The sequence below is a fragment of the Ruegeria sp. HKCCD8929 genome, assembly GCF_013031405.1.
Lineage (GTDB): Bacteria > Pseudomonadota > Alphaproteobacteria > Rhodobacterales > Rhodobacteraceae > Ruegeria.
On sequence record NZ_WPZY01000006.1, the window covers coordinates 1 to 112449 of the forward strand.

A 112449-nucleotide genomic window follows, 5' to 3' on the forward strand; every position below is an offset into this window, starting at 1 on the left:
CACACTGACAACCATTTGGGAATCCCCCGATTCAAGTTTTCGGCGGGATGCTTTAACGCGTTGAAATCTATGATTTCAGGCAGCGTTAAGTGATTCAGGTATTTAGCAAAGTGCTGTGGGACCCGCGCAGGGCGGGTCCTGATCCGGTCGTTCCGGCGCGTTTACTTGCGGAAACTGTCCAGCGAAACCACGTCCGCATCCTGTTGCGGCTGCACCTGCGGCTCATCCTCCGGCTCCGGCTCTGAGGGGATGTGGGCGATTTCGTCCTCATCCTCGTCCTCGGCGGTCTCGAACCGCAGGCCGAATTCGACCGACGGGTCGACGAAAGTCAGGATCGCCGCGTAAGGGATATAAAGCGGCTCGGGTGCGTCGCCAAAATTCAGGGTGATCGAGAATCCATCCTCACCCACGATCAGGTTTTCGAACCAGTGCTGCATCACGATGGTCATCTCGCCCGGATACCGATCAGTCAGCCACTCGGCCATCTGCACGCCGGGCTGGCGAGTGTCGAAGGTGACGAAGAAATGGTGCGCACCCGGCAAGCCGTTCGTGGCCACATCCGCCAGAACGGTCTTGATCAACCCCCGCATCGCGGTGTGCATGAGGTTTCCGTAATCGATGTCTCGCGACATTGCAGTTCCTCGAAAATTCTTGCCCTCAGCATAAGGGATTCGACCGGAAACAAAAGACCACCTGCGGTTTAATTCGCTCAGACAAGATGGCTGAGTGTTCCGGCCAGCGCCATCAGGATCAAAGTTGCTGCGAAACCGAATTTGGCACCCAGCATGAGCGCTGCGGCAAGCAGGGTCAGGGCAAGGGCCTCCACGTTCAGAGTGGCGAAATCGGGCAGCGGAATTCGGACCGGACCGGCGGTCCAGACGGAAATTCCCTGGAACAGGACGTTGAGGGCAAACCAGATCGACAGGTTCAGGATCACGCCGACGACGGCTGCGGTGATTGCGCGCAGTGCGGCGTCAAGGCGAGGGCGGGCCGCGATCTGCTCCAGATAGGGGGCGGCGAGGAAGATCCACAGAAAGCAGGGTACGAAGGTGGCCCAGAGCGCCACCACGCCCGCCGCCAGCGCAAGCGGGATGCCACCGGAAATCTGGCCGCTCAGCATCGCCACGAACTGGGTGACCAGAATCAATGGTCCCGGCGTGGTCTCGGCCAGACCCAGCGCGTCGATCATCTGGTCAGTGGTGATCCACTGGTATTGCCCGACCACGGTCTGGGTCATGTAGGCCAGCACCGCGTAAGCACCGCCAAAGGTCACCACGGCAAGGCGGGCGAAGAACCAGCCGAGGTCGCTCAGCAATTGTTGCCCGATGAGTGTCAGAGCGGCTAGTGGCACCAGCCACAGGCTGAGCCACAGGGCCGCCGTGCGCAAGGGGTGGTTCTTCGTGGGCCGAGGCGGGATCTCTGCGGCGGTTTTGTCCGAGGTGATGTACCCCCAGGCGGCCGCCGCCGCGATGATCAACGGGAAGGGCAGGTTCAGGGCATAGATTGCGACAAAGGCGAGGCCCGCGATGGCCCAGGCGCTACCACCTGTCAGGGCCTTGCGCGACAGGTTGCGCAGCGCCAGCAGCACGATGACGATCACCGTGGCTTTGACGCCCAGAAAGGCCGATTGGACCAGCGGTAAGGTGCCGAAGCTGGCGTAGAGGCCGACCAGAATAGCGATGATCAGAGCGCCGGGCAGCACGAAAAGCCCACCCGCGATTAGCCCGCCGGGCACGCCGCGCAGGCGCCAGCCGGCATAGGTGGCCAGTTGCATCGCCTCTGGTCCCGGCAGCAGCATGCAGAGCGACAGGGCGCGCAGATAGGTCTGCTCGTCCAGCCACGGACGCTCGTCCACCAGTTCACGGTGCATCAGCGAGATCTGGGCCGCCGGGCCGCCAAAGGACATCACGCCGATGCGGCCGAAGACGCGGAACAGGTCGGAATAGGACGGGTTCATTTGCGTCTGTCCGCCGGCCAGTCATGACCTTCATCAAACCGGTCCCGCGCCCAGCGGTAGAAGGCATCGTAGAGATGCAGTCCGGCCTCCAACTGCTGGTGATCGTCGCGATATTGACGCGACAGGCCCACCGAAACCGCCAGCAGGCCCGCCGCCTCGGGTGCCAGATCGTGCCGGTCGGTATCGGCACCGCGCACGACCTGTGACAGGCGATCCAGCGCTTCGGTTCTCAGGCCGAACTCATCCAGCATTGTATCGAAGGTGCAAAGCGCGCCGCGATGGCTCCAGAACGTGTCCTCGACATCGAACGGAGTGGCGCCGAACCGGTCGGCGACGTCCATGACTTCCGAGGGAGAAACGAACAGAAACCGCGCGTCCGGATCGACGAAGCGACGGATCAGCCACGGGCAGGCGATGCGGTCGATCTTGGGGCGGTGGCGGGTGACCCAGAGGGTATGGCCCTCGACCGGCTTCGGCAGTGCCGCAAAGGGGATGCGCGGCGCGCCCGGATGATCGCGCCAGGCGAACATGCCGCCGTCGAGATATTCCGCCTGCACCCCATCACTGCGCAGCCAGGCGGCGACGCCCTGGCTCAGCTTCTTGCCCTTTTGGCAGACGATGACGCAGGTCCGGTCGCCGATGCGGAGGCGCAGCCCGTCAATGTCGGTGTGCGGATGCCGGAACGAACCGGGGATCAGATGGGGGTCCGCCTCGAAATTCGGGTCGATGCAGATATCGACGATGATCGGGGCCTGTGGTGTACCGATCAGGCGGAGCAGTTGCGGTGCGGTAATCGCATTGGGAGCAGCCATGGCATGTGTCCTTGCAATACTGGATACATGCGAAACTTGGGCTGACGCCTCACGGGGTGTTCGCAGAATGACCCCCTGCGAAACAAATAGCGTGGATGGGCACGAGGGGTCAATGTGCCGGGAGCTCGGATAGCTTGCCCCGGATCCGGTCTCAGGCCCAGTCCAGCCGCTGGCCGGTCATGCAGACGGGCAGGGTGTCCTGCGGCAGTTGCCCCAGTTGTTCGAAGAACGAGATGAAATCGAACTGGTTATAAGCCTCAACCATCTTGCCGTCGCGAAACCGGGCCATGACCTGTCCGCTGACCTCGATCGGAGCGCCATTGTCGGCGCGTGAGGTGTGGACATGCAGGATCGCCGACAGCCAGTCGCCATCCTCGATGATCTTCGGCAGCTCAACCCGGATCTCGCCCAGAATATAACGGAACGCGGTCACCAGATCGCGGAAATCGTCCGGGCCCACCTGCATTTCGGGGATCAGCCCCTCGGCCATTGTATCGGGATCGAAATACTGGCCGATCACGTCGGTATTCCCCTGTTCCCAGACCTGGGCATACCATTCCTTCAACACCTCGGATTTCGTCATGTCAGGTCTCCGTCCTTGCTGATCGGAGGATGACTCACAAGGGTGAACGAATCCTGAACGCGTGCACAGGGCAGATAAAAAACATGTGCATATCGGGAAAATGCAGGTTTCTGTTGCCAGGTACCTGCGGACCCCGCCTTACGCGGCTAGGCGCAAGGGCTTAGATTTCGGTCTTGTTACTGCTTACGCAGCAACTGCAACCGGAGCACGATTGTCGTTTGCAATTGTACTGTTCGGGCCGATACGGTGGCACCCCGCCGAGACAAAGCTAACCCCTTTAGACGTCCGTCGATCCTATTTCGGCCCCATGATCCCCAAACGAAGGATGGTTGGTGGAGCCGCCGGGTACCGCCCCCGGGTCCGATCCGTTTATTACGAGCGCGTTTATGTCCATAGTCCCGAAGGACAGGTTCTATATAATCTTGCGCGGCGCGGCTTGCAAAGGGGCGAATGCCTATTTTTGGCAAGAAGAAGCGGGCGGTCAGGCGTTGCGGGGCAGGTTGGCGAGGATGAGCCATAGGGCCAGCGCGGCCTCGATCCCGCCAAAGACCAGCACTTTGGTCAGGGGCGGCGAGTCGAGCGCAAGCGACACCGCCCTGCCCAGCGCCGCGCCGCCATAGGCAAAGCCCAGCATCGCATAGGCCATCGGGTGGCCAAGGATCAGCACCGCCAACCCGGTGACCACGAAGAGCCCGCCGACCGAGGCCCGCATTTCGCTGTAGCCCATCGTGCTGTTGGTGGGCGCCAGATCCAGGACTGTTGCGGTGAACGCCGGTGCGAGAAAGCCGAAGAGGCCGAAGCCGATGGTAAGCAGCGCTGCGATCATGTTCAGGGTTGGGGTCATGCGGGTCTCCTTCTGCCGAAGTCAGTTAGGGCAGGGCGGGGGCAAGTCACGCATCATAGGCCGCGTCGAAAAAGGCGCGTTCCAAAGCGACGGCGCGCAGGAACAGGGTTTCGACTTCTTTCTGCGCGTACGGGCTGAGCGTCGGCCAGAGTTTGTCGAGTTGGCTTCGCAGGTACTCAACCACGCTTTCGAAACCTTCGCCCGCATGCAGGGTGATCCACTCGGCGAAGTAAAACGGCAGATCGGCGCGCGGTGGGTGCACCGGCGTGGCCCAGCTGAGATATGTCCATTCGGCTACCACCAAGACCGCCAGCATCAACTCGTACTGGCCCGAGGCGGCGGCCTCGGCCATCAGAGCCTGAAAATCCCGGGTGGCAGGGGCGGGATCCGGGTTTTGCGCCGCCCCGTCCATGTCCAGCGCGTCGAAGGAGCGCAGGAAATAGGTGTTCTCGGGGCCGGTGATCACTGCCAGGAACTGCGCCGCCGGGACGCTGTCGGCGAGCGTGGGCGCGTGGGCGATGGCGCTGGCCAGCAGGCGGACGAAACCGTCGATGAACTGGTAATCCTGCGCCAGATACCAGCGCATCTTGTCGAGCGGCAGGGTGCCCTCGGCCAGTTCAGAGCAGAAGGCATGATTGGTTGCGGCGTGCCAGTCCTCGGTGGCCAGCGCGCGCAGGTGATCGGTGGGGCGCATCGGGGGCTCCTTGTCGGGTTTTGGGTGCAGAGAGCCTCAAGCGCGCGCCGGGCGCAAGGTCAGCTTTTGTCGCGCGCCGCGCGGGCGGCCATCACGTCGTCCTTGAGCGTCAACGTGTAGGCGGTCAGCTCTGCCAGCGCGGCATCGGCGGCGGTGGCATCGCGGGCCTCGATCGCGTCGGCGATGCGGGTGTGCAGGGCCACGATGGCCTCACGCGAGCGGGCGGTGAAGGTGATCATGTTCATTAGCGGTTGCATCGCCTCGACCGCGCCCGCAAGCTGGTAGGACAGCACCGGGTTGCCCGCGCCGTCGACCAGCGCCCGGTGAAAGGCCACGTCCGAGGCGCAGAAGGCCTCATCGGTCAGGCCCGGCTGGTTCTGGCGCACGATCTCGGCGCGCATGGTGGCGAGGTGGTCGGGTGTCCGGCGTTCGGCTGACAGCGGCGCGCAGGCGCGTTCCAGTGCGAACCGTGCTTCGCAGGCGGTGTCGAAGCTAACCGCGTTCATCGAAAGCAGCAGCGTGGATGTGGTAATCTGCTGGGAATAGGCGTCCTCGAAACTCAGCCGGTTGACGAAGGCGCCGCCAAAGGCGCCGCGCTGGGTGCGGATCAGGGATTGCGCCGCCAGCCGCTTGAGCGCCTCGCGCACGGTGGGGCGGGAAACTTGGAACTGATCGGCCAGTTCGGCCTCGGACGGCAAGCGTTCGTCGACGATCAGGCGGCCCTCGACGATGGCGTCCTTGATCGCTTGCGCGATTTGGGCCGACAGGTCGGCGGAGCTTTTGGGGTCGATTTTCATGTGCGCGTCATTTTTTATTTGTCTGACATTTAAAAGTCTGACATTTGAAAAGCAAGGGATGAGTCGGGCATGAGGAAAGGGAGAGCCATGCTGTCAGACCGCATCAGAGCCATGTCGGCGCCGCATTGGCTGACCCTGTTCGCAGGGATCGCTGCCGCTTGGGGCGCACTTTATCTGATGGCGGTTCCGGCTGAGCTGCGCCAGTTCGGGGCGGTTTATGGGGCCGAGTTCTGGGCCAGCCTGTGCATCGTGACGCCGGATGCGGCGGGGCTGGCGCGCATGATCCTGATGTGGGTGTTGATGTCGGCTGCGATGATGGCGCCGACCGTACTGCCCGCGCTGGCGACTTACGAAGAACTTGGCCAGACCGGAGCCGCCACCAGCATGGGGCGGCTGCTGGGCGGCTACATGGCGGTCTGGTTGGGGTTTTCTGTCATGGCGGCACTGGCGCAGATGTGGCTGTTTCAGGCCGGTCTGCTTGACCCTTTGGGGCAGAGCGGTGTGACGTGGCTCTCGGCGTTGCTGCTGGCGGGGGCGGGGCTCTATCAGTTTTCGGCGCTCAAGGATGCATGCCTAGACAAATGCCGCTCGCCGATGATGTTCTTCATGTCCCATTGGGACGAGGGGGCGTGGCGCAACGGGGTGCGGCTGGGGTTGGTCTGTCTGGGCTGCTGCTGGGCGCTGATGCTGCTGGCCTTTGTGGGCGGCGTGATGAACCTGGCCTTCATGGGGCTGGCCACCGCCATCATGGTTTTCGAGAAACTGCCCGATCTGGGGCAATACATTACCCGACCGCTTGGGGGGCTGCTGATTGCGGCTTCGGCGCTGGTGGGGTTCGGACTGATCTGAGGAGGATTGAGACATGGCAAGCGACCGTCTGGAAGTGGCCGAAAAGCTCGACAGCCGCCACCCGGCCGCCGAGCGCAAGGACCCGGGCCTGACGCCCTGGGCGATCAAGGGTGAACTGGTTCTGAACTGCAACTGCACGGTGTTCTGCCCCTGTGTGGTCTCGCTGGGTAAGCACCCGCCGACCGAGGGACATTGCCAGACTTGGGGCGGGGTGCGCATCGACAGCGGGCACTATGGCGATGAGGATCTGTCGGGGCTCAATATTGGTCTGCTGATCGAGATCCCCGGCATGATGTCGCGTGGCAACTGGAAGGCAGCGGTGTTCATAGACGACCGCGCCAGTCACGCCGCCTACGAGGGGCTGGTGAAGATCTTCTCAGGCCAGGCGCGGGGCACCACCGGGTTGTTCTCGGTTCTGGTGGGCGAGTTTCTGGGCGCCGAGCGGCAGCCGGTCACTTATGTCAATGACGGCAAGAACCGCCACATCACCGTGGGCCGCAAGATCCAAGGCACGGTGTTCCCGGTCGAGGGCAAGGATAAGGACAGCGATATCGTGATCTCGAACACCGAATACTGGATGGGGCCGGATATCACCGTGGCCACCGCCAGCAAGGGCCGGGTGCGCGCCTTTGGCCGGGTGTGGGATTTCGATGGCCGGTCCGCCGAGATCTGTCAGATCGACTGGCACGGTCCACGCTGATGATCACGGCGGTCTATGCACAGCAGATGGCCCGCTATAACCGCTGGCAAAACAGTCAGTTGACGGGCTTTCTTGAGGCTTTGAGTGCAGAGGAGCTGGCCCGCGACCGGGGGGCTTTCTTTGGCTCGATCCTTGGAACAGCGAACCATCTGCTGTGGGGCGATGCCATCTGGATGTCGCGCTTTGACGGCGGGCCGGGTCCTGAGGGCGGAATACCCCACAGCGCCGCGCTGCACAACGATCTGGCAGAGTGGCTGCCTGCGCGGCGTGAGATGGATGACCGGATTGCCCGCTGGGCAGACGGTTTGAGCGACGCGGCGCTGACCGGGGAGATGACCTGGTTCTCGGGTGCGGCGGGGCGTGAGGTCAGCAAGCCTGTGGCGATGCTGGTGGTGCAAATGTTCAACCACCAGACCCATCACCGGGGCCAGATCCACAAGATGCTGACCGAAACCGGATCGAAGGCACCGGTAAGTGATTTGTTCTTCATGCCTGAGGATGTGTGAGATGGCCGTCATCTCTCCCAACCGCCGTGTGCGCAAGACGCCGTTTTCGGTGGGCGTGGAGGCGGCAGGGGTCGGTGGCTACACGGTCTATAACCACATGCTACTGCCCACCTTTTTCGAAAGCGTCGAGGCGGACTGCGCGCATCTGAAGCGACATGTGCAGGTCTGGGACGTGTCCTGCGAGCGGCAGGTGCAGATCAAGGGGCCGGATGCACGGCGGCTGTTACAGATCCTGACACCGCGCGATTTGGCCCGGCTGTCGCCGGATCGGTGCCTCTATGTCCCGATCACCGATCAGGGTGGCGGGATGATCAACGATCCTGTGGCGTTGCAGGCGGGACCGGATACCTATTGGGTGTCGATTGCGGACAGCGATCTGTTGCTGTGGGTTCTGGCGATTGCCGGGACCGGCGGGTTTGATGCCGAGGTGTGTGAGCCGGATGTCTCACCGCTGGCAGTGCAAGGGCCCAAGGCCGAGGATCTGATGGCGCGGGTGTTCGGCGACACGGTGCGTGAGATCCGGTTCTTCGGCTGCAAACGCCTGACCTTTGGTGGGCAGAACTGGATCGTGGCGCGTTCGGGCTGGTCGAAGCAGGGCGGGTTCGAGATTTACGTGGAAGGCAGTGAACACGGGATGGAGCTGTGGTCGGCGCTGTTTGCCGCCGGTGAGGATCTGAACGTGCGCGCGGGCTGTCCGAACAATATTGAGCGGATCGAGAGTGGGTTGCTGAGCTATGGCTCGGACATGACGCGAGACAACACGCCGTTGGAATGCGGTCTGGATCGTTATGTCAGCGCAAATCAGCTGGGTCATTGCTTTGGCGGACGGGCGCTGCGCGAGCAGATCGAGGCGGGTGGCCCGGAGCGTCAGATCCGGCCCATCGTAGTCGAGGGAGAGATCGGGCCCTGCACAGGATCCTGGCCTTTGCTGTCCGAGGGAAGAGAGGTCGGGCAGGTGGCCTCGGCAGCGTTTTCGCCCGAGTTCGGTGTTAATGTGGCTATCGGCATGGTGGAACGGTCACATTGGGCGCCCGGCACGCGGATCGAGATCGAGACGGAACATGGTATGCGGCGGGCCGTGGTGCAGGAGCGGTTCTGGCGGTAAGTGCGGTGCCGTCGGGACGCCTCCGGCGGGAGTATTTGGAAAAAGATGAAGAGGCCGGGCCAATTGCCCGCAGCGAAGGAGAGACATTATGTTCAACGCGTTGGTGGTTGAAAAGGATGAGGAAAGTGGCAAGGCCAGTGCCTCGGTGCAGCAGATCGGTGAGGATGCGCTGCCCAATGGTGAGGTGACCGTTGCGGTCGAGTATTCGACGGTGAACTACAAGGACGGGCTGTGCCTGAGTTCCAGCGGTGGAGGGTTGGTGCGCAAGTATCCGCATGTACCGGGGATCGATTTTGCGGGGACCGTCGAGGCATCCTCGGACGTGCGCTACAAGCCCGGCGACAAGGTGGTGCTGACCGGTTGGCGTGTGGGCGAGGCCCACTGGGGGGGCTATTCGCAAAAGGCCAATGTGCTGGCGGACTGGCTGGTGCCGCTGCCTGAGGGGCTGAGCACGCGGCAGGCGATGGCGGTAGGCACCGCGGGGCTGACCGCGATGCTGGCGGTGATGGCGTTGGAGGATCACGGGTTGGAGCCTGATCACGGCCCGGTTCTCGTCACCGGTGCCGCGGGCGGCGTCGGGTCCGTTGCGACCGCAATTCTGGGCAAGCGGGGCTATCAGGTGGCGGCGGTCACCGGGCGACCCGAGACTGCGAATTACCTCACCTCGCTTGGGGCAACCCGGATCGTGGCGCGGGAAGAGCTAAACGAAACCGTCAAGCGTCCGCTGGAAAGCGAAAACTGGGCGGGTTGTGTTGACGCCGTGGGAGGCGCGATGCTGGCGCGAGTGCTGGGGCAGATGAAATACGGCTGTTCCGTTGCTGCCGTGGGGCTGGCTGGCGGCGCGGCGCTGCCGGCCACCGTTATCCCGTTCCTGTTGCGGGGGGTGAACCTTCTGGGCATCGACAGCGTGATGCAGCCCTATGACAACCGGGTGCGGGCCTGGCAGCGCATCGCGAAAGACCTGCCGATGGACAAGCTCGAGGCGATGATCCAGCCCGCGACGCTCAGCGATCTGCCGCAACTGGGCGTCGACATTCTACAGGGTCAGGTCAAGGGCCGTGTGGTGGTGGATGTGAACGCCTGAAGGGGTTGCGCCCACGACAGGGCTCGCCCAGCACGGCGGGCCCAAGTCAAAGAAAATCATGGCCTTGTGCAGAACGGGCCTCGCCTTTGCGGCAAATCCCCGCCAAGATTGCTATACATCCCATTTCCGATGGCTTATGACCCATCCGAACAGCACCTGACTATGGGGAGTGAGCAGAATGTCTGACGATTTCGACCTGGACACAGATGATCTCCAGCGCCGGATGGACGGCGCAATGGCAAACCTCAGAACCGAATTCGCGTCCTTGCGCACCGGCCGTGCCTCGGCCTCGATGCTCGAGCCGGTGATGGTCGATGCTTATGGCGCGATGACACCGATCAACCAGGTCGGCACCGTAAACGTGCCCGAGCCGCGCATGGTCACTGTCAATGTCTGGGACAAGTCCCTGGTGGGCAAGGTGGAAAAGGCGATCCGCGAAAGCGGGCTGGGCATCAACCCGCAAACCAACGGCACCATCATCATGCTGCCGATCCCCGAGCTGAACGAAGAGCGCCGCCGCGAGCTGACCAAGGTGGCCGGGCAATACGCCGAACATGCCCGCGTCGCCATCCGAAACGTGCGCCGCGACGGGATGGACCAGATCAAGAAGGGCAAGAATGACGGCGCCATGTCCGAGGATGACCAGAAGCTCTGGGAATCCGAGGTGCAGGATCTGACCGACACCATGATCAAATCCGTCGACGAGGCGCTTGAGACCAAGCAAGCCGAAATCATGCAGGTCTGAGCGGCAGGTATGCCAAAGGACCCCAATACGGAACCGCCCGTCGGCCCACGTCACGTCGCCATCATCATGGATGGCAATGGCCGTTGGGCGCAGGCCCGCGGGCGCCCACGCCTGTTCGGCCATCATGCCGGGGCCAGGCGCGTCCGCGAAGTGGTTGAGGCCTGCCCGGACCTCGGGGTCAAATATCTGACAATATTCGCCTTTTCGACCGAGAACTGGAAACGCACTCAAGTCGAGGTGGCCGGGTTGATGAGCCTGTTCCGCCGCTATATCGCCAAGGAAACCCGCGCCTTGCACGCCAAGGGCGTCCGGGTGCGGTTCATTGGCGATCGGGTGCGGCTGGATCACAAGCTGGTCTCGCTGATGGACACATTGGAAGACCAGACCAAGGACAATATCGGCGTCAACCTGACCATCGCGCTGAATTACGGTGCCCGGGACGAGGTGGCGCGGGCCACCAAGCGGTTGGCGAGGGATGTGGCCGAGGGCAAGCTCAAGCCGGAAGATGTCGATGAGGAGACGCTGCCGAAATACCTCGACACCCGGGTTCTGCCGGACCCGGATCTGGTGATCCGCACCAGCGGCGAGGCGCGGATATCGAACTTTTTGCTGTGGCAGTCGGCTTATGCGGAGTACGAGTTCATCGACACGCTCTGGCCGGATTTCACCGCCGCCGAACTGGAGCGGCTGTGCAAGAATTTCGGCGCCCGTGACCGGCGGTTCGGAGCGGTCAAGGCATGAGCGAAGGCCGTTGGTCGGATCTTGCAGCGCGGATGCTCTCGGCTGTTGTGCTGATTGCCATCGGTGCGGTCGAAGTCTGGCTGGGCGGGCTGTGGTTCGAAACCTTCATCGCCATCGCCTGTGCCCTGATGATTTGGGAACTGGTACGGATGATCGACCCCTCCCTCCGGGGTGTTGCCGTCCAGCTTGGTCTGGTGACCGGGTGCGCCGTGCTGCTGAGCTTTCATGTCCCGCCCATCTTCCGGTTGCCGATCCTGGTGGCGCCGGCGCTGGTCGGCGCGGGGCAGGTCAGCCGCCACAGAATGCTTTACGGCGTTTTCGCGCTCTGGATCGCGGCGGCGGGGCTGGGTTTTATTGCCATACGTGAGACCATGGGGTTCGGCTGGATGCTGTGGCTGATCTCGGTGGTGGTGGCCACGGATGTGGCGGGGTATTTTGCTGGCAAAGCCATCGGCGGGCCCAAGTTTTGGCCTCGGGTCAGTCCCAAGAAGACTTGGGCCGGTACTGCAGGCGGCTGGGTGGCTGCGGCGCTGGTGGGCGCGGCATTTGCGATGCAGGCCGGATTCGGCGTGCCGTTCGTGGTAGTATCGGTCTTGGCCTCGATGGCCAGCCAGGCGGGTGACATTGCCGAGAGCGCGGTCAAGCGTAAGCTGGGCGTCAAGGACAGTTCGAACCTGATCCCGGGCCATGGCGGATTTCTGGACCGGTTCGATGGCATGATGGGGGCGGCGGTCTTTGTCCTGATCGCGGGACTGGTCTACGCGCCCGGAGAGATGTGATGCGCAAAGTCTCGATTTTTGGCGCGACCGGGTCGATCGGTCAGAACACGATCGACCTGATTGCCCGCGATCCCGATGCCTATGACGTGGTGGCACTGACCGGCGGTGCGAATATCGCGCAACTGGCGGTGGATGCGCGGCGGTTGGGGGCCGATCTGGCCGTCACCGCCTATGAGGACCGGCTGGATGAGCTGCGCGCGGCGCTGGACCGATCGGGGGTCGAGGTGGCGGCGGGGCAGGCGGCCCTGACCGAGGCGGCATCGCGTCCCGCCGACTGGGTCATGTCGGCCATTGTCGGTGCTGCCGGGCTGGCCCCGGGGCTCGAGGCTCTGGAACAAGGGGCGACACTGGCGCTGGCCAATAAGGAGACGCTAGTCTGTGCGGGCAGGCTGGTGCTTGAAACCGCTGAGGCCCATGGAGCGCGGCTGCTACCGGTCGACAGTGAGCATTCGGCTGTGTTTCAGGCATTGGTCGGTGAAGAGATCGCGGCGGTCGAGCGCATCGTCATCACCGCCAGTGGCGGTGCTTTTCGCGACTGGCCGCTGGAGGATCTGGCCAACGCGACGGTCGAACAAGCCTCGTGCCATCCCAACTGGAACATGGGTCAGCGGATCACCATCGACAGCGCATCCATGTTCAACAAGGCGCTGGAGGTCATTGAAACTCGGGAATATTTCGGCGTCTCGCCGGAGCAGATCGAGGTGCTGGTCCATCCGGAATCCATGGTGCATGCGCTGGTGGGCTTCCGTGACGGGGCACTGATGGCGCATCTGGGCGCGCCCGATATGCGCCACGCCATCGGTTACGCGCTGCACTGGCCTGACCGCCGCGATCTGCCGGTCGAGCGGTTGGACTTGGCCCAGCTCGGACAGCTGCATTTCCGCGCCCCGGACGAGGCGCGCTACCCGGCGCTTAGTCTCGCTCGTCAGGTGATGGCGCGGGGCGGTCTTGCGGGAGCGGTTTTCAACGCCGCCAAGGAGCGGGCGCTGGATCTTTTCATTGCGCGCAAGGCCGGATTTCTGGACATGGTTGCAATTGTCGAGACCGTTCTTGACCGGTTCGAAGGCAGTTCGGGGCTACTCGACGCAACGATGACCCTTGATAACGTTTCGGAAACGGACCATCTGGCACGTAAGTGGGCGGATGACGCAATGATCAAGCGAGCAGGATAAGAATTTGGATATCGTTTCTCTGATCCCCCAATTTGGCGGCCTCATCTATACGATTCTGGCCTTCGTGGTGGCGTTGTCAGTGATCGTGGCCGTGCATGAATACGGCCACTACATCGTGGGCCGCTGGTCGGGCATTCATGCCGAGGTGTTTTCGCTAGGTTTCGGCCCGGTGATGTGGAGCCGCGTGGACAAGTACGGCACCCGCTGGCAGGTCGCGGCGCTGCCCTTTGGCGGCTATGTCAAGTTTCTGGGGGATGCCAACGCGGCCTCGGGCAAGGACGAGGACGCCATGGCCGAGATCGAAGAGGTTGACCCCAAGGCCCTGCGCCGGACTATGCACGGCGCGCCGCTCTGGGCGCGGACGGCGACGGTGGCGGCGGGGCCGGTGTTCAATTTCGTCCTGTCGATTCTGGTCTTTGCCATGATCTTCATGGTCGAGGGTGAGGCCCGCGATCCACTAACCGTCGGCAAGCTGCATCCGTTGCCGGGCGACGTGCAGGAGTTGCGGGAAGGCGATCAGATCCTAGCCATCGAGGGCGTTGCCACACCGGATTTCGATGAAGGCTCGAACTGGTCCGATTTCGTACGCGCGCTGCCGGAACAACCGGTACTCGACTTTACCGTGTTGCGCGACGGGCAGGAGATGCAAGTGCGGGGCCCGTGGCTGTTTCCTCCGCTGATCCAGCAGGTTGCCCCGCGTAGCGCCGCGATGGACATCCAGCTTGCCCCGGGCGACGTGATCACCTCGATCGACGGAGAGCCGATCTATGCCTTTGCGCAACTCAAGGACAAGGTGGAGTCCTCGGACGGGCGTGCCCTGTTGCTGGAGATCTGGCGCGACGGACAGACCCTCGATTTCGCGCTGGCACCGCGCCGCACGGATGAGCCGCGCGCTGAGGGCGGGTTCGTGACCCATTGGCGGATCGGCATCGTTGGCGGCATGGCGCTGGACCCCGCGACCGAACGCACCGGGCTGGGCACCGCGCTGTCCGGAGGTGCGGCGCAAACCCTGCGGATCATCGAAGGGTCGCTGTCGGGCATCTGGCACATGATCACCGGCGCGATCAGCACCTGCAATATCTCGGGGCCCATCGGCATTGCCGAGACCTCGGGCGCAATGGCCAGTCAGGGGGCACAGAATTTCATCTGGTTCATTGCCGTGCTGTCAACGGCCGTCGGCATGCTGAACCTGTTCCCGATCCCGGCGCTGGATGGGGGGCACTTGGTGTTTTACGCCTACGAAGCGGTTACAGGGAAACCGCCGAGCGACGGAGCTTTGAAGGTGCTGATGGCGGTGGGGATCACCTTGATTCTCTCGCTTATGATCTTCTCTCTTAGCAACGATCTTTTCTGCTGAAATTTGGCAATTCCCAGAGGGAGTTGCCAAGATCCCGCCAAAGTCTTGCCACAATCGATGGGTAAATTTGCCTTAATCATGAATGTGTGAATTGGACCTACGAACGAGTACAACATGCTGCAAGCCTTGCAACATTCTTATTCTGGCCTGAGCCTTATTCTGCGGTTGAACTGGGACCGTTTGCTGAGCGTGGGAACCATCGCTCTTGCCTTGGCCGCATGGACTTATGTTTTCGGTTTCTGATTCCCACTGATCCCTCCTGTTTGAACGCGCACGGCCCCAGGGGCCGTGTTGCGTTTTGTGCTTTTGACAAGCTCCTGTAATCCCGCTACTCAGCCTAGTAAGTCTGTTGAAAATCTGGGTAGAAAATAAAATGACTGACAGGAGAGGCGCGGGCACATCCTGCGGTGGAAACACCTTGCATGGCCATATTTTGTGGCGCGCGGCGGCGATTTTTTTCCTTTTCTTTGCAACGGTATTCCTGATTGCCCCCGCAGCGGCCCAGGCCCAGACCTACACTTTCAATTCGGTGCAGGTCGAGGGCAACCAGCGGATCGAAAGCTCGACAATTATTGCGCGGACGGGAATCGTGCGCGGCCAACAAGTGACTGCCGGGCAACTCAACGACGCTTACCAGCGTCTACTTGACAGTGGTGTTTTTGAGACAGTCGAACTGACGCCGCGCGGCGGAACGCTGGTGATCTCGGTGACTGAGTATCCGACGATCAGCCGGATCAGCTTCGAAGGCAACCGTCGGGTCAAGGACGACGTGCTGCAGGATGCTATCGGTTCGGAGTCGCGGCGGGTCTTCACACCCGAGCAGGCTGAAAAAGACGCCAATCTGATTGCAGAGATCTACTCTGCGCAAGGGCGTGTGGCAGCCACCGTGGTGCCCCGCATCATTCGGCGCAACGACAACCGCGTGGATCTAGTATTCGAGATCGCCGAGGGCGATACTATTGAAATCGAACGGATCAGTTTCGTTGGCAACCGGGTTTATTCCGACCGTCGCTTGCGCCGTATTCTGGACACCAAGCAAGCCGGCCTCCTGCGCGCCTTCGTGCGTTCTGATACGTTCATTGCCGACCGGATCGAGTTCGACAAGCAGGTGCTGCGTGACTTTTACCTGTCTCGCGGATATATCGACTTTCGCGTCAACAGTGCCAATGTGGAATTTACCCGTGAGCGGGATGCGTTCTTTCTGGTCATGGACGTGACTGAAGGGCAACAATTCTCGTTTGGAAATATCACTACCGTCAGTGAAATTCCCGGAGTCGATCCGGCTCCGTTCCAGGAAGCGCTTAAAATCAAGCGGGGCGTGGTGTATTCGCCATCGCTTGTCGAGAACTCGATCGCCCGTCAGGAGCGGCTGGGTATCAAGCAGGGCATCGATTTTCTGCGGGTCGAGCCGCGAGTCACCCGAAATGACCGGGATTTGACGCTGGATGTCGAATTCGCCTTGGTAAAAGGACCACGCATCTTTGTCGAGCGGATCGACATCGAGGGCAACACCACCACATTGGACCAGGTGATCCGACGCCAGTTCACGACGGTGGAAGGCGATCCTTTCAACCCGCGCGAAATCCGCCAAAGCGCGGAACGCATCCGCGCATTGGGCTTCTTCTCGACCGCCGATGTGCAAACCCGTGAGGGGTCTTCACCCAGCCAGGTCATCGTCGATGTGGATGTCGAGGAGCAGCCCACCGGCTCGCTCAGCCTTGGCGGCAGCTACTCGGTCTCGGACGGGTTCGGTATCGCCATCGGGCTTCAGGAGAGGAACTTCCTGGGACGCGGTCAGAGTCTTGGTTTGACACTGTCGACTGCGCAGGATTCCGAGCAATATGTGCTGTCCTTTGGGGAGCCGCACCTGCTGGGGCGCGACCTGCGCTTCGACCTGGATCTGGGCCTGTCGAACCAGAATTCGAGCTTTGCTACCTATGATGTCAAACGCGCGTTCTTCAGCCCGTCGTTGACTTACGCCATTGGCGAGCAGTCTTCGATTCAACTGCGCTACAACTGGGAAGACAGCGAGATGGAGGCGCGGGACAACAGCACCAGCGGCGCTGTCATTTCTTCGGAGATCGCGCAGGGTAAACGCTCGACCAGTTCGCTGGGTCTGTCCTACACGTTCGACAGCCGCCGTAGCGGTCTAAACCCTAATGCGGGTGTGCTGTTTGAGATCGGAGTGGATGCAGCCGGGCTCGGCGGCGACAACGAGTTCATCAAGACCACTGCGCGTTCGATTGCGCAGACCCGGGTCTGGAACGAAGAAGTCACGCTGCGCGCGTCATTGGAACTAGGTGCTCTGTCCTGGACCGGCGATGATTTCAGCCGCACCATCGACCGCTTCGTATTGGGGCCGAACACGTTCCGCGGGTTCGAACCGGCCGGCATCGGTCCGCGTGATCGCTCGGGCGGTCGGGACGACGCGATAGGAGGCAACTACTATTATGTTGCGCGGCTCGAGGCGGAGTTTCCCCTGGGCCTACCCGAAGAACTGGGATTGCGCGGTGGTCTGTTCTACGACGTAGGCAATCTTTACGATCTGTCCAATGTGAACACCGCGGGCGGGACCATCCTCGGCGAAGACGGTTCTCTGCGCCATGTGATCGGGTTTTCATTGCTCTGGACCACCGGTTTTGGTCCCCTGCGCTTCAACTTCTCCAAAGCGCTCAAGAAAGAGGAGTTCGACCAGGAACAGAACTTTGACCTGACCATTCAGGCCAGGTTCTGATACCGGATGAATTCTGCCCGATGTCTTCTGATCGCACAGGGCCCACTTCGGGCCCTGTGTGTGATTCTGGCTCTGCTTGCGCCGCTGCAGGCGTTGTCGCAGCAACTGGGCGTGCCGCAGCGGGCGATCCTGACCATCTCCAGCGATAGGCTGTTTTCCGAATCCGCCTTTGGCCGCCGTGTGATAGACGAGATCGAGGCCGACGGCGCGGTGTTGGCCGCCGAAAACGAACGCATCATCGCCCAGCTGAGCAAGGAAGAACGCGAGTTGACTGCGCGCCGCGCCGGAATGGAACCCGCGGCCTTTCGAGCGTTGGCTGACGCCTTTGACGCCAAGGTGCAGTCCCACCGCGAGAGCCAAAAGGCCAAACTGGATGCGCTGGCCGCCCGCACGGACGAGGCGCGCGGCGCGTTTCTCGAAATGGTTCAGCCGGTGCTGGCCCGGTTGATGCAGGAAACTGGCGCCGGCGTCATTCTGGAACGCTCAAACGTGTTTTTCAGCGCCAACGCGACCGATATCACAGACCTTGCCATTTCCCGTATCGACGCCGCCATCGGCGACGGGAAGGGCTTGGAAAACCGCGATACGGAATAGCCATGCTTGCCCTGACGGGGCGGGATTGTTAATCCACCACGAAACATCATCCAGAACGGGAAAACTGCACGATGACCTCGGAAACCAAGAGTGCCGACATTCAGCTGATCCAGCGGATCCTGCCGCACCGCTATCCGTTTCTGCTGGTCGACAAAGTGGTCGACATCAACGGCTATCAGTCGGCCGTCGGCATCAAGAACGTGACCATGAATGAGCCGCATTTCCAGGGCCATTTCCCCGGAACCCCGATAATGCCGGGCGTCACCATCGTCGAAGCGATGGCCCAGACCGCCGGCGTCATGCTGGGCGTCGGCATGGATGTCATCGACAGCGAGTTGCTGATCTACTTCATGAACATCGACAAGTGCAAATTCCGCCGCAAGGTGATCCCCGGCGATGTGCTGCAGATGCATGTCGAAACGGTACGCGGCAAGAAGGGCGGCAAGATTTTCAAGTTCAGCGGCCGCGCCACGGTAGAAGGCGACGTGGCCGCCGAGGCGGAATTCTCGGCCTATGTGGATTGGGACATGGAAAAGACGACATGAGCCAAATTCACCCCAGCGCAATCATCGAAGAGGGCGCGCAGATCGGTCGGGGCTGCGTCATCGGCCCGTTCTGCTATGTCGCGGCGCGTGTCCGTCTGGGCGACCAGGTCGAGTTGAAATCGCATGTGGTCGTGACGGGTGACACATCAGTTGGCGATGACACCGTGATCTTCAATTTCTCGGTGATCGGTGAAATCCCGCAGGATCTAAAATTCGGTGGCGAGGACACGCGGCTGGAAATCGGCAAGCGCAACCGTATCCGCGAGCATGTGACCGTCAACACCGGCACCGCGGGCGGCGGTGGTGTCACCCGGATCGGTGACGACTGCCTGCTGATGGCGGGATGTCATGTGGCCCATGACGTGCAGATCGGGGACCGGGTGATCATGGTGAACCATGCTGGCGCTGCCGGGCACTGCATCATCGAGGATGACGTGATCGTGGGCGGCATCTCGGGTCTGCACCAGTGGGTGCGCGTCGGTCGGGGTGCCATCATCGGCGCGCTGACCATGGTGGCTAAGGATGTGATTCCCTACGGTCTGGTGCAGGCGCCGCGCGGCGAGTTGGACGGGCTGAATCTGGTGGGGCTCAAGCGGCGCGGTGCGTCGCGGGCCGATATCTCGGCGCTGCGGGCAGCGTTTCGCGAGCTGTCCTCGGGCGAGGGCACGTTCATGGAGCGTGCGAAGCGGCTGAGTGAGGACGCCGACAGCGAATATGTGCGCCAGATCGTCGATTTTGTGACCGGCGAGACCGACCGGTCGTTCCTGACACCGGGGAAATGACGCCATGCTTGCCCTGATCGCCGGAACCGGGGCCTTGCCCGATGAACTGGTGGCGCGGCTGCCCGAACGACCGCTGGTCTGTGCGATGGAGGGGTTTGAACCGGATCACCTGAGCGTAGACCGTGCCTTTCCGCTGGAACAGCTGGGTGGGTTCATTGCCGACCTAAAGGCGCGCGGAGTCTCCGGCATCTGCATGGCCGGAGCCGTCGGGCGACCGGCCATCGATCCGGGACGGATAGATGCGGCCACGTTGCCATTGGTGCCGACCCTGCAGCAGGCGATCCTGTCGGGCGATGACGGCGCCTTACGGGCGGTTATCGGCATCTTCGAAGACGCGGGGCTGACCGTCCATGCCGCGCATGAGTTGGCGCCTGATATCCTGCCGCCACTGGGCTGTCTGACCGAGGCGCAGCCTTCAGAGGGCGATCTGACTGATGCCGACCGGGGCGCAGGGATCGTGCGCGCCATGAGTGCTGCCGATGTCGGCCAGGCCTGCGTGATCTCGCGCGGGCAGGCGCTGGCCATCGAAGGGATCTACGGCACTGCCTGGATGCTGCAATCGCTGACCCGGCGACCGGATGCCGGCGGCGGGGTGTTGTTCAAGGCGCCGAAACCGGACCAGGACCGCCGCGCCGATTTACCGGCCATTGGCCCGGATACAGCGACTGGTGCCGTTGCAGCAGGGCTGTCGGGTATCGTCATCGAAAAAGGCGGCGTGATCGTATTGGAGCGGGATAGGGTGATCGCTGAATGCGACCGTCTCGGCCTGTTCTTACTGGTGCGCGAGCGGGCGGTCTGATGCGGGTGTTCCTGCTCGCTGGTGAGCCGTCGGGCGACCGGCTGGGCGGAGCGCTGATGGGGGGACTCAAGACACTCGTTCCGGATGTAGAGTTCGACGGCATCAGCGGTCCGCTGATGCAGGCACAAGGGCTGGTCAGCCGTTTTCCGATGGCCGAACTCAGCGTCATGGGGCTGGTTGAGGTCCTGCCAAAGTATTTCCACCTCAAGCGCCGTATCGAAGAGACAGCGCAGGCAGTGCTGGAGACTAGGCCGGATGTGATGATTACCATCGACAGCCCGGATTTCAGCCTGCGCGTGGCCAAGCTAGTGAAGGCCGAAAGTAGTATTCGCACCGTGCATTACGTGGCCCCCAGTGTCTGGGCCTGGCGCCCGGGGCGGGCGGATAAGATGGCCAAGGTCATCGACCATGTGCTGGCGCTGCTGCCTTTTGAGCCGCCTTACATGGAACGCGCCGGGATGGAGTGCGATTTCGTCGGCCACCCGGTGGTGAGCGAACCGGTCGCGACGGAGGCCGAGATCGCCGGGTTCCGACAGGCGCACGAGTTGGGCGACGCGCCGTTGCTGCTGGCGCTGCCGGGTTCGCGCCGGGGGGAGGTAGATCGTTTGGCGCCGGTCTTTGGGGAGGCGCTTCGCCTGCATCTAGCCGCGCATTCGGATATGCGGGTGGTGGTGCCCGCCGTGGCGCATGTGGCGGAGCAGGTGCTGGAGCATGTGCGCGACTGGCCGGGTGATCCGGTGGCGGTCGATCCGCGCGGTATGAGTGCGGATGAGGCCGCAAGCCACAAGCGCGCCGCCTTTGCCGCCGCCGATCTGGCACTGGCGGCCTCGGGCACCGTGTCGCTGGAACTGGCGGCACAGGCGACGCCGATGGTGATTGCCTACAAGGTCAGCTGGCTGACCCAGAAGATCGCCGAACGGATGGTGAAGCTCGACACCGTGACGCTGGTCAATCTGGTCAGTGACACCCGCGCGGTGCCGGAATGTCTCGGGCCTGTCTGCCAGCCGGACCGGATCGCCGCCCGGCTGGCCGAGGTACAGGCCGACCCGCAGGCGCAGGCCGAGGCGATGCGGCTGACCATGGAGCGTCTGGGCCGGGGTGGGGAGGCACCGGGCCTGCGCGCCGCGCGGGCGGTTCTGGACCGGATGCCGGGGTAGGATGCCCGACCACGCGATCTTTGCGCTTTCTGCGGCGCTGGCGCAGGTGTTGACCAATCTCGACAATCTGGCCGCCCTTATCGCGCTGATTCTGGTGCTGGGCGCGGCCAAGGCGGTGGCAGGTTACGTGGTCGCACAGGGCATCGTGCTGGCGGGTGCTATGGCTGTGGCCTTGGGGATGAGCGGCACCGTGCCCGGGTGGACCGGCTATCTGGGGGTGATCCCACTGGGGCTGGGGCTTGTCGGGCTCTGGCGACAGTTTTCCGGCGGTGGGGCCGAGAAGGAGGCCTCGCTGTCCTCGGGCGCCTCGCTGCTGGTGACGACGCTTCTGTTCCTGAGCCTGTCAATGGACAGCTTCGTGGTCATGGCGCCGCTGCTGGCGGATTCACTGCCGAGTTACCGGGTCGCCGGTGTCATCGGCGCGGCGCTGGCGGTGCTGGGGTTGGGAGCGCTGGCTTTGGTTGGATCGCGGGCGGCGGGACCGATGGAGGCATGGACCCGGCGTCTGGAAAAGCTGGGTCCGTTCGTGATGCTGCTGGTCGGGCTTTACATCCTGAGCAATTCCGGCACCGACATGGTGCCCTGAGCGTGACACCCCCTCACCCCGGCCCTCTCCCCCGAGGGGAGAGGGGGCGATGGGTGGCTGGGTCCGCGCCTCAGTATCCGCGCCAGATCCAGCCGCCGCCGTAGATGCGGCTGCCGCCGGTTTCATAAAAGACGCAGGCCTGCCCGGGTGAGATGCCTTCCTCGGGTGTCAGCAGTTCCACCTCGGCGGTGGTGTCCGACAGGGGCCGCAGGATTGCCTCGCGCGGAGGGCGGGTCGAGCGAACCTTGACCGACAGATGCCATTCGTCGCGGCTGGTAAAGGGTTCGTCCCCCAGCCAGTTGATCTCGCGCACCGGCACGGTGCGGGTGGCCAGCAGGTCCTTGGGGCCGACCACGACCTGTTTGGCGTCCACATCCAGTTTCACCACGTAGAGCGGCTCGCTGAGACCGCCGATGCCCAGACCGCGGCGCTGGCCGATCGTATAGTGGATGACGCCATGATGCGTGCCCAGCACCCGGCCATCGGCATGCACGATCTCGCCGGGTTCGGCAGCGCCGGGGCGCAGCTTTTCGATCACGCTGGCATAGTTGCCATTTGGCACGAAACAGATGTCCTGACTGTCGGGCTTGTCGGCAACGGCGAGGCCATATTGCGCGGCCATCTCGCGGGTGGCGTCCTTCGACGGCAGATGGCCCAGCGGAAAGCGCAGGTAGTCGAGCTGCTCTGGCGTGGTCGAGAACAGGAAATAGGACTGGTCGCGGTTGGCGTCCTCGGCACAGTGCAGCTCAGCCCCGTTCTGCCCCATCTTGCGCTGGATATAGTGGCCGGTTGCCATGCAGTCGGCCTCAAGATCCTTGGCCGTTTCCAGCAGGTCCTTGAACTTCACCCGTTCGTTGCAGCGGATGCAGGGCACCGGCGTGGCACCCGCCAGATAGCTGTCGGCGAATTCGTTGATCACCGCATCCTTGAAGATGTTCTCATAGTCCAGAACATAGTGGGGAAAGCCGCGCTCTTCGGCCACGCGTCGGGCGTCGTGAATATCGATCCCGGCGCAGCAAGCGCCTTTCTTGGCCAACGCCGCGCCATGGTCGTAAAGCTGCAGCGTCACCCCCACCACGTCGTACCCCTGATCGGCCAGATAGGCGGCCACGACCGAGCTGTCGACGCCGCCCGACATGGCCACGACTACCCGCGTCTCGGCGGGCGGCTTGGCAAAGCCAAGCGAGTTCAGCGGGGTTTCGGCATCAAGGGCCATGGCAGGGGTTCCGATCAGGGTTAAGGAAGACCGGCAGAATATAGGAAAATCCTAGACACTCTCAAGGGGCGGTTTCATCTGCCATTAAGTAGGCTGGGACAGAGTCGCTTTGCCACGACAGAAGGGACAGATGATGTTTTTGCGCAAGGTTGAAGGCCCCCGATCGGTAACCCTGCCGGATGGATCGATCCTGACACGTGCCGATTTGCCGCCTGAGAATACACAACGTTGGGTTGCATCTCGAAAGGTCACGGTGGTGCGTGGCGTTCTCTATGGTCTGCTTTCTCTGTTAGAGGCGAAAGAGAGATATGGTTTAAGCGAAGAAGAGTTCAATAGTTGGGTATCCGCCGTCGCCGAACACGGTGAAGACGCGTTAAAGGTGACTGCAATAAAAAAGTATCGACAACTTTAGGTTGATCCTACATAAACCAATTATCGGTAACGTCGGATTAACTATTATTGGTCAGGCTCAATTCGAAATCGAAACTATTCCTGAGGCGGAGAATTAATATGCGCATACTACTTGTCGAGGATGATCCAACCACATCCAAGAGCATCGAGCTGATGCTGACCCATGCCAACCTGAACGTCTACGCGACCGATTTGGGCGAGGAAGGGATCGACCTGGCAAAGCTGTATGATTACGACCTGATCCTGCTGGATCTGAACCTGCCGGACATGAACGGGCATGAAGTTCTGCGCCAGCTGCGGATGTCGCGGGTTGAAACGCCGATCCTGATCCTGTCGGGGGCGGACGATACCGAGAACAAGATCAAGGGGTTCGGCTTTGGCGCCGACGATTACTTGACCAAGCCGTTCCATCGCGAGGAGCTGGTGGCGCGCATTCACGCGATCATCCGTCGCTCGAAGGGGCATTCGCAGTCCGTGATCCATACCGGCCGCGTTGCGGTCAATCTGGACGCCAAGACCGTCGATGTCGAAGGCCAGCCCGTGCATCTGACCGGCAAGGAGTACCAGATGCTTGAGCTGCTGAGCCTACGCAAAGGGACGACCCTGACGAAAGAGATGTTTCTCAACCATCTTTACGGCGGCATGGACGAGCCGGAACTCAAGATCATTGACGTGTTTATCTGCAAGCTTCGCAAAAAGCTCAGCAACGCCACGGGCGGAGAAAACTATATCGAGACGGTTTGGGGCCGCGGCTATGTGCTGCGTGATCCACAGCCCGGCTCTATGGCGGAATCTCGCATGGCCGTCGGGGCCTGACCCAGTATTTTCAGCCGCCATGGGTCCAGGGCGGAGCCACCACTCGCGAAAACGACATCTGGACCTGCACATGGCCTCGCCCTATCACTGATGCCGAACTTCGAGCTTTAGGGCGGGGCCATGAACGATCTGATTGTCGTCGATGCATTGACCGAAGCGCAGGCGCGCGCGGAATTGGAGCGTCTGGCCGCGGCCCTGCTGCGCGCCAATGAGGCCTATCACACGGCTGATGCACCCGAGATTTCCGATGCCGACTACGACGTGCTCAAGCGTCGCAATGCCGAGATCGAGGCACGATTTCCCGATCTGAAGCGCGCCGACAGCCCGTCCGATCAGGTCGGCGCGCGTCCCGCTGAGGGGTTTGCCAAGGTCACCCACGCTGTCCGCATGCTGTCTCTGGGCAACGCCTTCGACGATGAGGATGTTGCGGATTTCGACCGTTCGATTCGCAAATACCTGGGCCTGTCGGATGTGGCCCCCCTGGCTTATACCGCCGAGCCCAAGATCGACGGGCTGTCCCTGTCGCTGCGCTATGAAAACGGTGCACTGATACAGGCGGCGACGCGCGGCGATGGTGAGGTGGGCGAGAATGTCACCGCCAATGCCCGCACCATCGCCGACATCCCGCAACAGATCAACGGAGCACCCGAAGTGCTGGAGGTCCGGGGTGAGGTCTATATGTCCCACGCGGATTTCGAGGCGCTGAACGCAAGACAGGCCGAAACCGGTGGCAAGCCGTTCGCCAACCCGCGCAACGCGGCGGCGGGATCCTTGCGGCAGTTGGATTCGCAGATCACCCGAGCGCGCCCGCTGCGATTTTTCGCCTATTCCTGGGGGCAGCTCTCGGCCACGCTGGCCGAGACGCAGATGGCGGCCATCGAGCGGCTGCAAGGGTTCGGGTTCCAGACCAACCTGCTCACCCGCCGCTGCGCCTCGCCGCAGGAGATGATCGCCCATTACCGCGAGATCGAGGCGCAGCGCGCCACGCTGGGCTACGACATTGACGGCGTGGTCTACAAGGTCGATGACCTGTCCCTGCAGGGCCGCCTCGGGTTCCGCTCGACCACGCCGCGTTGGGCGATCGCACACAAGTTCCCGGCCGAACTGGCCTGGACCCGGCTGGAAGCGATCGACATTCAGGTGGGCCGCACCGGCGCGCTCAGCCCTGTGGCGCGGCTGGCACCGGTAACTGTTGGCGGGGTCGTGGTCTCGAATGCCACGTTGCACAACGAGGATTATATCGCCGGTCGGGATGCCAAGGGCGGCGAGATCCGGGGCGGCAAGGATGTACGCGTGGGCGATTGGGTGCAGGTCTATCGCGCCGGTGACGTGATCCCGAAAGTGGCCGATGTGGACCTGTCGAAACGGCCCGATGATGCCGCGCCTTACATCTTTCCCACGCGATGTCCCGAATGCGACAGTACCGCCATCCGCGAAGAGGGCGACGCCGTGCGCCGCTGTACCGGTGGCCTGATCTGCCCGGCACAAGCAGTTGAAAAGCTGAAGCATTTCGTCTCGCGTAAGGCGTTCGACATCGAAGGTCTGGGGACGAAGCAGATCGAGATGTTTCATGCCGATGAAGTTCTGCCGATCAACACTCCGGCGGATATTTTCACCCTGCAGGAGCGCGATGCGCAGAATCTCGCCAGGCTGAAGAACCGGGACGGATGGGGCGATACCTCGGCCAGCAACCTGTTCGCTGCCATCGAAGAAAAACGTACGATCCCGCTGGCGCGGCTGATTTTTGCCTTGGGTATCCGTCACGTGGGCGAGGTCGGCGCGCGCGATCTCGCGTTGCATTACCGGGACTGGGACGCCATGGCCAATGCCTTGGATGACGCCCGGCCGGCAGCGCTGGCGCATCGCGCCGCCGACGAGGCGGAAGCGGCCGAGCGGATAGCGGCGGCAGACGAAGGGCGGCGCGCGAAAATCAAGGAGGCGCGCGATGCCGCCACGGCCGCCTGCGATGTATCCGAAGCAGCGGCCAGCGCATGGGCTGACTTGACCGACATCGACGGCATCGGCGCCGCGCTGGGCCTGTCGCTATCGGACGCCTTCGCCAATACCGACGAACGCGCCGCCTTTGACGTCTTACGCGCGCATCTAACCATCGTACCGCCCGAGGCTCCGGCAACGGAAAGCCCGGTTGCGGGCAAGACAGTCGTCTTCACCGGCACACTGGAAAAGATGACCCGGGCCGAGGCCAAAGCGCGGGCCGAGGCGTTGGGAGCCAAGGTCTCGGGCTCGGTCAGCAAGAAAACCGATCTGCTGGTGGCCGGGCCCGGCGCAGGCTCAAAGGCTAGGAAGGCCGCCGAGCTGGGGATCGAGACGCTGGACGAAGACGGCTGGCTGGCCCTGATCGGGGACGCATGAGCGGGCGGCCCGAACAGCTTTTCCCGCTGTTTGCGGGACTTGAGACGCTTGAGGGCGTGGGGCCGAAGACAGCGCAGCTATTGGCGCAGCTCGATATCGAATCGCCCCGGGACGTTCTGTTCTCATTGCCCTACGCGGTGGTCGACCGCCGCCGCCGCGACACGATACGGGGCGCCGATCTGCCTGCCACACTGACGGTCGAGGTGACGGTGGGCGCCCACCGCCCGCCGCGCAACAAGAGCGGGGCGTATCGGGTCTTTGTCGAGGATGCACAGACCGATTTTCAGCTTGTGTTCTTTCACGCGCGCGGGGACTACCTGAAACGAGTGCTGCCCGACGGCGCGCGCCGCGTGGTGTCGGGCAAGATGGAGCTGTTCGACGGCATGGCCAACATGGTGCATCCCGACCACATGCTGCCGGTTGCCGAGGCGGGCGATATCCCGGAGTTCGAGCCGGTTTACCACCTGACACAGGGCGTGACGCAAAAGACAGCCTACAAGGCGGCGCAAAGTGCGCTGGCTCGGGCTCCTGAGTTGGCGGAGTGGATCGATCCGGCGCAACTGACCAAGGAAAACTGGCCCGCTTGGTCTGCGGCGGTTGACGCAGCCCATGCGCCGCGCGGGCTGGATGACATGCTGCCGACCGCTCCGGCGCGTGCACGGCTGGCTTATGACGAGCTGTTCGCGCATCAGTTGACACTGGCGCTGGCCCGGCGACGCGAGCGCAAGGCACGGGGCGTGGTTAGCGTCGGCACTGGGGCCTTGCAGTCGAAAGTGTTGGCCAGCCTTCCATACCGGCCCACTGACGCCCAGACCCGGGCGATCGAGGAAATCGCCTCGGACATGGCGTCGGAAAGCCGGATGAACCGGCTGTTGCAGGGCGATGTGGGCGCGGGCAAGACACTGGTGGCCTTCATGGCGCTGCTGGTCGCGGTCGAGGCGGGCGGGCAGGGCGTGATGATGGCCCCGACCGAAATCCTCGCGCGCCAGCATCTGGAGGGGCTGCGTCCACTGGCCGAGGATGCGGGCGTGGTGCTGGAGATCCTGACGGGCCGCGACAAGGGGGCCGAGCGCCGCGCCAAGCTTGAGGCGCTGAAGCGCGGCGATATTCAGGTGCTGGTCGGCACCCATGCTGTGTTTCAAAGCGATGTGGAGTTTCGCGATCTGCGTCTGGCCATCGTCGATGAACAGCATCGGTTCGGTGTGCGCCAGCGGATGGAACTGGCGGAAAAAGGCATGGGCGCGGATGTGCTGGTGATGACCGCCACGCCGATCCCCCGCAGTCTGGCGCTGGCGCAATATGGCGACATGGATGTCTCGGTGCTGGACGAAAAGCCGCCCGGGCGCAAACCGATCAAAACGGCGGTGATCGGCACGCAGCGGATGGACGACGTGGTTGCACATCTGCGCGCGGCGATTGACGAAGGGCGGCAATGCTATTGGGTCTGCCCTCTGGTGGACGAATCCGAAGTCAGCGATCTGACCGCAGCCGAAGAACGGTTCAAACGCCTGCGCGCGGTGTTGGGCGAGGGGGTTGTGGGGCTGGTTCATGGCCAGATGCCGCCCTCTGAAAAGGACGCGGCGATGGCGGCGTTTCAGGCAGGCGAGACCAAGGTGCTGGTCGCGACCACCGTGATTGAAGTGGGGGTGAACGTGCCCAACGCCACAATCATGGTGATCGAGCGGGCCGAGATTTTTGGCTTGGCCCAATTGCATCAGTTGCGTGGCCGAGTGGGCCGCGGCGAGGCCGAATCCACCTGCCTGCTGATGTATCAGCCACCGCTCAGCGAGGGCGGGCGCCGCAGGCTGGAGGTGCTGCGCGAGACCGAGGACGGGTTCCGCATCTCCGAAACCGATCTGGAGATGCGCGGCGCCGGCGATCTGATCGGCACGGCGCAGTCGGGCCTGCCGAAATTCCGCATCGCCGATCTGGAACGGCAGGCCGGGTTGATGGCGGTGGCACAATCGGACGCCCGCGCTTTGCTGGCGGCAGACCCGGAACTGACCTCGGAGAGAGGCCAGGCGGCGCGTGTTCTTCTGTGGTTGATGAAGCAGGATCAGGCGATTCGGCTGATTTCAGTGGGATGAGCCTGTGGTTTAGGCGGGCAGCTAAATTCTTCCGATTCCCAAAAGCACTTTAGGTGTGAAAGCGGCTGCCGCCGATCGTTCCGCCCAGCCCAGAATCAAAGCACGCAGGGCTGCCGGGTAGCGGGTGCCGTTGTCGCGCCATTGGTCCGAGTGCCAATGGCGATACCGCTTCCATGGGCGGGCGCTTTGTTGACATCTGAGACCTGCATTGATGTCTGCTGTGGCGGCACAATTAACCGCAGACCATTGAGGGCGGGTGCGCCCACCCGCGGTCGGACGCCGCCCTGTTTTTGAGAAGTGCTCAGGGTCGAAAATCGGATCCTTCCGGATCTCGGTCCATCTTGCCAAACTTACCTCGAAAAGTTGCGTTAGATTTCAGGGGTTTGGCAGCTGAGATCTCTGTAAGTTCACAAATGTTCCCAAAAAGTTCTTTACAGACTCACTTAGAAATGAGAACAAAAGGTCAACAAAGGCTTAAAGACCTGACCCGGAGGAGTGACATGCTGACTCAGATCAAGACCGCGCTGAGCCGTTCTCAGACCACGCTGCTGCAGGATGCTGCGGGGGCGGCTTCGCTGGCGGTCATGCTGATGGTCGCGCTGCACCTGCCCGGAGGGTTCTGACCGAATCTGCCTGCGATCTCGTGCCGGTAGCCCGCATCAACCGTCCCCATCTGATGCAAGGGTGACCTGCCTGTCCCATACCCTTGAAGGGCCGTGCCTCGGCCCTGCGTGGTGATCCGGAGCCCACACGAGACCCGCAATGCCTGCCGCCGCCCTCTCCGCCCGGGAGGTGCGGCGGCTTTTTTTAATTGGAAGGCGGTGTGAGGATCAGGCGCAGTCGGCCTGTTCAGCCTGCTCCATCGCCTCGGCAGTGGCCTCAAGCGCCAGCATGATCGAGGCGTGGCGGTTCTTGTAGTCACGCGCGGGGATCAGCACCTCAAGCCCGTTGAACGGGGCCTCGGGCGCGGGGCCGTCCTGTTTCAGCATCGCCTTTAGCTGATCGCGCGCGGTTTCCACTTGGGCCCGGTTCGCGCCGATGATGGCATCGCCCACGACCGAGGCCGACGCCTGACCCAGAGCGCAGGCTTTCACGTCCTGACCGAAATCGGTGATCCGGCCATCCGCCACTTTCACGTCCACCGTGACGGTCGAACCGCAAAGGGGCGAGCGTTTTTTGACCGTGGCATGAGGGGCTTCGAGCCGGTCGAGATGCGGGATATCCGCCGCCAGCGCTAGGATGCGGGCGGAATAGAGTTTGATGAGATCGGTCTCGCCGGACATGGCTTTCCCTCGTTGGCTGTTCCCCATACATAGTGGGCGAACCCGTGGATGCAAAAGGTTTTTACCCATGTCTTTAAACACGACCTTCGACCCGTCATCGCTGACCTATAACGCGGCTGGGTTGATCCCGGCGATTGCTCAGGACGAGGGCTCGGGCGAGGTGCTGATGATGGCCTGGATGAATGCCGAAGCCGTGGCGCGGACGCTGGAGACGCGCCGGGTGACCTATTGGTCGCGGTCGCGGCAGGCGTTCTGGGTCAAGGGCGAAAGCTCGGGCCATGTGCAGGAGCTGGTGGACTTCCGCGTCGATTGCGACCGGGATTGCCTGCTGGTTCTGGTGCGGCAGACCGGGCCCGCCTGTCACACCAACCGGCGGAGCTGTTTTTATACGGCGGTGCGCGATGGGGGCGAGGTCGAGCTGATGATACCCGAGGGGTGAATGGCCCGTGCCGGGTCATGCCTTCGGCGAGAGTATTTTTGAAAAGATGAAGTGGACTCAGAACCCGACCATGGTGCGGATGTCCTGGGGCGTGGCGCCGTCTTGACGATATTTTGCGATGGCGCGGGCGTCGTCGCGTTTGGCCAGGCGCTTGCCCGCTTCGTCGCGGATCAGGCGGTGGTGGTGATAGGTGGGGGTGGGCAGGTCCAGCAGGGCTTGCAGCAGGACGTGGATCTGGGTGGCGTCGAACAGGTCGGCGCCGCGGATCACCTGGGTGATCTGCTGGTCGGCATCGTCGACCACGACGGACAGGTGGTAGGAACTACCCATGTTGCGGCGCACGAGGATGATGTCACCGACCGCGTGGATCAAGGCGTCGGGGTCGAGACGGTGGGCGCCTGTGCGCGCGGGGCCGGTTTCGGTGAAGCTGCGCGGGGGCAGGGCGGTCAGCGCCTTGGCCATGTCGAGGCGGAGGACGTCCGTTGCGCCTGCCTCGGACAGGGGGCGATTGCGGCAGGTGCCGGAATAGATGCGGCCGTCGGGGCCGAATTGCGGAACGCCTTCCTGCGGGGCTCCGGCGGCGGCCTCGATATCGGCGCGGTTGCACCGGCAGGGATAGACGAGGCCCATGGTCCGGAGCCGTTCCAGTGTTTGTACATAACGCGGCAGCCGGTCGGATTGGCGCAGGACCGGTTCGGGCCAGTCGAGGCCCAGCCAGCGGAGATCGTCGTAGATCTGCGTCTCCCATTGAGGGCGGGCGCGGGACTGGTCGACATCCTCGATGCGCAGCAGGAAGGTCCCGCCCACCGCAAGTGCCATGTCATGGGCCAGCAGCGCCGAATAGGCGTGGCCGAGATGCAGAGGACCGGTTGGGGATGGCGCAAAGCGAGTGGTGAAAGTCACATTTTCTCAACGATATAAACGTCAGATTTCAAGTCCATACCGGGCAGATGTGGGCCGTACTCTTTGAAGAGAAGACGCGCCGCCCCCATGTCCAGCCAATCGTTCAGGCGGCCCGAATAGGACGGGTCGGCCAGCGCGTGATCGTTGAAGGAGAACGCCAGCAATCCGCCCTTGGGTAGCGCCTTCATCAGCAGGTCGAAGGTCTGCGGTGGGGCAGCGCCGACGCCAATGACGCCGATGGCAGTGATTGCCTTGTAGGCGCCCTGTTCCAGCGGGTCGGGATCGGTGATCTCGAAGCTGGAGAGGTTGCGGTAGACCCCCTTGGCGCGGGCGCCTTCGAGCATCTGAGGCGTGGGATCGACGCCGTCAATCACCTCAAACCCGGCCCGGCGCAGGGCGAGGCCGGACAGGCCGGTGCCGCAGCCATAGTCCAGAATGGGGGTCTGTGGTTCGGGCAGTTTCGACCAGAGCGCCTCGGCCACCCGGCCCGGGGTGGCATAGCCGTGTTCACCCACCTCATCGTCATAGGAGGCGGCCCATTTCTCGTAATGGGCCTTGGTCTCTTCGGGGCTGTCGAGGCTGTAGGTGTCTTTCAGGAATTTCTCGCTCATATCCCCATGTTAGGCGCGGGGCCGCAGCCCCGTCCAGTCAGGAATGCGCGAGCCAGTCTGTCCAGGCCGCCTTGGCGCGATCTGTATAGGCTTTGTAGCGATCCTTGCGGCCCCGGCGCCCGCCTTTCAGCCCTTCGACCGGGCGAAACAGGCCAAAATTGACGTTCATTGGCTGGAATGTCTTGGCCTCGGCGCCACCGGTGATGTGGTGGATCAGTGCGCCCATGGCGCTGTCCTGCGGCACCTCGGGCAGGTGTTGCCCGAGGATTTCGGCGGCGGCCATGCGACCCGCCAGTAGGCCCATCGCTGCGCTTTCCACATAGCCTTCGACACCGGTGATCTGCCCGGCAAAACGGATATTGGGCCGCGATTTCAGCCGCATCTGCGCATCCAGCAGGGTGGGCGAGTTGATGAAGGTGTTACGGTGGATGCCGCCCAGACGAGCAAACCCGGCATTTTCCAATCCCGGGATCATGCGGAATACCTCTGTCTGTGCGCCATATTTCATCTTGGTCTGAAAGCCCACGATGTTGAACAGCGTCCCCAGCGCGTTGTCGCGGCGCAGCTGCACCACCGCATGGGCCTTTTCGTGCGGTTTGTGTGGGTTGGTCAGGCCCACTGGTTTCATCGGCCCGTGGCGCAGGGTTTCGCGGCCACGTTCGGCCATCACCTCGATAGGCAGGCAGCCGTCGAAATAGCCGGCGGTCTCGCCCTCGTGGAATTCGGTCTTGTCGGCGGCCAGCAGCGCGTCGATGAAGGCCTCGTACTGATCGCGGTTCATCGGGCAGTTGAGGTAGGCGGTGCGCTCTTCCTCGGTCTCGCCCTTGTCATAGCGCGACTGCATCCAGACCTGGCTCATGTCGATCGTGTCGGCATGGACGATGGGGGCGATGGCGTCGAAAAAGGCCAGCGCTTCGGCGCCGGTTTCGGTGCGGATCGCCTCACCCAGGGCAGGCGAGGTCAGCGGGCCGGTGGCAAAGATCCAATGGCTGTCAGCGGGCAGTTCGGTAACCTCTTCGCTGGTGACGCTCACACGCGGATGGGCGCGCAGCCGGGCAGTGACGGTTTCGGCAAAGGGTTCACGGTCCACGGCCAGCGCGCCGCCTGCGGGCAGGCGGTGGGCATCGGCGGTGGTCATGATCAGGCCGTTTGCCGCCCGCATCTCCCAATGCAGCAGGCCGACGGCGTTCTGTTCGTCATCATCCGAGCGGAAGGAGTTCGAGCACACCATCTCACCCAGATTGCCGGTCTGGTGTGCGAAGGTTCCCACCTTGGGGCGCATCTCGTGGATCATCACGTCCACGCCCATTTCGGCAGCCTGCCAGGCGGCTTCGGACCCGGCCATGCCGCCGCCGACGATATGCAATGTCTCGGTCATGAGCAGCCACTTAAGGCAGGGGCGGCGCACGCGCAACGCCCAAGCGCGATGTGCTGCCGGAAGGCGGTCATATGTGTGGAAATCTTGGGGTCGCCGCTGCGGGGATGTCTATACCGGTGAGAGAGACCGGTCAGGAGGGACCTTCCGCCCACGGCGACCCAAAAGTAAGTAGACGGCATAAGCCTTGCCAAATCCTTGCCACAGTGTTGCCGTTTTGAAAAGAGCCAAAATGCACACAATCCTGTTTTTATGTTGAAACAATTGCGTTACTGGCGCCAATCCGGGTCTCTTTTCTCAATAAATGCGGCAATTCCTTCTTCGGTGTCGCGGTACAGCATATTTTCGACCATTACGTCCCGGGTATAGGCGTAGGCCTGATCCAGCGGCATCTGCATCTGTTGGTAAAAGGCCTGTTTGCCGATCTTCACCGCCGCGCCCAGCTTGGCGGCGAGCGTGTCGGCCAGCGCCCGGGTTTCGGCCTCCAGCGCCTCGGGCGGCACGATCCGGTTCACCAGCCCTAGTTCTTCGGCGCGTGTGGCGGCGATGAACTGGCCGGTGGTCAGCATCTCGAACGCGTGTTTGCGCGGCATGTTGCGGCTGAGCGCCACCATGGGGGTCGAGCAGAAGAGGCCGATATTCACCCCGTTGACGCCGAACCGGGTGCCCTCAGCGGCCACCGCCAGATCGCAGGAGGCGACCAGCTGGCACCCGGCGGCGGTGGCGATACCGTGGACTTGCGCGATCACCGGTTGCGGCAGCGATTGGATCGACATCATCATCCGCGCGCAGCGGTCGAAGAGGTCCTGAAAATAAGCCTTGCCACCATCCTCGGCCTGGCGTCCTGCGGTCATCTGTTTCAGATCATGACCCGCGCAGAACGCCTTGCCCGCTCCTGAAAGGATCACTGCACGGACCGAGCGGTCGTCCTGCAGCGCATCGAATTCCGCCTGCAGCGTCGCCAGCATCTCCTCGCTGAGTGCATTGAGCCGCTCGGGCGCGTTCATTTGCAGATGGGCTACTGCGCCCGTGTCGTGACGTTCCAGAATTGCCATCTTGCCCTCCCCGCGAGACTCGGGGCAACTCTAGGGGCAAGCGGCGAGGAGGGAAAGCATGGCGGTGGTGATGGGCAAGGAGGAACTGGCAGAGTACATGGCGACAGTGTTCCCGCAGGTACGCGAGGATTTTGCCATCGACGAGTTGACCGAGGACAGCGTGACCATGCGCCTGCTGACCGCCGAACGGCATCTGCGTCCAGGCGGAACCATCTCGGGGCCGTCGATGTTCGCGCTGGCCGATGTCTGCGTCTATGCCATGGTGCTGGCCCGTTTGGGCCGTCAGGCGCTGGCGGTGACCACAAGCTGTTCGATGGATTTCATGCGCAAGCCGGACGGATCGGCGCAGATGGTGGCGCAGTGCCGGTTGCTGAAGCTGGGCAGGTCGCTGGCGGTCGGCGATATCCTGATGTTCTCGGAGGGCTCGGACAAGCCGGTGGCCCGCGCCACGATGACCTATTCGATTCCGCCTGCGGGCTCGGCCGCAGCGGCGGCCGGGTGAAAAAAGGCCGGGGTCAGACCCCGGCCCAGGAAGAGGTCCCTATGAAAGGGACTGGGGATTGCTTCTAAAGCTGCCAGAACCGGCGGTGCGCCTCGTGGCGGGCCTGGCCTCGGGTCAGGCCGACATCCGCAAGCAGATGATCGTCAAGGCGGCTCAGGTTGACCCGGGTTCTGCGGCGTTGCTCCCATGTCGTGACGGTGGCTGCGAAGCGTACCGCCAATGCCGCGATCAGCGGCAGCCGGGGGCTGGCGTTCAGCAGCATAAGGGAGCGGGCAGGCATCGCGCGTGTCATGACTAAAATCCTTTCAATTGTATTGACACAATGCGTATCTTATTGATACACTTTCTTGATACATTCCGAATTGTGTCGAAATCAAGGGAAAGATTGTAATGGGTACAATTTGGCCCGAAGACCTTCCGCGGGCGAAAGGCCCGAAATACAAAGCGGTTGCCGACACAATCCGGACCGCGGTCAAGAACAAGAGCCTGGAGGTCGGTGCCAAGCTGCCGCCGGTGCGCGAACTGGCCTATCGGCTGGGTATCACCCCTGGCACCGTGGCGCGGGCCTATACGATCCTCACCGATGAAGGGTTGCTGCAGGCCGAGGTGGGGCGGGGTACCTTCGTGGCGCCGCCCAAATCTCCGATCCTCGATGATGTCTGGTCGCGCCAGTTGCACCTGCTGGAGGCCCGGGATCCGAACCATGTCAGCCTGTTCAGCCCTCGGCTGGCGGATGTGGGGCAGGTGGCGCTGATCCGCGAATGCCTGCAGAAAGTGGCGCAGGCCGATCCGTGGCTGTTTCTCAACTACCCGACCCGCGATGCCTATCTGCCGGTGCGGCAGGCGGTGGTGGACTGGCTCTCGGATCTGCCGCTGGGGAAATTGGACCCGGACGATGTGGTGCTGACCCATGGCGGCCAGAATGGGTTGTGCGTGGTGTTTCAGGCGATCCTCAGGGGGCCAAAGCCCGTGGTTCTGGTCGAGGACCTATCCTATGCCGGGTTCCGTCGGGCTGGCGAGTTGATGCGCGCCGAGGTGGTGGGGATCAAGATGGACAAATGGGGACTCAGCGCCGAGGCGCTGGAACATGTCCTGCGTCAGACCCCGGCGCAGGCCATCTGCGTCTCGCCCGAAGTGCAGAACCCCACCGGCTGCCACATGCCGCTGGAGCGCCGCAAGGAAATCGTCGAGGTGGCGAAGAAACACGATCTGCAGATCATCGAGGACGACTGTTATCGCATGGGCGACGCTCGTGCGCCCAGCTTCCGAGCGCTAGCACCGGACCGGGGCTGGCATGTGTCGTCGATCTCAAAGACCTTGACCCCAGCACTGCGCGTCGGCTTTGCACTACCGCCCGTGGGGCGGGGCGCGGATCTGCGGCGCGCAGCGGAATATGGGTATTTCGGTCTGGCGCAGCCGCTGGCGGCGCTGGTGCAACTGGTACTCAGCGATCCACGCGCCAACGACCTGGCAGGCGCGGTACGCAAACGCATGGCCGAGTATGTGCGGGTGACGGTCAATGTGCTGGGCGGGTTCGATCTGGTCTGGGATTCCGAGATCCCCTTTGTCTGGCTGCGGCTGCCCTCGGGCTGGCGCGCCTCGGCCTTCAGCCGGGCGGCGGAACGCGAAGGCGTGCAGGTGCGCTCGGCCGATGAGTTTGCTCTGCGCGACGGGCGTGCGCCCAACGCGGTGCGCATCGCCATGAACGGCCATGTGCCGTTGTCGGATTTCGAGGCAGCGATGCAACGCCTGCGCGCATTGCTGGACAACCCGCCGGAACAGATCAGTGTGTAGGTAGTTTTATGGGGTAAAATAATACCTATTTTACAAAGCATTGAAATTGCTTATATAAAATAGGTTTAGCGCGCTTGACCTGTGCGCAACTCCCCCATAAAACCCATCCATCGAATTCGGACTGGCCCGATTGGGTCGGTCTTTCACATCAAACAGGACTATCCTGCCATGAAAACCTTTTCTGCAACTCCTGCAGACATCGACAAGAAGTGGATTCTGATCGACGCCGAGGGCGTTGTTCTGGGCCGTCTTGCCTCGATCGTCGCCATGCGCCTGCGTGGCAAGCACAAAGCGTCGTTCACCCCGAACATGGACATGGGCGACAATGTCATCGTGATCAACGCTGACAAAATCCAGATGACCGGCAAGAAGCGCGACGAGAACTTCTACTGGCACACTGGCCACCCGGGCGGCATCAAGTCGCGCACCAAGCAGCAGATCCTCGAGGGTGCACACCCCGAGCGCGTCGTGACCCAGGCGGTCAAGCGCATGCTGCCGGGCAACCGTCTGGCGCGCCAACAAATGACCAACCTGCGCGTTTATGCCGGTGCCGAGCACCCGCACGAAGCCCAGGCCCCCGAAGTTCTGGACGTCAAGTCCATGAACAAGAAAAACACCCGGAGCTAATGACCGATGGCTGATCAGATCAATACTCTCGAAGAGCTGAGCGCCGTCACAGGCGTTGAAACCGTGGCCGAAGAAGCCGTTGCACGCGAGCCCGTGCGCGATGAGTTGGGCCGCTCCTATGCAACCGGCAAGCGTAAAGACGCTGTCGCCCGCGTCTGGATCAAGCCGGGTTCCGGCAAGGTCACCGTGAACGGCAAGGACCAGGACGTCTATTTTGCACGCCCCGTTCTCCAGCTGATCCTGCGCCAGCCGTTCCAGGTTGCCGGCGTTGAAGGTGAGTTCGACGTTGTCGCAACCGTCAAGGGCGGTGGCCTGACCGGTCAGGCCGGTGCGGTCAAGCATGGCATCTCGAAAGCACTGCAGCTCTACGATCCCAACCTGCGTGGCGCGCTGAAAGCCGCTGGCTTCCTGACCCGCGACAGCCGCGTTGTGGAACGTAAGAAATACGGTAAGCGCAAAGCGCGTCGTTCGTTCCAGTTCTCGAAGCGTTAAATCGCTCTGGGCACAATCCAAAGTCGGGCCACGAGGTTTCTCGTGGCCTTTCTTTTTGTGAATGGGTAAATCTCCGCTGTGCGGACATGGCCGCCGGTAGACGGGTGGAAATGGGTAGAGTGCGAGCCTTTTACATCAATATGGACCGGGATACTGACCGGCTGGAGCATATGCAGGAGCAGTCCCGGATTACCGGTCTGGAATTCTGCCGTGTCCCGGCAGTGGCGGCGGCCCAACTCGATCTGGCGCAGGTCGCCCAGTATCAACCGCATCAGTACCGTCACAGCCGTTGGCATCTGCGCCCGTTGGAGGTCGCCGTCTTTCTCAGTCACCGCCAGGCTTGGGAGAAGATCGTCGAAAGCGGAGATCCCTTTGCCATTGTCATGGAGGATGATCTGGTCTTCGCACCGGATTTTGCGTCAAAGATCGCTTCGCTTGTCGAGGGGGATGTTCCGTTCGATCTTGTGCGGCTCTGCACGTTCATCCAGCATCGAACCATTGGGCCACTCTGCACGGTAGATTCTTCGACCCATCTGCGCCGTATCATTCAGGAAATGGGTGATGCCGGGTGCTATCTGGTGTCGCGGCAGGCCTGCCTGCAGCTGCTGGCGCAGTCGCAGGCGTTTTGCGACCATCTGGACGATTTTGTTTTTTCACCGGAGCGCGGGTTGCGGATCTACCAACTCGATCCTCCGCTGGCAGGACAGGTCATCCATGACATGAATCTGATGGCAGCTTGGAAGGCGCAGGGAAAGCTGGTCAGCGTGCGCGAGGCCGACGATCGCCGGTCCAAGGACAAAGGGCCTGCCCTGTATCGGTTGAAGAAGGAACTGAAACGCGCGCTGCGCGAGTTGCGGCTGTCAGTGCACAGGCGATTTCTTTCGGCGCAGACGATCAGTCTTGCGGACATAAAAGCTCCGAGCGCCGATCGTAGTGATCAGAACTTGCGCCAGGGTTGAAGGCCCCTTTTCACGGTTTTGAGCAGGGAATGCCTGGCGGCCGAGCGCAGCGTGGGTGAGGCCTCGGGCGACTTCAGAACAGCCAGCAGCAGACGCGCGGGCAGGTGCCCGCGAAGGTAGAACTTACTGTACTCTTCCGGCGTGTAGAGGACCGATGGAGCGACTTCAGCAAAGAACTTCGCCCAGATGTTTCCGTGGTCTTGAGACACTTTGTCGATCTCGGCGGAGACACCCCGGCTCCAATAGAGCGAAATCGGAAAGTCCAGTTTCAGTCCGTGCACGGATTTCCTTGTCAGCATTTTCAGCATCATGTCGTAATCGCCCGAAATCGGGAACGCCATGTCGTGCCCACCGAGTTCCAGGAAAAGCGACCGGCGCAGGAACAACGAGTTGTGCCCGAACGGCATGCGCTGCAGGATCGCGTTGAGATTGGTTTTGGTGATTTCCTTGCGCTGTCCCCGGTCATCCTCGTGAACCAACGTGCCATAGGCGAAATCAGGCTTTTGATCTGCCAGGATGGTCGCGGCGCGTTCCAACACGTCGGGCGCGGCAAGTGAATCGTCCGAATTGAGAAACAACAAATATTCACCGCGCGCGTTTTCGGCACCATTGTTCATGCCTTCAAACAGATTGCGGTCCGACTGGCTGAAGACGCGAGTGTTGCGTGCACCCTCTGTTGCCGAGGCAATCAGGGACGCGGTGCCGTCCGTTGAGGCGCCATCCTGAATGACATGTTCGAATGTGTCGCCAGTCTGATCCTGAACGCATTTCACAGCCCGCAAAAAGCTTTCGCGGCGCCCGGCTTCGATCAGATTGTACGTGGCGGTGATGATCGAAATCACCGGCTTGTCTTTGTTTGCCTCGAAAGATGAATGGGGCAAGGTCAATGAGGAACTCCGCCAATCGGATGTTTCTGACGCGCGCGCGCGGGCGATCGTCTGTTTTGCATCCTCTAACCAAGACCGAAGGTGGAGACCAGACCTTGAAATGCCACGCCGACTCTGAGGTGTTAGTCCGGCTCGATCAAACCCAGCCCGCGCAGGTATATGCCGATGCCGGACTCGAGCAGATCCTCGGGTGGGAAAGGCGAGGCGGCGCCGGTGTTGCGGGCAAAGAGCTCGACCACGCCATGGCTCATCGCCCAGATATGCGCGCTGAACATCGAGGCGGGGGGGCGTTTGTCCGGCGGGATGTGCTCGCTGAGCGCGGCGGCGGCTTTTTCGAGCACACCCTTGGCCCGGTTGGCGGCGGCGGCAAGCTCGGGCGTGCGGTTGACCGAAATACCACTCTCGAACATCGCTATATAATGGCCGGGATGCTTGCAGGCAAAGGCCAGATAGGCGCGGCCGGTCGCCTCGAACGCTGCGAGCGCCGATGGCTGGCCCTTGTCGTGGGCGAATTGCATCAAGTCCGCGAACATCTCAAAGCCCTGCCGGGCAGCCTCGGCTATCAGGTCTTCGCGGCCGTGGAAATGGCGATAGACCGCGGCGGGGGTCACGCCCGCCTGTTTTGCCGCCTCAGACAGGGTGAAGCCGGTCGGGCCCTTTTCCTCGATCAACCGCAGGGCCGCGTCGATGAGGGCCTGCCGCAGATTGCCGTGATGATAGCCGCGTTTAGGCATCCCAGATCTCGGGGCCTCCACAAATGCTGTGGTCGATCTTTTCCAGCGCGTCCTTGTCCTTGCCGTCATAGTCAAGCCCGCTCAGCACCGTGCGGATCGCGGCAAGACGCGCGCGTTTCTTGTCGTCCGAGCGCACGATGGTCCAGGGGCAGCTTTCGGAATGGGTCCGGGTCAGGGTTTCCGAGATTGCGGCGGTGTAATCGTTCCATTTCCCAAGGCCCTTGATGTCGATAGGGCTGAGCTTCCACTGTTTGAGCGGATCGTTCTCGCGCGCCAGAAACCGGCGCAACTGCTCGGCACGGCCCACGTTCAGCCAGAACTTGAACAGGTGAATACCGTCATTGACCAGACCCTGTTCTAGAGGCTGCACCTGACGGAAGAACCGCTCGCGCTGATCATCGTCGCAGAAGCCGAACACATGCTCGACCACGCCGCGATTGTACCAGCTGCGGTCGAAGAACACGATTTCGCCCGCCGATGGCAGATGCTGCACATACCGCTGGAAATACCACTGGCTACGCTCCTCTTCCGAGGGTTTGGCTAGTGCCACCACGCGCGCGCCACGCGGATTGAGGTTCTCGCGGAACCGTTTGATCGTTCCCCCCTTGCCGGCGGCATCGCGCCCTTCGAACACGACCGCGACGCGCTGGCCCGAGGCTTTGATCCAGGCCAGCATCTTGACCAGCTCAATCTGCAGCGCCTTCATCTCTTTCTCGTAATCCTTGTGCCGCATCTGCTCGGGATAAGGGTAGGACGGGGACAGGATGTCATCCTTGTCGGCTTTGGCGATGGCCTTGCGAATCTCGTCAGGGGCCTTGTCGTCATGGTAGCTGGCGATTGCGCCCTTTTTTGGCTTTGCCATCCGGTGCCTCTCAATGAATCCGGTGTCTTACTATGTAATGTTAATTGGATTAACGCAAACCCGCCCGCGCGGCTGCGCGGTCGATTGCGGCCGCGACATCGGGTGCGGCGACGTGCTGCGGCATATGTCCGATCCCGTCGAGCAACGTCAGCGCCGCGCCGGGGATTTGACGTGACAGATTGACCGAGTGCAGGTCTGCGTTGACGGTGTCGTCGGCAGTGCCGTGCAGGATTTCGGTGGGCACCTTGATCTCGCCATAGTGCGGTTGCAGCGCCTTGATCTCATCCAGCAGGTTCCGGCGCTGGAGTGCATTTGCGCGGAGCGAGCCGCGTCGGAGGGTCAGGCCAGAGCCAAAATGGGCGGCGTATCCATCAGGCACCGTCTGCGGTTCGAACACCGGGCCGAGGGCCTGGGTGACATAAGTGTCCGGGACAAACGCGGTGATCATTGGGACTGCAACCGCCGAGCCTAACGGGTGCGACGTCACGCGATAGAGCGAGTCCAACGGGGTGGTCCAGGGGTTCGAGGCTGCCGAGACCGGAACCAGAGCCGAGAGGCTGTCAGGATGGTGCACGGCCCAAGCCAGCGCAACGGCACCCCCGTAGCTATGACCGACCAGAATGGGTGCAGGGGCCCCCAATTGATCGGCTGCGCGTTTCAGCAGGTCAGCCTGCTCGCGGATGCTTTCTCCGTCCGGGTCGAAACTGTCGGAAAACCCAAGGCCAGGCCGGTCGAAGATGATGACGCGGTACCGGTCGGCCAGTGCCGGTGCCAGCGCAAAGGTCATGTCGCGCGTATTGCCGTTGGACCCATGGATCAGCACCACATCCAGGCCGCTGCCGATGACGAGCGCATGAACCTGCGTCCCGTCCACATCCAGAAGCTGCCCGGCCGGCGGAAATGCGGCCTCGGCCCGCGCCTCATGCCGGGCGGCGCGCCACAAGACAACGCCCCAGAAAAGGGCCACCAGAATCAGAAGGATGATGGCGATGCGCATCACCCGTCCTCAGGCGCGCAGGTCTGTCACGTCCACCCCGATCCGGCTGATGTCGTAGGGGGTCGTTTCGTAGATTTCACTGATCCAGTTGCCGTACAGCAGATGCGCGTGGCTGCGCCAGCGGTTCTGCGGCGGTTGTGACGGGTCGTCATCGGGATAGTAGTTCATCGGCACGTTGATTGGTGTTCCGTTGGCCACGTCCCGGTCATACTCCTGCTTCAGCGTGTCGCTGTCATATTCGAAGTGGTTGAAGATATAGAGCGCGCTATGGCCCCGGTCCTCGACCAGACAGGGGCCGACTTCGTCGCTGCCCAGCAGGGTGCGCAGGCCGGGAGCTGCGTCGATCTCGGCCTGTTTCATCTCGGTCCAGCGGCTGACCGGAATCACGCAATCGTCCGAGAACCCGCGCAAAAAGGGTGAGGCCGCGGCGAGGTTCTGGTGCCGGAAACAGCCGAACGCTTTGGCGTCCAGCATGTGTTTCTTCACGCCATGGAAGTGGTTGATCATCGCCATCCCGCCCCAGCAGACGCCGAAGGTGGAATGCACATTGGTTTGGGTCCAGTCGAAGACCTCGCTGATCTCGTCCCAATAGGTGACGTCACCGAACTCCAGATGCTCGATCGGGGCGCCAGTGATGATCAGGCCGTCGAACTTCTCGTCCTTGACCTCCTGAAAGGGGCGGTAGAACTCGGCCATGTGCTCGGCGGCTGTGTTCTTGGTGCGGTGCTCGGACATGCGGATGAGGTTCAACTCTATCTGCAGCGGCGTGGCCCCGATCAGGCGCGCGAACTGGTTTTCGGTCTGAATCTTCTTGGGCATCAGATTGAGCAGCCCGATGCGCAGGGGGCGGATGTCCTGCCGGGCCGCCTGATCTTCGGACATGACCATGACACCCTCGCGGGTGAGGACGTCATAGGCGGGCAGGTCGGCAGGGATCTTGATGGGCATCGGCTCGGACTGTTTATCGTTGTGAATGAAATCAGGAAACTAGGTGCGGTTGGCGCGGGCCTCAAGGGTGCGCTCGATCAACTCATCGAAATCAGAGGTATCGCGCACCGCGCCGATCTCGTCGGCGGTGATGGTGAGCCCCCAGTTCCGCGCCATCGCTTCATACCGCGGCTGGCGGTGGGCGAGCGCCTGGGCGTAGGTCCAGCGGATGAAGGCGTTGGGGTCGACCTGATCGCCCGAGCAACCCTGTTCGGACAGGTACGCATCCCAGACGCGGGTCAGGAATTCGGGCTGATACGACATCGGTTTCGGCGCACGGTCGAAGCGGCGCACCAGTTTCTCGGTATGGGCCGCATCGCCCCTGATCCAAATCATCAGCGTCTGTTTCGACAACTCGCTCAGCAGCGGGTCCTTCGGATCTTCTGGACTGACCCATTCACAGATTGAGCCGCCGGTGTCGCAGATGAAATGCGGATAGCCATAGAGCCGCTGGGCGCGGTCGATGAAATAGTCAGTGTCGAGCAGGGCATGGATCTCGGCCATGCGGAACTGCTCCTGCCGGCGGCGGTATTCCTCGATTTCAAGCCCACCGAGCGCCGGATTGCCCGGTTTACCCAGATAGGCGGCCACCGGAGTGAGGTTATCGAATGAGATGTTAGAGCCGATATAGATCGAATCCGACATCAGCAGGTCGCGCAGAAACGGCACCTTCATCGCCTCGGCCTTGGCGTTGTCGGTGATGTATTCGCCCATGTAGCGGGTGCCGATCCGGTAATCGATCGAATAGTGAAACCAATCGCCGGAATCGCGCAGGGTGTTCGACATATAGGTCTTACCCAGCCCTGACATGCCGAAGAACAGCACCTTTTTGCGCGCCGCGTTGCGCCAGTCGCTTGCCGAGCCGTAGATCATGTCCCACCGTCATCCTGTTTTCGCCCTTGCTAATGGGCGGGGCAGGCGGGGTCAATCGCGGCGGCGCCCCGTTCCGTTCAGGATCATCAGGCCAAGGGCCAGAAGGGCGAAACCCGCGAAGGCGTTTGGACTTAGCGCTTCATCCCGGACCCATGCGCCCAGCAGGATCGCCACGGGCGGGATCAGCAGGGTGACCAGCATCAGGTTGCCGCTGCCCGCCATGGCCAACACTCGGTAATAGAGCAGATAAGCCCCGGCTGTGGCGATCAACGAATAATAAGCTATCGCAACCCAGGTCTCGGGTTGCAGGTCGAGGGATGGCGCCCCGTCGATCAGCAGGGCCAGCGGCAACGCTATGAAGGTCGACCCGGTCAGCATGCCCGCCGCTGCCACCTGGGGCGGCAGATGCGCCAGTTTCAGGCGTGCCCAGGCGCTGGCCAGCGCATAAGAAACGGTGCCGCCTAGAATGGCCAACTGGGCGATGCTGCGCAGATCGAAGCTGACAAAGTTGCTTAGCCCGATGGCGGTTGCGACGCCAAAAAAGCCAAGCCCCACGCCGATGCCGCGGCGCGGTGTCAGTCGCTCGTCGGGAAAGATCATTGCCGCCACGATCACGCCGAAGATTGCCGTGGCGGCGTTCAGGATCGAGGTCAATCCGGTCTCGATATAGAGTTGGCCCCAGGCCATCAGGCCGAAGGGGATCGCGTTGTTGAGCAATCCCATTACCAGAAACGCGCCCCAGATGCGCGGCTCGCGGGGCACGGGGAGACGGGCGGCGAAGACTACAAGCCAGAGCAGCAGCATGGCCCAGAAGGTGCGGTGCAATACCGATGTGACTACCGGAACTTCGTCCAAGGCCACCCGGATCGCCAGAAAGGAGGCGCCCCAGATGGTGCCCAGTAGGATCAGTTCGGCCCATGCGCGTGGGGACAGTGACTTTTGCGTGCTCATGATGTTGGGCTAACCGGTTGGGTGAAGGATTGCGATCCGATTCTTGCGCTATTGCACTCCCAAATTGCGTGAATTGCCTAAAGGTGCCTGACTTCAAAGATTTCAACGCATTAGGAGATGCTGAGTGTGCGAAGCCATTTGCGAAGTGTTGAAACGAAAACACCCCGCGGCAAGCGTGGGGTGTTCACTTGTGATTGCGGGTGTCGGATCAGAAGTAGAACCCGACTCTCAACCCGAAGCTGACAGCGTCGTTGTCGGTGAATTCGGCCCGCGCAACGTCCGGTGTGCCGGTTTCAGCAAAGGCATCGCCCAGATCGGTGTACCGCACGCCACCCGAAACTTTCATGTTGCCCTGGGTGTATTGCAGGCCCAAGGACACGCTTTTGAAGCCGTTGGTCGGCGACAGCGGAGAGACCAGATCGTCGCTGCTGGGGTCTTCGTAACCGAAGCTGATCGAGCCTGACCAGTTCTCGTTGAACCGCCGCCCGACGCCGAGGTTGAAGGTCACCGTGTCCTCGATATCGATAAGTTCGACACTCGGCAGCGCGCCAATCGGCGTTGTTTCAAGGCTGGTGACGCTGTGATCCGCCCAGCGGATGCTGCCGAACAGCAGGGTGTCCTGTGCAATGCCGGTCTGGAAATCCAGATTGACCGACTGCGGTGTCGTGGTTTCCTTGCTGCCCTGAAGTGCAAAGCCAGGCGCGCTGGTCAGGGTCTCGGTCGAGGCGAAATTGTGATCGATTTCGGACTGATATGTCAGCGCGACACGCAGAGCGATATCCGGGATTTCATAGGCACCACCGATCAGCCATCCGACGCCGCCGTCGCGATCAACATTGATCTCATAGCCGCTGAAGGGACCATACGCGGCACCGCTCAGCCGGATTCGACCGTCGATCTGCTGATAGCGGAGGCCGCCGTGGACACTCCAGTTTTCGTTGAATGCATAACGCAGGATGCCGGTTATCGTGTCAGAATCGGCGAACGCTTCGGTTCCGCCAAGCAGAACCGAACCAGGGGTCGTGAAATCTGCGTCCGCTGCAGGATAGCTGACATCGGATCCCCACGGCTGGTCGTAGATGACCGAGAAGGACAGTTGCTCGTTGAATTGATATTTCACACCGGCGGCAACCTGATTGAAGGACTGCGCGATGTTGCCTGAGGGTGTACCAGCCGGGTTGAGAGTGGTCAGGTCTGTGCCGGTCACATCAGGGTTCGCGTGGCCGATGGAAAACTCGGCATAGTTGCCCTCTTCAAAGATGATGCCGATCGGCTGACCGGTCCGGTCCAGGCCGCCCGCGGCCGCGGCAGTGGCGCTGAGTGCAAGCGCTGATACTCCGCCTGTAAGAAAACGCATGTAATCCCTCCCTATAGTTGTTGCGGCAACATTCTTGATCCTGTTGTGCGTCGCCGGGTGCGTTTTGATGCCAAGAACTGTGCGGAGGGCCGCGTCAGTAATCAAGCCGTGACCAGACGTCACATGGGTTGAGTCGGTGAAGTGTTGCGTTCAGGCAAGATTCGTACGGTCTCAGTGTAAATATTCAGGTAATTTCCGGCAAGAATCACGAAAGCGCCGACGAAAACCCAAAGATCGAGTGGTTCGTGATAGATCAGCATCCCCAGAACCGCGATGGTGGGCAGGCGCACGAAGTCGATGGGCACTACAACCGTGGCGGGAGCGATGGCCAGCGCATTTGTGATGCAGAAATGCGCCAGAAGCCCCGCCAACCCGACAAGGATCAGATAGGGGGCCGTCTGCATGCTCGGTAGGGTGATCTGACCATCAAACCCCGAGGCCACAAGCCCGAGAACCGCCTGCATCACCGTCAGCCAGAACATGATGCAGCCGATGCTTGCGGTTCGCGTGAGCCTCTTGGTGGAAATCGTTGTAAGTGCAAAGAAAATGGCCGACGCGGCGGCGGTCGCAACACCCAGACTGATCGGGGTGGCGCCGGGGCGGGCCACGATCAAGATACCGATGAAACCGATGATCGCGGCTATCACCCGAACCGGGGTCATCCGCTCTCCCAACAGCAGGGGGGACAACACGATCACCCAGAGGGGCTGTGTGAACTCCAGCGCAAAGACCTGCGCCAGCGGAATGGCGGTGACGGCGTAGAACCACAGGTTCTGACCTGTGAAATGCACCGCATTTCGCACTGCGTGCAGGCCAAGGTTGCGGGTTGAGATCTGCGCCCATTTGCTGGTGGCGGTCAGAACCAGCGAGACGATCAAGATACCCACGAAACTGCGGTACATCATGATCTCAAACGTATCGTGAACTGCGCTCAGCTCTCGCCCCGCGATCGCCATCGAGGAAAAGGACGCAATCGCGCCTGTCATCCACAGCGCGGCCTTGCCGATCTGAACCTTATCCTGTTGCATCGCGAACTCCCGCGGGAACGAGGCCCGGGAAACGCTGCAAGGTCAAGGTGTAAAGGATGTATCCGATACAGAAAAACCGGGCCGCGAGGACCCGGTTTCATCCCGCTTGGCGAATCAGGCGGGCCCTACTCCCACTCAATGGTTCCCGGCGGTTTCGAGGTGATGTCATAGGTGCAGCGATTGATGCCCTTGACCTCGTTGATGATCCGCGTGGCGGTTTCGCCAAGGAATTCATGGCTGAACGGGTAGTAGTCCGCCGTCATGCCGTCGACCGAGGTGACCGCCCGCAAGGCGCAGGCGTAGTCATAGGTGCGCCCGTCGCCCATGACGCCGACGGTGCGGACCGGCAGGATGGCCACAAAAGCCTGCCATATCTCGTCATAGAGCCCGTGCTTGCGGATCTGGTCGATATAGATCGCGTCTGCCTCGCGCAGGATGTCGAGCTTTTCGCGGGTGATCTCGCCGGGGCAGCGGATGGCCAGACCTGGGCCGGGGAAGGGGTGGCGACCTATGAAGCTGGACGGCAGGCCCAACTCACGGCCTAAGGCGCGAACCTCATCCTTGAACAGTTCACGCAGCGGTTCGACCAGTTTGAGGCCCATCTTTTCGGGCAGGCCGCCGACATTGTGGTGCGACTTGATGGTGACCGAGGGGCCGCCCGAGAACGAAACCGATTCGATCACATCTGGATAGAGTGTGCCTTGGGCCAGAAACTCGGCCCCTTCGATGGTGTCGGCATGTTTCTGGAACACGTCGATGAACAGTTTGCCGATGATCTTGCGCTTGGTTTCGGGGTCGGATTGGCCGTCCAGCTCACCCAGAAACAGCTCGCTTTCATCCGCGTGGATCAACTGAATGTTGTAGTTGTCCCGGAACATCGAGACGACTTCCTGCGCCTCGTTCTTGCGCAAGAGGCCGTGGTCGACAAAGACACACGTCAACTGGTCGCCAATCGCTTCGTGGATCAGGATCGCGGCGACCGAGCTGTCGACGCCACCCGACAGACCGCAGATCACCTTTTTGTCGCCAACCTGCTCGCGGATGTTGCGGATCATCTCATCGCGATAGGCCCCCATGGTCCAGTCGCCGGTAAAGCCCGCAAGCCGCACGAAATTCTCGTAGAGCCTTGCGCCTTTGGGGGTGTGGTGCACTTCGGGGTGGAACTGCACCGCGTAGAAATGGCGGCTTGCATCGGCGGTGATCGCAAAGGGGGCGTTGGGCGAGGTGCCGTAGACTTCGAACCCCGGGGCGATCTTGCTCACGTGGTCGCCGTGGCTCATCCAGACCTGTTCATCGCCGTCCACGAACCAGCCTTCGAGGATATCGAGGTCGCTTTTGGGCGTCACATAGGCCCGGCCAAACTCGGCGGTGCCATGGCCGCTTTCCACATGACCCCCAAGCTGGTGCATCATCACCTGCTGGCCGTAGCAGATGCCGAGAATCGGTACGCCGTAGTCGAAAATCTCTTGCGGAGCGCGGGGCGAACCCTCACGCGTCACGCTGTCCGGACCGCCCGAGAAAATTACGGCTCTCGGCGCCATTTCCCGCACGAAGTCCATGGTGACGTTCTGGTAGGGGTGGATTTCGCAATAGACGTTCAGCTCGCGCAGACGGCGGGCAATCAGCTGCGTCACCTGGCTGCCGAAGTCGATGATCAGAAGGCGGTCATGGGATGTCTGGCTCATGAACTGGCTCTTAGGTCGCGCGGCCACTATGTGCAAGCGTTATGAGGCCGATTTCGGTTATGCTGCGGTCAGATATGGGGAGTTTCGAAAATCCATGGATACCGTTCGATTCAGAGAGGCCGGACAGGCGGATGCCGGGGCGATCACCACTTGCATCGCCGCGGCTTACGCCGAGGCGCGTGAAAGCATTCCCGATCTGCCGGATGTGACCGCCGGGATTGAGGAAGAGATTGAGGTGAGCCAAGTGGTTCTGGCCGAGACCGGGCACGGACTGGCCGGGGTGATCGTGTTCGCCAGGCGGGGGGACGCGATGAAGATCGTCAACCTCGCCGTATCGCCGGACGCTCAAGGGCAGGGGATCGCGGGCCGGTTGATGGCGCGGGCCGAGGAAGAAGCACGGGCATCAGGCTGCACGCGGATGGAGTTACGCACCCATCGGCTGATGGAGGGCACGCGGGCGATGTACACGCATCTGGGCTGGCGCGAGACCGAAACCTCCGGCAACACGGTGTCGATGATGAAGGCGTTATGACTGCGGCTCAGCCCATCGAGTGAGAGCTTTCAGTTCCGCGCTGCGCCGAGCGGCGCTGGTCGACGCGGTAACTCCAGATCGCGATGGATGTCCACGAAACGACATAGACGATCCCGATGCCGATAATCACCTCGCCGGGCAGGGGACCCACATCCGCGCGGTCGATGGCTTGTCCGAGGCTTTCGACCGCGGTGGGGTGAACCGCAAGTTTGCCCGCAAAGGCCAGCGACTGGATCAGCAAAATCCACAAGTAGTTGCGGCGGATGCGGCGACCGATGGCGATCAGAAAACCTACGTGATAGCGCGGGCGCAGGTAATCCTCGGCCAGCACTTTTTGCCAGTTCTCCTCCATGTGCAGGTCGCCGTCATAGAGAAGCGGGGCGTAGAAATGCGTCTCGAGCCACCGGGCCCGGGCGCGCCAGACGTTGAAATAGCGATAGCGCCGCGCCTCGAGCATCAGGAACAGGATGATCAGCACGCCAACCAGCACCAGCGGCAGGGGTGAGGCGTCGGGCGTGGCGAAGGAGATCGACAATGCCACGCCCAGGGTTGCAACGGCCCAGTTGGTGGTGGTGTCCAGCCGGGTGCGCCAGATGGTGCTGCGATAGACCTCGCCCCGATAGAGATGGGCCACTGCACCGATCTCGGCGGCGTTGAGCGTCTTGCGTTCGGTCTCGGACTGCGGGATTGTCTTGGTCTCCTTGTCGGTCCGCCCATCATGCCCGGGCGTCCAAGCGGGGTCAAAACATAAGCGATGCGTCACCCATGTCGCTTTTCCCCCTCAGGCGCCGTAATCCATATTCGGCTGGCGGGCAGAGTCCTGTAACTAGATCGGCGAAGCAGAACCATCTTATCCAGGGGATCATCTCATGGCAGAGGCAACCACCCGGCGCAGAGGACGTGGAGGCGGCGGCGCCGCCCGGCGGGCCGAGCGCACTGCGGTCCGCATCGAGACCGCGAAATACATCGAACGCAACATCCCCAATTTCGAGATCCTGAACGACGAGGCGCTCGAAATCATCGAGGCCAATGCGGAAACCATACTGGAAGAGGTTGGCGTCAACTTCGTCGACAACCCGGCGGCTTTGGAGCGCTGGCGCGAGGCCGGGGCCGATATCGACGGCGAGCGTGTGCGCATCCCGCGCGGTCTGGCCCGCAAACTGTGCTCCACTGCGCCCAGCCAGTTCACCCAGCACGCCCGCAACCCCGAGAAATCGGTAGTCATCGGTGGCCGCAATCTGGTTCTGGCCCCGGTCTACGGCCCGCCCTTCGTGCGTGATGCGCAAGGTGGCCGCCGCTATGCGACCATGGACGATTTCAACAAGTTCGTGAAACTCGCCTACATGTCCAAATGGCTGCACCATTCGGGCGGTACCGTGTGCGAGCCGACGGACGTGCCGGTGAACAAGCGTCACCTCGATATGTTGATGGCCCATATGACTCTGTCGGACAAGCCCTTCATGGGCTCGGTCACCGATCCATCCCGTGCGCAGGATTCCGTCGAGATGTGCGAGATCTTGTTCGGCAAGGAGTTCGTGCAGGAAAACACGGTGATGACCTCGCTCACCAACATCAACTCGCCGATGACTTTCGACGATGTGATGATGGGCGCACTGGAGGTCTATGCGAAGAACAATCAGGCCTGCATCGTGTCGCCCTTCATCGTCGGAGGTGCGATGGCGCCGGTCTCGGTCGCGGGCACGTTGACACAGGTTCTGGCCGAGGTTTTGGCCGGGATCGCCTACAGCCAGCTCGTCCGCCCCGGCGCGCCGGTGATCTTTGGTGCCTTCGTGACCTCGATCGACATGAACTCGGGTGCGCCGACCTTTGGCACGCCCGAGGCCGCGCACATCACTTATGGCGCCGGTCAGTTGGCCCGCCGTCTCGGTGTGCCGTATCGCTCGGCGGGGTCGTTCTGCGGCTCGAAACTGCCCGATGCGCAGGCGGCGTATGAAACCGCGAACTCGCTGAACATGGGGCTGATGGCGGGCGTGAACTTCATGCTGCACTCCTGTGGCTGGCTCGAAGGCGGTCTGGTGGCGGATTTCGAGAAATTCGTCATGGATGCCGATCAGCTGGGCGTGCTGCACGGGCTGGCCCGGGGCGTGGCCTATGACGACAATGCGCAGGCCATGGATGCGATCCGCGAGGTCGGCCCCGGCGGTCACTATCTGGGCTGCGCCCATACACAGGCCAATTTTAAGGATGCGTTCTGGAAGACCGAGTTGCTGGATTACAAGCCGTTCGAAACCTGGGAAGAGGAAGGCGCCCGCGATACGCGGACGCTGGCCTCGACGCGGGTCGAGCATCTGCTGGCCAACTATCAGCAACCCGGGATGGACCCAGATGTTGCGGCCGCGCTGGCGGCATATGTGGCCGAGAAAAAGGCCTCGATGCCCGACGCGTTCATGTAAGGCGCTTTGCGGAAACCGTGGTACATTCCGCATCGCCTGACGCGTTGAAATCCTTGATTTCAGGCTGCGTCAGGCGATTCAGGTGTTACGCAGATCCCTGCAATCACTGACCCTGTGGGGCGCGGCTGGACTGGTACAATTGCGCCTCACCCATCATCGCGATCAGCAGATCTAGATGCCGGACCAGCGAATACCCGGCGTCGTCGTTGCGCCGCTGCTCATCCACGCCCCGCTCCATTTCCATCAGACGCATCAGCGCAGCCCCGGACCGCGGGAGTGAGCCGTATCCCAGCAGACGCTGCAAGTGCCTGTCGCGATTGTAATCCTGCGCTCCGAACCGGGCGGCCCGGATCAGCAGCCGCGGGCGGCGCAGGGTCGAAAGCATGGTCATCAGGTCTTGCATGGCGTGTCCTCATGGCGGGTTGTGCGTTGCCCTATTAATCCCACAACTTTTACGGGTGTTGCCTGCGGTCAAATGCAACCGTGCGATGGTTTCACGACTGTTTATCTTTTTGAATCAATTCTGCTTCACGCCGGCGGGCTTTAACCAACAAGTAACACCGTCAACTCTAGGTAGAGTTTGGTTAACGAAATATCCGCTGAGCAGATTAGGTAGTTTCATTGTCGATGAGGGCGTAAAACCATGGAAAACAGCATCGCTTACACCGTACCGGCATGGGTTCCCGAAGGCGCGCAGCGCTATCTGGCCCATACCGAGGCCGGGCGGTCGATCCGGGATCTGGCACGCGGGGCGGGCTGTCACGCCTCCACCATCCTGCGCCAGATCCGGCGGATCGAGATGCGGCGCGACGATCCGTTGGTGGATGCGGCCCTGCAATCGCTGGCCGAGGCGCATTTCCCGCCGATCGAGGGTCAGCCCTCGGCTTTGGCCGAGGATGTTTCCGATGCCGATGGCTTCGATGATGAGGCCCTGCGTGTGTTGCGGCGGCTTTGCGAAAGCGGTGCGGTGCTGGCGGTGGCCGAGGATATGGACAAGGCGGTGGTGGTACGAGACGGCGGCCTCGGCGGCAGCACCCGCACTGCGGTTGTGGACTGCGCCATCGCACAGGCGTTGGCGCTGAAGGATTGGATTTCCTGTGACAAACCGGGGCGGATCAGCCGCTATCACATCACTGCTGCCGGGCGCAGCGCCTTCAGCCGTCTGCTGGCCGAGGCCGAAAACCGGGCGCGCGCCGACAACGACCGGGGGTTTGCCGAGGCGCAGACTCCGTTTGCCGCCCAACATCGGACGATGGCAGATAAAACGGTCGAGGCGGGTCCGGGCGAGCGTCCGCGCCGGGTGCGTTACAACGCGGCGGAAAGCCCCCTGATCGCCTTGGCGCGGCGCCGGGACCGGGATGGCAAACCGTTTCTGGACGAAGCGCTGGTGCGTGCGGGCGAACGGCTACGCGAGGATTTCGAACTGGCGCAGATGGGTCCGCATGTGACGCAGAACTGGGACCAGTTCCTGACCGGTGGCGGGCGCGGCGGTTTTGCTCCGGACGCGCATGTGGGCGAGGGTCCATCGGATGCGCGCAATCGGGTGGCGTACGCCTTGGCCGATCTGGGGCCTGGGCTGAGCGACGTGGCCCTACGGTGCTGCTGTTATCTCGAGGGGTTGGAACTGGCGGAAAGGCGAATGGGGTGGTCGGCGCGGTCGGGCAAGATTGTCCTGCGGATCGCCTTGCAGCGGCTCAAACGGCACTATGACGAGGCGGCGGATCGGGATCGAATGATCGGGTGATGGACGCCAGCCGCGTCTGCCTCTGTTGGGGATATTTGGACCAAACGGAAGTTGAGGGATAAGGGTTGGTTGTGGTTTCTCCTGTCTTTGATAGGTAAGGGTTATGAATTTCACACTTAGACAACTTCACTATTTCAAGGCGCTGGCCGAGCAGCGGAATTTCGGGCGGGCCGCGCAGGTCTGTCATGTCTCGCAGCCGGCGCTGTCGGTGCAGATCCGCGCGCTGGAAGATCTGATGGGTGGGCCACTGGTCGAGCGGCAGGCGCGCGACGTGGTGCTGACGCCCTTGGGTCGTGACGTTCTGACGCTCGCACATGACGTTCTGTCGGCGGCGGATCGGCTGGATCGGCTTGCGCGAGATCAAAGCCGTGGGTACCGCTCTTTGTCGCTGGGCCTGATCCCGACCATGGCGCCGTATCTGCTGCCCGGAGTGCTGGCAGCCTTGCGAGCACGGGACCTGTCGCTGCGTGTGCAGGTGCGCGAGGCGCGGACCGAACGATTGCTGGCTTCGCTCCGGGCAGGGGAGATTGATGCCGCCGTGCTGGCATTGCCCAGCGGTGGCAGTGGCTTTGTCGAAGAGCCGCTGTTTCAGGACCGGTTCCTGCTGGCCGGATCGGAAACCCGGCTGGCGCGGCTGTCCTCGGGGCCGGACGTCCTGAGACCCACCGATCTGGGTCGGGCGCATCTGATGCTGCTTGAGGATGGTCATTGCCTGACCGATCAGGCGCTTGAGGTCTGCGGGCAGGATCGGCACAGCAGCGGCATCAACATGGGGGCCTCGTCGCTGGGTACGCTGACCCGGCTGGTGGCCGAGGGCTTTGGCCTGACCCTGATGCCCGAACTGGCGCTGCGCTCGGAATGCACCATGATTCCCGATCTGAAACTGTTACGGTTTTCCGAGCCGGAACCGGCGCGTACCGTTGGCTTGATCCGGCGCGAGGCGACGCGAGACGAGGGCTGGTTCACCGATCTCGCGCAAGTGATCCGCGAGGTGGGTCAGGGCATCGTCGCCGCCACGCGCGCGGCGTGATCCTGCGGACTCACCGAGAGCCCGCAGAACCCGGAGTGTCAGGCGGAGGTCAGGCCGGATTTGTGCAGCACTCCGGCCAATCCACCGCCGATCAGCGGCGCGATGATATAGAGCCACAATTGTGAGGCCGCGCCTGCGTCAAAGATGTTGCTGGCGATGGCCCGGGCCGGGTTGACCGAAACGCCGGTCACCGTGATGCCCGCCAGATGGATCATCGTCAGGGTCAGCCCGATGGCAAGGCCCGCAACGGGCGTTGCGTGCCCTTCTTGCGTGGCGCCGAGGATCACGGTGACGAAGATGAAGGTCGCCACGACCTCAAAAATCAACGCCGCCGTAGTGCCCCAGGGGCCGATCGCTGTCGCCGCGCCGGCCGGGTCCGCGGTCATCGCAATCAAGACGAGTGAGGCGAGAACGCCGCCGATCACCTGACTGATCCAATAGCCAAGCATCTCACCCGCGCTCATGCGCCCCGCAAGGAAGACACCCAGACTGACCGCTGGGTTCAGATGCGCGCCTGAAATGGGACCGACCCCATAGGCCATGGCCACTACTGCCAGACCGAAGGACAGGCTGATCCCAATCAACCCAACTTCGGGTTTCATGAACAGGATCGTCGAAAAGGCCATGAAGACCAGGGTGAAGGTGCCGATGACCTCTGCGATATTCTTCTTCATGTCTGCTCCTTAAAGCTGCGTTTGTGCCGGAATTGCTGCGTCAGGAAGCGATGAAAAAACAGGGGAATGATGCGGAGGTGACGTCACGAGGCGTCAAAGTGCTTTGGCCGGAGCACAAAAAAACCCGCGGAGACACCGCGGGTTTTCGGGACTGAATCGAGGCAAGATCAGGCCGCGACTTCGGCCTTTGCCTCGACCAGGTACTTCAGCACGGCCTCGGGCGAGGAGACGCCATAGGGGTCCTCGGGGTGGTTGTCGGCCAGGCCCGGCTCTTCGAACCATGCCTCGACCACGCCATCATTGACGATGGCTGCGTAGCGCCACGAGCGCATGCCGAAACCCAGGTTGTCCTTGTCGACCAGCATGCCCATCTTGCGGGTGAATTCGCCAGAGCCATCGGGGATGACCTTGACGTTTTCCAGCTGCTGCGCTTCGGCCCATTTGTTCATCACGAAGCTGTCGTTCACCGACATGCAGTAGATCGCGTCGATGCCCTGCGCCTTGAAATCTTCGAAGCCTTTCTCGAAACCCGGCAACTGATAGGTCGAGCAGGTGGGGGTGAAGGCGCCGGGCAGCGAGAACAGAACCACGCGCTTGCCGGCAAAGTAATTTGCGGTGGTCTTGTCTTCCCAACGGAACGGGTTGGGGCCTTCGACCGCCTCGTCCCGCACCCGGGTGTGGAAGGTCGCATCGGGCAGTTTTGCGCCTGCTTTCATCTTAAAGCTCCTGTGAATCGGATGTTATTGCTGCGAGAGTTAAAACGATTCTAATCTCGCTTCAACGCCTGAAATGCTGCGCACGCATACAGGCGAATTACGGCGTTAAATCATATATATGAAGTGCTTAAATGGTGATATCCTGCCAGAAGTTTCTGCGCCAGCACAACGTCCGCGCATAGCGGCCATGCGTCGCTGGCGTTACTATTTACCCCGCGTTATGTTATCCGGAACCAATGCTGACCCAAATCAAGGGAAATAGCCCCCGTGCGTGACCTGAAAATCCCCGAGCAACGCCATCCGGAAAAGGCGCATCGCCCCGACAATGCGCAGCCGAAAAAGCCAAGCTGGATCCGCGTCAAGGCGCCCGGCGGCAAGGGCTATGCTGACACCCACAAGATCATGCGCGACAACAATCTGGTCACTGTCTGTGAAGAAGCTGGATGCCCAAATGTGGGCGAGTGCTGGAGCCAGGGTCACGCCACGATGATGATCATGGGCGAGATCTGTACCCGGGGCTGCACCTTCTGCAACATCGCCACCGGCAAGCCTGACACGCTGGACGCGTTCGAGCCGGGCCGAGTAGCTCACGCGGTGGAGAAACTGGGGCTGAACCATGTTGTGATCACCTCGGTTGACCGCGACGATCTGGCCGATGGCGGGGCCGAGCATTTCGCTCAGACCATCCGCGCCGTCCGCCACCGCTCACCCAAGACCACGATTGAGATCCTGACGCCGGATTTTCTGAAATGCGACGCGGACGTGCTGGAGGTCGTGGTTCAGGCCAAGCCGGACGTGTTCAACCACAATCTGGAAACCGTGCCGGGGCTCTACCCCGAGGTGCGGCCCGGTGCGCGCTATTTCCACTCGCTGCGCCTGCTGCAGCGGGTGAAGGAGATGGATCCGACCATCTTCACCAAATCCGGCATCATGGTCGGGCTGGGCGAAGAGGAACAACAGGTGCGGCAGGTGATGGATGACATGCGCGCGGCGGATGTGGATTTCCTGACCATCGGCCAGTATCTGCAACCGACGCCAAAGCATCATCGGGTGGACCGGTTCGTGACGCCAGAGGAGTTTGCCTCTTATGAAAAGGCGGCCTATGGCAAGGGCTTCCTGATGGTGTCAGCAACGCCGCTGACCCGATCCTCGTACCATGCGGGTGATGATTTCGCCCGGCTGCGCGCGGCACGGCAGAAGAAACTCGGGCTGGCATGACGCCCGAAACCCTGGCGCGGCTGACCGCGCTGCGGCATGAACTTCACCAGCATCCCGAGATTTCCGGGGAAGAGGTACAGACGGCGGCGCGTGTCGCCGGGCTGCTGCGCGACTATCAGGCGGATGAGGTTCTGACCGGTATCGGTGGTCACGGGGTGGCCGCGATTTATCACAGCGGGGTCGAGGGGCCGACCGTGGGTATTCGCTGCGAGCTTGACGCGCTGCCCATCGAGGAACTGACGGGTTTGGCTTATGCCTCGCAAATCCAAGGCAAGGGCCATCTCTGCGGCCATGACGGTCACATGGTCATGGTTTTGGGTGTGGCTGAGGCGCTGGCGGCGGATCGCCCGAAACGGGGCCGGGTGGCGCTGATCTTTCAACCAGCCGAGGAAACCGGTAAGGGCGCGCCCGCCTATCGCGCCGATCCGAAATTTGCGCGGATCGCACCGGACTACGTTTTTTCCCTTCACAACCTATCGGGGCTGGCGCGCGGTGCGGTCGAGTTGTGCAAAGGCCCCGCCAATTGCGCCTCGCGCGGGATGCGGGTGCAGCTGACCGGCAAGACCTCGCACGCCGCGGCACCGCAGGACGGGCTGTCTCCGGCGGTGGCGATGGCGCGGCTGATGCCCGCGCTGGCCGGGCTGGGGCAGGGCGGGTCGCTTGATGCCGACTATGCGCTGACCACGCTGACCCATGCCGAACTGGGTAAGGCCACCTTCGGCGTTGCCCCCGGTCACGGGGAGTTGTGGGTAACCCTGCGCACCGTGTCGGATGCCCGCATGGCGCAGCTTGTGAGCGATGCCGAGGCGCTGGTGCGTGAGGCGACCGAGGACGAAGGGCTAGGGGTCGAGATCACTTATGACGATGTGTTCGAGGCCTGCACCAACCATGAGGACGCCGTGAACATCCTTGCCCACGCTGCCACCGAGACCGCAGCACCGTTGCACCGCACCGATCTGCCCCAACGCTTTTCCGAGGATTTCGGCCAGTTCGGCAAGGGCGCGAAAGCGGCGATGTTCTGGCTGGGCGCCGGAGAGGAGCACCCGCAACTGCACAACCCGGACTACGACTTTCCCGACGACGTGATCCCCGTGGGAGCCGGGATCTTCCTATCCGCCGTGCGGTCACTCGTCGGCTGACCCGTCCGGCAGCGTTTTGAGATAGGCTGCGATGGCTGCTCGGTCCTCGGGCGGTAGGCGCGAAGTATTCTGGATGACCTCGACCATGGCACCCCCGGCGCTGTCGAAATCAGGCGTGAAGCCGGTTTCGAGGTAATAGGCAATATCCTCGGCACTCCATTTTAGTTGCGACGGAACCAGAGGCGGAAAACTCCCTTTGCCGACGGGCACAGGACCGCCCCGCATCCAGCGATCCCGATCCAGCCCGCCCAGAGCATCGCGCGGCGTGTGGCATTCGGCGCAATGCCCCAGCGCCTCGACCAGATACCGCCCCCGCTCGATCTGATCGGTTGCTGGTTGTTCGATCACCCATCCCTTTCCTGCGTTCAGTAGCTTCCACAGCCCCAGACCGCGGCGGATCGAAAACGGAAACCCGACATCATGGCTCCGGTTCGGTTGTTCCGATACTGGCAGCGTCATCATGAAAGCGTGCAGGTCAGCAATGTCCTGCAAACGGGCATTTGAGTAGGAGATATACGGGAAAGCCGGGTAATAATGCGCGCCGTCTGGGGAAATTCCGACCAGCATCGCGTTGGCCAGATCGGCAACGGTCCAGCCACCGATGCCATGATCGGGTGAAGGTGAGATATTGGGGGCGTAGAACGTGCCGAACGGGCTGGGAAAGCCACGCCCCCCGGACAGAACGCGCAGCGCATCGCCTTCGGCTTCGGGGGCGGAGTGGCATGAGGCGCAGCCTGCTGCGTCAAACACCCAAGCTCCCCGAGCGACATCGCCGCTCATTGCGTCAAGGCCGGTCAGGTCGGCGGCCTGGGGCCGGGTCAGAAACCAGCCCACAGCCAAAGCGATCAGCCCTACAGCAACCGCAACTCGTGCAAGACGCCGCATTCAACATACTCCGCTTGCCGCAATCCGGTTGCGCGAATCCATCCGATCGTTGATGACTCGGTTTGGCGCGTCGCTCACTTCTCGGCGCGGTACGGTTTGTGACAGGCTCCGCAGGCCTCGCCAACCGGGCCAATGGCGGCCTTGAGTGAATCCAGATCGGTGCCTGCTGACTCTTGCAGCTTTGCCACCGCTGTGGCCAGATTCTGAGACTTGGCGCCCACGTCTTCAAACTTTTCCCAGATCGCTGGCAAGGCGCGTGTGCCTTTCGTGGCCGCATTGTCCGACCCTTGTGGCCAGGTGGACGGCATCCAGATCGTTGTGGCCACCGCAAGGTTGTTTGCCGCCAGGGCAGCCGCTTCGCTGTCATACTCGGCCTCTCCCTTGGCCATGCCGCCGAGAATGCCAAGGTTATAGGAATAGATCGTCATCTGCGCCTGACGCGCTTTGATTTGTTTTGCAAATTCGCCCTCGGCATGGCTGTCGGCCAAAGCCAACCCGCCTATGGCGCAGATCACGGCGGCTGAAAGAAGTGTTTTGTGTTTCATCACATCGACCTTTCCATTGTCTGAACATCACCCGGCAAAATCAGTGTAGCTGTGATAATATGCGGGAACAGTCTGCATCTTTGCGATAGGGGTCTTAGAATTTGCACAGGTCGAACTGGGATGATTTGCAATTCGTGCTTGCCGTGGTCGATGCACAAAGCGTGGCGGGGGCCGCCCGAAGACTGGGTGTCAATCACGCGACGGTTCTGCGCCGTATCGCCGCGTTCGAAAAGCGTGTGGGTACGCAGGTTTTTCAACGCTCACCGCAGGGCTATGCGGTGCGGCCCGACCGGCTTCGCCTGATTGCGGCGATGCATGAGGTCGGGCATGCGATGGCCTCGGTCGAGCAACTGGCGCGCGGCCTTGAGGCGCCGTTGTCCGGGCGGGTCCGGATCACGTCGACCGACACCCTGTGTCAGTGTCTTTTGCCGGATATCCTGCTTGATCTCAGACATCAGGCGCCCGATCTCAAACTGTCGCTGATCGCGTCGAATGCGCATCTCGACCTCGCCCGGCTCGAGGCCGAGATTACCCTGCGCCCGGCGCTGGAACTCCCGGAAGCGCTGACTGGGGAAACCTCGGTCAATATGCGTTTCGCGACCTACTGCGCCATCGGTTCCGAGCCTACGGGTTGGCTGGGCCTGGACGGGACGCTGCGCCGGTCGCGCCCGAATTTCTGGCTGGAGCGGAATGTGGGCAAACAGGGGATGACGGTTTCGGCCGACAGTTTTCTGGTGCTTCGCGAACTGGCGGCCAAGGGGATTGGAAAGGCGGTATTGCCTTGCTTCATCGCGCAGAGCGATTCACGTCTGCGCCTGGTCCAGAGTGATCAGCCGGATGACCTGATGGTCCCACTCTGGGTGGCCTGTCATGAGGAATTGGCAACCGTACCGCGGCTTCACCGGGTGCGGCGCTTGCTGTGCGATGCACTCTCACGATCCGAGGACCTGTTGGCCGGCCGGATCTAGCTGTCGCTCACTCGCCTTCCACGAACCGGACCTTGCCGATATAGGGCAGGTTGCGGTTGCGTTGCGCGTAGTCAATACCGTAACCCACGACGAATTCATCCGGGATCTCGAACCCGATCCAGTCGGACCGGAAATCCACTTCGCGGCGGCTGGGTTTGTCCAAAAGTGCGATGGATTTCAGCCGCTTGGGCTTGCGGCTTTGTAACAGCTTGGTGACATGGTTCAGGGTATGGCCGGTATCCACGATATCTTCGACCACCAGCACGTCGCGACCTTCAATTGCGCCGCGCAAGTCTTTGAGAATGCGTACTTCCCGGCTGCTTTCCATTGAGTCACCGTAGGACGAGGCCTCAAGAAAATCCACCTCGATGGGCAGATCCAACTCGCGCACCAGATCGGCGATAAAGACGAAACTACCGCGCAAGAGCCCGACCACGACCAGCTTATCGGTGCCTTCAAATTCGCCTGTGATTTCGCGACACAACTCCTCGATCCGGGCCGCGATGGCCTTGGCCGAGATCATCGTATCAATCACATATGCGCGGTCGCTCATCGCTGCCCCCTTGATCTTTCGCGCGCAACATACGACATGACGCGCCATTGTCACCCGGTAATACAGGCCGCCATGCCCATCCATTCGGAAACCCGTCACCTCCCCTATACCGCGCAGCAGATGTACGACCTGGTCGCGGATGTGGCGCAGTATCCGAAATTCCTGCCCTGGTGCGCGGCGTCGCGGCTGCGGCGGAGCTATGCGGTGGGCGAGGCGCAGGTGCTCGAGGCCGATCTCGTGATCTCATTCAAGGTTTTTCGCGAGCGTTTCGGCAGCCGGGTGACTCTGCACCCGGACGACAAGAGGATCGACACGGAATACCTGGACGGGCCGTTCAAATACATGAAATCCGACTGGGTGTTCGAAGAGGCGCCGGATGGCGGCTGCAACGTGTCCTTCCATGTGGATTTCGAGTTCAAGAACGCTGTCCTGCAAGGCATCATCGGCATGGTCTTCAACGAGGCCATGCACCGCATCGTGCGCGCCTTCGAGGCGCGCGCCGCCGAGCTCTACGGCTGAGGCTTTACCCGCCCCGATCCGGCGCTAGACTGCGCCCATGACCGATCTGACAACCACACTGGCGGCCTTCGCCACCGGCCCGCTTTCCACCACGCAACAGGCACGGCTCGTCGCTTCTCTGTCGGCGCTCGACTGGCTCGCCGTCGGGCGCGCGGGAGCGCAGGAGCCGGTGTCGCGCGTCCTGCGCGACATGGTGCTGGAGGAGGGGGGGCACCCTCACGCCCGTCTCTTCGGCTATGGCGCAGCACCCTTGCGGGCAGCAGCGCTGGTCAATGGCACCGTGTCCCACGCGCTGGACTATGACGACACTCATTTCGCCCATATCGGCCACCCCTCGGTGGCGGTTTTCCCGGCGGCTTTGGCGATGGCCGAGTGGCACGAACACCCTCTTGTCGATCTGCTGGAGGCGGCGCTGGTCGGGATGGAGCTGTCGATCCGCGTCGGCCTCTGGCTGGGGCGCGGGCATTACCAGATCGGGTTTCACCAGACCGCCACCGCAGGCGCCTTTGGCGCGGCAGCAGCGGCGGGGCGGCTGGCGGGGCTGAGCGCGGAGCAAATGCATATGGCTCTGGGGCTGACGGCGACACAGGCCACCGGGCTCAAGACGCAGTTCGGCACGATGGGCAAGCCCTACAATGCCGGTATCGCTGCCGCAGCCGGGGTCGAGGCGGTGCAACTGATCCAGCGCGGTTTCGTCGCCAATCCGGACGCGCTGGAAGGGCCGTTCGGGTTTGGCGCCACGCATCACGGCGCGCAGGATGCCTCCGCCGCCTTGGATGGGCTGGGCGATGAATGGCTGTTCGAGACCGTCAGTCACAAGTTCCACGCCTGCTGCCACGGCCTGCATGCGGCGCTCGAAGCCGCGCGGTCGCTGGACATTGCCGAGCCGGAAGTGGCCGAGCTCAAGGTCAGGACCCACCCCCGTTGGATGAGCGTGTGCAACCAGCCTGCGCCCGAAACCGGACTGGGCGCCAAATTCTCGTACCGCACCGTGCTCGCCATGTCGGCGCTGGGGCACGATACCGCGCGGCTCGACAGCTATACCGACGCGATCTGTGCCGATCCACGGCTGAACTCCCTGCGGGGCCGGATCACTGTGGAAGCGGATGACGGCTTGTCGGAAACGCAGGCTCATTTGTCGTTGCTCAGGCGCGACGGGGCCCGGCGCGAGGCCGAGTATGACCTGCAAGCGCCCATGTCGCTGAGCACGCGGGAAGAGCGGGTCCGGGCCAAGGCGGCCAAGCTGATCGGGCATCAGATGGCGGATGAGGTCTGGTCGATGCTCCGCACTGGCGGGCAGGCGGCGGATTTCGCGGCGCGGTTGCACACCGGGGAAGAGTGAGGGCGCAGGTGACAGTTTCATTCGACAGGTTCGCGGCAGAGCTTCGGTACGAGGATCTGCCGGAGGCGGTTCTTTGGACCCTGCGACGTAGCTTCACCGACACGATGGGCGTGGCGGCGGTGGGCTCGACCACGCCGCTTTCGGCTATCGTGCGCCGCACTGCGCCGATGATCTTCGGCGCCGGAGAGGCGGGTGCCGCACGCATCCTGATGGACGGGCGCCCGGTCAGTCCGGTGGGCGCTGCTATGGCCGGGGCCTTCACGGTGGACAGCATCGACGCCCATGACGGCACCACGCCCTGCAAGGGGCACGGCGGCTCAGCCCTGTTTCCGGCTCTGATCGCGATGGCGCAAGCCTCTGAGCAACCGCTGGACGGCAAGCGCTTTGCCGAGGTTTCGGCGACAGGTTATGAGGTCGCGTACCGCGCCGGGCTGGCCCAGCACGCCACCTGTGCCGACTATCATACCTCGGGCGCGTGGACCGCCGTGGGCGTCGCCGCTGCCGGGGCCAAGCTGCTGGGCGGTGATGCCGAACAGATCAGGCAGGCAGCGGGTATCGGCGAGTATCACGGCCCCCGCAGCCAGATGATGCGCTGCATCGACCACCCGTCGATGGTGCGTGACGGAGTGGGTTGGGGCGCGCCATCGGGCGTAACGGCGGCCTATCTGGCGATGGAGGGCTTCACCGGCGCCCCGGCGCTGACCTGCGAGGGGGAGGAGAGCGCCGAATTCTGGGCCGATCTGGGCACCGGTTGGCGGCTGGTCGATCACACCCATTACAAGGCCTATCCCTGCTGCCGCTGGGCACATCCGTCGCTGGATGCCGTCCACGACATGATGCGCGACAACGCGCTGCATCACGAACAGATCGACAGCGTGGAAATCCGCACTTTCCACTACGCCACCCGGCTGGCGGGGCAGGAGCCGCAGACGCAGGACGAGTTTGCCTATGCCATCGCCTTTCCGGTCGCAGCGATGATCGCGCGCGGGCAGGTGGGCGTTGAGGAACTGACCGATGCGGCGTTGCGTGATCCGGACATCCTGCGCCTCAGCCGCGCTACGACACTGATCGACGATCCCGAGATGACCCGCATCAGCATCGACAAACGCTGGGCGCAGGTGACGCTGGTGCTGAAAGATGGCCGCCGGATCGAGGACGCGCCCCGCACCCCGCGCGGCGATGCCGACATGCCGCTGAGCGATGCGCAGATCTCGGACAAGTTCCACATGCTGGCGGACCCGGTTATCGGGCAGGCGCGCGCCGATGAGATTGAGGCGCTGTCCGGCAGCTTCGACAGCCTGTCCGCCCCGGACCTTTCACGACTGCTGACCTTGTGTAGCGATCCCGCAGATCGGGCGTCCTAATGAAGAAAGCGGACCCCCAAGAGGTCCGCTTTCGGGTTGCCCTTGCGGGCGGCAGAGCAGTCCAAGGTGGGCTCAGCTGCTCATGTCATAGGCCCGCTCGCCATGGGTGGAGAGGTCGAGCCCGTTTGTCTCGGTCTCGGCATCTACCCGCAGCGGCGTGACAAGCGCAACCACCTTGACCAACACAATCGTGACAACTGCCGTAAAGACACCCACGATGATCAACCCGCCTGCCTGCGCGGCCCAGCTGCCCAGGCCGAAGAGGGCGATCATAAGCGTGCCGAAGACACCGCCAACACCATGCACGGCGAAGACGTCCAGCGTGTCGTCGATCTTGGCGACGTTGCGCACCACATTCACCGCCTCCTGACACAGGATGCCCGCCACTCCGCCGATGATCAGAGCCTGCACCGGACCGACAAAACCGCTCGCCGGAGTGATCGAGGCCAGACCCGCAATCGTGCCGGTCACCAGACCCACCAGTGAGGCCTTGCCATATTTGACCTTCTCCCACAGCGCCCAGCTGAGCGAAGCGGTGGCGGCCGAGATATGAGTCACCGTCAGCGCCATCGCGGCACCGCCATCGGCTGCCAGCTGCGAGCCGCCGTTGAAGCCGAACCAGCCCACCCACAGCATCGCCGCGCCGATCATCACGAAGCCCGGATTGTGCGGCGGCGTGGTGCGGTTGCGGCGGGGGCCGAGGAAGATCGCAATGATCAGGGCTGCCAGACCGGCGGTCTCATGCACCACGATGCCACCGGCGAAGTCCTTCACTCCGGTCTCACCGAAGATGCCGCCGTCGGCCAGAAAGCCACCGCCCCAGATCCAGTGCACCACCGGCGCATAGCAGATCAGCATCCAGAGACCCGAGAAGGTCAGAACAAAGCCGAAGCCCACGCGTTCCACGTATGCGCCGACGATCAGGGCAGGGGTGATGATGGCGAACGTCATCTGGAAGGCAAAGAACAGGATCTCGGGCAGGGTGCCCGACAGGCTGTCCACAGTGACCCCGTTCAGGAACAGCTTGTCGAGCCCGCCCCAGACGCCCGAGCCACCGCTGCCGAAGGCAATCGAATACCCCGCGACCAGCCACAGGATGCTCATCAGACAGGCAATCGCAAAGCAGTGCATGAACACGCTGAGTACATTTCGGGCGCGCACGAGCCCGCCATAGAACAGGGCAAGACCCGGCAGGGTCATGAATAGGACCAGGGCCGTGGCCACGATGATCCAGGCTGTATCGGCTCCGTTCATGGGCCGCTCTCCTTTCGATTAGCTGATGAAATCCCCTTGTGTGAGAGCGGTTGAACCGATGTGGCATGAGGAAAAAAGAGGCAACCTGCCTCAAACACGCCTGTTTTTGACGCTTTTTGCTCAGTGCTGAATTATTGGGCGGGTTGACGCGGCGGACGCCTTAATTCTGGCCGATGCGCGAAAGGCCGGTGGCGAGCAGGTCAAGTGCGTGATCCCGGGCGGCCAGCCGCACCTTGTCGCGGCCAAGGGCGCCGAACTCGACGGTTTCGGTAAGCGTGATCAGGCCGTCTCCGGCCAGACCGAAACACACCCGCCCCTCGGGCTTGAACTCCGATCCGCCGGGCCCCGCGATGCCGGTGATCGAGACCGTAAGCTGCGCGCCGGAGTGCCGCAGCGCACCCTCGGCCATTTCTTTTGCCACCTCTTCCGACACGGCGCCAACCGCTGCCAGCGTCTCGGCCCGCACGCCCAGCATCTGTTCCTTGGCGGCGTTTGTGTAAGTGACAAAGCCCCGGTCCACGACCGCCGAACTGCCGGGGATATCGGTCAACGCGGCGGCGACCATGCCGCCGGTGCAGCTTTCGGCGGTGGCCACCATAACGTTTAGCGCCTTCGCGCGGTCCAGCAACTCGGTGACACTCATAGGCCTAGCACCCCGTGCGAAATGCCGGCCAGGATCAGGACGCCGATGGCGGCGAAGACCCCGGCGATCACGTCGTCCAGCATCACGCCCAGTGCGTCGCCGCGCCGGTCGGCCCAGCCGACGGGACCGGGTTTGAAGATGTCGAACAGCCGGAACAGCACGAACCCTGCCACCCAGCCGGGCCACAGCGCGGTAACCTCGATCCCGTGCGCCCAGGCAGGGTAGGAAACGGCCCAGATCGCAATGAACTGTCCGGCCACCTCGTCAATGACGATCTCCGACGGGTCGTGATCCTCTTGCCCGGCGGTCATGACTTTGGTGGCCCAGAGCCCGCCGAAAAATACGGCTAGTGTTGCCAAGGCCAGCAGAGGAAACCCTCCTAGCACGTGCAAGCCCCAGGCCAGCGGCAGCGCCGCCGCCGAACCCCAAGTGCCGGGGCCAGGGCGCAGGTATCCCACGCCGCAGACGGTCCCGATCAGCTGCGCGGCCCTCATGCGCGCACCAGACAGGCGGTTGCGAGCGAGGCGATGCCCTCGCCGCGCCCGGTAAAGCCCAGCTTCTCGGAAGTGGTCGCCTTGACCGAGACCTGATCTGCATTCAATCCCATGATCTGCGCCATCTGCCGCCCCATGGCGGCGGCGTGTGGGCCGATCTTGGGATACTCGCAAACCAGCGTGCAGTCGATGTTCGAGATGCGGTATCCCATCTCAGCGGCCAGATCGACGGCATGGCTCAGGAAGATCTCGCTGGCCGCGCCCTTCCACTGCGGGTCCGAGGGCGGGAAATGCTGGCCGATATCGCCCTGCGCCAGCGCGCCATAGATCGCGTCGGTCACTGCGTGCATGCCCACATCCGCGTCGGAATGGCCCTGTAGTCCCCGCTCGTAAGGCACTGACACGCCGCATAAAACCACGTGATCTCCCGGCCCAAACCGGTGCACGTCATAGCCGTTGCCCAGCCTGATATCCATCGCTGTTCCCAATATAATTTCGGCCCGGGCGAAATCCTCGGGCCGTGTTATCTTCAGATTGTCGGCGTCTCCGGGCACGATGGCCACGTCGATCCCGGCTGCCCTTGCCACCTCGACATCATCGGCTGCGGCGCCGGGATGGGCGGCATGGGCGGCCACTATGGCGTTATAGAGAAACCCCTGCGGCGTCTGCGCCGCATAGAGGCCACTGCGGTCGCTGGTGCCGGTGACCTTGCCGCCTTCCCCAGACCAGAGCGCGTCCGTAACCGCCAGACCCGGTGCGGCAGCTTGGTGATCGTCCAGCGCGGCCAGCACGTCCGCGATGATCTGGGCGCTGACACAAGGGCGGGCCACGTCATGGATCAGAACCTTGTCGATGCCAAGATTACCCAGCGCCCTCAATCCATTGCGAACCGAAGTTGCGCGATCCGCGCCGCCTTCGGCAAGGATCAGGCCCGAGGTTTCGAACTCCGCCCACGCCGCGCGGTCCTCCCCACTCAGCACCAGCACGATATGGTCGATCTGTGCCGCATGGAACCGCTCCAACGTCCAGTCCGCCACCCGTCGCCCGGCCAGCGGGCGCCATTGTTTCGGCACACCACCCCCGGCGCGCAAGCCACGCCCGGCGGCGACGATGATGGCGGCTGTGGTCATGAAGGCGAAACTCCGGATTGCTGCGCCCGATGTTTATGGTCTGGCGCAATCGGAGGCAATCGCCTGTGGGGCTCTGCCTAAAAATTAGGCAAATACCCGTGACTGTCCCCTTGAAACGCCACGTTTCATTGTGCAAATCCGGGCCTCTCGCTAGGAATGAGGCAATTGCACAAGGATTAGGCAGACGTGACCTTACGTCTTGGAAATAAAACACTGACCCCGCCCGTGGTTCTGGCCCCCATGGCCGGAATCACCGACCGCCCGTTCCGCGATCTGGTGGCGCGTTTCGGTGCCGGGCTGGTGGTGAGCGAGATGGTGGCCAGTCAGGAGATGGTGCAGGCCAAGCCCGGCGTGCGCGAACGGGCCGAGCTGTCGGCGGATGTGGAAAACACCGCCGTGCAACTCGCCGGGCGTGAAGCGCATTGGATGGCCGAAGCCGCCCGTCGGGTGGCCGACCGTGGCGCCCGGATCATCGACATCAACATGGGCTGCCCGGCGAAGAAGGTGACCAATGGCTATTCCGGCTCGGCTTTGCTTAAGACCCCGGATCACGCGCTGAAACTGATCGACGCGGTGGTGGCCGCCGTCGATGTGCCGGTAACGCTGAAAACCCGGCTGGGTTGGGATGACACGCTGCTCAACGCCGCCGACGTGGCGCGCCGGGCCGAGAGGGCGGGGGTGCAGATGGTCACCATCCACGGGCGCACCCGCTGTCAGTTCTACAAGGGTCGCGCCGACTGGCAGGCGATCCGGGCGGTGAAGGAAACTGTCGGCATTCCTGTCATTGCCAATGGCGATATCGTCAGTCTGGACACGGCCCGGACTGCATTGGAATACTCGGGCGCGGATGGCGTGATGGTTGGGCGCGGCGCGCAGGGGCGGCCCTGGCTGCTGGCCGAAATCGCGCATGCGCTGCACTGCTCACCCGCGCCGGAGATTCCCGAAGGGCAAGCGCTGATCGACATGGTGATCGGGCATTATCAGTCCATGCTGGGCTTTTACGGCGCCGATCTGGGACTTCGCGTCGCCCGCAAGCATCTGGGTTGGTACATGGACGCGGCGGGCACGCCCGCACCGCTGCGGCGCGCCGTTCTGACCTCGCGCGATCCGGCGGAGGTCATCCGTCTGCTGGCGGATGCGCTGACACCAAGAAAAGAACAGGCTGCATGACCCCGGATCAGGCCATATGGGCATCGCTGCCGGTTCCTGCCTTCATCATCGACCCGCAGGACCGGATCGCGGATGTGAACTCGGCGGGCGAGGGGTTTCTAAACGCCTCGCGCAAGGCGGTGCTGGGCCATCCGGTCTGGGATCAGATCGCCGCCGATGCGCCTATCGAAGAAGCCTTTGAGCGCGCGCGTAGCAATGGCACGCCGCTCTTTGTCAACGACGTTGACGTGGGCTCGGGCCAGCGCGCGCCGCTGCAATGTGCGCTGCAGATCGCGCCCTTGCTGGGGCAGCCCGGGTCGATGATCATGATCATCTCGCCACGCGAGTTGGCCGGTCGGATGACCCAGAGCCACACGGTGAAATCGGCGGCGCAATCGGCCATCGGCATGGCCGAGATGCTGGCGCATGAGATCAAGAACCCGCTGGCGGGTATCACCGGAGCAGCGCAGCTTCTGAGTATGAATATCGCGCCGCAAGACATTGAACTTACCGATCTTATCGTCGAGGAGAGCCGCCGGATCGTGAAGTTGCTGGAGCAGGTTGAGCAGTTCGGAAACCTCTCCTTGCCCGACTTCAGACCCGTCAATATCCATGATGTGCTGGATCGTGCCCGGCGCTCGGCGCTGTTGGGCTTTGGCGCACATATGACGATCATCGAGGATTATGACCCGTCGCTGCCGCTGGCCTTTGGTGACCCGGATCAGCTGTTGCAGGTGGTTCTGAACCTGCTCAGAAACGCGTCCGAGGCGGCGGGCGGCGATGGCGGAACCATCCACCTGCGCACCTATTTCGAACATTCCTTCCGCCTGCGCCGCAGCGACGGATCGGGCCATTCGCTGCCGCTGCAGATCGAGATCATCGATGACGGTCCGGGCCTGCCCGAAGACATTAGCGCCGATATCTTCGATCCGTTCGTTTCGGGGCGGGAGAATGGTACCGGGCTGGGGCTGGCGTTGGTCAGCAAGATCGTCTCGGACCATGACGGCTGGATTTCGGTGGACTCGGTGCCGGGCCGCACCGTGTTCCGCCTGTCGCTGCGGCGGGTGCCGCGCGATTACGAGCAAGAGGAGACCACCTGATGGATGGCACTGTTCTGGTTGCCGATGATGACCGCACGATCCGCACTGTGCTGACGCAGGCGCTGACGCGGGCGGGTTGCAAAGTGCATGCCACCAGTTCGCTGACCACGCTGATGCGCTGGGTGGGCGAAGGCAAGGGGGATGTAGTGATCTCGGACGTGGTCATGCCCGACGGCAACGGGCTGGAAATGCTGCCCAAGATCGCCGAGGACCGGCCCGGCCTGCCGGTGATCGTGATTTCTGCCCAGAACACCATCATGACCGCCATTCAGGCCGCCGAGGCCGAGGCCTATGATTACCTACCCAAACCCTTCGATCTGCCGGATCTGATGAAGCGCACCGCGCGGGCGCTGGAACAAAAACGCCGCGCGCCTTCCGATCCCCGCGCCGACGGCGGTGAACGGCCCGATGAGCTGCCTCTGGTGGGGCGGACCCCAGCGATGCAGGCGCTTTATCGGCTTGTGGCGCGGGTGATGAACACCGATCTGCCGGTGATGATCTCGGGCGAAAGCGGTACTGGCAAGTCGCTGATCGCGCGCGCCATCCACGATTTCTCGGACAGGCGTACCTTGCCCTTCGTCACGGTGACGGCGGCGGATTTGCAAGATCTTGAGGGACCGGTTCGAGTGCTGGCCCGGGTCAGGGGCGGCACGCTGCTGATCGATGAGATCGCCAATGTCGAAGATGAGATTCAGGCGCGCATCGTGCGGATGATGGACGCGCCGGGCGATCACGTGCCGCGGTTCATGGCCACCAGCCAGACCGACCTGGCGGCGGCGATGGAGAAAGGGAAGGTGCGGCAGGACCTCTACTACCGTCTCAGTGGCGCCGTCGTGCAGGTGCCCGCGCTGCGGGAACGGGTGGACGACATCCCGCTGCTGGCCGATCACTTCCTGGCGCGGGCCGAGCATGACGGGGCGCCGAAGCGCTGGCTGAGCGCCGAGGCGGTCGAACTCATTCGCCGCTATTCCTGGCCCGGCAATGTGCGGCAACTGGAAAACGCGGTGCGCCGCCTCGGCCTGACCAGCCGCGCGGATGAGATCACCCGGGCCGAGGTCGAAACCGTGCTGGGCAGCCAGCCCGAGGTCGAGCCGGTTTTGGGCGGGGGCGATACCGAAAAGCTCTCGGCCTCGGTCGAACGGCATTTACGGCGCTATTTTGACCTTCACGGCAACATGCTGCCTCCACCGGGCCTGTATCAACGCATCCTGCGCGAAGTCGAGGCGCCGTTGATCGAAATCGCGCTCGATGCGACCGGTGGCAATCAGGCGAAATGTGCCGATTTGCTGGGGATCAACCGGAATACGCTGCGTAAAAAAATCACCGATCTCGATATTCAGGTGACACGCCGCCGAAAACTGATGTAATATCGCCACACAAACCGTGGCATCCGGGTGCCATCCCGGCAAGGACCACGACATATGGCGGTAAGTCGCTTCGGCGGCACATCAGAATGAGGGCAGCAGGTGGCAACCCGGTCACAGCACGGGCCGATCGCGATGGTCAGCCGGTGGCGCAAAACCCGAAAAGCCCGTAATATCGGGACTTTGGGACTGGTTCTTCTGGGGCCTGTTCTGGCGCTGGCCACTTATCTTGTCATTGGTCCTTTCGATCTGGGCACTTCGGCCCCGACCCTTCGCCTTGTATTGCTGGCCGACCTTGTCTATGTGCTGGTGCTTGCCGCTTTGGTGCTGGCCCAAATGGGCCGCCTGATTGCAGCGAGGCGGGCCAAATCAGCGGGTTCCCGCCTGCATTTGCGCCTGATCGGCGTATTTACCTTCCTCGCTCTGGTGCCGACCGTCACGGTGGCGATCTTCGCTGGCCTGACGGTGAATATCGGGCTTGAAGGCTGGTTCTCGGACCGGGTGCGGCAGGTGGTTGGCTCGTCGCTCTCGGCGGCCGAGGCATATGAGCGCGAACACCGGCAGGGGCTGGGGCAGGATGCCACCGTTCTGGGGCGGTTCCTCGACAAGGCCCGGTCGCTGAATTTCTACGTCACCGATGCGGAACTGCGCGAGATTCTGGCGCAGGGACAGGCACAGATCCAGCGCGGCCTGCGCGAGGCTTATGTGATCGACGGCACCGGTGAGATCCGTGCGCGGGGCGACCGCTCGTACCTGTTCGACTTCGAACAACCAGAGATCGAACAGATTGCCGAGGCCGAAGACAAGGGCCTGCTGATCATCGAGGATTGGAGCAACAACGAGTTTCGCGCGATCGTGCCGCTGCAGGCCTATCTGGACCGCTACCTGTATGTCAGCCGCGAGGTGGACGGCAATATCCTGAACCTGCTCGACGATACCAAGGAGACCGCGCGGTTCTACCAGCAATTGGAGAGCGAGCGGGGCCGGGTCCTGTTCGAGTTTGGTCTGCTTTACCTGGGCTTTGCCGTGATCATGATCCTGGCGGCGGTGTCGCTGGGCATGTGGTTTGCCGAACGGCTGTCGCGCCCCGTGGGCCGTCTGACCACGGCGGCGCAGCGCGTCGGTGGCGGCGATCTGAGCGTGCAGGTAGTGGAAGAGGACAGCGACGACGAGATCGCCATGCTGGGCCGCTATTTCAACCAGATGACCCGGCAGCTCAAAGGGCAGCGCGACGCTCTGCTGGTGAACACCCGGCATATTGAGCGCCGCCGCAGACTGTTCGATTCCGTGCTGAGTTCGGTAACCTCGGGTGTTGTGGGTCTGGATCCCGAGGGACGGGTGACCTTCGTCAACCGCTCGGCGCAACGTCTGCTGGGCTGGACCGGAGAGGAGCAGCACAACCTGGCGCTGGCTATCGCGGTGCCCGAGTTCCAGCCCCTCTTCAAGGAACTCAAGGATGGTGCGCAGGAAACCGTGCAGGGCGCGCTCAAGGTCACCCGCAAGGGCCAATTGGAAAACCTGCTGGTACGCATGGCCACACGGCGAGGCGAAGATGGCGGGCTTGAGGGGTATGTGGTGGCCTTTGACGATGTCACCGATCTGGTCAGTGCCCAGCGGATGGCGGCCTGGGGCGACGTGGCCCGCCGCATCGCGCATGAGATCAAGAACCCGCTCACCCCCATTCAACTCAGTGCCGAACGGATCAAGCGCAAGTTCTCTCGCAAGTTGGACGAGGCTGATTGCGACAGCCTGGAATCGATGACCGATGTGATCGTGCGCCAAACCAATGACCTGAGGCGGATCGTGGACGAGTTCTCGAAATTTGCCCGCATGCCAGAACCCGAGCGGCGTCAGGAAGACATTGTCGAACTGGTACGCGAGGCGGTGCTGTTGCAGCAGTCCGGTCAGCCAGATGTGCGGATTGAAGCGGAGTTGCCCGAGGATCCGGCACTGGCCGATGTTGACGCCACGATGCTGAGCCAGGCGCTTACCAACCTGATCAAGAACGCAGGTGAAGCCATTGAGACGCTGAAGAAAAAAGGCGCACCCGACAATCTCTCGCCACAGATTTACGTCCGGCTGTCACATGAGGCGAACGGCACCTGTATTACCATTGCCGACAATGGCATCGGCCTGCCCGAAGACCGGGCACGGCTGTTCGAGCCATATGTCACCACCCGCGACGAGGGCACCGGCCTTGGCCTGCCCATCGTCAAGAAAATCATCGAGGAACATGGCGGCACTCTCACGCTTGAGGACGCGCCGGTATTCGACGGACAGGACCATTTCGGCGCGATGGCCGTGATCCGTTTGCCGGGGGCTGAAACCGCCCCTGCGGAAGCGCCGCCAAAGCAGGCGATTACAACCAAAGTGAAAGCAGGCCAATCATGAGTGACATTCTGATCGTAGATGACGAACGCGATATTCGCGAACTGGTTTCCGATATTCTGGAGGATGAAGGCTATTCCACCCGGCTGGCGGGCAATTCCGACGATTGCATGGCCGAGATCAATTCCGAGGCGCCGGGGCTGCTGATCCTCGATATCTGGCTCAAGGACAGCCGGATGGACGGCATCGATATCCTCAAGGCCGTCAAACGCGACAACCCGGATGTGCCGGTGGTGATCATTTCCGGCCACGGCAATATCGAGATCGCGGTGGCTGCGATCAAGCAGGGGGCCTATGACTTCATCGAAAAGCCCTTCAACATCGACCAGCTTATGGTGGTGATCCGCCGCGCCATGGAAACCTCGCGCCTGCGCCGCGAGAACGCCGCGCTGAAACGGCGCGAAGTGAGTTGTTCAGACATGATCGGAAAATCGGCGGCGTTCCGGTCAATGCTGGGCCAGCTTGACAAGGTCACAAAGTCGAACGGTCGGGTGATGCTGCGCGGACCCGCTGGGTCGGGCAAAGAGATTGCCGCGCGCTATATCCATGCCCATTCGAACCGCGCCAACGGCCCCTTTGTCACCGTGAACTGCGCGGGGATGGAACCGGAGCGGATGGAAGAGGTGCTGTTTGGTCGTGAGACGCCGGAACGCGGCATCGAATCCGGCCTGCTGGAAGAGGCCCATGGCGGCGTGATCTATTTCGACGAGGTCGCGGATATGCCGCTGGGTACCCAGTCCAAGATCCTGCGCGTGCTGGTCGATCAGCAGTTCCAACGGGTCGGTGGGTCTGACAAGGTGCGTGTCGATTTGCGGGTGATCTCGTCCACCAACAAGGATCTCGAGGCCGAGATTCAGGCGGACCGGTTCCGCGAGGAACTTTATCACCGGTTGAACGTGGTGCCGATTGCGGTGCCTTCGCTGGAGGAGCGGCGCGAGGATATTCCGGTGCTGGCCCAGCATTTCATCGAGATGTGCAACGAGAGTCAGGGCCTGCCGGTGCGTGAGCTGAGCGATGAGGCGGTGGCGCTGATGCAGACCATGGTCTGGCCGGGCAATGTGCGTCAGCTCAAGAACCTGGTCGAGCGGGTGCTGATCCTGGGCGACAGCGCGGGTCCCATCGAGGCGAAAGAACTGCCCAACGACGAGGACAAGGCCGAGGAAGAGGGCCGGGTGGTTCTGTCCGGAGCGCTGGCGACGTTGCCGTTGCGCGAGGCGCGTGAGGCGTTTGAGCGGGAATATTTGCTGACCCAGATCAACCGGTTCGGCGGCAATATCAGCCGAACGGCCAGCTTTGTTGGCATGGAGCGCAGCGCGCTGCACCGCAAGCTAAAATCGCTGGGGGTCGTGACCTCGAACAAATCCGGTGCCCGGGTGGCGCATGTGGACGAGCCGGAACCGGCGGAATAGCTCCTTGTGACGCTTCGCCGAAATGACCTGCCGGGCATGCCGGGAACGGCGGATATTGTGCATGTTCCCATTGCGATGTGGTAGAGTTGCGGCATGGAACTGAAACAGGTTCACGGCTATCCGGCGTTTGGCAAACGGCTTCGGCGGTTGCGCCGGTCCGTCGGCCTCAAGCAGTCGGCTTTGGCCGATCTTCTGGGTGTCGATCAGACAACGGTCTCCAGATGGGAAAACGGCGTTCAAAGGCCCGCCCCCGATCTTCAGAGATCGGTTTTCAAGACCCTTGCCCCTGTTAGTCCAAACGATTCCGCGCTCAAGCGTCTGGTTGTGAACTCCACCGAGTGCATTCATCTGGTCGAGGAGGCCAGTCATATCTGCCTTGCTTATTCGGCCAGCCGCGCAAGGGATTGGAACACAAGCCAAAATGCATTGCTCGGCGTGTCCCTCTGGCAATTTGCAACGGACGAAATCCGCCAGGCGGAGGCGGAGTTGAAGGATGAGGGTTGGTGGGATCAGCAAATGCCCAGGCCAAAGGCGTTCCTGACCTCCGAGGCGGTTCACGACCGAATTCGGATCAGCGCGGGTGAGATCATCTGGGAGCGGCTGTACCTTGCGGACGGCACACCTGTGCGACTGGTTAGCGGTACCCGGGTCAGCGCATAATTTATGCGTTCTTGAGCCGCCTCCGCCAGGCTAATCTGGGCTTATGTCCCAACCCGTTCGCACCGTTTTCCTGGTCTTGCTGCTTTGGTTCGCAGGTCTCGGCGCCGCAACCCAGTTCGCGAAGATCGCCGTTCCGTTTGCCGAGGTCGGGTGGCTTTACCCCGGCAATGCGGACGCGCTTGGCTGGCTACTGTCGATCATCAGTCTGACCGGCGCGATTTTGGGAACCCTCTCGGGCGCGATTGCAAGCCGGGTGGGGCCGGTGAGGCTTCTGCTGACTGGTCTTGTTCTTGGAGGGGCCATTTCTCTTTGGCAGGCGACCCTTCCCGGTTTTCCCATGATGCTGGTGAGCCGCGTGATTGAAGGCCTATCCCATCTTGCCATTGTTGTGGCCGCTCCGACCTTGATGTCACAGATTACCCAGGGCAGGGGCCGTAACATCGCGATGGTACTCTGGAGCACGTTCTTTGGCGTGGCGTTCGCCCTGAACGCCTGGTTCGGATTGCCCGTCATCGGGGCGCTGGGATTGCCGGCCTATTTTGCGCTCCATGGCGTCTTGATGCTGCTGATCGCAGGCGTGCTGGCCGCGTGCCGGCTCAACATCTCTTTCGATACCTCGGCCGCGCGCGTGTTCGGACTGGACGTGTTCATCGACGTCCATCGCCGGACCTACAGATCTCCGTTCATTGCGGCCCCGGCCATCGGGTGGCTGTTTTACACGCTGACTTTTGTCTCATTGCTGGCGATCCTGCCCGACAGGCTGCCCGAGGACATACGCGGCCTCATCGCGGGCATCATGCCGTTGGCGGGCATCATTGTGTCGTGGCTGGCCGTGCCGCTGTTGTTGAGCGTCACCACGGGTATCACCATCGTCAGTCTTGGATTTGGCATGAGCATAGTGACGATCGGATTGCTCCCGTTGGGCATGCCGTTACCCATTGTGTGTGTCGCCCTTTTCTCGGCTTTGGGACTGGTGCAGGGGGGAAGTTTTGCGGCGGTTCCCGAGCTTAACCCCACGCCCGAGGCGCAGGCGTTGAGCTATGGCGCGATGGCCCAGATGGGCAACACCGGCAACCTTCTTGGAACACCGATCCTGCTGGCGGTATTGTGGCGCACTGGCGAGGCCGGAATGTTTGGTTTCGTGGTTTTGGTCTATCTCGCCGCCATTGCAGCGCATGTTTGGTTAGGCCGCAGGCGGAGGTTCGAAACCGCGCAGTAGCGGTCAAAAGTGCCCTCAGAAACCTTGGATGCTTGTAACCCCTGATCGCTAACCAGCCTGCGCCGGTGTGATGATCTGAAACGACCCATCGTCGAATTTGACGAAACACGAGTTGCCTGCAAGCGCTGGCAGCCGGGTGGTGCGTCGGGCCGTGACCTGTGATTTCACGTTCTGACGGCAGGGCGGCAGGCTGACCGGGCGAAAGCCCTTTTGGGCCATGCACTGTGCCTCGACCCGCTTTCGCAACCCGGCGTTTGCATCGACCGAATAAACTCGGCCCGGTTCCCACCAACCCGGTCTCGTGTAACACTGACCGGGTCCGTGGCAGTAGGTGCGTGGGGGATAATAAATCGGCGGGCTCTGGCGTATCTGAGTGGCCACCGGCGCATCCTTCAGCGCCTTCACCTGACATTGAGTGGTTTCGGTTTGCATGCGCGACACCGACTCTCCCTCGCGATAGTAAATTGAGAGGGGCGCGCAGGCGGACAGGCAGAACGCCAAGGCACTCATACGTAATGCGGTTTTCATTCTGCCAGCTTGCCTCAGCGATGTCCGGTTGACAATTGAATTGACCGGCTGGGGGGCATCTGTCATTCAAAACCCTCAGGGCAGAAAGGCCAGAGGCATGAAGGTCATCATTTGCGGCGCCGGGCAGGTGGGTTGGCAGATCGCGCGGCACCTGTCGGGCGAGTTGAACGATGTGACGGTGGTGGACAACAACCCGGACCTGGTCCGGCGCGCGACCGAGACGCTGGACGTGCAGGGGATCGCGGGTTTTGCCAGCTACCCGGACGTGCTGGAACGGGCCGGTGCAAACGACGCGGACATGATCATCGCCGCCACCCATTCTGACGAGGTGAACATGGTCACCTGTCAGATGGCGCATTCGGTGTTCTCGATCCAGCGCAAGATCGCGCGGCTGCGCGCAAAATCCTACCTGGAAGCGATCCATTCCGACCTCTACCGCCGCGACCACCTGCCCATCGACGTAGTGATCAGCCCCGAGCGCGAGGTTGCCGCCGCCGCCATGCGCCGCCTGTCGGCGCCTGCCGCCTTTGACACCGAAGTGTTCATGGAAGGCCGGGCGCAGCTGCTGGGTATCCGCGTGCAGGAGGATTGCCCGATCGTGAACACGCCCCTGCGGCAGCTCACCGATCTGTTCTCGACCCTCAGCTCCATCGTGGTGGGAGTCCGGCGCGAGGGGACGCTGTTTGCGCCCGAGCCGGGGGATCAGCTGTTTGTCGGCGACGAATGCTATGTCTTTGCCAATGTCGAAGATGTGGACCGCACGATGGAGGTCTTCGGCAAAACCCAGAAAAAGCAGGACCGCGTGGTCGTCGTGGGCGGCGGTAATGTGGGGCTTGAGGTCGCAAAGACGCTGGAAGAGCGAGAAGGGCGTATTCGCGCCAAGATCATCGAACGGGACCGGCGCTGTGCCGAACGCGCTGCCGAGGCGCTGGAGCGGACCATCGTGCTGAACGGCGACGGGCTGGATTCCTCGCTGCTGAACGAGGCCGGGATCGACCGCGCGGATGCGATGCTGGCGGTGACCGATGACGACAAGACCAACATGCTCGCCGCCGTGCGCGCCAAATCCGAGGGCTGTCCGCTGGCCATTGCCCTGATCAACGATCCCACCATGGTACCGCTGATGGGGCCGCTGGGCATCGACGCCTATATCAACCCGCGCGCCACCACCGTCAGCTCGATCCTGCGCCATATCCGTCACGGGCGGGTTCGGCAGGTCTACTCCATCGGCGATGCCGAGGCCGAGGTGATCGAGGCCGAGGTACTGTCGACCTCGCCGATGGCCGGGCAGAAACTGCGCGACATCGATTTTCCCGAAGGCGTACTGGTCGGTGCCGTGCGCAAGGGCGATGAGGTGCTGCGCCCAACGGGCAGCTTGCGGATCGAGGAAAAGGACGTGGTGGCGATCTTTGCCATGGCCGATGACGTGCCCGAGGTCGAGCGGCTCATGCAGGTTTCGATCGACTTCTTCTGATGGCGCGGCAGGCTGGACAGCAGATCGGACCGTTGCGGCGCCTGCCGCTGTTTCTGCTGCTCTGGGGGATCGCGTCCATCGTTATGTGGGTGCCTGCGGGCTATGCGCTGGCGCTGGACGATCATGCGACCTCGCGGTCGTTCTTCTATTCCGGCATCGTCGGGCTGACCATCGTCACCATGATCGCGCTGGCGATGCAGAACCGGTTTCCGAAACGCGGCACATTGGGGCAACTGGCGGCGCTGATGGCAGCCTATTCGGTCTTGCCGGCCTTTCTGGCGATCCCGTTTCACGATGCGCTGGGAACCACCAGTTTTCTCAACGCCTATTTTGACATGGTCAGCGCCATCACCACCACCGGCGCCGACATGTTCCCGGACCCCGAGCGCCTGTCGGCGCCGCTGCATCTGTGGCGCGCGCAGGTGGGCTGGATGGGCGGTCTGCTGATGTGGATTGCAGCCTCGGCGATTCTGGCGCCGCTATCGCTGGGCGGGTTCGAAGTGACCGCGAAGGGCGAGCCGGGCCGGGCGGTCTCGGGCGCCGCGCAGAGTGAAAAAGCCGACCCGCGCGGACGGCTTTTGCGCATCACCCGCACTCTGGCCCCGATCTATGCGGCTCTGACCGGGGTGATCTGGATACTCCTGCTGATGGCGGGTGAGCAGGGCCTGACCGCCATCTGCCACGCGATGTCGGTGATGGCGACCTCGGGCATCTCTCCGGTGGGAGGAATGGAGGGGTCGACCGCCGGGGCCACCGGCGAGGCGATCTTGTTCCTGTTCCTGTTCTTTGCGCTCTCGCGCCTGACCTTCTCCTCGGACACGGTCACCAGCGGCTATGCGCGGCTCGACCGGGACCCCGAGTTTCGCATCGGCCTGATGATCGTTTTCGCCCTGCCGCTGATGCTGCTTTTGCGCAACTGGGGTGCTGCGCTGGATGTCGGGTCGGATGTGACGGCTGAGCAGGGGCTGCGCTCGCTTTGGGGCGGTATCTTTACGGTTCTGTCCTTTCTGACCACCACCGGGTTCGAAAGCGCCAATTGGGGCGAGGCGCGGCAATGGTCTGGGCTGGGCACGCCGGGTCTGATCCTGATGGGATTGGCGGTGATTGGAGGCGGCGTGGCGACCACCGCTGGGGGGGTTAAGCTGTTGCGGGTCTTTGCGCTCTACCTCAATGGCCTGCGCGAGATGGAGCGGCTGATCCACCCCTCGTCGATCAGCGGTCAGGGCGTTGGCAACCGCCGCATCCAGCGTGACGGGGCGTTTATTGCCTGGGTGTTCTTCATGCTCTTTGCCTTGTCGCTGGCCGCCATCAGCGTGACCCTCGCCGCGCTCGGTTCGGGCTTTGAACAGGCGCTGGTTCTCAGCATCGCGACGCTCACCACCACCGGTCCGCTCATTGACAGTGCAACCGATCTTTCTATCCGGTTGACCGATCTGGATGGCGGGGCGAAGGCGGTGTTGTGTGCGGCAATGGTGATCGGTCGGCTGGAAACGCTTGCCATCATCGCGCTGATCACTCCGACCCTGTGGCGCGGTTGACCCACTCTGGTTAACGTAGCGTCAGCGTAACGCTTTTTTCGTCTGGCATATCCGTTCGCGCCACTCCATACTCCACCGGAGGGAGCGCGTTGGTCCGCAGCGCGTAGCAAGAACAACGGCGAGATTATAACAATATGGCTTCGGACAGACAGAATCTTCAGGACGCGTTCCTGAATCATGTACGGAAGACTAAGGTTCCGGTAACGATTTTCCTGATCAACGGCGTGAAGTTGCAAGGTGTGATCACCTGGTTCGACAATTTCTGTGTGCTCCTGCGCCGCGACGGACAGTCGCAGCTGGTGTATAAGCACGCGATCTCGACCATCATGCCGGCTCAGCCGATCAGCCTATATGAGGGCGAAGACGCCACTTGATGGAACATGACAGGGTGCGCACCCGGGCCTGGGTGCTGCATCCCGAGATAAGATCAGATGACGAGCGCCGCGTTCCCGGACCGGCGCTCGAAGAAGCCGTGGCATTGGCTGCGGCGCTACCCGATCTTGAGGTGACTGGGTCGGAAATTGTGCGCTTGCAACGGGCGCAGCCGGGACTTTTGTTCGGCAGCGGCAAGATCGAGGAATTGGGCGCGCGGTTCCGCGAAGCCGATGTCGAACTGGTGCTGATCGACGGGCCGGTGACCCCGGTGCAGCAGCGCAATCTGGAAAAGGCGTGGAAGGTCAAGATTCTCGACCGAACCGGGTTGATCCTCGAGATCTTCTCGGACCGTGCCCGCACCCGCGAGGGTGTGTTGCAGGTCGAGATGGCCGCGCTGAGTTATCAGCGCACGAGGCTTGTCCGCGCCTGGACCCATCTGGAACGTCAGCGCGGCGGGTTGGGGTTTGTCGGCGGTCCGGGCGAAACCCAGATCGAGGCCGACCGCCGCGCCATCGATGACCAACTCGTCCGCCTGCGCCGTCAGTTGCAGAAGGTGATCAAGACGCGCGAGCTGCACCGCAAGGCGCGTGCAAAGGTGCCTTATCCGATCGTGGCGCTGGTGGGCTATACGAACGCTGGCAAATCGACCTTGTTCAATCGGCTGACCGGAGCCGAGGTGATGGCCAAGGACATGCTCTTTGCCACGCTCGATCCGACCATGCGGCGGGTGGAGCTACCGGACGGCCCCAAAGTAATTCTGTCCGACACGGTGGGCTTCATCTCGAACCTGCCGACCGAATTGGTGGCCGCGTTCCGCGCCACGCTGGAAGAGGTTCTGGGCGCCGATCTGATCGTACATGTGCGTGATATCAGCCATGAGGAAACCGAGGCACAGGCGCAGGATGTTGAGACGATCCTCACTTCGCTGGGGGTCGATGAGGATCGCGCCCGGCTTGAGGTCTGGAACAAGATCGACCAACTTGACAGTGACGAGCGCGCCGCCATCGACGCCCGCGCCGGGCGCGATCCGGCGATCCATGCAATTTCGGCAGTGACGGGCGAAGGCCTGGACGCGCTATTGGCGGCGATTGCCGAGAAATTGCAGGGCGTGCGGCACCAGAGCGTGCTGCAACTCGGGTTTTCCGACGGCCGCCGCCGCGCGTGGCTGTTCCGTCAGGATGTTGTGAAGAGCGAAGAGCAGACCGAGCAAGGGTTCGAAATCACCGTTCTGTGGACCGCAAGGCAAGAGGCGAAATTCGCGGCGCTTTAACCTGCGGGCCGGTCAATCTGGCGCTGATACTCCGCCGGGTCGAACCAGATCCGGGATGACAGCACCTTGTAGTCGGGGCCCAGTTCCCACTCTTCCCACCCCCGCATGACCACGTGATTTTTGGTTTCGCTGTGGTGACCCTCGAAGGTCCAGACAAAGATCGCATGATCTCCGGCCTTGCGCATCATGTCACAGCTCATGTCGAGATCGGGAAAGGTGGCATGAAGGTCGCGCGCAAGTTCGGCAACCGCGGCGTGGCCGGTCTGCGCCTCACCGTGATTGACGGCAATCTGGCCGTCGCGGGTGTAAAAACCGGCAACCTCTTGCGGGTTGCCGGAACACCAGGCCAAGGCATAGTCGCGGGCCAGATTGTGCAGAATGTCTTGATCGCTGGCCATGAGGCCCCCTCCGTGCGGTGTGTCGGCACATGCCAAGAATATGCCACATCGGGGCGCAGCGTCCACAATCGCGCGGCGCGTGCGCGGTAACACGCGCGTCGCGCGAGGTGTGTCGGAGGAGTGAGGTCTAGCGGGGAACGAGTTGTGTAACGCCGACCGCCGCCGCCCGGGCCAGTTCCATGTCCAGCGACATCGGGATGTACTCGCCGCGCCGCCAGAGCTGGGCCATATCGTCATAGTAGCGCGACAGAAAATGCCCCGATTGACCGGTCGACGTGATGAACAGTGAACTGTCCGGGTCGGCGAAATCATACACCCCACGATAGCCTGCGCCGTGCACGTTCTGGAACGGGTCCGGGGCCTCACCAGAGGTGCGGCCGCGCAGCAGGGTGTTGTCGCCGCCGCTTGTCGACTGGCGGATGTTCACGAAAAAGCGCAGCACCGGCACCTCGCCCAGAACCGGGTGATCGTGGGTCGCCTGATGTGCATCCCCCCAGCGCAGCGATTCCAGCGCGGTGCCGTAACGCTCGGCGATCCAGATCAGCGCGTCGTCCAGCGCCAGCCGGGCCATGTCGGTGCAGGTCTCGGCAGGCGCGCTCTGACGCACGTCGCACCAGACCGAGGCGCCGTCGATGTCGCGATAGACCCGCTCGATGAACAAAGGCTCGACATGTTTGAATTCGCTGGCCAGCGGCCCCAACTCATCCGCGATCAGCCGCTTTTGCAGGGCGCGCAACCAGGCGGCGTAGAGTAGCGGTTCGGGCAGATGTTCGTTCATCTCGCCGTTCCACTCGGCCAACAGGCTTAGTGCGATCTGACGCTGGCGCTCGGGCGTGCCCTCGGGCGCGGCCTCGCCGGTGAACCACAGATCCGCGCCGATCAGCGGCAGCAGCGAGCGGGCGGTGAAACTCACCGGGTCGAGCTGCGCCTCGATGAAACTGTCGCGGGTATGCACCTCGCGCGACTGCATCAGTTTCTCCCACCGCTGCACCCGCTGGGTGTCGCCCCAGGCGTATGAGACATGGTTGGGGAAAGGACGGTCGACGGTCTTGTTGTTGGTATTTCCCAACAACCCACCAACCGGAGAGACGAAGGCCGGGTTGGCCGCATAAGACGCGCGACCTTGCCATCGGTTCTCGGCCCGCCAGCCCTGACTGGGCAGGCGTCCCTTGCTCTGATGCCGGGGATCGCGTTTGGGCATGGCGCCGATGGTTTTCATCGCGATGGTCTCGCGGTCGGCCAACGACAGGTTTTGCGATGGTCCGATGTAGTCCTCGGCGGCCCGGATCGCGCTGCGCACGTCATCGGCCCTCATCAGCGCCATCGACGCGGTCATCGAGGTGTCGCGCGGGCTGAGCATGGTCCAGGACAGCGCGACCACATGGCCCGGTGGGGTGATGGTGTCGAGGCTGTAGTGACTGCCGGGCAGCACCGGCCCGTTCTCGGTCCAGCGTAGGGTCAGAGTGATCGGCGGGGCGTCGTTGATCTCAATGATCGAAGGGCGGGTTTCGAACCGCTTGTAGCCGTCCGGGGTCAGGTATTCCTCGGGGTTTTCAGGGTTGAGCCGCTCGATATAGAGGTCCTGATCGTCCATGTAAGATGAGGTCAGGCCCCAGCCCAGCCGGTCGCTGCGCCCGACCATGATGGCGGGCACACCGGGGATCGAGCCGCCGATGACGCCACCCTTGGCCAACTCCAGCCGTGCCAGATACCAGATTGCCGGGGCGGTAAAGCCCAGATGCGGGTCGTTGGCCAAGAGCGTACCGCCACTGGCCGAGCGCGAGGGCGCAGCGCTCCAGGCGTTCGAAGCCCCGGCCAGTCCGCGCCGGGGAAGGGGCGAGAGGGGCGTGTCGGGCCTCGGCTGGCTGGCGGCATAGCGCGGCAGGTCCGGGAACAGCACGGCATATTCCGGCAGCGCGGCGGTGCCCGCGCCGGGCACATCGGGCAGGATGTCCATCAGCCGTTCCGGATCGTCGAGCATCAGCGAGGTTCGGGCGCGCAGAACCTCTTCCTCAAGATGGCCCGACAGTTGCAAACCCATCAGTTTGATGATGGCCAGACTGTCGCCGGGTTGCCAGGGCGCGACGGGAGTGTTGAACAGGAACATCTCGGGCGCGCCGCGACCCAGTGCCTTTTCGTTGATCTCGGCAAGCCGGGCATTGACGCCGGCGGCGTAGGCCTTGAGCGCGGCCTTGGTGTAGTCGTCCTGCACCTCGACCGATTGCAGGGCAAGGCGATAGAGGTCGAGCCGCCGCAGCAGCTTGTCGATCCGCACGGTGCGCTCACCAAAGATCTCGGACAGGCGGCCCTGCACGGTGCGGCGCAGCATGTTCATCTGCCATAGCCGGTCCTGCGCATGGGCATAGCCCAGACCAAAGAATACGTCCGGGTCACTTTCGCCGAAGATATGGGGGACGTTGGCATTGTCGCGCACGATTTCGACCGGAGTAGTGAGGCCGCGAACTTCGACCCGCTGATTGTAGTCGGGCAGCGACTGGCTGGCGAGGAAATAGACCAGCAGCACACCCGCAACAACAAGCATCACGAGGCCGACGGCAATGCGCATTAGCCAGCGAAAAAGAAGACCCATCAACGCCCCGTTTTGTTCTTATGGCTGAAAGATGTGCGCAATTTAGTTGAAGCAGTCGGGATGCGAAAGAGGCACCGTGGCGTGATCTTTGCGCAAGGCGCTTGAACCGCGCCTACGGCGCCGTGCCTCCGGCGGGGATATTTGGGGCAAGAGGAAGGGGGCGGCGCGGTGTAGCGACCGCCCGAGGATCTTCAGGGGATGATGCGCGTGTACTTGATGCCTTCCAGCGTGGCGCCGACGCGCAGTCCGGCGCGTCCGAACACAGCGGCCAGAACCGGTGATCGCAGCGTGTTGGTATCGGCTGTCAACGAGTCGCCCTGATCGCTGACCACGTATTCCAGATCCGCGCCTGCGGTCCAGCCGCTGGAGCGGCGGAAGTTGTTCAGTGCGTCCTGCGTCATGAAAAACAACACATGCGCGTATTGCTGCGCGCCGATCTGCAGACCTGCGCTGCCGCTGACGGCCGAGTAGTAGTCCACGGTCACGCCGTTGATGCGCAGGGCGCCACGGCCATAGCTGCCGCCGAACACGAACCCTGCCTCGGTGACCAGCGGCATGACCAGCATGCCCGAGGCTTTCTCGGCGATCTCGATCGTGTTGGGATATTTGGAATACATCTCATTCAGCGTCGCATCGACACGGGCGTCGATGGTGGCTGCGTTGGAGTTGCCGACGCCGTTGCCGCAGGCGGCTGTAAAGCTCAGCCCGGCCATGCCCAAGGCAAAGCCGCGACGGGTCAGTCGGGGTGTTTGGGAACTGCTCATGTATCTTTTCTCTGTATATGTGCCTGATTGTGCCGGATTTGCCCGGTCTTGGTTGCAAGAATACGCCGAATGCGGCGGCCTGTCACGGGGAAGCTGCCTCTTTTCAGTCAGATATCAGCGGAAACTCGCGAGGATTTGAGGGCTCAGCCCTGCAGGATTCGCGCCACTGCGGGCGCAAAATATGTGAGCACCCCGTCGCAGCCCGCACGCCTGAAGGCCATCAGGCTCTCCAGCATCACTTTTTCACCGTCGATCCAACCATTCTGCGCCGCCGCTTGGATCATCGCGTATTCGCCCGAGACCTGATAGGCATAGGTCGGCGCACCGAACGTGTCTTTGGCCCGGAGGCAGATGTCGAGATAGGGCATCCCCGGCTTGATCATCACCATATCGGCACCCTCGGTCAGGTCGCGTTCGATCAGGCGAAGGGCCTCGTTCGTGTTGGCCGGGTCCATCTGATAGGTCTTCTTGTCGCCCGTCAGCGCGCCCGAGGCCCCAACCGCATCGCGGAACGGCCCATAAAAGGCGCTGGCATATTTGGCGGCGTAGCTGAGGATCATCACGTTGTGGTGCCCGGCGGCCTCCAGCGCTTGCCGCATGGCGCCGATACGTCCGTCCATCATGTCGCTGGGCCCGATGATATCCGCCCCGGCCTCGGCCTGGGCCAGCGTCATCTTCACCAGAGCCTCGACGGTGGCGTCGTTGACGATCTCTCCATCCACGACATAGCCGTCATGGCCGTTGATGTTGTAGGGATCGAGCGCCACGTCGGTCATCACCGCGATATCCGGTGCCGCTTCCTTGATCGCGCGGATGGCACGGTTGGAGAGGTTCTCGGGGTTCCAGGCCTCGGCGCAATCCTCGGTTTTCAAACTGGCGTCGATATAGGGAAAGATACAGATCGCCGGGATGCCGAGCGCCTGCGCCTCAACGGCTGCCTTGGCGATGAGGTCAACCGACCGGCGCACCACCCCGGGCATCGATGGCACGGGTTCCTCGATCCCCTCGCCATCACGCACGAAGATGGGCCAGATCAGGTCGTTCACGCTCAGCTCGTTTTCCCGCACAAGCGCCCGGATCGCCCCTGACTGCCGGGCGCGGCGAAAGCGGGCCTTGGGATAGGGGGCGATGGTCGGTTTCATGGCGCGCTCTCCTTGCACATTCGCGCATTGGGTGGCATGGATTGCGTTCGGCCTCAAGGGTACCAATAGCCGCGCGCGATGGGTAGAACGCAAAAGAGACCGTAAGACACAGGGGCAGGGTGCTTGGACTGGTATTCCTCGATTTTCGAACTGATCGACATGCGGAGCTTTTCCAACCTCTGGTATTGGATCGCTCTGGCCGTGGTCTGGTCGTCGGCCAGTCACTGGGTGCTCGGGGTTCCTTACGACATGATCCAGCGCGCCCGCAGGGTCGGCGGACAGGCCGAGGCCGATCTGTTGGATATCGTGCGCATCAACACCAACCGGCTGCTCTATATCGTCGAGGTGTCGGGAACGTGGTTGCTGGCGATTTCCTGTTTTCTGCTTTCGGGGCTTGCGATGCTGGGGTTCTACTACGGTATCGAGTTTGCCCAGGCGGTGTTTCTTCTTGCGTTTCCGATGTCCATTGTGGGGCTGTTGAATCTGTCTCTGGCCCGCAAACTCCGGGCAGCGGATGCGGAGCTTGATCCGATCGCAAAACTGCTGCTGCGCTGCCGGGTCTACACGCAATTGATCGGCATGGTGTCGATCTTTGTGACGTCGCTTTGGGGGATGTACCAGAATCTGGTGATTGGTCCGCTCGGCTAGGATTGAACTGAGGGCATGGTGATGACGGCTGCAAACCACGTAACGGTCGGTGGCGCCCCCGAGGGGTTTGACGCACAGCTGATCCTGAACGAGATCGCCCGCTCGGGCGGTCCGGTGGCCCATGTCGCCCGCGATGACAAGCGGATGGAGGCGATGCGGGCGGCGCTTTCCTTTTTCGCCCCCGATATGCCGGTCTTCGTGTTTCCGGGCTGGGATTGTCTGCCGTATGACCGAGTGTCGCCCAATGCCGATATCTCGGCGGCGCGGGTGGCGACGCTGGCGGCACTGGTGCACCAGATGCCACAGCGCTTCGTGCTGCTGACCACGCTCAATGCGGCGACCCAACGGGTGCCAGCGCGCGAGGTGCTGCGCGAGGCGGCCTTTACCGCGCGTGTCGATCACCGCATCGACGAAGAAGCGCTGCGCGCCTTTCTGGTGCGCATGGGTTTCAGTCAGAGCCCGACAGTGATGGAGCCCGGCGACTATGCGGTCCGGGGCGGCATCATCGACATCTACCCGCCCGGCGAAAGCGGCCCGGTGCGGCTGGACCTGTTCGGTGATGTGCTGGACGGCGCGCGGCGGTTCGATCCGGTTTCGCAGCGCACCACCGAGAAGTTGGAGGTGGTCGAACTGGCGCCGGTCTCCGAGGTCATTCTGGATGACGCGGCCATCACCCGGTTCCGCCAGAACTACCGCATCGAGTTCGGCGCGGCAGGTACAGACGATCCGCTTTATGAGGCTGTGAGTGCCGGGCGCAAGCATCAGGGGATCGAGCACTGGCTGCCGTTCTTCCACGAAAAGCTTGAGACCCTGTTCGACTATCTGCCCGATGCGACGATCACGCTGGACGATCAAGTGACGCCCGCCCGGTTGGCACGGTGGGAGAGCATTGCCGATCAATACGAGACACGGCGGCTGGCGTTGGAAAACCGTTCGCGCATGGATACGGTCTACAAGCCGACGCCGCCGGGGCTGCTCTATCTCGACGATGCGGCCTGGGAACAGGCGGTGGCCGACCGGCGGGTGCTGCGGTTCAACCCGTTGCCGCAGGCCTCGGGGCCCGGTGTCATCGATGCTGGCGGGCGGATCGGACGCAATTTCTCCCCCGAACGCCAACAGGAAAACATCAGCCTTTTTGGCGCTTTGGCGGATCATGTTAAGGACCGTCTCGACAAGGGGCCGGTGCTGATCGCCTCTTACTCTGAAGGTGCGCGCGAGCGTCTGACCGGCCTCATTGAGGATGAGGGACTGGCCGAGGCGATCCCGATCAGCGACGGCACCCGCATCGGCAAGCGCGGCCTGCATCTGGCGGTCTGGGCGTTGGAACACGGGTTCGAGGCGCCGGAGGTGACGGTGATCTCGGAACAGGACGTGCTGGGCGATCGGCTGATCCGTCAGCCCAAGAAGCGCCGCAAGGCCGAGAATTTCCTGACCGAGACCCAATCGCTCAGCCCCGGCGATCTGGTGGTGCATGTGGATCACGGCATCGGGCGCTATCAGGGCATGGAGGTGGTGACCGCCGCCGGCGCTGCGCACGAATGCTTGCTGCTGGAATATGCAGAGAACGCAAAGCTCTACCTGCCGGTCGAGAATATCGAGCTGTTGTCGAAATACGGCCATGACGAAGGACTTCTGGACCGTCTCGGCGGGGGCGCATGGCAGGCCAAGAAGGCCAAATTGAAAGAGCGCATTCGCGAGATGGCCGACCGGCTCATCCGCATCGCCGCCGAGCGTGCCTTGCGCAAGGCACCGATCATGGACCCGCCGCCGCATGCGTGGGAGGAGTTCAGCGCCCGCTTCCCCTATCAGGAGACCGACGACCAGCTGCGCGCTATTGCCGAGGTGATGGAGGATATGCATTCGGGTGCGCCGATGGACCGGCTGATCTGCGGCGATGTCGGGTTCGGCAAGACCGAGGTGGCAATGCGGGCCGCTTTTGTCGCCGCCATGTCCGGCGTGCAGGTGGCAATCGTCGCACCCACCACGCTGCTGGCCCGCCAACACGCCGCCTCATTCAAGGACCGTTTCCGGGGATTTCCGCTGGAGGTTCGCCAGCTCAGCCGCTTTGTCTCGGGCAAGGAAGCCCAGCAGACCCGCGACGGGCTCGCGCGCGGAACGATTGACATTGTGATTGGCACCCATGCGCTGCTTGCCAAGGGAATACGGTTCAATAATCTGGGCCTTTTGATCATCGACGAGGAACAGCATTTCGGCGTGTCCCACAAGGAACGGCTGAAACAGCTGCGCTCGGACGTGCATGTCCTGACGCTTACCGCGACTCCCATTCCGCGCACCCTTCAACTCAGCCTGACCGGGGTGCGGGACCTGTCGATCATCGGCACTCCACCCATCGACCGGCTGGCGATCCGTACCTATGTCAGCGAGTTCGACACCGTCACCATCCGCGAGGCACTGCTGCGTGAACACTACCGGGGCGGGCAGAGTTTTTACGTGGTGCCACGTATCTCGGACCTGCCCGAGATCGAGGAATTCCTGAAAGATCAGCTGCCGGAGCTGACTTACGTCGTCGCCCATGGCCAGATGGCGGCGGGTGAGCTCGATGACCGCATGAACGCCTTTTATGACGGCAGGTACGACGTGCTGCTGGCCACGACGATTGTGGAAAGCGGGCTGGATATTCCGACGGCGAACACGATGGTGGTGCATCGGGCGGATATGTTCGGGCTGGCGCAGCTCTATCAGATCCGGGGTCGGGTTGGGCGCTCGAAAACCCGTGCCTATGCCTATCTGACCACCAAGCCCCGCGCGCGCCTGACGCCCGCTGCCGAGAAACGTCTGCGGGTGCTGGGCTCGCTTGATACGCTGGGGGCGGGGTTCACGTTGGCGTCGCAGGATCTTGATATTCGCGGCGCAGGTAACCTGTTGGGCGAAGAACAGTCAGGCCAGATGCGCGATGTGGGTTATGAGCTTTATCAGTCGATGCTGGAAGAGGCGATTGCCAAAATTAAAGCCGGTGAGATGGAGGGGCTGAGCGATGCCGACGACCAATGGGCGCCGCAGATCAATCTGGGTGTGCCGGTCCTGATCCCCGAGGATTACGTGCCCGATCTGGATGTGCGTCTGGGGCTCTATCGCCGTCTGTCCTCGCTTTCAACCAAGGTCGAGTTGGAAGGATTTGCCGCCGAACTTATTGACCGGTTTGGCACTTTGCCGAAAGAGGTGAACACCCTGATGCTGGTCGTGCGCATCAAAGCCATGTGCAAGCGGGCGGGCATTGCAAAGCTGGATGGCGGGCCGAAGGGCGCGACCATTCAGTTTCACAATGACAAGTTTGCCTCGCCGCAAGGGTTGGTCGAGTTCATCCAGAACCAGCGTGGGCTTGCGAAGGTCAAGGACAACAAGATCGTTGTGCGCCGCGACTGGAAAAAGGACAGCGACAAGATCAAGGGCGCTTTCGCCATCGCCCGCGATCTGGCGGAAAAAGTGCTGGCCGAGCGAAAGGCGTCCAAAACGGCGTAGCCGCATGTCGGTTTTGACGAAATTGAGCCCGCGCGCCGCGGGCCTCGTCTTGGCGCGGCGGTGCGCCAGACCCGAGATCATGCTATGATTGGCAAATCCCTCGCTCAATGGATCGAAGGAAATTCTAATGCGCGTATTGCTTGTAAGCCTATTATTGGTCTCCTTTTCCGTCTTCGCAGAGCCGCCCACTGCGCTGAAAACAATCGGGATTTTCGAAGAGTATGATGAGAAAGACGGCGAGGTTGTTCTGGGCGCTTCGGTCAATGTCAGCGGTGCGGTGTGCATGGAGACCGGGCCGTGCTTTGCCGTGGCCGACGAAGGAAGATTTGCGCAGGTCTTCGCGCTGGAGAATGACCGCATCACCATCGGGCAGCGGCTCTATCTGGCCGAGACCAAGGACAAGCCCAAAAGGGAACTCAGGGATTTCGATCTCGAAGGTCTGACGGCGACGGGCAACACTCTTATCGCCGTGGGCTCACACTCGCGCGGTCGCAAAAGCTGCAAATCGCCGGATCGCAGCCTAAGGATTTTCTGGGGCGAGGTAACAGGAGATCTGATCGGCACTCGGCAACCGCTGACAGATCGGCCTCAGTCTCTGGAGCCATTGTTCGAGCAGTTTGAGACACTGGAGCAATCGTTCGATCAACCTCTTCAGAAAAATGGCTTGAATATAGAAGGGATTGCAGCGCGAGGTTCAACCATATTAGTCGGTTTCAGGGCACCATTTACCAGCGAGAGCAGCGCAAGCGTTCTGGTTGCCGAGTTCACTTTGGATGCGCTGGAAAACGGTGATTTTTCGGGTGCGCAGTTGCATCATGTGGCCGTTGATGGGCCGCCGGGGCGCGGAATTCGCGGGATGGAAGCTGTGGGTGACGAGATGATCCTTTTGATCGGAGATTCGGGTGTGGGAGCAGGCAACAAAGCCATTTGCGACCAACCCAGCCCGCATCGGGTTGGAGAGTTTTCAGTTCATCGCTGGACACCAGGACAACTGACCGCCGAGGCAGTCATGACGTTGGATTTGCCGGACGAAGATTGGAAGGCCGAAGGCATTCTGCCGATGGGCGACGAGGGCGTTCTGATCTTCTTTGACGGCCCGCCAAATGGCGCGCCGCATTTCTACGAATTCCCCTAGTCGCCGGTGACAAAGGTGCAAAGCTGCCACTTACCGTCCGGCGATTTGGCCAGAGCGGCGCGATAGCCCACCATCGACCAAAGAAAGTCGCGATGCATGTAGCCGTTGGTGCCATCGGTCAGCTTGACTTTCTGGTATTCGGCATCCGGGTTATACGCGTCGATCAGCACCACCTCATGGCTGATCAAGTCCAGAATTCGGGCATCGGCACTGGGGTCGGCGCGCAGGGTCACACGGGTGCCGGTCACAAAATAGGCGGTGAAGGGATCGACCGAGGCGGGCAGGCGGATTTGCCATTGGAACGGCATCCAGAACTCGCCCTGATCGTCGAAATAGCCCGGGGCCGACAGGGTATCTTGCAGGGCGGTCCAGTAGGCGTCGCGCATCTCGTCGGCCTGATCGCGGAATTCATCGGCCAGCGTTTCAGGAGGCAGGGTCAGGTTGTGGCGCAACTCGTCCGGGCCGCCATCGCCACCATGGCTCAGGTAGATATCGGGGCAGGCGGCGGCAACAACTGCGTCGATATCCCGCGCGGCGACGCCCGCGAGAAGCCCCCTGCGGAACTCCACCAGTGACGGGTCGCGGTCGCCCTGATCCACCGGCCTCAGGGAGAGGCGTTCTGCCTGCGCGGGCAGGGCGGCGAAGGTGAGGGCCAGTAAGGCAATAAGTCTCATTCAGCAGCCTTCATCGCGGCCTGAGCGCAGAAGCATGAGGCACCGACGGCGCGGTCGGCCCGGGCCAGTGCAAGATCCAGCCGCTGTTTGATCTGGACGATTTCGACCGTATCATTGCGGGCCTTCAGGCAATCGTGCAAGCCTTTGAGAGACCAGACATTATCCGGGTGAACCGTGGCGCGGCCGAGCTGACCGCCAAGGCCCAGATCCTCGCGATAGACCGCTTCGGCCTCGGCCACGTGACCCTGTTCGAAGAGTAACGCCCCCAGCGCGTGACGGGCGGGCTGCATCCAGCCCCAGGGCTCGTCATAAGGCAGCGTGTCGTCCAGTTCGACAGAGCGGCGCAGATGGGCAAAGGCGGTGTCGTAGTTGCCCTTGCGGTACTCGATTTCGCCTCGCAGCATTTCCTGGCCGATGGCCAGCAGGTCGACCACCCGGTTGTTATGCAGCAGCCGTGTGTCGGGCACGCGCTCCTTGGCGGCGAGAAAGTGCTGCTCTTCAGCTTCGGCCTCCTCCACCCGTCCTGTCGCGGCAAATCCGATGGCACGGGCATAGTGCGTCGTGGCGGTAACCGTGCGGTAGAGGTCGGGGTCCTCGGGCAATTCCAGCGCCATCGCCTCGTCCCAGCGTCCGAAGCGGATCAGGATATGCGGGCCCATCGCCATGTAGCTTTCGAAGAAATCGGCCATGGGTGGGCTTTCGATGCGCAGCATGTCCTCGGGCGTGGTGTCCCAGATGCCCTGATTGGCGTGCAGGGCCGGTTCCATCTGACCCAGAAACAGCGCGCCATAGATGACGAAGTGATAATCGTGTTGGCGGTAGCCGGTATAGATGTTGAACGCGCCCTCGCGCTCGTAATATTTCAGATCCGCCTCGATGGCTTTCTGGTTCCAGTGCACCACGTTCTGGTATTGACCACACAGCACGTCGATATGGGTCGGCATATGCACCAGATGCCCGGCATCAGCCACCAAAGTGCGCAGCACATCCCCCGCTTTCAGTGCCTTTTCGGGGGTGGGCGACATCTCCATCAGGTGGACATAGAGATGCAGCAGGCCCGGATGCGACATGGCCGCTGGGTCGTTTTGCATTGCGGTTTCAAGCACTTCCTGCGTCTCAAGCGTGGCTGCGCCCTCGGCTGGTTTGCCCGCAGCCAGATCCCACATCTTCCACGGTGTCAGATTCAGCAGGCTTTCGGCATAGACGCTGCGCAGATCCAGATGCCGGGGCTGCTCGGCAAAGGCGGCGCGCATGGCGTCGGCGAAGTCATAGTCCCAGGCGTGCATGCCTTCGGCCAGATCACGCTGCGGGTAGCGGGCAGGTAGGGCACGGATCAGGGCCTGTTCCACCGGAGTGCAGAACTCGACCAACGCCAGCGCCTCTTGCGTGGCGTCATAGGCCCGGGCCAGCGCCTTGGCGCGGCCCGAGGCATCGAACAGCGCCCATGGCATGTTGTAATTGGGGCCCATCGCATAAGCGATGCCCCAATGGGCCATGGCGCAGCCGGGATCGTGTTCCAGCGCCCGTTCAAAACAGCGCACTGCTTCGTCATGGTTGTAGCCATAGGTCCAGATCAGGCCGCGGTCGAACCACATCTGCGCGGTATCGGACCGGGTGGTGACGGGGCAGGTATGGCTGCCGAGATCGTAGTAATCGCCCATGGAATCTCTCCCCTCTCGCGGGAGAGTAGGCGATTCCGGGCCGCCGGGACAGGTCAGGCGGGCAAGCGCGCCTCAATCCGGCCCATATGCAGCATCAGCGCAAAAGCCAGCACGCACATGGTCAGCACGCCCGACGTCAAAGGCGTCAGCGAGCCGTCGAAGAGCAACCCGACGGGGGCTGCGATGGCAGCAGCCAGCACGGTCGAGATCGCGCCGATGACCGAGGCGGCCATGCCGGCGATATGGCCCATCGGTTCCATCGCCATGGCGTTGAGGTTGCCTAGCGTGGTGCCCGCCATGAAAAAGATCGAGGTCTGCCAGGCCACGAACACGGCAAAGGACGCAGCCGCCGACAGCTCCAGCCCGTTGAGCGTGATCACGGTCGAGGTGATCAGGATCTGCGCGCCCAACGTCCATGTTACCATCCGGCGCATGCCCACGCGCACGACGACGGCAGCATTCAGCAGGCTGGCGGAACCCGATATCAGCGCCACGAAACCGAACCAGAACGGAAAACTGCCGGCTCGGTCGTAGATCACGTCATAGACCGGCTGCACCATGGTCAGCATGGTGAACAGCGTGCCCATGCAGAGCGTCTGCACCATGATCGACAGGCGCACGGTGGGATGGCTGAACATCTCATGCACCGCGCCCAGCATCAGCGGCAGCCGGATCGGGCGCCGGTTTTCGCGCGCAAGGGATTCGGGCAGGCGCAGGCCCATCCAAATGACCGAGATCAGAGAGAACAGCATGAACGAGACGAAGATAGCCCGCCATCCCGCAAAAGCGATCACACCCGCCCCCAGCATTGGAGCCGCGGCGGGAACGAGGGTGAAAATCATCATCGCAATCGAGATGATCCGCGCCATTTCCCGCCCCGCATAAAGGTCGCGCACGATGGCCATCGCCACCACGCGCGGACCCGCCGCGCCCAGACCCTGAGCGATCCGCGCTGCCAATACCAGTTCCAGTGAGGAACTGGCCCAGGCCACGGCCGAGGCCAGGATATAAAGGCTCGCGCCCGCATAGATAACCGGCTTGCGCCCGAAGGCGTCCGACAACGGTCCGGTGAAGAAGGTGCCAATCCCCATGCCCAGCACGAACGACGTCAGAATCAGCTGTGCCCGGTTCACGTCATCGGGGCTAAGCTGCGCGCCAATCTCGGGCAGCGCAGGCAGCATCGAGTCGATCGAAAAGGCAATCGTGGCGAACATCATTGCGATGAGCGCAATGAATTCGCCCTTGGACATGCGGTTTGCCATTGGGGTCTCCTTACCCGCTCGCGCTATCACGCACAGAAGGGTGGGGCCAGACGGAATTTCCGCACAGAACTCTGTGCTAATCTGCAGATGAAGTCTCGACATGAGACATGATTTCGCCAATCACCTTTTGCCAAAGCTCCGGCGGTTGCGCGCCCGGAACAGCGTGCTGATTGGCGACGATATAGGTGGGGACCGAGTTCACGCCCATCTGCCGGGAATGGGCATCGCGGTTGCGGATGTCCTCGCGGTCGGCATCGGATTTGAGCAGTTTCAGCACCACGGCAGCGTCCATGCCGATGCCGTCGGCGATATCGGCCAGAACCTCGTGATCGCCGATATCGCGCGCCTCGACGAAATAGGCTTGGAACAGGGCGTCGACGGCTTCGTCCTGCTTGCTTTCGATCCCGGCCCAATGGATCAGCCGGTGGGCGTCCAGCGTGTTGGGCGTGCGCTTCATGCCTTCGAAGTCGATGCTCAGGCCAGCGTTTTCGGCATGCTCGACCACCGGTGCATAAGCCTTCACCGCGCCGTCCTTGCCGCCGAACTTGCGTTCGAGATACTCACGCCGGTCCATGCCCTCGGCGGCCATATCCGGGTTCAGCTGAAACGGATGCCATTCAATGACGAAGGGATGGTTTGGCACCGCCGCCAGCGCCTTGTCCAGATGGGTCTTGCCGATATAGCACCAGGGGCAGATCGGGTCGGACAGGATATCGAGTTTGACGGAATGGGTCATTCGGACAGTGCCTTGAAACAGGCCGGCAGGGCCCGGCGCAGGAGTTTTCCGTTGCCGCCCATGGGAAGCGCGGGCAGGTGGATGAAGGCGCGCGGCTGTTTGTAACGCGCCAGGTTGGCCTCCACATAGGTCCGCAGCGCGGCCTCGTCCAGTTTTTCCGGTCCGGTGTAAAAGGCGGCGATGATCTGAGTGTCCTGTTTCACCTCAATCGCCGCCGTGCCCACCTGCGTGACGCCGGGATAACGGGCCAGCACAGCCTCGACCTCGACAGGCGAGACGCGGTAGCCGCCCGCGTTCATCATGTCGTCATCGCGGCCCAGATAGGTGATCTGCCCGTCGACTGCCATCGCGCCCTGATCGCCGGTCAGGAACCAGTCGCCTTGCATCCGTGCCTCGGCCTCGTCGGGCGCGTTGAGATAGGTGAGCATCAGCCCGGGATCGTTGCGGTGGATGGCGATGGTGCCCTCGGCACCCTGCGGGACCGGGCCATCAGGGCCGAGAATGGCCACCTTGCGGCCCGGTTGCGGCTGTCCCAGCGCCTCGCCGCGCGCCGGATGCGCGGGGCTCGACGATATGAAGGTCGAGCATTCCGACATGCCATAGGCCTCGTACAGCTCGGTTCCGGTGCCTGCGGTCCAGGCCTCGTGCAGGTGGCGTGAGAGCTTTTCTCCGGCGCAGAGCCCGTGGCGCAGGTCGGGCAAGTCCAGCCGTTCATGATCCTGCAACATCTTGCGGTAAACCCCCGGAGCGGCTGCGAAAATCGTGGCGCGGTGTTGGCGCAGCAGGTCGGGCAGGGCGGCGATATCGGTACCGGGTTCGGGGATCAGGGCGGTGGCGCCGATGGTCCAGGGGTCCATCAGCCCGGTGCCCAGCGTGTAGGTCCAGTTGAACGCGCCCGCATGGCACAGCCGGTCCTGTTCGGTCAGCCCGTACCAGCCATCTACCATCATCTGCCGCGCCCAGATCGCGCGATGGGCGTGGGCCACGGCGCGCGGCTTGCCCGACGTGCCGGACGTATAGACCACATATCCCATCCGGTCCGGATCACCCATGTTGTAGTCGGCGGGTGGCAGCGCCCGCATTGCGTGCAGCTCCTCCAGCCCGATCTGGCGCGGGTGATCGGCACAGGCCACCGCAGGGTCGCGCAGGATGGCAGCGGGGGCCAGATCGGCGATCATTTTGGCGGTCTCAGGTTCGGTCAGCTGCGATGAGGTCGGCACGGGCACGATCCCAGCGGTGATCGCGCCCAGATAGGCGATGGGGAACTCGACCGTATTCCCGAGCCGCATCAGCACAAGGTCTCCGGTGAGCAAGCCTGCCTGAAGGAGACCGGTGGCGGTGCCCCGGATGGCCGCTTCGAGCCGCGCATAGCTCCAATCGTCCGAGCCGCCAGGGCTAAGCACCGACAGCGCCACCTTGTCGGGCAGCGCGGCGGCGTGGCGCATCACATGAGCGGCCAGGTTGAATGGCGCGGGGCAGCGCGGCGGCGGGCCTTGGTCAAAGATCGACAGCATGCGCTTTGGCTAGCGCGGCGGCCAGTGCGTTGCAAGCGGGGTCCTGCGGCCCTATAGAAAGGTGCATGAATAACAGCGACGCGAAATCCCTGATCCATATCGCCCGTAACAACGGGACCGAGACCGAAGTTGAACCGCTGGATCTGGGTATGCGCGTTCGCGAACTGCGCAAGGCGCGCAACTGGACGTTGGAACAGGCCGCGACACAGGCGGGACTGGCCCGCTCGACATTGTCCAAGATCGAAAACGGGCAGATGTCACCCACCTACGATGCGCTGAAGAAGCTGGCGGTCGGGCTGCAGATCTCGGTGCCGCAGCTCTTCACGCCGCCGCAGCGCGATCAGGTCATCGGCCGCATGTCGGTGACCAAATCGGGTGCCGGTACCGCCCACGCCACCGCCACCTACGAACATGAGTTGCTGGCGGAAACCCTGACCAAAAAACAGATGCTGCCGTATCGGGCCCGGGTGCGGGCCCGTTCGATGGATGAGTTCGACGGCTGGGTACGCCATGATGGCGAGGAATTTCTGTATGTCCTGACCGGGGTGGTTCGGCTTTTCACGGAATTTTATGAGCCGGTCGAAATGCGCCGGGGCGACAGCGCTTATTACGATGGCTCGATGGGCCACAACGTCATCTCGGTCAGTGACGAGGACGCAACGATCCTGTGGGTGACGTCTCTGACGTGAAGTAAAGGGCTTAGCTGTCCAACTCGCGGCTGAGCGATTCAGTGAACAGAAAATCCTCAAGCTCTTCGCGGGCTTCGGTGACGGTCAGGTGATGGCGCTCGGCCAGATAAGCCTCGAACCGCTGGCGGTTCTGCTTGACGAAGGGCATGTCACTGTCGCGGAGATTCGGAAATCTCATCTTGGCCCGCGCGTATGACGTGGACCAATCCTGAGTCAGATCTGACCAGTTCATTATCACTGAGCTTTCCCTCGAGTGGCCTTCGGAAACGCTCCCCCTCCAAACTTAGGTTAAGAAATATGGCGCTTTCATGATGACTGGACATAATGTCGCAGGCTCAAAAGATGAGTTTTCGGGGGTCGAATCGCCCGTTGCGGGTGTTTCGCAACGGGCTTGCGGACCTGACTGTGAGTGAGTGGTCGTCGGTCCGTTATTCCTGATGTGTGAACAGCCAGTTCAACACGATGTGCCCGATGAACACGGCGATAATCTGCATCGCGATGAACATCAGGATATGAGCAGGGTTAATGCCTGCGAACGTATCCGTAAAGCCTCTTGCGATGGTTACCGCCGGATTCGCGAAACTTGTGGAGGACGTGTACCAGTAGGCGCCGGTGATATAGAGGCCTACAAGAGGTGGTACAGCGTCCGGTTTGTGCCGAATTCCGCCGAAAATCACGAAAAGCAGGCCAAGTGTGGCGATAATCTCGGAAAACCACTGATGGGCGCCGGTGCGGTGCATGGTGGTAGAGCTTTGCAGAATCGGCAGGTCGAACATGAAGTGCGAAGCCCAGACGCCGATGATGCCGCCTGCGATCTGGCACAGCATGTAAGGCGGCACCGCTGACCACGCATGCTCGCCCCGCAGAGCGAAGGCCAGCGTGACGGCGGGGTTGAAATGCGCGCCCGAGACCGGGCCCAGCGTGGTGATGATCGCATAGAGCATGCAGCCGGTGGCGATTGCGTTGGCCAGAAGCGCCAGCGCGACGTTTCCGTCCGACAGCGTGTCGGCCATGATGCCCGAGCCCACAACCCCGATCAGCAGGAAGGCGGTGCCGAGGAACTCGGCGAAGTATTTGCGGGGGCTCATGCAAGATCTCCGATGCGCTTGAGATGGGCCGCAAGTTCGGCGGGCGGCATGGTTTCGATGGGCAGCTCCAGCAGGGCGCTGGCGCGGCGGTGCAGGATGTCGTGGGCGGTGCGGAAGGTGGCCTCCCACTCGGATTCGGCAGCGGCCGCAGGGTCTTCGACGCCCCAATGGGCGCGCATCGGCGTGCCGGGCCAGACCGGGCAGGTCTCTTCGGCGGCCGAGCCGCAGACGGTGATCACCATGTCCATTTCCGGCGCATCCTCGGCTGCGAACTCATCCCAGCTTTTGGACCGGGCCGCGCTGGTGTCGTGCTCTTCCTCCGCCAGCAGCTTCAGCGATTGCGGATGCACCTTGCCGGTGGGGTTGGAGCCTGCGGAAAAGGCTCGGACGCGGCCTGCGCCCTCATGGTTGAAGATCGATTCCAGCAGGATCGACCGCGCCGAGTTCCCGGTGCAGAGAACGAGGATGTTCATTTCAGTGTCCCTTGATGTGTTTTTTGCTGTTCGGTCCGATCACTCGGCAATCCGGCCGATGTTATCCACCTTGTGCTGCAGCGAAATGCGGTCGAGCGTCTCGAACGGCAGGCTGACAAAGGCGGCGATGCGGTTGCGTAGAAGGCCATAGGCCTGCTGAAAGGCGAGGTGTTTCTGGGCCTCGGTTCCTGTCGCCTTGACCGGGTCCGGCAGGCCCCAATGGGCGCTCATCGGCTGGCCGGGCCAGGCCGGGCATTCCTCGTTCGCGGCATGGTCGCAGACGGTAAAGACAAAATCCATTTTCGGCGCGTCGTCGCCCGAGAATGCATCCACCGATTTCGATTTCAGTTCGGAAATGTCGTGGTCCTTGGAGGCCAGCAGCTCCAGCACCTCCGGGTGAGGGCCAGCCGAGGGCGCGGTGCCGGCGGAATAGGCGTTGAACAATCCGGCGCCTTCCTTGCGCAGGATGGCCTCGGCCATGATCGAGCGGGCGGAATTGCCGGTGCAGATGAATAGCGCGTTCAGGGTGCGGTCCTTGGCAGTCATAACGGGGTCTCCGGACGTGGTCTGGCAAAGGTCGGGGCGGTTCTGGCAGCACTCGCCCAACAGCCCGCCAAACAGGTCACGGACCTCGGGCAGGTTGGCGGTGTAGTGCAGCGAGGTGCCCAGGCGGGTCTGCGCGATCAACCCCGCCTGTTTCAGCGTGTTGAGGTAGGTGGAGGTCGTGTTGGGCTTCAGCGCCAGCGCCTCGGCGATGTGCCCGGCGGGCACCGAATCCGGATAGCGCCGCATCAGTAAGCGGAACAGATCCAGCCGCTTGGGGTGCGCAAGGGCGCCGAGTTTGTCATGCAGTTCTATTTCCATATTTCGTGAAATATGGAAATATCACGTAGCCGTCAATCCTGATACCACCAGACATCGGGCATGTATTGCGGCCCGTCACCATAGATCGGCAGGTAGTCGGGGAATTTCAGCTCCTTGGCATGGGCGATGCGGCCCACATCGAAGCTCCAGATCGGGATCACGTAGCGGCCCGAGGTCAGCACCCGGTCCAGCGCCCGTGTGGCGGCCTGAAACTCTTCGGGCGTCTCCGAGGCCAGCATGGCGTCGATCATCGCATCGGCAGCGGGCGAGGCCACGCCCATCAGATTGCGCGTGCCCGGTGTTTCGGCCACGTCGCTGCCCCAATATAGCCGCTGTTCGTTGCCCGGAGACAGCGATAACGCGCGGCGGAACGGGGTCAGGTCGAAATCCAGCTCGCTCACTCGGCCCGTATACTGGGCGTCATCGACTTTGTCGGTGGTGACACCAATACCCAGACGCTCCAACGCGCGGGCATAGATCTCAACCACCGTTTCCATCTCGGCATCGCCTTGGCGGAGCAGGAAGGTCACGTTGAGCGTCTGACCATCTGCGTTCGTGAGGTGGTCGTTCTGGATGGTCCAGCCGGCACCAGCCAACACCTTTGCCGCCTTGCGCAGGTTCTTCCGGTTGCGGGCCGAGCCATCGCCTTCGGGCAGGGCATAGCCCTCAAGCGCGCCCGGCAGAAGCTGATCCGAGAACGGCTCAAGCAGCGCGCGCACCGCGCCCTCGGCTGGGCCGGGGCGCATGGCCAGGTCCGAGCCCGAGTAGTACGAAGTGATCCGGGGTTGCGCCCCACCAGTGACCGTGTCGTTGATGAACTCGAAGTTGAAGGCCAGCATCAGCGCCTCGCGCACGTGCCAGTCGTCAAACGGGGCCTTGCGGGTGTTCATGACAAACCCGGTCATGCCCGAAGGTTTGCCGTGCGGAATCTCGGTCCTGATCACATCGCCGCGCGTCGCGGCGGGAAAATCGTACTGCTTCTGCCACTTCTCGGCGTTGAACTCACGCACTGCCGTCAGTTCGCCTGCCTTGAACGCTTCGAACAACACGGTCTGGTCGCCGTAGAACTCGATCCGCATCTCGTCGAAATTCATCGTGCCCCGGCGAAACGGGACATCGGCGCCCCAATAGTCCGGGTTGCGGGTCAAGGTGACGAACCGGCCCGCCTCGTAATCGGTGACCACGTATGGCCCCGAGCCGACCGGCACGTCCTGCAGCGGGGCATTGGCAAAATCCTTGCCCTCCCACTGCGACTTTTTTAAGATCGGGCGCATTCCGGCGATTAGCGCCAACTCACGATCGGCCTCAGAAAAGGTGATGCGGACTTTGCGCGGGCCGGTCTGTTCGATACTGCCGATCTTGGACCAGAGCCCGCGATAACGGATATGGCCCTGCGTCCCCAGCGTCTCATAGGACCAGATCACATCGTCGACCGTGACCGGGCTGCCATCAGAGAATCGGGCCTCTTCCCGCAGGGTGAACTCGACCCATGAGCGGTCCTCTGCCGTCTCGACCGATTCGGCCAGCAGACCATAAAGCGTGAAGGGTTCGTCCCAGGACCGGCCCATCAGGCTTTCATGCGGCCAAAAGCGCAACTGCCAGGGAACCGTGCCTTTCTGCACGAAGGGATTGAGGCTGTCGAAGCCGCCCGTGTTGCCGAACACAACCCGTCCGCCTTTTGGCGCGTCAGGGTTGGCGTAAGGCAGAGACACAAAATCCGGTGGCAGGGCGGGCTGGCCATACATAGCTATGCCATGCGCCGATTCTGCCTGCGCATTTGTGACGCACAAAACTGCGGTGATTCCCGCAAACACTAGACGAATGGGGTGGAAAAGATCCGCTCGCATTTTGGCACCAATTCTGCTCAGGCCTTATTTTGTTGAGGATCATCGTAGCGATGGTTTTCCGTATTTTCAAACTTTTAGCTTGGATGCCGCAGCGGAATTGCGTATAAAGGGTGCACTGCTCGATAGGTTTCTTGCCTGTATGAAACCTGCCTCAATAACTTAACGCCCGCTTCGTGCGGGCGTTTTTTTGTCCACAGGTCCGGCCGGCCGAAAGCAGCGGGCGGCACCGGTTCCAGGGCAGATGTGCGCGGTGAGCCACCCGCCCGGCGTTTCCCCGTTTCCTTTGCAGGTGCAGCATGGCACTGTTTGCGCAAATCGGAAAATCACTTTGGGAGAGCCTCCATGTCCTTGTCGGGAAAAACTGCAATCGTCACCGGATCGAATTCGGGTATCGGTCTGGGCATCGCCTGGGAAATGGCCCGGGCGGGTGCCGATGTGGTGCTGAACTCGTTCACCGACCGGGACGAGGATCATGCGCTGGCTGCGCAGATCGCGGACGAGACCGGAGTGGCCGCGCGCTATATCAAGGCGGACATGTCAAAGGGCGAGGAATGCCGGGCGCTGATCGAACAGGCCGGTGCCTGCGATATCCTGATCAACAATGCCGGTATTCAGCATGTCTCGCCCATAGACAGTTTCCCGGTCGACAAATGGGATGCAATCATCGCGATTAACATGAACTCGGCCTTCCACACCATGGCCGCCGCGCTGCCGATGATGCGTGCGGCCGGGTGGGGGCGGGTGGTCAACATCGCCTCGGCCCATGGCCTGACCGCCTCGCCCTATAAGGCGGCCTATGTGGCGGCCAAGCACGGTGTGGTCGGCATGACAAAGACCGTCGCGCTGGAGACCGCGCAGGAGCCAATCACCTGCAACGCGATCTGCCCCGGCTACGTGCTGACCCCGCTGGTCGAGGCGCAGATCCCCGACACCATGAAGGAATACGGCATGAGCCGCGAGGACGTGATCAAGAACGTCATGCTTGAGCGGCAGCCGTCCACGGATTTCGCCACTGTCGAGCAGCTGGGCGGCACTGCGGTGTTTTTGTGCTCGGATGCGGCGGCGCAGATCACCGGAACGACGATTTCTGTCGATGGTGGCTGGACGGCGCTTTGAGGTGAAGGTTGTCGTGGGGGCGCTGCCCCCACACCCCCGGGATATTTGAAAACAGAAGAAGGGGTGGGGTCGTGAAAAGCATCAATCTTGCACTTCAAGGGGGTGGCGCACACGGGGCGTTTACGTGGGGGGTGCTGGACCGGCTTCTGGATGAAGACGATGTCGAGGTGGCCGCGATCTCCGGCACTTCGGCGGGGGCGCTGAACGGGGCCGCGTTCAAGGTAGGTATGGTCAAGGGCGGGCGTGAGGGCGCGCGTGAGAACCTGCGCCGGCTTTGGGAGCGTATGGGCGCCATCGGTGACATGCGCATCGCCAACTGGATGCGCGGGTTGGAACCGGCGCAGATCGCGCAGGCGATCGAGTATTCGCTGCCGTTTTCCATGGCCGACGCCTGGTCGCGGATGGTGTCGCCTTATGCCTATGGCCCGTTCTACAGCAACCCGCTGGAATCGGTGGTCGAGCGGTTCGATTACGAGGGGGTCTGCGCCGACGCGGGGCCGCGGCTCTTCGTCTGCGCCACCTGTGTGCGCACCGGCAAGATCCGCATCTTTACCCGCGACGAAATCACGACGGATGCGATTCTGGCCTCGGCCTGTTTGCCGACACTGTTTCAGGCGGTCGAGATCCACGATCCGAAATCTGGGCGGACCGAGGCCTATTGGGATGGCGGCTACACCGGCAATCCGGCGCTGTTTCCCTTGTTCAATGAGGGGCTGCCGGACGATGTGGTGATCGTCAACATCAACCCGTTGGAACGCGATGAGATCCCGCGCACGCCGCAGCAAATTCAGAACCGGATCAACGAGATCGGCTTCAACTCCTCGCTGCTGCGCGAACTGAGGGCGATCAGCTTCGTGCAGCGGCTGCTAGACTCGGGCAAGTTGCAGAAAGGTGAGATGAGTCGGGTGCTGGTGCACATGATCGCCGATGACGATCTGATGAATTCCCTGTCGGTGGCGACCAAGCTGGTGCCGACGCCGGTGGTTTTGACCCGGCTGAAAGAGGCCGGGCGCGCGGCGGCCCACGGTTTCCTACGCGATCACAAATCCGATCTGGGGGAACGTGGCACCGTCGATCTGGCGGCGATGTTCAACTGACGCCTGGGTTACTCGGGCGGCTGGGTCGGGTCTTTTTCGTTCGGGTAGACCAGCCCGGCCGATATCACCAGTTTGGCCGCATCTTCAATGGACATGTCCAGCAGGATGATATCCTCGGCCGGAAAGAACAGCAGGAAGCCAGAGGTCGGGTTTGGAGTCGTGGGGACAAACACGCTCATCAACTCGCCACTGGTCTCCGCACGCTCGCTAACCTCGCCCTTGGCGGTGGTCGAGATAAACCCAATGGCCCAGATGCCCCGGCGCGGGTACTGGATCAGGCAGGCCTTTTCGAACGAGCGTTCGGTTTGCGCGAACACTGTCTCGGAAATCTGCTTGATGCCGGAATAGACCGAGCGAACTACCGGCATTCGGTCCACCAGACCTTCAGCAAAATGGATCAGTGAGCGTCCGATGATGCCCTTGGCGATCCAGCCGACAATGACGGTGAAGACCAGGAAGAAGACAACACCAACGCCACGCAGGTTGATGCCGATATACTGCTCGAGCCGGAACTGATGCGGCACCAACGGCAGCACCACGCCGTCGATCCAGCCGACGACGGACCAGATCAGCCACACGGTCAAACCCACCGGAGCAATGACGACGATCCCCGTCAGGAATGACGCGCGCAGGCCGGCAAAAAGGCCCGGGCGGCGGTGGGGTTCTTCGTCGAACGGCGTGTTCATGGCAGGTCCGTGTGGTTTGCTGAACTAGTTAGGCAGTTTGGGGCGCCGGTACAATAGGCGCGGCGCCCGTCCTGTCACGCCCCGCGCCGCGTGCACAAGGCTTGGGCAATCCGGGCCGCCAGCCGCGCGTTGTTTCGCACTAGCGCGATATTGGCGGTCAGCGAGCGGCCTTCGGTGCGTTCGAAGATTCGTTGCAGCAGGTAGGGGGTGACCGCCTTGCCGGTGATGCAATGGGTGGCCGCATCCCGCTGTGCCTCAGCAATGATCGGCGCCAATTCGGTGGCCGGAATCTGGTCGGCCTCGGGGATCGGGTTGGCGACCAGCTGACCGCCCGGCAGGCCCAATTCGCGGCGCATGGCGTGGGCGCGGGCGATGTCTTCGGCACTGTCCATTCGCAGAGGCGCCTTCAGCGGCGATTGTGCCGACCAGAAGGCGGGGAAGGCGTCCTGGCCATGGGCGATGACGGGAACGCCGAGCGTTTCCAGCACCTCCAGCGTCTTGGCCAGGTCGAGGATCGCCTTGGCGCCCGCAGCCACCACAGTCACCGGGGTCTGTGCTAGTTCGTGTAGATCGGCGGAGATGTCGAACGAGGTTTCGGCCCCCTGATGCACCCCGCCAATGCCGCCGGTGGCAAACACCTCGATCCCGGCATGGCGCGCGGCGATCATGGTGGCGGCGACGGTGGTGGCGCCGGTGCCGCCGGTGGCAAGGCAGGCAGCCATGTCGGCGCGCGACAGTTTGGAAACGCCATGGGCCTGTCCCAGTTGCGCCAACTCCTCGGGTTCCAGCCCGACATGCAGGCGCCCCTCGATCACGGCGATGGTGGCCGGGGTCGCGCCCGCATCGCGGATGTCCTGCTCGACCTGTGCGGCTACCTCGACATTCTGGGGATGCGGCATCCCGTGGGTGATGATTGTGCTTTCCAGCGCGACGATGGGCTGGCCCGCGTCCCTGGCGGCGCGGACTTCGGTCGAGAATTGCAGGTCGATCACAGTGGGGTCTCTCCGGAAACATAAGTGGCGGCGGCGTGGAGGGCGCGGGTCAGCGCCTCGTCCCTGTCGGCGCCGCGAGCTTCGGCGGCGATATGGGCCGCCATGAAAGTGTCGCCTGCGCCGGTCACCCGTGTGACCAGAACGGAGGGCGGGGTTTGGGTCAACAGGCCTTCGGCACTGGCCTCGGTGGCGGATTTGCCGCCATCGGTGACCAGCACCCGCAGCGCGCCGCGATCTAGCAAGCCCCGCGCGGCACTCGCGGAATCGTCGAATTCGCATTGGTAGAGCAGCCCGGCCTCTTCGAGGTTGACATAAAGCGTGGCGCGCCTGTGCTTGAGAAAGGGCAGCAGGCGTTCCGCCTTGCCGGGCGAGGCCGGGGCGACCCGCAGATCGGCCCGGGCAAAGGCTGGGCTTTGCGCGATCTCTTCCAGCAACGACAGGGTCAGGTTGCCGTCGAGCGCGATGGGGCCATCGAACGGCGTGTTTTTCGAGCCAAGCGGCCCTTCAACCAGCGGTCGCAGGATCTTGGCGCCCGCAGCCTCGAGCGAATGCGCATCCGCGATGGCGGCAATCAGGCCGTTGGCGCCCTCGACTGCCATGTAGCGGTCGGTGGGCAGGTCTTCCGAGCGGTAGATATGGCTGATCTCCATGCCCAGTTGCTCGCAGGCATGGACCAACTCGTCCCCTTCGGCGTCACGGCCAATGGCGGTCAGCAGGGTCGGCGTCATGCCGAATCGAACCAGCGTCATGGCGATGTTCATGGCAACGCCGCCGGGCAGGCGGGTGATGCGGCCCGGCACGTCCGAGCCCTGCCGCATATGGCTGGCGGACCGGCCGATCACGTCCCAGAGGACCGAACCGATGCAGAGGATGTCCGTGGTACTCATGGCTTTCTCTTGCCCCAGCTTCGCGGGCGGCGCAAGCGCGCGGTGGCCGATACCGCCAATGGGCGTCTTTCGACTTGATACCAACGCCCATCGCACCGAAACTTGCGCCACAGGCAGGACAGGAGCAGGCGGATGTTGGGCAGGTCAGACCGTGCCGGGATCATGCGGCGGCTGGTGCTGTTTGTCGATTTATGGCTGCTGGCAGGTGCGGTGGCTGCGCATGAGGTGACACCGACCGTTGCTGATCTGAGCGTTAAGGACGGTCAGGTGCGGCTGGAACTGCGGATGAATGCCGAGGCCTTTCTGGTCGGGATCGATCTGGACCGGACACAAGACACCGCCAACTCGGAGCAGGCCGGAGAATATGGTGCTTTGCGTGCTACGGCTGCGCCCGAGATGGAAACTCGCCTGCGTGACTTCGCCGTGGACTGGGTGGATAAGCTGAGTCTTGAAGCCGAAGGTCCGGTGTCGCTGTCCTATGAGGGCGCGCGCATCCCTGTCGTGGGTGATATCGGCGTGGCACGAGTGACGCAGATGCTGCTGACCGGCAACTTGCCCGACGGCGCGCGCAGCCTGACCCTGACATGGCCTGCCGGCGCCGGGGTTCTGATCCTGCGCCAGCAGGGGGTCGAGGCGCCCTATACCGGCTATCTGCAAGGGGGCGACACCAGCCCGGCGATCCCGATTGATGGCGGTGCTTCCCTGCCGCCGCGTGAATTGTTCCTGACCCATTTCCGCGACGGGCTGGCGCATGCTTTCGCGGGCGGGGGGAAACACGTCCTGTTCGTGCTGGCGCTGTTCTTCCTGAGCGCCCGGGCGCGGCCGCTGATCATGCAATTCGGCGCGTTTCTCGTCGCCGATTTCGCCGCCATCTTTCTGAGCGTGGGTGGTGGGGCGAAGGTTGCTCCAATGTTGGCCACTCAGGTGTTTTGGGGCGCTGTCGTGCTGCTGGCGGCGGAGAACCTGGTGACCCGAAACGTCAGCCTTTGGCGGGTGCTGGTCATTCTGCTGGCGGGCGGTCTGCATGGTCTCGGTGCTGCGGGGCTCTTGTCCGAGGCGGGAATGGCGCCCTCGCAATTGCTTCCGGCGCTCGCCGGATTCAGTTCGGGTATCGAAGCCGCGCAGTTGATAGTGCTCGGCGTGATGCTCAGCACTATCGGGCTATGGCTTCGCGACACACACTGGTACCGGGGCCGGATCGCGGTTCCGGCCTCATTGGTGATTGCGATTGTTGCCGGGTACCAGTTGGCTGGGCTGCTGGAGTTGATCTGAGCGTTCAGGTCATTGCCGCACGCAGTTTTGTCAGAGTGGTCAGCGGATCTTCGGTCGACCAGATCTCATCCCCGATGCCGAAGAAATCGGTATGCGGCGTCAGGCTGCGCACCAGATCCTGGGTTAACCCGCCTTCGGCTACCACCGGCACCTCGATCATCTCGGACCACCATTGGAACAAGCCCGCCCCGGCGGTGGTGCCGTCGCCCAGCGCGGTGCTGCCGACCGGGCCGAAAGCGACATAATCGGCCCCGGCCTCGCCTGCGGTCATGCCATCATGACTGGAAGCGCCGCAGAAGCTGCCGACGATGGCATCCGCGCCCAGTTCCTTGCGGGCGGCGCGGACCGAGCGGGCGGCGTCGTCCAGATGCACGCCATCCAGCCCCAGACGCTGCGCCATCAGCACGTGGTTTGCGATCACCAACGCCACGTCGCGGGCATGGGCCACCTCGCGGCAGGCATCGGCCATACGGGCGATGTGATCCTCGTCACTGCTGGCCAGCGCCAGCCGGATGCAGGCGATTTCAGCCCCGTCGAGGACGCGGGCGAGCTGATCGGGAAATGCCTCGGGCTCGATGGCCGGAGGGGTGATGAGATAGATCTGCGGCTGCTCGGGGGTGTCCATCTGCGGGTCCTTGGCGTTGGTCTTTGGCGCGGTTTAGCGGATTGCGCGGGGAATGGAAACTTTTTGCCTCCGGCGGAGATATTTGGGGCAAGAGGAAGGGGGCTGTGGGTTGCCCAATGCGCATGTGGCGATTAGAGCAGGCGGGATTTTCGGAGTTAAAACATGCCCAGAGACAGAGCTCAGCCCTCATTCGTCCTTGTGCGCCCGCAGATGGGCGAGAATATCGGTGCCGCCGCCCGGGCGATGTGGAATTTCGGGCTGGACCGGATGCGGATCGTGGCGCCTCGCGACGGCTGGCCAAACCCCAAGGCGGTGGCGATGTCGAGCGGGGCGGGGCGGCTGTTGGACGAGGCGCAGTTGTATGACGATCTGGCCGGGGCATTGTCGGACCGCACCTATGTCTTTGCCACCACGGCGCGGCAGCGGGGGCTGACCAAGCCGGTTTATAGCCCGGAACGCGCGATGCAGATCGCGGCTGAGAAAGTGGCGGCGGGGGAGCAGGTGGCAGTGCTCTTTGGCCCCGAGCGGGCCGGGCTGGAAAACGAGGATATCGCCAAGGCCAATGCCATTATCTCGGTACCGGTGAACCCGGAATACGCGTCGCTAAACCTCGGGCAATGCGTGTTGCTGACGGCCTATGAGTGGATGCGGCGGTCCGGCGACGTGGTGCATGAGGCGACTGATCTGGGCCGGGGCGACTGGGCCACGGGCGTCGAGGTAGAGAAGCTGGTGGAGCATTATGAGGACCGGCTGGAGGAGGCCGGGTTCTTCTACCCGCCGGAAAAGGCCGAGGGGATGAAGCTGAACCTGCGCAACCTTTGGTCGCGGATGCGGATGACACGCGCGGACGTGCAGATGCTGCACGGGATCATGCGGCAGATGGTCCGTTGGAAGGACAAAGGCTGACGCTCTGGACGTTGGGGCGTGTCGGCCCTAGCTTGCGGGGAAACCAAGAAATGAGGATGGCATGAGCGGTAAGCGCAGCATCTTTGAAGAGGTGCCCGAAGAGGCCCGGACCGAACAGTCTGTACAGCCCGGCATGATTGACCGGGGCCGCGGCGGTGGGCGGCGCGGCATCCGGGCGTGGCTGATCCTGCTCTTTGCGCTGGTGGTGGCGATGATCGTGGTGGGAGGCCTCACGCGCCTGACCGATAGCGGCCTGTCGATCACCGAATGGCGCCCGGTCACCGGGGCCATCCCGCCGATGAGCGAGGCCGATTGGCAGGCCGAGTTCGACAAATACAAGCAGATCGACCAGTGGCGCATTCAGAACCAGTGGATGCAGTTGGAGGATTTCAAGTCCATCTATTGGTGGGAATGGGGCCACCGGCAGCTGGGCCGGGTCGTCGGTCTGGTCTGGGCGTTCGGGTTCCTGGGTTTTTTGCTGGCCCGCAAGGTCCCTGCCGGATGGACCGGGCGACTGATCCTGCCCGGTGTTTTGGGCGGAGTGCAGGGCGCCATTGGCTGGTGGATGGTGGCCTCGGGCGTGACGCAGGGCGAGGGGATGACCTCGGTCGCCAGCTATCGTCTGGCGGTTCATCTGGGGCTGGCCTTTGTCATCCTGGGCGTTCTGGCCTGGTACATCTTCATGCTGGGGCGGGCCGAGCGCGACCTGATGCAGGCGCGGCGGGCGAAAGAGGCGCGGCTGTTCTCGCTGTCCACCGGGCTGATGCATTTTGCTTTCCTGCAGATCGTCATCGGCGCTTTCGTGGCCGGGATCGATGCCGGTCGCTCGTTCACCGACTGGCCGCTGATCGGAGGGCAAATCCTGCCGCCGGATGCCACCGTGCTGGAGCCGATGTGGCGCAATTTCTTCGAAAGCCCGGGGCTGGTGCAGTTCATCCATCGTTGTGCGGGGTACCTGTTGCTGGCCTTTGGGGTCTTCGTCTGGCTGCGCGGGCGCGGCAGTGCGCATCCGCAGACCCGGTTCGCCTTCAACGTGGTC

112 protein-coding genes and 1 other RNA gene (1 of these 113 only partly in view) are annotated in these 112449 nt (G+C 62.6%); 58 read left to right on the plus strand and 55 right to left on the minus strand.

Translation table 11 applies throughout. The features are described 5' to 3' along the window. Window positions 1-161 precede the first annotated feature (161 nt). From GOX53_RS10985 to GOX53_RS11020, 8 genes are all read right to left on the minus strand, one after another. The gene (locus GOX53_RS10985) at window positions 162-632 is read right to left on the minus strand and encodes an SspB family protein (protein ID WP_171176235.1); all 471 of its coding nucleotides are present in this window, start codon (window positions 630-632) and stop codon (window positions 162-164) included. 77 nt (window positions 633-709) lie between these two features. Continuing rightward, a complete protein-coding gene (gene chrA, locus GOX53_RS10990) occupies window positions 710-1957 on the minus strand; it encodes a chromate efflux transporter (RefSeq protein WP_171176237.1) in 1248 nt (415 codons plus the stop codon). After that, window positions 1954-2769, minus strand: a complete 816-nt coding sequence (locus tag GOX53_RS10995; protein WP_171176238.1) for a sulfurtransferase/chromate resistance protein — start codon at window positions 2767-2769, stop codon at window positions 1954-1956. Before GOX53_RS10995 ends, chrA begins: the two co-directional genes overlap by 4 nt. A gap of 151 nt (window positions 2770-2920) precedes the next feature. Then, a complete protein-coding gene (locus GOX53_RS11000) occupies window positions 2921-3352 on the minus strand; it encodes an ester cyclase (protein ID WP_171176239.1) in 432 nt (143 codons plus the stop codon). 99 nt (window positions 3353-3451) lie between these two features. Beyond that, window positions 3452-3798: a transfer-messenger RNA gene (gene ssrA / locus GOX53_RS11005) on the minus strand. A 35-nt stretch (window positions 3799-3833) separates the two neighbouring features. Further along, the gene (locus GOX53_RS11010; RefSeq protein ID WP_171176240.1) at window positions 3834-4196 is read right to left on the minus strand and encodes a DUF4345 family protein; all 363 of its coding nucleotides are present in this window, start codon (window positions 4194-4196) and stop codon (window positions 3834-3836) included. 46 nt (window positions 4197-4242) lie between these two features. Then, window positions 4243-4890 (minus strand): TenA family protein, encoded by a 648-nt coding sequence (locus GOX53_RS11015; RefSeq protein ID WP_171176241.1) that lies wholly within the window; start codon window positions 4888-4890, stop codon window positions 4243-4245. A 59-nt stretch (window positions 4891-4949) separates the two neighbouring features. Further along, a complete protein-coding gene (locus GOX53_RS11020; protein ID WP_171176242.1) occupies window positions 4950-5687 on the minus strand; it encodes a FadR/GntR family transcriptional regulator in 738 nt (245 codons plus the stop codon). 111 nt (window positions 5688-5798) lie between these two features. Between GOX53_RS11020 and GOX53_RS11025 the strand changes: the two genes are divergently transcribed. The 17 genes from GOX53_RS11025 to GOX53_RS11105 all read left to right on the plus strand — a co-directional run bounded on the left by GOX53_RS11025 (window position 5799) and on the right by GOX53_RS11105 (window position 21922). After that, window positions 5799-6536, plus strand: coding sequence for a DUF2182 domain-containing protein (locus tag GOX53_RS11025; protein ID WP_171176719.1), 738 nt, complete (start codon window positions 5799-5801; stop codon window positions 6534-6536). Window positions 6537-6549: 13 nt separating this feature from the next. After that, window positions 6550-7236, plus strand: a complete 687-nt coding sequence (locus tag GOX53_RS11030) for a DUF1326 domain-containing protein (RefSeq protein WP_171176243.1) — start codon at window positions 6550-6552, stop codon at window positions 7234-7236. Further along, window positions 7236-7742, plus strand: a complete 507-nt coding sequence (locus GOX53_RS11035; RefSeq protein WP_171176244.1) for a DinB family protein — start codon at window positions 7236-7238, stop codon at window positions 7740-7742. The genes GOX53_RS11030 and GOX53_RS11035 overlap by 1 nt, the downstream gene beginning before the upstream one ends. A gap of 1 nt (window position 7743) precedes the next feature. Beyond that, entirely contained in the window at window positions 7744-8847 is a 1104-nt protein-coding gene (locus tag GOX53_RS11040; protein WP_171176245.1) for a dimethylsulfoniopropionate demethylase, read from the plus strand. An 88-nt stretch (window positions 8848-8935) separates the two neighbouring features. Continuing rightward, complete coding sequence (acuI, locus tag GOX53_RS11045) at window positions 8936-9931, plus strand: acryloyl-CoA reductase (RefSeq protein WP_171176246.1); 996 nt, start codon at window positions 8936-8938, stop codon at window positions 9929-9931. A gap of 178 nt (window positions 9932-10109) precedes the next feature. After that, window positions 10110-10676, plus strand: a complete 567-nt coding sequence (gene frr / locus GOX53_RS11050) for a ribosome recycling factor (protein ID WP_171176247.1) — start codon at window positions 10110-10112, stop codon at window positions 10674-10676. Window positions 10677-10685: 9 nt separating this feature from the next. Then, the gene (locus tag GOX53_RS11055; RefSeq protein WP_171176249.1) at window positions 10686-11417 is read left to right on the plus strand and encodes an isoprenyl transferase; all 732 of its coding nucleotides are present in this window, start codon (window positions 10686-10688) and stop codon (window positions 11415-11417) included. After that, window positions 11414-12196 carry a phosphatidate cytidylyltransferase gene (locus GOX53_RS11060; RefSeq protein WP_171176251.1) on the plus strand — a complete coding sequence of 261 codons (783 nt, stop codon included), beginning with the start codon at window positions 11414-11416 and terminating at the stop codon, window positions 12194-12196. The genes GOX53_RS11055 and GOX53_RS11060 overlap by 4 nt, the downstream gene beginning before the upstream one ends. Continuing rightward, the gene (dxr, locus tag GOX53_RS11065) at window positions 12196-13368 is read left to right on the plus strand and encodes a 1-deoxy-D-xylulose-5-phosphate reductoisomerase (RefSeq protein ID WP_171176253.1); all 1173 of its coding nucleotides are present in this window, start codon (window positions 12196-12198) and stop codon (window positions 13366-13368) included. Before GOX53_RS11060 ends, dxr begins: the two co-directional genes overlap by 1 nt. A gap of 4 nt (window positions 13369-13372) precedes the next feature. Continuing rightward, the gene (gene rseP, locus GOX53_RS11070; RefSeq protein WP_171176254.1) at window positions 13373-14725 is read left to right on the plus strand and encodes an RIP metalloprotease RseP; all 1353 of its coding nucleotides are present in this window, start codon (window positions 13373-13375) and stop codon (window positions 14723-14725) included. Between the two features lie 373 nt (window positions 14726-15098). Then, on the plus strand, window positions 15099-17459 hold the full coding sequence (bamA, locus tag GOX53_RS11075) for an outer membrane protein assembly factor BamA (RefSeq protein ID WP_171176256.1): 2361 nt from the start codon (window positions 15099-15101) through the stop codon (window positions 17457-17459). Between the two features lie 60 nt (window positions 17460-17519). Further along, window positions 17520-18053, plus strand: a complete 534-nt coding sequence (locus GOX53_RS11080) for an OmpH family outer membrane protein (RefSeq protein ID WP_371810282.1) — start codon at window positions 17520-17522, stop codon at window positions 18051-18053. A 71-nt stretch (window positions 18054-18124) separates the two neighbouring features. Beyond that, complete coding sequence (gene fabZ, locus GOX53_RS11085) at window positions 18125-18598, plus strand: 3-hydroxyacyl-ACP dehydratase FabZ (RefSeq protein WP_171176260.1); 474 nt, start codon at window positions 18125-18127, stop codon at window positions 18596-18598. Further along, a complete protein-coding gene (lpxA, locus tag GOX53_RS11090; protein ID WP_171176262.1) occupies window positions 18595-19380 on the plus strand; it encodes an acyl-ACP--UDP-N-acetylglucosamine O-acyltransferase in 786 nt (261 codons plus the stop codon). Before fabZ ends, lpxA begins: the two co-directional genes overlap by 4 nt. Window positions 19381-19384: 4 nt before the next feature. Further along, window positions 19385-20179, plus strand: coding sequence for an LpxI family protein (locus GOX53_RS11095; protein ID WP_171176264.1), 795 nt, complete (start codon window positions 19385-19387; stop codon window positions 20177-20179). After that, on the plus strand, window positions 20131-21336 hold the full coding sequence (gene lpxB, locus GOX53_RS11100) for a lipid-A-disaccharide synthase (protein ID WP_254446536.1): 1206 nt from the start codon (window positions 20131-20133) through the stop codon (window positions 21334-21336). The genes GOX53_RS11095 and lpxB overlap by 49 nt, the downstream gene beginning before the upstream one ends. Before the next feature lies 1 nt (window position 21337). Continuing rightward, window positions 21338-21922, plus strand: a complete 585-nt coding sequence (locus GOX53_RS11105) for a hypothetical protein (RefSeq protein WP_171176266.1) — start codon at window positions 21338-21340, stop codon at window positions 21920-21922. A gap of 70 nt (window positions 21923-21992) precedes the next feature. On the opposite strand, the gene mnmA is transcribed toward GOX53_RS11105, so the two are convergent. Next, a complete protein-coding gene (mnmA, locus tag GOX53_RS11110) occupies window positions 21993-23138 on the minus strand; it encodes a tRNA 2-thiouridine(34) synthase MnmA (RefSeq protein ID WP_171176268.1) in 1146 nt (381 codons plus the stop codon). 133 nt (window positions 23139-23271) lie between these two features. On the opposite strand from mnmA, the gene GOX53_RS11115 reads away from it, so the two are divergent. From GOX53_RS11115 to GOX53_RS30120, 5 genes are all read left to right on the plus strand, one after another. After that, a complete protein-coding gene (locus GOX53_RS11115; RefSeq protein WP_171176723.1) occupies window positions 23272-23550 on the plus strand; it encodes a DUF1153 domain-containing protein in 279 nt (92 codons plus the stop codon). A 98-nt stretch (window positions 23551-23648) separates the two neighbouring features. Then, entirely contained in the window at window positions 23649-24365 is a 717-nt protein-coding gene (gene ctrA / locus GOX53_RS11120) for a response regulator transcription factor CtrA (RefSeq protein ID WP_171176270.1), read from the plus strand. Window positions 24366-24485: 120 nt separating this feature from the next. Further along, window positions 24486-26738 (plus strand): NAD-dependent DNA ligase LigA, encoded by a 2253-nt coding sequence (gene ligA, locus GOX53_RS11125; protein WP_171176272.1) that lies wholly within the window; start codon window positions 24486-24488, stop codon window positions 26736-26738. Beyond that, window positions 26735-28825 (plus strand): ATP-dependent DNA helicase RecG, encoded by a 2091-nt coding sequence (gene recG / locus GOX53_RS11130; RefSeq protein ID WP_171176274.1) that lies wholly within the window; start codon window positions 26735-26737, stop codon window positions 28823-28825. Before ligA ends, recG begins: the two co-directional genes overlap by 4 nt. Before the next feature lie 500 nt (window positions 28826-29325). Continuing rightward, entirely contained in the window at window positions 29326-29448 is a 123-nt protein-coding gene (locus tag GOX53_RS30120; RefSeq protein ID WP_256415868.1) for a hypothetical protein, read from the plus strand. Window positions 29449-29655: 207 nt separating this feature from the next. Here the strand turns inward: GOX53_RS30120 and GOX53_RS11135 are convergent, their stop codons facing one another. Further along, entirely contained in the window at window positions 29656-30108 is a 453-nt protein-coding gene (locus GOX53_RS11135; RefSeq protein ID WP_171176276.1) for an iron-sulfur cluster assembly scaffold protein, read from the minus strand. A 67-nt stretch (window positions 30109-30175) separates the two neighbouring features. Here GOX53_RS11135 and hisI point away from each other — a divergent pair, with 67 nt between their 5' ends. Then, window positions 30176-30547, plus strand: coding sequence for a phosphoribosyl-AMP cyclohydrolase (hisI, locus tag GOX53_RS11140; RefSeq protein WP_171176283.1), 372 nt, complete (start codon window positions 30176-30178; stop codon window positions 30545-30547). Window positions 30548-30604: 57 nt separating this feature from the next. On the opposite strand, the gene gluQRS is transcribed toward hisI, so the two are convergent. From gluQRS to GOX53_RS11160, 4 genes are all read right to left on the minus strand, one after another. Beyond that, window positions 30605-31450, minus strand: a complete 846-nt coding sequence (gluQRS, locus tag GOX53_RS11145; protein ID WP_171176285.1) for a tRNA glutamyl-Q(34) synthetase GluQRS — start codon at window positions 31448-31450, stop codon at window positions 30605-30607. Further along, window positions 31447-32061 (minus strand): class I SAM-dependent methyltransferase, encoded by a 615-nt coding sequence (locus GOX53_RS11150; protein WP_171176288.1) that lies wholly within the window; start codon window positions 32059-32061, stop codon window positions 31447-31449. The genes gluQRS and GOX53_RS11150 overlap by 4 nt, the downstream gene beginning before the upstream one ends. 37 nt (window positions 32062-32098) lie before the next feature. Then, window positions 32099-33439: a methylenetetrahydrofolate--tRNA-(uracil(54)-C(5))-methyltransferase (FADH(2)-oxidizing) TrmFO gene (gene trmFO, locus GOX53_RS11155; protein WP_171176290.1), complete on the minus strand. Its 1341-nt coding sequence runs from the start codon at window positions 33437-33439 to the stop codon at window positions 32099-32101. A gap of 266 nt (window positions 33440-33705) precedes the next feature. Continuing rightward, window positions 33706-34491 carry an enoyl-CoA hydratase gene (locus GOX53_RS11160; protein ID WP_171176292.1) on the minus strand — a complete coding sequence of 262 codons (786 nt, stop codon included), beginning with the start codon at window positions 34489-34491 and terminating at the stop codon, window positions 33706-33708. Between the two features lie 58 nt (window positions 34492-34549). On the opposite strand from GOX53_RS11160, the gene GOX53_RS11165 reads away from it, so the two are divergent. After that, entirely contained in the window at window positions 34550-34993 is a 444-nt protein-coding gene (locus GOX53_RS11165; protein ID WP_171176294.1) for a PaaI family thioesterase, read from the plus strand. A gap of 64 nt (window positions 34994-35057) precedes the next feature. Here GOX53_RS11165 and GOX53_RS11170 read toward each other — a convergent pair whose 3' ends face one another. Beyond that, on the minus strand, window positions 35058-35285 hold the full coding sequence (locus GOX53_RS11170; RefSeq protein WP_171176296.1) for a DUF1127 domain-containing protein: 228 nt from the start codon (window positions 35283-35285) through the stop codon (window positions 35058-35060). Window positions 35286-35383: 98 nt separating this feature from the next. Here GOX53_RS11170 and GOX53_RS11175 point away from each other — a divergent pair, with 98 nt between their 5' ends. The 4 genes from GOX53_RS11175 to GOX53_RS11190 all read left to right on the plus strand — a co-directional run bounded on the left by GOX53_RS11175 (window position 35384) and on the right by GOX53_RS11190 (window position 38865). Further along, window positions 35384-36787 carry a PLP-dependent aminotransferase family protein gene (locus GOX53_RS11175; RefSeq protein WP_171176298.1) on the plus strand — a complete coding sequence of 468 codons (1404 nt, stop codon included), beginning with the start codon at window positions 35384-35386 and terminating at the stop codon, window positions 36785-36787. A 168-nt stretch (window positions 36788-36955) separates the two neighbouring features. Continuing rightward, window positions 36956-37414 carry a 50S ribosomal protein L13 gene (gene rplM, locus GOX53_RS11180; protein WP_171176300.1) on the plus strand — a complete coding sequence of 153 codons (459 nt, stop codon included), beginning with the start codon at window positions 36956-36958 and terminating at the stop codon, window positions 37412-37414. A 6-nt stretch (window positions 37415-37420) separates the two neighbouring features. Beyond that, on the plus strand, window positions 37421-37906 hold the full coding sequence (gene rpsI / locus GOX53_RS11185) for a 30S ribosomal protein S9 (protein WP_171176302.1): 486 nt from the start codon (window positions 37421-37423) through the stop codon (window positions 37904-37906). Between the two features lie 110 nt (window positions 37907-38016). Then, window positions 38017-38865, plus strand: a complete 849-nt coding sequence (locus GOX53_RS11190; protein WP_171176304.1) for a glycosyltransferase family 25 protein — start codon at window positions 38017-38019, stop codon at window positions 38863-38865. Here the strand turns inward: GOX53_RS11190 and GOX53_RS11195 are convergent. The 10 genes from GOX53_RS11195 to guaA all read right to left on the minus strand — a co-directional run bounded on the left by GOX53_RS11195 (window position 38844) and on the right by guaA (window position 49226). After that, window positions 38844-39752, minus strand: coding sequence for a glycosyltransferase (locus GOX53_RS11195; protein WP_171176305.1), 909 nt, complete (start codon window positions 39750-39752; stop codon window positions 38844-38846). The two genes, GOX53_RS11190 and GOX53_RS11195, sit on opposite strands and share 22 nt — an antisense overlap. Before the next feature lie 122 nt (window positions 39753-39874). Further along, window positions 39875-40486, minus strand: a complete 612-nt coding sequence (locus tag GOX53_RS11200) for a TetR/AcrR family transcriptional regulator (RefSeq protein ID WP_171176307.1) — start codon at window positions 40484-40486, stop codon at window positions 39875-39877. Then, a complete protein-coding gene (gene ppk2, locus GOX53_RS11205; protein WP_171176309.1) occupies window positions 40479-41348 on the minus strand; it encodes a polyphosphate kinase 2 in 870 nt (289 codons plus the stop codon). Before ppk2 ends, GOX53_RS11200 begins: the two co-directional genes overlap by 8 nt. Window positions 41349-41397: 49 nt before the next feature. Next, window positions 41398-42345 carry an alpha/beta fold hydrolase gene (locus tag GOX53_RS11210; RefSeq protein ID WP_171176311.1) on the minus strand — a complete coding sequence of 316 codons (948 nt, stop codon included), beginning with the start codon at window positions 42343-42345 and terminating at the stop codon, window positions 41398-41400. Between the two features lie 9 nt (window positions 42346-42354). After that, complete coding sequence (metA, locus tag GOX53_RS11215) at window positions 42355-43293, minus strand: homoserine O-succinyltransferase (protein ID WP_171176313.1); 939 nt, start codon at window positions 43291-43293, stop codon at window positions 42355-42357. A 39-nt stretch (window positions 43294-43332) separates the two neighbouring features. After that, complete coding sequence (locus GOX53_RS11220) at window positions 43333-44205, minus strand: ATPase (RefSeq protein WP_171176315.1); 873 nt, start codon at window positions 44203-44205, stop codon at window positions 43333-43335. 51 nt (window positions 44206-44256) lie between these two features. Beyond that, complete coding sequence (locus tag GOX53_RS11225; RefSeq protein WP_171176318.1) at window positions 44257-45156, minus strand: DMT family transporter; 900 nt, start codon at window positions 45154-45156, stop codon at window positions 44257-44259. A 208-nt stretch (window positions 45157-45364) separates the two neighbouring features. Further along, the gene (locus tag GOX53_RS11230) at window positions 45365-46513 is read right to left on the minus strand and encodes an OmpP1/FadL family transporter (protein ID WP_171176320.1); all 1149 of its coding nucleotides are present in this window, start codon (window positions 46511-46513) and stop codon (window positions 45365-45367) included. A 119-nt stretch (window positions 46514-46632) separates the two neighbouring features. Continuing rightward, a complete protein-coding gene (locus GOX53_RS11235) occupies window positions 46633-47541 on the minus strand; it encodes a DMT family transporter (protein ID WP_254446537.1) in 909 nt (302 codons plus the stop codon). A 125-nt stretch (window positions 47542-47666) separates the two neighbouring features. Further along, window positions 47667-49226 carry a glutamine-hydrolyzing GMP synthase gene (gene guaA / locus GOX53_RS11240; protein ID WP_171176322.1) on the minus strand — a complete coding sequence of 520 codons (1560 nt, stop codon included), beginning with the start codon at window positions 49224-49226 and terminating at the stop codon, window positions 47667-47669. On the opposite strand from guaA, the gene GOX53_RS11245 reads away from it, so the two are divergent. Continuing rightward, window positions 49225-49758 carry a GNAT family N-acetyltransferase gene (locus GOX53_RS11245; RefSeq protein ID WP_254446538.1) on the plus strand — a complete coding sequence of 178 codons (534 nt, stop codon included), beginning with the start codon at window positions 49225-49227 and terminating at the stop codon, window positions 49756-49758. The genes guaA and GOX53_RS11245 overlap by 2 nt on opposite strands. Window positions 49759-49765: 7 nt before the next feature. On the opposite strand, the gene GOX53_RS11250 is transcribed toward GOX53_RS11245, so the two are convergent. After that, window positions 49766-50446, minus strand: coding sequence for a DUF2270 domain-containing protein (locus GOX53_RS11250; protein ID WP_371810290.1), 681 nt, complete (start codon window positions 50444-50446; stop codon window positions 49766-49768). Between the two features lie 181 nt (window positions 50447-50627). On the opposite strand from GOX53_RS11250, the gene GOX53_RS11255 reads away from it, so the two are divergent. Then, window positions 50628-52172: a trimethylamine methyltransferase family protein gene (locus GOX53_RS11255; protein WP_171176324.1), complete on the plus strand. Its 1545-nt coding sequence runs from the start codon at window positions 50628-50630 to the stop codon at window positions 52170-52172. Window positions 52173-52275: 103 nt separating this feature from the next. On the opposite strand, the gene GOX53_RS11260 is transcribed toward GOX53_RS11255, so the two are convergent. Continuing rightward, a complete protein-coding gene (locus GOX53_RS11260) occupies window positions 52276-52575 on the minus strand; it encodes a DUF6477 family protein (protein ID WP_171176326.1) in 300 nt (99 codons plus the stop codon). A 240-nt stretch (window positions 52576-52815) separates the two neighbouring features. Between GOX53_RS11260 and GOX53_RS11265 the strand changes: the two genes are divergently transcribed. Beyond that, complete coding sequence (locus tag GOX53_RS11265) at window positions 52816-53916, plus strand: DUF6456 domain-containing protein (RefSeq protein WP_171176328.1); 1101 nt, start codon at window positions 52816-52818, stop codon at window positions 53914-53916. A 103-nt stretch (window positions 53917-54019) separates the two neighbouring features. After that, the gene (locus GOX53_RS11270; RefSeq protein WP_171176330.1) at window positions 54020-54946 is read left to right on the plus strand and encodes a hydrogen peroxide-inducible genes activator; all 927 of its coding nucleotides are present in this window, start codon (window positions 54020-54022) and stop codon (window positions 54944-54946) included. 38 nt (window positions 54947-54984) lie between these two features. Here the strand turns inward: GOX53_RS11270 and GOX53_RS11275 are convergent, their stop codons facing one another. Both GOX53_RS11275 and GOX53_RS11280 read right to left on the minus strand, forming a co-directional pair. Continuing rightward, window positions 54985-55620, minus strand: a complete 636-nt coding sequence (locus tag GOX53_RS11275; RefSeq protein WP_171176332.1) for an aquaporin — start codon at window positions 55618-55620, stop codon at window positions 54985-54987. Between the two features lie 167 nt (window positions 55621-55787). Then, entirely contained in the window at window positions 55788-56336 is a 549-nt protein-coding gene (locus tag GOX53_RS11280; RefSeq protein WP_171176334.1) for a peroxiredoxin, read from the minus strand. Window positions 56337-56603: 267 nt separating this feature from the next. Between GOX53_RS11280 and lipA the strand changes: the two genes are divergently transcribed. Together lipA and GOX53_RS11290 are read left to right on the plus strand one after the other, a co-directional pair. Further along, window positions 56604-57554, plus strand: a complete 951-nt coding sequence (gene lipA, locus GOX53_RS11285; protein ID WP_171176336.1) for a lipoyl synthase — start codon at window positions 56604-56606, stop codon at window positions 57552-57554. Then, complete coding sequence (locus GOX53_RS11290; protein WP_171176338.1) at window positions 57551-58693, plus strand: amidohydrolase; 1143 nt, start codon at window positions 57551-57553, stop codon at window positions 58691-58693. The genes lipA and GOX53_RS11290 overlap by 4 nt, the downstream gene beginning before the upstream one ends. Here GOX53_RS11290 and GOX53_RS11295 read toward each other — a convergent pair. Continuing rightward, on the minus strand, window positions 58679-59578 hold the full coding sequence (locus GOX53_RS11295; protein ID WP_171176340.1) for a cytochrome c: 900 nt from the start codon (window positions 59576-59578) through the stop codon (window positions 58679-58681). The two genes, GOX53_RS11290 and GOX53_RS11295, sit on opposite strands and share 15 nt — an antisense overlap. A gap of 74 nt (window positions 59579-59652) precedes the next feature. Then, the gene (locus GOX53_RS11300) at window positions 59653-60123 is read right to left on the minus strand and encodes a cytochrome c (protein WP_171176342.1); all 471 of its coding nucleotides are present in this window, start codon (window positions 60121-60123) and stop codon (window positions 59653-59655) included. 101 nt (window positions 60124-60224) lie between these two features. Between GOX53_RS11300 and GOX53_RS11305 the strand changes: the two genes are divergently transcribed. Then, window positions 60225-61091, plus strand: a complete 867-nt coding sequence (locus GOX53_RS11305) for a LysR family transcriptional regulator (RefSeq protein ID WP_171176343.1) — start codon at window positions 60225-60227, stop codon at window positions 61089-61091. Window positions 61092-61098: 7 nt separating this feature from the next. Here the strand turns inward: GOX53_RS11305 and hpt are convergent, their stop codons facing one another. Then, a complete protein-coding gene (gene hpt, locus GOX53_RS11310) occupies window positions 61099-61644 on the minus strand; it encodes a hypoxanthine phosphoribosyltransferase (RefSeq protein WP_171176344.1) in 546 nt (181 codons plus the stop codon). Between the two features lie 72 nt (window positions 61645-61716). On the opposite strand from hpt, the gene GOX53_RS11315 reads away from it, so the two are divergent. The 3 genes from GOX53_RS11315 to GOX53_RS11325 are packed head-to-tail and all read left to right on the plus strand — an operon-like array spanning window position 61717 to window position 64869. Continuing rightward, window positions 61717-62163 carry a type II toxin-antitoxin system RatA family toxin gene (locus GOX53_RS11315; RefSeq protein WP_171176345.1) on the plus strand — a complete coding sequence of 149 codons (447 nt, stop codon included), beginning with the start codon at window positions 61717-61719 and terminating at the stop codon, window positions 62161-62163. Between the two features lie 37 nt (window positions 62164-62200). Further along, window positions 62201-63505 carry an MmgE/PrpD family protein gene (locus tag GOX53_RS11320; protein ID WP_171176346.1) on the plus strand — a complete coding sequence of 435 codons (1305 nt, stop codon included), beginning with the start codon at window positions 62201-62203 and terminating at the stop codon, window positions 63503-63505. 8 nt (window positions 63506-63513) lie between these two features. Beyond that, entirely contained in the window at window positions 63514-64869 is a 1356-nt protein-coding gene (locus tag GOX53_RS11325; protein WP_171176347.1) for an MmgE/PrpD family protein, read from the plus strand. Between the two features lie 72 nt (window positions 64870-64941). Here GOX53_RS11325 and GOX53_RS11330 read toward each other — a convergent pair whose 3' ends face one another. The 4 genes from GOX53_RS11330 to GOX53_RS11345 all read right to left on the minus strand — a co-directional run bounded on the left by GOX53_RS11330 (window position 64942) and on the right by GOX53_RS11345 (window position 68390). Beyond that, window positions 64942-66123 (minus strand): ammonium transporter, encoded by a 1182-nt coding sequence (locus GOX53_RS11330; RefSeq protein WP_171176348.1) that lies wholly within the window; start codon window positions 66121-66123, stop codon window positions 64942-64944. A gap of 160 nt (window positions 66124-66283) precedes the next feature. Then, window positions 66284-66766, minus strand: a complete 483-nt coding sequence (locus GOX53_RS11335) for a CinA family protein (protein WP_171176349.1) — start codon at window positions 66764-66766, stop codon at window positions 66284-66286. Further along, complete coding sequence (locus tag GOX53_RS11340) at window positions 66763-67260, minus strand: phosphatidylglycerophosphatase A (protein WP_171176351.1); 498 nt, start codon at window positions 67258-67260, stop codon at window positions 66763-66765. Before GOX53_RS11340 ends, GOX53_RS11335 begins: the two co-directional genes overlap by 4 nt. Further along, window positions 67257-68390: a bifunctional 2-C-methyl-D-erythritol 4-phosphate cytidylyltransferase/2-C-methyl-D-erythritol 2,4-cyclodiphosphate synthase gene (locus GOX53_RS11345; RefSeq protein WP_171176353.1), complete on the minus strand. Its 1134-nt coding sequence runs from the start codon at window positions 68388-68390 to the stop codon at window positions 67257-67259. The genes GOX53_RS11340 and GOX53_RS11345 overlap by 4 nt, the downstream gene beginning before the upstream one ends. 240 nt (window positions 68391-68630) lie before the next feature. Here GOX53_RS11345 and dusB point away from each other — a divergent pair, with 240 nt between their 5' ends. The 7 genes from dusB to GOX53_RS11380 all read left to right on the plus strand — a co-directional run bounded on the left by dusB (window position 68631) and on the right by GOX53_RS11380 (window position 77679). After that, window positions 68631-69560: a tRNA dihydrouridine synthase DusB gene (gene dusB, locus GOX53_RS11350; protein ID WP_217351762.1), complete on the plus strand. Its 930-nt coding sequence runs from the start codon at window positions 68631-68633 to the stop codon at window positions 69558-69560. Beyond that, window positions 69557-70639 carry a nitrogen regulation protein NR(II) gene (locus tag GOX53_RS11355; protein ID WP_171176358.1) on the plus strand — a complete coding sequence of 361 codons (1083 nt, stop codon included), beginning with the start codon at window positions 69557-69559 and terminating at the stop codon, window positions 70637-70639. The genes dusB and GOX53_RS11355 overlap by 4 nt, the downstream gene beginning before the upstream one ends. Continuing rightward, entirely contained in the window at window positions 70639-72006 is a 1368-nt protein-coding gene (locus GOX53_RS11360) for a response regulator (protein ID WP_171176360.1), read from the plus strand. The genes GOX53_RS11355 and GOX53_RS11360 overlap by 1 nt, the downstream gene beginning before the upstream one ends. A gap of 132 nt (window positions 72007-72138) precedes the next feature. Continuing rightward, the gene (locus GOX53_RS11365; RefSeq protein ID WP_171176731.1) at window positions 72139-74394 is read left to right on the plus strand and encodes a PAS domain-containing sensor histidine kinase; all 2256 of its coding nucleotides are present in this window, start codon (window positions 72139-72141) and stop codon (window positions 74392-74394) included. Continuing rightward, a complete protein-coding gene (locus tag GOX53_RS11370; protein ID WP_171176362.1) occupies window positions 74391-75800 on the plus strand; it encodes a sigma-54 dependent transcriptional regulator in 1410 nt (469 codons plus the stop codon). The genes GOX53_RS11365 and GOX53_RS11370 overlap by 4 nt, the downstream gene beginning before the upstream one ends. Window positions 75801-75893: 93 nt before the next feature. Next, window positions 75894-76460 (plus strand): helix-turn-helix domain-containing protein, encoded by a 567-nt coding sequence (locus GOX53_RS11375; RefSeq protein ID WP_171176364.1) that lies wholly within the window; start codon window positions 75894-75896, stop codon window positions 76458-76460. Between the two features lie 43 nt (window positions 76461-76503). After that, window positions 76504-77679: an MFS transporter gene (locus GOX53_RS11380; RefSeq protein ID WP_171176366.1), complete on the plus strand. Its 1176-nt coding sequence runs from the start codon at window positions 76504-76506 to the stop codon at window positions 77677-77679. Window positions 77680-77727: 48 nt separating this feature from the next. On the opposite strand, the gene GOX53_RS11385 is transcribed toward GOX53_RS11380, so the two are convergent. Beyond that, window positions 77728-78111: a hypothetical protein gene (locus GOX53_RS11385; RefSeq protein WP_254446539.1), complete on the minus strand. Its 384-nt coding sequence runs from the start codon at window positions 78109-78111 to the stop codon at window positions 77728-77730. 193 nt (window positions 78112-78304) lie between these two features. On the opposite strand from GOX53_RS11385, the gene trkA reads away from it, so the two are divergent. From trkA to hflX, 4 genes are all read left to right on the plus strand, one after another. Beyond that, entirely contained in the window at window positions 78305-79681 is a 1377-nt protein-coding gene (gene trkA, locus GOX53_RS11390; RefSeq protein ID WP_171176370.1) for a Trk system potassium transporter TrkA, read from the plus strand. Beyond that, window positions 79681-81219, plus strand: coding sequence for a TrkH family potassium uptake protein (locus tag GOX53_RS11395; RefSeq protein ID WP_171176372.1), 1539 nt, complete (start codon window positions 79681-79683; stop codon window positions 81217-81219). The genes trkA and GOX53_RS11395 overlap by 1 nt, the downstream gene beginning before the upstream one ends. Before the next feature lie 134 nt (window positions 81220-81353). Beyond that, window positions 81354-81593, plus strand: coding sequence for an RNA chaperone Hfq (gene hfq / locus GOX53_RS11400; RefSeq protein ID WP_027260655.1), 240 nt, complete (start codon window positions 81354-81356; stop codon window positions 81591-81593). After that, complete coding sequence (gene hflX / locus GOX53_RS11405) at window positions 81593-82864, plus strand: GTPase HflX (RefSeq protein ID WP_171176374.1); 1272 nt, start codon at window positions 81593-81595, stop codon at window positions 82862-82864. The genes hfq and hflX overlap by 1 nt, the downstream gene beginning before the upstream one ends. Here hflX and GOX53_RS11410 read toward each other — a convergent pair. The 4 genes from GOX53_RS11410 to hemB all read right to left on the minus strand — a co-directional run bounded on the left by GOX53_RS11410 (window position 82861) and on the right by hemB (window position 87758). Next, window positions 82861-83262, minus strand: a complete 402-nt coding sequence (locus GOX53_RS11410; RefSeq protein WP_171176376.1) for a nuclear transport factor 2 family protein — start codon at window positions 83260-83262, stop codon at window positions 82861-82863. The genes hflX and GOX53_RS11410 overlap by 4 nt on opposite strands. A 127-nt stretch (window positions 83263-83389) precedes the next feature. Next, window positions 83390-85852: a penicillin acylase family protein gene (locus GOX53_RS11415; protein WP_171176378.1), complete on the minus strand. Its 2463-nt coding sequence runs from the start codon at window positions 85850-85852 to the stop codon at window positions 83390-83392. 191 nt (window positions 85853-86043) lie between these two features. After that, the gene (locus tag GOX53_RS11420) at window positions 86044-86616 is read right to left on the minus strand and encodes a YSC84-related protein (protein ID WP_171176380.1); all 573 of its coding nucleotides are present in this window, start codon (window positions 86614-86616) and stop codon (window positions 86044-86046) included. Between the two features lie 143 nt (window positions 86617-86759). Further along, window positions 86760-87758, minus strand: a complete 999-nt coding sequence (gene hemB, locus GOX53_RS11425) for a porphobilinogen synthase (protein WP_171176382.1) — start codon at window positions 87756-87758, stop codon at window positions 86760-86762. Window positions 87759-87881: 123 nt separating this feature from the next. Here hemB and GOX53_RS11430 point away from each other — a divergent pair, with 123 nt between their 5' ends. From GOX53_RS11430 to GOX53_RS11440, 3 genes are all read left to right on the plus strand, one after another. Continuing rightward, the gene (locus GOX53_RS11430) at window positions 87882-88406 is read left to right on the plus strand and encodes a component of SufBCD complex (RefSeq protein WP_171176384.1); all 525 of its coding nucleotides are present in this window, start codon (window positions 87882-87884) and stop codon (window positions 88404-88406) included. A 21-nt stretch (window positions 88407-88427) separates the two neighbouring features. Continuing rightward, window positions 88428-91886: a transcription-repair coupling factor gene (mfd, locus tag GOX53_RS11435; RefSeq protein WP_171176385.1), complete on the plus strand. Its 3459-nt coding sequence runs from the start codon at window positions 88428-88430 to the stop codon at window positions 91884-91886. 127 nt (window positions 91887-92013) lie between these two features. Beyond that, entirely contained in the window at window positions 92014-93021 is a 1008-nt protein-coding gene (locus tag GOX53_RS11440; protein ID WP_171176387.1) for a DUF3616 domain-containing protein, read from the plus strand. On the opposite strand, the gene GOX53_RS11445 is transcribed toward GOX53_RS11440, so the two are convergent. From GOX53_RS11445 to GOX53_RS11465, 5 genes are all read right to left on the minus strand, one after another. After that, complete coding sequence (locus GOX53_RS11445; protein ID WP_171176389.1) at window positions 93018-93695, minus strand: SH3 domain-containing protein; 678 nt, start codon at window positions 93693-93695, stop codon at window positions 93018-93020. The two genes, GOX53_RS11440 and GOX53_RS11445, sit on opposite strands and share 4 nt — an antisense overlap. After that, entirely contained in the window at window positions 93692-95356 is a 1665-nt protein-coding gene (locus tag GOX53_RS11450) for a tetratricopeptide repeat protein (protein ID WP_171176391.1), read from the minus strand. The genes GOX53_RS11445 and GOX53_RS11450 overlap by 4 nt, the downstream gene beginning before the upstream one ends. 53 nt (window positions 95357-95409) lie before the next feature. After that, on the minus strand, window positions 95410-96618 hold the full coding sequence (locus tag GOX53_RS11455; protein ID WP_171176393.1) for a multidrug effflux MFS transporter: 1209 nt from the start codon (window positions 96616-96618) through the stop codon (window positions 95410-95412). Window positions 96619-96694: 76 nt separating this feature from the next. After that, window positions 96695-97354, minus strand: coding sequence for a DsbA family oxidoreductase (locus GOX53_RS11460; protein ID WP_171176395.1), 660 nt, complete (start codon window positions 97352-97354; stop codon window positions 96695-96697). After that, window positions 97351-98868, minus strand: coding sequence for a class I adenylate-forming enzyme family protein (locus GOX53_RS11465; protein ID WP_171176397.1), 1518 nt, complete (start codon window positions 98866-98868; stop codon window positions 97351-97353). The genes GOX53_RS11460 and GOX53_RS11465 overlap by 4 nt, the downstream gene beginning before the upstream one ends. Before the next feature lie 65 nt (window positions 98869-98933). Here GOX53_RS11465 and GOX53_RS11470 point away from each other — a divergent pair, with 65 nt between their 5' ends. Next, on the plus strand, window positions 98934-99557 hold the full coding sequence (locus GOX53_RS11470) for a helix-turn-helix domain-containing protein (protein WP_171176399.1): 624 nt from the start codon (window positions 98934-98936) through the stop codon (window positions 99555-99557). Between the two features lie 10 nt (window positions 99558-99567). Here GOX53_RS11470 and GOX53_RS11475 read toward each other — a convergent pair whose 3' ends face one another. From GOX53_RS11475 to GOX53_RS11495, 5 genes are all read right to left on the minus strand, one after another. Further along, window positions 99568-99789, minus strand: a complete 222-nt coding sequence (locus GOX53_RS11475) for a hypothetical protein (RefSeq protein WP_217351753.1) — start codon at window positions 99787-99789, stop codon at window positions 99568-99570. 196 nt (window positions 99790-99985) lie between these two features. After that, the gene (locus tag GOX53_RS11480) at window positions 99986-100645 is read right to left on the minus strand and encodes an MIP/aquaporin family protein (protein WP_171176401.1); all 660 of its coding nucleotides are present in this window, start codon (window positions 100643-100645) and stop codon (window positions 99986-99988) included. Next, window positions 100642-101118, minus strand: coding sequence for an arsenate reductase ArsC (locus GOX53_RS11485; RefSeq protein ID WP_171176404.1), 477 nt, complete (start codon window positions 101116-101118; stop codon window positions 100642-100644). The genes GOX53_RS11480 and GOX53_RS11485 overlap by 4 nt, the downstream gene beginning before the upstream one ends. Window positions 101119-101157: 39 nt before the next feature. Then, a complete protein-coding gene (locus tag GOX53_RS11490; protein WP_171176406.1) occupies window positions 101158-101982 on the minus strand; it encodes a helix-turn-helix domain-containing protein in 825 nt (274 codons plus the stop codon). Window positions 101983-102014: 32 nt separating this feature from the next. Continuing rightward, window positions 102015-103829, minus strand: a complete 1815-nt coding sequence (locus tag GOX53_RS11495; RefSeq protein ID WP_171176408.1) for an extracellular solute-binding protein — start codon at window positions 103827-103829, stop codon at window positions 102015-102017. A gap of 342 nt (window positions 103830-104171) precedes the next feature. On the opposite strand from GOX53_RS11495, the gene GOX53_RS11500 reads away from it, so the two are divergent. Then, window positions 104172-104945: a 3-hydroxybutyrate dehydrogenase gene (locus GOX53_RS11500; protein WP_171176410.1), complete on the plus strand. Its 774-nt coding sequence runs from the start codon at window positions 104172-104174 to the stop codon at window positions 104943-104945. Between the two features lie 71 nt (window positions 104946-105016). Then, window positions 105017-106042, plus strand: coding sequence for a patatin-like phospholipase family protein (locus GOX53_RS11505; protein WP_171176411.1), 1026 nt, complete (start codon window positions 105017-105019; stop codon window positions 106040-106042). 8 nt (window positions 106043-106050) lie between these two features. Here GOX53_RS11505 and GOX53_RS11510 read toward each other — a convergent pair whose 3' ends face one another. The 3 genes from GOX53_RS11510 to GOX53_RS11520 form a co-directional block, all read right to left on the minus strand. Beyond that, a complete protein-coding gene (locus GOX53_RS11510; RefSeq protein ID WP_171176413.1) occupies window positions 106051-106728 on the minus strand; it encodes a DUF502 domain-containing protein in 678 nt (225 codons plus the stop codon). A 74-nt stretch (window positions 106729-106802) separates the two neighbouring features. Next, window positions 106803-107720 (minus strand): pseudouridine-5'-phosphate glycosidase, encoded by a 918-nt coding sequence (locus GOX53_RS11515; RefSeq protein WP_171176415.1) that lies wholly within the window; start codon window positions 107718-107720, stop codon window positions 106803-106805. Then, window positions 107717-108607, minus strand: a complete 891-nt coding sequence (locus GOX53_RS11520; protein ID WP_171176416.1) for a PfkB family carbohydrate kinase — start codon at window positions 108605-108607, stop codon at window positions 107717-107719. The genes GOX53_RS11515 and GOX53_RS11520 overlap by 4 nt, the downstream gene beginning before the upstream one ends. Window positions 108608-108739: 132 nt before the next feature. On the opposite strand from GOX53_RS11520, the gene GOX53_RS11525 reads away from it, so the two are divergent. After that, window positions 108740-109879: a HupE/UreJ family protein gene (locus tag GOX53_RS11525; protein ID WP_171176417.1), complete on the plus strand. Its 1140-nt coding sequence runs from the start codon at window positions 108740-108742 to the stop codon at window positions 109877-109879. 4 nt (window positions 109880-109883) lie between these two features. On the opposite strand, the gene GOX53_RS11530 is transcribed toward GOX53_RS11525, so the two are convergent. Next, window positions 109884-110504, minus strand: a complete 621-nt coding sequence (locus GOX53_RS11530; protein ID WP_171176418.1) for a thiamine phosphate synthase — start codon at window positions 110502-110504, stop codon at window positions 109884-109886. 162 nt (window positions 110505-110666) lie between these two features. Here GOX53_RS11530 and GOX53_RS11535 point away from each other — a divergent pair, with 162 nt between their 5' ends. Beyond that, window positions 110667-111410 (plus strand): RNA methyltransferase, encoded by a 744-nt coding sequence (locus GOX53_RS11535; protein WP_171176419.1) that lies wholly within the window; start codon window positions 110667-110669, stop codon window positions 111408-111410. A 61-nt stretch (window positions 111411-111471) separates the two neighbouring features. Next, a protein-coding gene (gene ctaA / locus GOX53_RS11540) for a heme A synthase (protein WP_171176420.1) crosses the window boundary here: on the plus strand, window positions 111472-112449 show its 5' portion. 171 nt of this gene lie beyond the right edge of the window; only the first 978 of its 1149 coding nucleotides appear in the window; the start codon lies at window positions 111472-111474; its stop codon lies off the right edge, out of view.

Coding starts and splice junctions, on each gene's coding strand:
- GOX53_RS10985 (WP_171176235.1), bottom strand. CDS start 632: ATGTCGCGAGACATCGATTACGGAAACCTCATGCACACCGCGATGCGG.
- GOX53_RS11360 (WP_171176360.1), top strand. CDS start 70,639: ATGGATGGCACTGTTCTGGTTGCCGATGATGACCGCACGATCCGCACT.
- hfq (WP_027260655.1), top strand. CDS start 81,354: ATGGCTTCGGACAGACAGAATCTTCAGGACGCGTTCCTGAATCATGTA.
- GOX53_RS11220 (WP_171176315.1), bottom strand. CDS start 44,205: ATGATCTACGGCTCGGCAAGCGACTGGCGCAACGCGGCGCGCAAAAAG.
- GOX53_RS11235 (WP_254446537.1), bottom strand. CDS start 47,541: ATGCAACAGGATAAGGTTCAGATCGGCAAGGCCGCGCTGTGGATGACA.
- GOX53_RS11495 (WP_171176408.1), bottom strand. CDS start 103,829: ATGCGAGCGGATCTTTTCCACCCCATTCGTCTAGTGTTTGCGGGAATC.
- GOX53_RS11380 (WP_171176366.1), top strand. CDS start 76,504: ATGTCCCAACCCGTTCGCACCGTTTTCCTGGTCTTGCTGCTTTGGTTC.
- GOX53_RS11510 (WP_171176413.1), bottom strand. CDS start 106,728: ATGAACACGCCGTTCGACGAAGAACCCCACCGCCGCCCGGGCCTTTTT.
- GOX53_RS11275 (WP_171176332.1), bottom strand. CDS start 55,620: ATGAAGAAGAATATCGCAGAGGTCATCGGCACCTTCACCCTGGTCTTC.
- ctrA (WP_171176270.1), top strand. CDS start 23,649: ATGCGCATACTACTTGTCGAGGATGATCCAACCACATCCAAGAGCATC.
- GOX53_RS11520 (WP_171176416.1), bottom strand. CDS start 108,607: ATGAGTACCACGGACATCCTCTGCATCGGTTCGGTCCTCTGGGACGTG.
- rplM (WP_171176300.1), top strand. CDS start 36,956: ATGAAAACCTTTTCTGCAACTCCTGCAGACATCGACAAGAAGTGGATT.
- GOX53_RS11115 (WP_171176723.1), top strand. CDS start 23,272: ATGTTTTTGCGCAAGGTTGAAGGCCCCCGATCGGTAACCCTGCCGGAT.
- GOX53_RS11260 (WP_171176326.1), bottom strand. CDS start 52,575: ATGCAAGACCTGATGACCATGCTTTCGACCCTGCGCCGCCCGCGGCTG.
- GOX53_RS11375 (WP_171176364.1), top strand. CDS start 75,894: ATGGAACTGAAACAGGTTCACGGCTATCCGGCGTTTGGCAAACGGCTT.
- hisI (WP_171176283.1), top strand. CDS start 30,176: ATGTCTTTAAACACGACCTTCGACCCGTCATCGCTGACCTATAACGCG.
- GOX53_RS11230 (WP_171176320.1), bottom strand. CDS start 46,513: ATGCGTTTTCTTACAGGCGGAGTATCAGCGCTTGCACTCAGCGCCACT.
- GOX53_RS11010 (WP_171176240.1), bottom strand. CDS start 4,196: ATGACCCCAACCCTGAACATGATCGCAGCGCTGCTTACCATCGGCTTC.
- GOX53_RS11475 (WP_217351753.1), bottom strand. CDS start 99,789: ATGAACTGGTCAGATCTGACTCAGGATTGGTCCACGTCATACGCGCGG.
- GOX53_RS11245 (WP_254446538.1), top strand. CDS start 49,225: ATGAACTGGCTCTTAGGTCGCGCGGCCACTATGTGCAAGCGTTATGAG.
- bamA (WP_171176256.1), top strand. CDS start 15,099: ATGACTGACAGGAGAGGCGCGGGCACATCCTGCGGTGGAAACACCTTG.
- dxr (WP_171176253.1), top strand. CDS start 12,196: ATGCGCAAAGTCTCGATTTTTGGCGCGACCGGGTCGATCGGTCAGAAC.
- fabZ (WP_171176260.1), top strand. CDS start 18,125: ATGACCTCGGAAACCAAGAGTGCCGACATTCAGCTGATCCAGCGGATC.
- GOX53_RS11365 (WP_171176731.1), top strand. CDS start 72,139: ATGGTCAGCCGGTGGCGCAAAACCCGAAAAGCCCGTAATATCGGGACT.
- GOX53_RS11340 (WP_171176351.1), bottom strand. CDS start 67,260: ATGAGGGCCGCGCAGCTGATCGGGACCGTCTGCGGCGTGGGATACCTG.
- guaA (WP_171176322.1), bottom strand. CDS start 49,226: ATGAGCCAGACATCCCATGACCGCCTTCTGATCATCGACTTCGGCAGC.
- GOX53_RS11535 (WP_171176419.1), top strand. CDS start 110,667: ATGCCCAGAGACAGAGCTCAGCCCTCATTCGTCCTTGTGCGCCCGCAG.
- GOX53_RS11440 (WP_171176387.1), top strand. CDS start 92,014: ATGCGCGTATTGCTTGTAAGCCTATTATTGGTCTCCTTTTCCGTCTTC.
- metA (WP_171176313.1), bottom strand. CDS start 43,293: ATGCCCATCAAGATCCCTGCCGACCTGCCCGCCTATGACGTCCTCACC.
- lpxA (WP_171176262.1), top strand. CDS start 18,595: ATGAGCCAAATTCACCCCAGCGCAATCATCGAAGAGGGCGCGCAGATC.
- GOX53_RS11135 (WP_171176276.1), bottom strand. CDS start 30,108: ATGTCCGGCGAGACCGATCTCATCAAACTCTATTCCGCCCGCATCCTA.
- GOX53_RS30120 (WP_256415868.1), top strand. CDS start 29,326: ATGCTGACTCAGATCAAGACCGCGCTGAGCCGTTCTCAGACCACGCTG.
- GOX53_RS11020 (WP_171176242.1), bottom strand. CDS start 5,687: ATGAAAATCGACCCCAAAAGCTCCGCCGACCTGTCGGCCCAAATCGCG.
- GOX53_RS10995 (WP_171176238.1), bottom strand. CDS start 2,769: ATGGCTGCTCCCAATGCGATTACCGCACCGCAACTGCTCCGCCTGATC.
- GOX53_RS11320 (WP_171176346.1), top strand. CDS start 62,201: ATGACCGATCTGACAACCACACTGGCGGCCTTCGCCACCGGCCCGCTT.
- hflX (WP_171176374.1), top strand. CDS start 81,593: ATGGAACATGACAGGGTGCGCACCCGGGCCTGGGTGCTGCATCCCGAG.
- GOX53_RS11290 (WP_171176338.1), top strand. CDS start 57,551: ATGACGCCCGAAACCCTGGCGCGGCTGACCGCGCTGCGGCATGAACTT.
- GOX53_RS11445 (WP_171176389.1), bottom strand. CDS start 93,695: ATGAGACTTATTGCCTTACTGGCCCTCACCTTCGCCGCCCTGCCCGCG.
- hpt (WP_171176344.1), bottom strand. CDS start 61,644: ATGAGCGACCGCGCATATGTGATTGATACGATGATCTCGGCCAAGGCC.
- GOX53_RS11280 (WP_171176334.1), bottom strand. CDS start 56,336: ATGAAAGCAGGCGCAAAACTGCCCGATGCGACCTTCCACACCCGGGTG.
- GOX53_RS11055 (WP_171176249.1), top strand. CDS start 10,686: ATGCCAAAGGACCCCAATACGGAACCGCCCGTCGGCCCACGTCACGTC.
- GOX53_RS11465 (WP_171176397.1), bottom strand. CDS start 98,868: ATGCTGTCGATCTTTGACCAAGGCCCGCCGCCGCGCTGCCCCGCGCCA.
- GOX53_RS11385 (WP_254446539.1), bottom strand. CDS start 78,111: ATGCAAACCGAAACCACTCAATGTCAGGTGAAGGCGCTGAAGGATGCG.
- GOX53_RS11170 (WP_171176296.1), bottom strand. CDS start 35,285: ATGACACGCGCGATGCCTGCCCGCTCCCTTATGCTGCTGAACGCCAGC.
- GOX53_RS11415 (WP_171176378.1), bottom strand. CDS start 85,852: ATGGGTCTTCTTTTTCGCTGGCTAATGCGCATTGCCGTCGGCCTCGTG.
- GOX53_RS11370 (WP_171176362.1), top strand. CDS start 74,391: ATGAGTGACATTCTGATCGTAGATGACGAACGCGATATTCGCGAACTG.
- GOX53_RS11035 (WP_171176244.1), top strand. CDS start 7,236: ATGATCACGGCGGTCTATGCACAGCAGATGGCCCGCTATAACCGCTGG.
- GOX53_RS11335 (WP_171176349.1), bottom strand. CDS start 66,766: ATGAGTGTCACCGAGTTGCTGGACCGCGCGAAGGCGCTAAACGTTATG.
- GOX53_RS11225 (WP_171176318.1), bottom strand. CDS start 45,156: ATGAGCACGCAAAAGTCACTGTCCCCACGCGCATGGGCCGAACTGATC.
- GOX53_RS11490 (WP_171176406.1), bottom strand. CDS start 101,982: ATGGAAATAGAACTGCATGACAAACTCGGCGCCCTTGCGCACCCCAAG.
- GOX53_RS11030 (WP_171176243.1), top strand. CDS start 6,550: ATGGCAAGCGACCGTCTGGAAGTGGCCGAAAAGCTCGACAGCCGCCAC.
- GOX53_RS11345 (WP_171176353.1), bottom strand. CDS start 68,390: ATGACCACAGCCGCCATCATCGTCGCCGCCGGGCGTGGCTTGCGCGCC.
- GOX53_RS11355 (WP_171176358.1), top strand. CDS start 69,557: ATGACCCCGGATCAGGCCATATGGGCATCGCTGCCGGTTCCTGCCTTC.
- GOX53_RS11270 (WP_171176330.1), top strand. CDS start 54,020: ATGAATTTCACACTTAGACAACTTCACTATTTCAAGGCGCTGGCCGAG.
- GOX53_RS11150 (WP_171176288.1), bottom strand. CDS start 32,061: ATGAGCGAGAAATTCCTGAAAGACACCTACAGCCTCGACAGCCCCGAA.
- GOX53_RS11000 (WP_171176239.1), bottom strand. CDS start 3,352: ATGACGAAATCCGAGGTGTTGAAGGAATGGTATGCCCAGGTCTGGGAA.
- GOX53_RS11410 (WP_171176376.1), bottom strand. CDS start 83,262: ATGGCCAGCGATCAAGACATTCTGCACAATCTGGCCCGCGACTATGCC.
- ppk2 (WP_171176309.1), bottom strand. CDS start 41,348: ATGGCAAAGCCAAAAAAGGGCGCAATCGCCAGCTACCATGACGACAAG.
- dusB (WP_217351762.1), top strand. CDS start 68,631: ATGGCCGGAATCACCGACCGCCCGTTCCGCGATCTGGTGGCGCGTTTC.
- GOX53_RS11315 (WP_171176345.1), top strand. CDS start 61,717: ATGCCCATCCATTCGGAAACCCGTCACCTCCCCTATACCGCGCAGCAG.
- GOX53_RS11060 (WP_171176251.1), top strand. CDS start 11,414: ATGAGCGAAGGCCGTTGGTCGGATCTTGCAGCGCGGATGCTCTCGGCT.
- mnmA (WP_171176268.1), bottom strand. CDS start 23,138: ATGGCCCTTGATGCCGAAACCCCGCTGAACTCGCTTGGCTTTGCCAAG.
- trkA (WP_171176370.1), top strand. CDS start 78,305: ATGAAGGTCATCATTTGCGGCGCCGGGCAGGTGGGTTGGCAGATCGCG.
- GOX53_RS11025 (WP_171176719.1), top strand. CDS start 5,799: ATGTCGGCGCCGCATTGGCTGACCCTGTTCGCAGGGATCGCTGCCGCT.
- GOX53_RS11420 (WP_171176380.1), bottom strand. CDS start 86,616: ATGAGCAGTTCCCAAACACCCCGACTGACCCGTCGCGGCTTTGCCTTG.
- GOX53_RS11525 (WP_171176417.1), top strand. CDS start 108,740: ATGTTGGGCAGGTCAGACCGTGCCGGGATCATGCGGCGGCTGGTGCTG.
- mfd (WP_171176385.1), top strand. CDS start 88,428: ATGACGGCTGCAAACCACGTAACGGTCGGTGGCGCCCCCGAGGGGTTT.
- lpxB (WP_254446536.1), top strand. CDS start 20,131: ATGCGACCGTCTCGGCCTGTTCTTACTGGTGCGCGAGCGGGCGGTCTG.
- GOX53_RS11455 (WP_171176393.1), bottom strand. CDS start 96,618: ATGGCAAACCGCATGTCCAAGGGCGAATTCATTGCGCTCATCGCAATG.
- GOX53_RS11255 (WP_171176324.1), top strand. CDS start 50,628: ATGGCAGAGGCAACCACCCGGCGCAGAGGACGTGGAGGCGGCGGCGCC.
- chrA (WP_171176237.1), bottom strand. CDS start 1,957: ATGAACCCGTCCTATTCCGACCTGTTCCGCGTCTTCGGCCGCATCGGC.
- acuI (WP_171176246.1), top strand. CDS start 8,936: ATGTTCAACGCGTTGGTGGTTGAAAAGGATGAGGAAAGTGGCAAGGCC.
- rpsI (WP_171176302.1), top strand. CDS start 37,421: ATGGCTGATCAGATCAATACTCTCGAAGAGCTGAGCGCCGTCACAGGC.
- GOX53_RS11460 (WP_171176395.1), bottom strand. CDS start 97,354: ATGACCCATTCCGTCAAACTCGATATCCTGTCCGACCCGATCTGCCCC.
- frr (WP_171176247.1), top strand. CDS start 10,110: ATGTCTGACGATTTCGACCTGGACACAGATGATCTCCAGCGCCGGATG.
- GOX53_RS11210 (WP_171176311.1), bottom strand. CDS start 42,345: ATGCGCATCGCCATCATCCTTCTGATTCTGGTGGCCCTTTTCTGGGGC.
- GOX53_RS11470 (WP_171176399.1), top strand. CDS start 98,934: ATGAATAACAGCGACGCGAAATCCCTGATCCATATCGCCCGTAACAAC.
- ligA (WP_171176272.1), top strand. CDS start 24,486: ATGAACGATCTGATTGTCGTCGATGCATTGACCGAAGCGCAGGCGCGC.
- GOX53_RS11500 (WP_171176410.1), top strand. CDS start 104,172: ATGTCCTTGTCGGGAAAAACTGCAATCGTCACCGGATCGAATTCGGGT.
- GOX53_RS11330 (WP_171176348.1), bottom strand. CDS start 66,123: ATGAACGGAGCCGATACAGCCTGGATCATCGTGGCCACGGCCCTGGTC.
- GOX53_RS11295 (WP_171176340.1), bottom strand. CDS start 59,578: ATGCGGCGTCTTGCACGAGTTGCGGTTGCTGTAGGGCTGATCGCTTTG.
- GOX53_RS11300 (WP_171176342.1), bottom strand. CDS start 60,123: ATGAAACACAAAACACTTCTTTCAGCCGCCGTGATCTGCGCCATAGGC.
- GOX53_RS11395 (WP_171176372.1), top strand. CDS start 79,681: ATGGCGCGGCAGGCTGGACAGCAGATCGGACCGTTGCGGCGCCTGCCG.
- trmFO (WP_171176290.1), bottom strand. CDS start 33,439: ATGACCGAGACATTGCATATCGTCGGCGGCGGCATGGCCGGGTCCGAA.
- GOX53_RS11265 (WP_171176328.1), top strand. CDS start 52,816: ATGGAAAACAGCATCGCTTACACCGTACCGGCATGGGTTCCCGAAGGC.
- GOX53_RS11095 (WP_171176264.1), top strand. CDS start 19,385: ATGCTTGCCCTGATCGCCGGAACCGGGGCCTTGCCCGATGAACTGGTG.
- GOX53_RS11485 (WP_171176404.1), bottom strand. CDS start 101,118: ATGAACATCCTCGTTCTCTGCACCGGGAACTCGGCGCGGTCGATCCTG.
- GOX53_RS11160 (WP_171176292.1), bottom strand. CDS start 34,491: ATGGCAATTCTGGAACGTCACGACACGGGCGCAGTAGCCCATCTGCAA.
- recG (WP_171176274.1), top strand. CDS start 26,735: ATGAGCGGGCGGCCCGAACAGCTTTTCCCGCTGTTTGCGGGACTTGAG.
- GOX53_RS11040 (WP_171176245.1), top strand. CDS start 7,744: ATGGCCGTCATCTCTCCCAACCGCCGTGTGCGCAAGACGCCGTTTTCG.
- hemB (WP_171176382.1), bottom strand. CDS start 87,758: ATGAAACCGACCATCGCCCCCTATCCCAAGGCCCGCTTTCGCCGCGCC.
- GOX53_RS11450 (WP_171176391.1), bottom strand. CDS start 95,356: ATGGGCGATTACTACGATCTCGGCAGCCATACCTGCCCCGTCACCACC.
- GOX53_RS11200 (WP_171176307.1), bottom strand. CDS start 40,486: ATGCCTAAACGCGGCTATCATCACGGCAATCTGCGGCAGGCCCTCATC.
- GOX53_RS11190 (WP_171176304.1), top strand. CDS start 38,017: ATGGGTAGAGTGCGAGCCTTTTACATCAATATGGACCGGGATACTGAC.
- GOX53_RS11015 (WP_171176241.1), bottom strand. CDS start 4,890: ATGCGCCCCACCGATCACCTGCGCGCGCTGGCCACCGAGGACTGGCAC.
- GOX53_RS11530 (WP_171176418.1), bottom strand. CDS start 110,504: ATGGACACCCCCGAGCAGCCGCAGATCTATCTCATCACCCCTCCGGCC.
- GOX53_RS11175 (WP_171176298.1), top strand. CDS start 35,384: ATGGGTACAATTTGGCCCGAAGACCTTCCGCGGGCGAAAGGCCCGAAA.
- GOX53_RS11165 (WP_171176294.1), top strand. CDS start 34,550: ATGGCGGTGGTGATGGGCAAGGAGGAACTGGCAGAGTACATGGCGACA.
- GOX53_RS11105 (WP_171176266.1), top strand. CDS start 21,338: ATGCCCGACCACGCGATCTTTGCGCTTTCTGCGGCGCTGGCGCAGGTG.
- GOX53_RS11480 (WP_171176401.1), bottom strand. CDS start 100,645: ATGAGCCCCCGCAAATACTTCGCCGAGTTCCTCGGCACCGCCTTCCTG.